The sequence below is a fragment of the Franconibacter sp. IITDAS19 genome, from assembly GCF_023079515.1.
Lineage (GTDB): Bacteria > Pseudomonadota > Gammaproteobacteria > Enterobacterales > Enterobacteriaceae > Franconibacter > Franconibacter pulveris.
Map to the genome: position 1 here is coordinate 1 of NZ_JALJCP010000007.1, position 115343 is coordinate 115343.

General features: G+C 57.0%; 107 protein-coding genes (1 of these 107 running past the window's edge). 71 read left to right on the plus strand and 36 right to left on the minus strand.

Features of this window, described 5'->3' with window-relative positions:
* Window positions 1-152 precede the first annotated feature (152 nt).
* A complete protein-coding gene (locus MT962_RS16110; protein ID WP_024560328.1) occupies window positions 153-1949 on the minus strand; it encodes a thiamine pyrophosphate-requiring protein in 1797 nt (598 codons plus the stop codon).
* 162 nt (window positions 1950-2111) lie between these two features.
* Between MT962_RS16110 and MT962_RS16115 the strand changes: the two genes are divergently transcribed.
* Window positions 2112-2564, plus strand: coding sequence for a DUF4385 domain-containing protein (locus tag MT962_RS16115; protein WP_024556595.1), 453 nt, complete (start codon window positions 2112-2114; stop codon window positions 2562-2564).
* Window positions 2565-2716: 152 nt separating this feature from the next.
* Entirely contained in the window at window positions 2717-4018 is a 1302-nt protein-coding gene (locus MT962_RS16120; protein ID WP_247366050.1) for an MFS family transporter, read from the plus strand.
* Here the strand turns inward: MT962_RS16120 and MT962_RS16125 are convergent.
* From MT962_RS16125 to trxC, 5 genes are all read right to left on the minus strand, one after another.
* Complete coding sequence (locus MT962_RS16125) at window positions 4015-4338, minus strand: YfiM family lipoprotein (protein WP_024556597.1); 324 nt, start codon at window positions 4336-4338, stop codon at window positions 4015-4017. The two genes, MT962_RS16120 and MT962_RS16125, sit on opposite strands and share 4 nt — an antisense overlap.
* 57 nt (window positions 4339-4395) lie before the next feature.
* Entirely contained in the window at window positions 4396-5751 is a 1356-nt protein-coding gene (gene pssA / locus MT962_RS16130) for a CDP-diacylglycerol--serine O-phosphatidyltransferase (protein ID WP_247366117.1), read from the minus strand.
* Window positions 5752-5863: 112 nt separating this feature from the next.
* Window positions 5864-8524 carry a protein lysine acetyltransferase gene (gene pat / locus MT962_RS16135; RefSeq protein WP_024556599.1) on the minus strand — a complete coding sequence of 887 codons (2661 nt, stop codon included), beginning with the start codon at window positions 8522-8524 and terminating at the stop codon, window positions 5864-5866.
* A 34-nt stretch (window positions 8525-8558) separates the two neighbouring features.
* Window positions 8559-9260 (minus strand): tRNA-uridine aminocarboxypropyltransferase, encoded by a 702-nt coding sequence (tapT, locus tag MT962_RS16140; RefSeq protein ID WP_247366051.1) that lies wholly within the window; start codon window positions 9258-9260, stop codon window positions 8559-8561.
* 69 nt (window positions 9261-9329) lie between these two features.
* Complete coding sequence (trxC, locus tag MT962_RS16145) at window positions 9330-9761, minus strand: thioredoxin TrxC (protein ID WP_024556601.1); 432 nt, start codon at window positions 9759-9761, stop codon at window positions 9330-9332.
* A 210-nt stretch (window positions 9762-9971) separates the two neighbouring features.
* Here trxC and MT962_RS16150 point away from each other — a divergent pair, with 210 nt between their 5' ends.
* A complete protein-coding gene (locus MT962_RS16150; protein ID WP_024556602.1) occupies window positions 9972-11009 on the plus strand; it encodes a tRNA/rRNA methyltransferase in 1038 nt (345 codons plus the stop codon).
* A gap of 30 nt (window positions 11010-11039) precedes the next feature.
* On the opposite strand, the gene ung is transcribed toward MT962_RS16150, so the two are convergent.
* Complete coding sequence (ung, locus tag MT962_RS16155; RefSeq protein WP_247366052.1) at window positions 11040-11729, minus strand: uracil-DNA glycosylase; 690 nt, start codon at window positions 11727-11729, stop codon at window positions 11040-11042.
* A gap of 306 nt (window positions 11730-12035) precedes the next feature.
* On the opposite strand from ung, the gene grcA reads away from it, so the two are divergent.
* Window positions 12036-12419, plus strand: a complete 384-nt coding sequence (grcA, locus tag MT962_RS16160) for an autonomous glycyl radical cofactor GrcA (protein WP_247366053.1) — start codon at window positions 12036-12038, stop codon at window positions 12417-12419.
* 82 nt (window positions 12420-12501) lie between these two features.
* On the opposite strand, the gene srmB is transcribed toward grcA, so the two are convergent.
* Entirely contained in the window at window positions 12502-13830 is a 1329-nt protein-coding gene (srmB, locus tag MT962_RS16165) for an ATP-dependent RNA helicase SrmB (RefSeq protein WP_024556605.1), read from the minus strand.
* A gap of 130 nt (window positions 13831-13960) precedes the next feature.
* Here srmB and MT962_RS16170 point away from each other — a divergent pair, with 130 nt between their 5' ends.
* Window positions 13961-14698 (plus strand): tRNA1(Val) (adenine(37)-N6)-methyltransferase, encoded by a 738-nt coding sequence (locus MT962_RS16170; protein WP_024560204.1) that lies wholly within the window; start codon window positions 13961-13963, stop codon window positions 14696-14698.
* Here the strand turns inward: MT962_RS16170 and nadB are convergent.
* Window positions 14683-16302 (minus strand): L-aspartate oxidase, encoded by a 1620-nt coding sequence (gene nadB / locus MT962_RS16175; RefSeq protein WP_247366054.1) that lies wholly within the window; start codon window positions 16300-16302, stop codon window positions 14683-14685. The genes MT962_RS16170 and nadB overlap by 16 nt on opposite strands.
* A gap of 331 nt (window positions 16303-16633) precedes the next feature.
* On the opposite strand from nadB, the gene rseD reads away from it, so the two are divergent.
* From rseD to acpS, 12 genes are all read left to right on the plus strand, one after another.
* Window positions 16634-16741, plus strand: coding sequence for a rpoE leader peptide RseD (gene rseD, locus MT962_RS16180; RefSeq protein ID WP_229701868.1), 108 nt, complete (start codon window positions 16634-16636; stop codon window positions 16739-16741).
* Window positions 16738-17313 carry an RNA polymerase sigma factor RpoE gene (rpoE, locus tag MT962_RS16185; protein ID WP_024553705.1) on the plus strand — a complete coding sequence of 192 codons (576 nt, stop codon included), beginning with the start codon at window positions 16738-16740 and terminating at the stop codon, window positions 17311-17313. The genes rseD and rpoE overlap by 4 nt, the downstream gene beginning before the upstream one ends.
* Window positions 17314-17344: 31 nt before the next feature.
* The gene (gene rseA / locus MT962_RS16190) at window positions 17345-17998 is read left to right on the plus strand and encodes an anti-sigma-E factor RseA (protein ID WP_247366055.1); all 654 of its coding nucleotides are present in this window, start codon (window positions 17345-17347) and stop codon (window positions 17996-17998) included.
* Complete coding sequence (gene rseB, locus MT962_RS16195) at window positions 17998-18951, plus strand: sigma-E factor regulatory protein RseB (RefSeq protein ID WP_024556609.1); 954 nt, start codon at window positions 17998-18000, stop codon at window positions 18949-18951. Before rseA ends, rseB begins: the two co-directional genes overlap by 1 nt.
* On the plus strand, window positions 18948-19424 hold the full coding sequence (rseC, locus tag MT962_RS16200; RefSeq protein WP_024560203.1) for a SoxR-reducing system protein RseC: 477 nt from the start codon (window positions 18948-18950) through the stop codon (window positions 19422-19424). Before rseB ends, rseC begins: the two co-directional genes overlap by 4 nt.
* Window positions 19425-19625: 201 nt before the next feature.
* Window positions 19626-21425, plus strand: a complete 1800-nt coding sequence (lepA, locus tag MT962_RS16205; protein ID WP_024558785.1) for a translation elongation factor 4 — start codon at window positions 19626-19628, stop codon at window positions 21423-21425.
* A gap of 14 nt (window positions 21426-21439) precedes the next feature.
* Window positions 21440-22414, plus strand: a complete 975-nt coding sequence (gene lepB / locus MT962_RS16210; RefSeq protein WP_247366056.1) for a signal peptidase I — start codon at window positions 21440-21442, stop codon at window positions 22412-22414.
* Window positions 22415-22585: 171 nt separating this feature from the next.
* Entirely contained in the window at window positions 22586-23266 is a 681-nt protein-coding gene (gene rnc / locus MT962_RS16215) for a ribonuclease III (RefSeq protein WP_024558783.1), read from the plus strand.
* Window positions 23263-24168: a GTPase Era gene (gene era, locus MT962_RS16220; RefSeq protein WP_024558782.1), complete on the plus strand. Its 906-nt coding sequence runs from the start codon at window positions 23263-23265 to the stop codon at window positions 24166-24168. Before rnc ends, era begins: the two co-directional genes overlap by 4 nt.
* A gap of 9 nt (window positions 24169-24177) precedes the next feature.
* Complete coding sequence (recO, locus tag MT962_RS16225) at window positions 24178-24915, plus strand: DNA repair protein RecO (RefSeq protein ID WP_024558781.1); 738 nt, start codon at window positions 24178-24180, stop codon at window positions 24913-24915.
* A gap of 74 nt (window positions 24916-24989) precedes the next feature.
* Window positions 24990-25721: a pyridoxine 5'-phosphate synthase gene (pdxJ, locus tag MT962_RS16230; protein WP_024558780.1), complete on the plus strand. Its 732-nt coding sequence runs from the start codon at window positions 24990-24992 to the stop codon at window positions 25719-25721.
* Window positions 25721-26101, plus strand: a complete 381-nt coding sequence (gene acpS, locus MT962_RS16235) for a holo-ACP synthase (RefSeq protein WP_024558779.1) — start codon at window positions 25721-25723, stop codon at window positions 26099-26101. The genes pdxJ and acpS overlap by 1 nt, the downstream gene beginning before the upstream one ends.
* On the opposite strand, the gene MT962_RS16240 is transcribed toward acpS, so the two are convergent.
* On the minus strand, window positions 26098-26358 hold the full coding sequence (locus MT962_RS16240) for a YfhL family 4Fe-4S dicluster ferredoxin (RefSeq protein WP_247366057.1): 261 nt from the start codon (window positions 26356-26358) through the stop codon (window positions 26098-26100). The two genes, acpS and MT962_RS16240, sit on opposite strands and share 4 nt — an antisense overlap.
* Window positions 26359-26414: 56 nt before the next feature.
* Window positions 26415-27263, minus strand: a complete 849-nt coding sequence (locus tag MT962_RS16245; RefSeq protein WP_024558777.1) for a MurR/RpiR family transcriptional regulator — start codon at window positions 27261-27263, stop codon at window positions 26415-26417.
* A gap of 120 nt (window positions 27264-27383) precedes the next feature.
* Here MT962_RS16245 and murQ point away from each other — a divergent pair, with 120 nt between their 5' ends.
* From murQ to tadA, 4 genes are all read left to right on the plus strand, one after another.
* A complete protein-coding gene (gene murQ / locus MT962_RS16250; RefSeq protein ID WP_024560695.1) occupies window positions 27384-28277 on the plus strand; it encodes an N-acetylmuramic acid 6-phosphate etherase in 894 nt (297 codons plus the stop codon).
* Window positions 28278-28290: 13 nt separating this feature from the next.
* On the plus strand, window positions 28291-29658 hold the full coding sequence (locus MT962_RS16255) for a PTS transporter subunit EIIC (protein WP_247366058.1): 1368 nt from the start codon (window positions 28291-28293) through the stop codon (window positions 29656-29658).
* A gap of 3 nt (window positions 29659-29661) precedes the next feature.
* On the plus strand, window positions 29662-30297 hold the full coding sequence (gene yfhb, locus MT962_RS16260; RefSeq protein WP_247366059.1) for a phosphatidylglycerophosphatase C: 636 nt from the start codon (window positions 29662-29664) through the stop codon (window positions 30295-30297).
* Between the two features lie 65 nt (window positions 30298-30362).
* Window positions 30363-30866 (plus strand): tRNA adenosine(34) deaminase TadA, encoded by a 504-nt coding sequence (gene tadA, locus MT962_RS16265; RefSeq protein ID WP_071788518.1) that lies wholly within the window; start codon window positions 30363-30365, stop codon window positions 30864-30866.
* Here tadA and mltF read toward each other — a convergent pair.
* Window positions 30757-32346 carry a membrane-bound lytic murein transglycosylase MltF gene (gene mltF / locus MT962_RS16270; RefSeq protein WP_247366060.1) on the minus strand — a complete coding sequence of 530 codons (1590 nt, stop codon included), beginning with the start codon at window positions 32344-32346 and terminating at the stop codon, window positions 30757-30759. The two genes, tadA and mltF, sit on opposite strands and share 110 nt — an antisense overlap.
* 268 nt (window positions 32347-32614) lie before the next feature.
* Here mltF and purL point away from each other — a divergent pair, with 268 nt between their 5' ends.
* From purL to glnB, 5 genes are all read left to right on the plus strand, one after another.
* On the plus strand, window positions 32615-36502 hold the full coding sequence (gene purL, locus MT962_RS16275) for a phosphoribosylformylglycinamidine synthase (protein ID WP_024561774.1): 3888 nt from the start codon (window positions 32615-32617) through the stop codon (window positions 36500-36502).
* Window positions 36503-37071: 569 nt separating this feature from the next.
* Window positions 37072-38508, plus strand: coding sequence for a HAMP domain-containing sensor histidine kinase (locus tag MT962_RS16280; RefSeq protein WP_024558771.1), 1437 nt, complete (start codon window positions 37072-37074; stop codon window positions 38506-38508).
* The gene (gene qseG, locus MT962_RS16285) at window positions 38505-39281 is read left to right on the plus strand and encodes a two-component system QseEF-associated lipoprotein QseG (RefSeq protein WP_048888600.1); all 777 of its coding nucleotides are present in this window, start codon (window positions 38505-38507) and stop codon (window positions 39279-39281) included. The genes MT962_RS16280 and qseG overlap by 4 nt, the downstream gene beginning before the upstream one ends.
* Window positions 39278-40615, plus strand: a complete 1338-nt coding sequence (gene glrR / locus MT962_RS16290; protein WP_024558769.1) for a two-component system response regulator GlrR — start codon at window positions 39278-39280, stop codon at window positions 40613-40615. Before qseG ends, glrR begins: the two co-directional genes overlap by 4 nt.
* Window positions 40616-40712: 97 nt before the next feature.
* A complete protein-coding gene (gene glnB / locus MT962_RS16295; protein WP_002438074.1) occupies window positions 40713-41051 on the plus strand; it encodes a nitrogen regulatory protein P-II in 339 nt (112 codons plus the stop codon).
* Window positions 41052-41185: 134 nt separating this feature from the next.
* Here glnB and hmpA read toward each other — a convergent pair whose 3' ends face one another.
* The gene (gene hmpA / locus MT962_RS16300; protein WP_247366061.1) at window positions 41186-42376 is read right to left on the minus strand and encodes an NO-inducible flavohemoprotein; all 1191 of its coding nucleotides are present in this window, start codon (window positions 42374-42376) and stop codon (window positions 41186-41188) included.
* Between the two features lie 320 nt (window positions 42377-42696).
* Here hmpA and glyA point away from each other — a divergent pair, with 320 nt between their 5' ends.
* The 5 genes from glyA (at window position 42697) to MT962_RS16325 (ending at window position 47266) form a co-directional block, all read left to right on the plus strand.
* A complete protein-coding gene (glyA, locus tag MT962_RS16305) occupies window positions 42697-43950 on the plus strand; it encodes a serine hydroxymethyltransferase (RefSeq protein WP_024558767.1) in 1254 nt (417 codons plus the stop codon).
* Between the two features lie 58 nt (window positions 43951-44008).
* Window positions 44009-44371 carry a MerR family transcriptional regulator gene (locus MT962_RS16310; protein WP_048888597.1) on the plus strand — a complete coding sequence of 121 codons (363 nt, stop codon included), beginning with the start codon at window positions 44009-44011 and terminating at the stop codon, window positions 44369-44371.
* Window positions 44372-44428: 57 nt separating this feature from the next.
* The gene (locus MT962_RS16315) at window positions 44429-44830 is read left to right on the plus strand and encodes a carboxymuconolactone decarboxylase family protein (RefSeq protein ID WP_247366062.1); all 402 of its coding nucleotides are present in this window, start codon (window positions 44429-44431) and stop codon (window positions 44828-44830) included.
* Window positions 44831-44914: 84 nt separating this feature from the next.
* Entirely contained in the window at window positions 44915-46570 is a 1656-nt protein-coding gene (locus MT962_RS16320) for a methyl-accepting chemotaxis protein (RefSeq protein WP_024558764.1), read from the plus strand.
* 135 nt (window positions 46571-46705) lie between these two features.
* Entirely contained in the window at window positions 46706-47266 is a 561-nt protein-coding gene (locus MT962_RS16325) for a thioredoxin (protein ID WP_247366063.1), read from the plus strand.
* Between the two features lie 73 nt (window positions 47267-47339).
* Here MT962_RS16325 and MT962_RS22310 read toward each other — a convergent pair whose 3' ends face one another.
* Together MT962_RS22310 and MT962_RS22250 are read right to left on the minus strand one after the other, a co-directional pair.
* On the minus strand, window positions 47340-47453 hold the full coding sequence (locus MT962_RS22310) for a type II toxin-antitoxin system RelE/ParE family toxin (RefSeq protein WP_348773188.1): 114 nt from the start codon (window positions 47451-47453) through the stop codon (window positions 47340-47342).
* A gap of 1 nt (window position 47454) precedes the next feature.
* Window positions 47455-47613 (minus strand): type II toxin-antitoxin system RelE/ParE family toxin, encoded by a 159-nt coding sequence (locus tag MT962_RS22250; RefSeq protein ID WP_235147566.1) that lies wholly within the window; start codon window positions 47611-47613, stop codon window positions 47455-47457.
* Between the two features lie 132 nt (window positions 47614-47745).
* Between MT962_RS22250 and MT962_RS16335 the strand changes: the two genes are divergently transcribed.
* Window positions 47746-48885, plus strand: coding sequence for a 3-phenylpropionate MFS transporter (locus tag MT962_RS16335; protein WP_024561716.1), 1140 nt, complete (start codon window positions 47746-47748; stop codon window positions 48883-48885).
* Here the strand turns inward: MT962_RS16335 and csiE are convergent.
* On the minus strand, window positions 48882-50165 hold the full coding sequence (csiE, locus tag MT962_RS16340; protein WP_247366064.1) for a stationary phase inducible protein CsiE: 1284 nt from the start codon (window positions 50163-50165) through the stop codon (window positions 48882-48884). The two genes, MT962_RS16335 and csiE, sit on opposite strands and share 4 nt — an antisense overlap.
* 124 nt (window positions 50166-50289) lie before the next feature.
* Here csiE and MT962_RS16345 point away from each other — a divergent pair, with 124 nt between their 5' ends.
* The gene (locus MT962_RS16345; protein ID WP_247366065.1) at window positions 50290-50937 is read left to right on the plus strand and encodes a DUF1007 family protein; all 648 of its coding nucleotides are present in this window, start codon (window positions 50290-50292) and stop codon (window positions 50935-50937) included.
* Entirely contained in the window at window positions 50928-51902 is a 975-nt protein-coding gene (locus MT962_RS16350) for a nickel/cobalt transporter (RefSeq protein WP_247366066.1), read from the plus strand. Before MT962_RS16345 ends, MT962_RS16350 begins: the two co-directional genes overlap by 10 nt.
* A gap of 92 nt (window positions 51903-51994) precedes the next feature.
* Here the strand turns inward: MT962_RS16350 and suhB are convergent, their stop codons facing one another.
* Window positions 51995-52798 (minus strand): inositol-1-monophosphatase, encoded by an 804-nt coding sequence (gene suhB / locus MT962_RS16355; protein WP_024558758.1) that lies wholly within the window; start codon window positions 52796-52798, stop codon window positions 51995-51997.
* A 121-nt stretch (window positions 52799-52919) separates the two neighbouring features.
* On the opposite strand from suhB, the gene trmJ reads away from it, so the two are divergent.
* From trmJ to MT962_RS16415, 12 genes are all read left to right on the plus strand, one after another.
* On the plus strand, window positions 52920-53654 hold the full coding sequence (trmJ, locus tag MT962_RS16360; RefSeq protein ID WP_024558757.1) for a tRNA (cytosine(32)/uridine(32)-2'-O)-methyltransferase TrmJ: 735 nt from the start codon (window positions 52920-52922) through the stop codon (window positions 53652-53654).
* A 126-nt stretch (window positions 53655-53780) separates the two neighbouring features.
* Entirely contained in the window at window positions 53781-54269 is a 489-nt protein-coding gene (iscR, locus tag MT962_RS16365) for a Fe-S cluster assembly transcriptional regulator IscR (RefSeq protein WP_024558756.1), read from the plus strand.
* 122 nt (window positions 54270-54391) lie between these two features.
* Entirely contained in the window at window positions 54392-55606 is a 1215-nt protein-coding gene (gene iscS / locus MT962_RS16370; protein ID WP_024558755.1) for a cysteine desulfurase, read from the plus strand.
* Between the two features lie 26 nt (window positions 55607-55632).
* Entirely contained in the window at window positions 55633-56016 is a 384-nt protein-coding gene (gene iscU, locus MT962_RS16375; RefSeq protein ID WP_024558754.1) for a Fe-S cluster assembly scaffold IscU, read from the plus strand.
* A gap of 13 nt (window positions 56017-56029) precedes the next feature.
* A complete protein-coding gene (gene iscA / locus MT962_RS16380) occupies window positions 56030-56353 on the plus strand; it encodes an iron-sulfur cluster assembly protein IscA (protein ID WP_024558753.1) in 324 nt (107 codons plus the stop codon).
* Window positions 56354-56433: 80 nt separating this feature from the next.
* On the plus strand, window positions 56434-56949 hold the full coding sequence (gene hscB, locus MT962_RS16385) for a co-chaperone HscB (RefSeq protein WP_024560287.1): 516 nt from the start codon (window positions 56434-56436) through the stop codon (window positions 56947-56949).
* 15 nt (window positions 56950-56964) lie between these two features.
* On the plus strand, window positions 56965-58815 hold the full coding sequence (gene hscA / locus MT962_RS16390; RefSeq protein ID WP_247366067.1) for a Fe-S protein assembly chaperone HscA: 1851 nt from the start codon (window positions 56965-56967) through the stop codon (window positions 58813-58815).
* Window position 58816: 1 nt separating this feature from the next.
* Window positions 58817-59152, plus strand: a complete 336-nt coding sequence (fdx, locus tag MT962_RS16395; RefSeq protein WP_024558750.1) for an ISC system 2Fe-2S type ferredoxin — start codon at window positions 58817-58819, stop codon at window positions 59150-59152.
* Between the two features lie 11 nt (window positions 59153-59163).
* Window positions 59164-59364 (plus strand): Fe-S cluster assembly protein IscX, encoded by a 201-nt coding sequence (gene iscX / locus MT962_RS16400; protein WP_024558749.1) that lies wholly within the window; start codon window positions 59164-59166, stop codon window positions 59362-59364.
* A gap of 67 nt (window positions 59365-59431) precedes the next feature.
* Window positions 59432-60718 carry an aminopeptidase PepB gene (gene pepB / locus MT962_RS16405; protein WP_247366068.1) on the plus strand — a complete coding sequence of 429 codons (1287 nt, stop codon included), beginning with the start codon at window positions 59432-59434 and terminating at the stop codon, window positions 60716-60718.
* Window positions 60719-60823: 105 nt separating this feature from the next.
* On the plus strand, window positions 60824-61600 hold the full coding sequence (gene sseB, locus MT962_RS16410) for an enhanced serine sensitivity protein SseB (RefSeq protein ID WP_024558747.1): 777 nt from the start codon (window positions 60824-60826) through the stop codon (window positions 61598-61600).
* A 466-nt stretch (window positions 61601-62066) separates the two neighbouring features.
* The gene (locus tag MT962_RS16415; RefSeq protein WP_247366069.1) at window positions 62067-64184 is read left to right on the plus strand and encodes a M48 family metallopeptidase; all 2118 of its coding nucleotides are present in this window, start codon (window positions 62067-62069) and stop codon (window positions 64182-64184) included.
* Between the two features lie 33 nt (window positions 64185-64217).
* Here MT962_RS16415 and MT962_RS16420 read toward each other — a convergent pair whose 3' ends face one another.
* The 4 genes from MT962_RS16420 to MT962_RS16435 all read right to left on the minus strand — a co-directional run bounded on the left by MT962_RS16420 (window position 64218) and on the right by MT962_RS16435 (window position 68857).
* Window positions 64218-64994 (minus strand): MurR/RpiR family transcriptional regulator, encoded by a 777-nt coding sequence (locus MT962_RS16420; RefSeq protein ID WP_024560291.1) that lies wholly within the window; start codon window positions 64992-64994, stop codon window positions 64218-64220.
* Window positions 64994-65842 carry a 3-mercaptopyruvate sulfurtransferase gene (gene sseA, locus MT962_RS16425; RefSeq protein ID WP_024558744.1) on the minus strand — a complete coding sequence of 283 codons (849 nt, stop codon included), beginning with the start codon at window positions 65840-65842 and terminating at the stop codon, window positions 64994-64996. The genes MT962_RS16420 and sseA overlap by 1 nt, the downstream gene beginning before the upstream one ends.
* Window positions 65843-65935: 93 nt before the next feature.
* Window positions 65936-67300: a 6-phospho-alpha-glucosidase gene (locus tag MT962_RS16430; RefSeq protein ID WP_024558743.1), complete on the minus strand. Its 1365-nt coding sequence runs from the start codon at window positions 67298-67300 to the stop codon at window positions 65936-65938.
* 12 nt (window positions 67301-67312) lie between these two features.
* Window positions 67313-68857: a PTS transporter subunit EIIC gene (locus MT962_RS16435; protein ID WP_024558742.1), complete on the minus strand. Its 1545-nt coding sequence runs from the start codon at window positions 68855-68857 to the stop codon at window positions 67313-67315.
* A gap of 321 nt (window positions 68858-69178) precedes the next feature.
* Here MT962_RS16435 and MT962_RS16440 point away from each other — a divergent pair, with 321 nt between their 5' ends.
* The 10 genes from MT962_RS16440 (at window position 69179) to der (ending at window position 85821) form a co-directional block, all read left to right on the plus strand.
* Complete coding sequence (locus MT962_RS16440; RefSeq protein WP_247366070.1) at window positions 69179-74143, plus strand: alpha-2-macroglobulin; 4965 nt, start codon at window positions 69179-69181, stop codon at window positions 74141-74143.
* Window positions 74144-74170: 27 nt separating this feature from the next.
* Window positions 74171-76477, plus strand: coding sequence for a peptidoglycan glycosyltransferase PbpC (gene pbpC / locus MT962_RS16445; RefSeq protein WP_048888587.1), 2307 nt, complete (start codon window positions 74171-74173; stop codon window positions 76475-76477).
* A gap of 165 nt (window positions 76478-76642) precedes the next feature.
* On the plus strand, window positions 76643-77074 hold the full coding sequence (ndk, locus tag MT962_RS16450) for a nucleoside-diphosphate kinase (RefSeq protein WP_024555254.1): 432 nt from the start codon (window positions 76643-76645) through the stop codon (window positions 77072-77074).
* Between the two features lie 177 nt (window positions 77075-77251).
* Window positions 77252-78418 carry a bifunctional tRNA (adenosine(37)-C2)-methyltransferase TrmG/ribosomal RNA large subunit methyltransferase RlmN gene (locus MT962_RS16455; protein ID WP_024558739.1) on the plus strand — a complete coding sequence of 389 codons (1167 nt, stop codon included), beginning with the start codon at window positions 77252-77254 and terminating at the stop codon, window positions 78416-78418.
* A 397-nt stretch (window positions 78419-78815) separates the two neighbouring features.
* Window positions 78816-79841, plus strand: a complete 1026-nt coding sequence (gene rodZ, locus MT962_RS16460) for a cytoskeleton protein RodZ (RefSeq protein ID WP_024560295.1) — start codon at window positions 78816-78818, stop codon at window positions 79839-79841.
* Window positions 79842-79867: 26 nt separating this feature from the next.
* Window positions 79868-80986, plus strand: coding sequence for a flavodoxin-dependent (E)-4-hydroxy-3-methylbut-2-enyl-diphosphate synthase (gene ispG / locus MT962_RS16465; RefSeq protein ID WP_024558737.1), 1119 nt, complete (start codon window positions 79868-79870; stop codon window positions 80984-80986).
* 112 nt (window positions 80987-81098) lie between these two features.
* Entirely contained in the window at window positions 81099-82373 is a 1275-nt protein-coding gene (hisS, locus tag MT962_RS16470; RefSeq protein ID WP_024558736.1) for a histidine--tRNA ligase, read from the plus strand.
* Between the two features lie 36 nt (window positions 82374-82409).
* The gene (locus tag MT962_RS16475) at window positions 82410-83030 is read left to right on the plus strand and encodes a YfgM family protein (protein ID WP_024558735.1); all 621 of its coding nucleotides are present in this window, start codon (window positions 82410-82412) and stop codon (window positions 83028-83030) included.
* 10 nt (window positions 83031-83040) lie between these two features.
* A complete protein-coding gene (gene bamB / locus MT962_RS16480; RefSeq protein ID WP_024560297.1) occupies window positions 83041-84222 on the plus strand; it encodes an outer membrane protein assembly factor BamB in 1182 nt (393 codons plus the stop codon).
* A gap of 120 nt (window positions 84223-84342) precedes the next feature.
* A complete protein-coding gene (gene der / locus MT962_RS16485; RefSeq protein ID WP_024558733.1) occupies window positions 84343-85821 on the plus strand; it encodes a ribosome biogenesis GTPase Der in 1479 nt (492 codons plus the stop codon).
* Between the two features lie 353 nt (window positions 85822-86174).
* Here der and MT962_RS16490 read toward each other — a convergent pair whose 3' ends face one another.
* The 3 genes from MT962_RS16490 to tssD are packed head-to-tail and all read right to left on the minus strand — an operon-like array spanning window position 86175 to window position 87492.
* Window positions 86175-86624, minus strand: coding sequence for a Shiga toxin A subunit (locus MT962_RS16490; protein ID WP_247366071.1), 450 nt, complete (start codon window positions 86622-86624; stop codon window positions 86175-86177).
* Window positions 86621-86989: a DUF2778 domain-containing protein gene (locus MT962_RS16495; RefSeq protein ID WP_247366072.1), complete on the minus strand. Its 369-nt coding sequence runs from the start codon at window positions 86987-86989 to the stop codon at window positions 86621-86623. Before MT962_RS16495 ends, MT962_RS16490 begins: the two co-directional genes overlap by 4 nt.
* Window positions 86986-87492 (minus strand): type VI secretion system tube protein TssD, encoded by a 507-nt coding sequence (gene tssD / locus MT962_RS16500; RefSeq protein WP_247366073.1) that lies wholly within the window; start codon window positions 87490-87492, stop codon window positions 86986-86988. Before tssD ends, MT962_RS16495 begins: the two co-directional genes overlap by 4 nt.
* Before the next feature lie 67 nt (window positions 87493-87559).
* Between tssD and MT962_RS16505 the strand changes: the two genes are divergently transcribed.
* The gene (locus MT962_RS16505) at window positions 87560-87895 is read left to right on the plus strand and encodes a hypothetical protein (RefSeq protein ID WP_247366074.1); all 336 of its coding nucleotides are present in this window, start codon (window positions 87560-87562) and stop codon (window positions 87893-87895) included.
* A 412-nt stretch (window positions 87896-88307) separates the two neighbouring features.
* Entirely contained in the window at window positions 88308-88529 is a 222-nt protein-coding gene (locus MT962_RS16510; protein WP_247366075.1) for a zinc ribbon domain-containing protein, read from the plus strand.
* Here MT962_RS16510 and MT962_RS16515 read toward each other — a convergent pair.
* The 3 genes from MT962_RS16515 to xseA all read right to left on the minus strand — a co-directional run bounded on the left by MT962_RS16515 (window position 88526) and on the right by xseA (window position 91352).
* On the minus strand, window positions 88526-88879 hold the full coding sequence (locus MT962_RS16515) for a protealysin inhibitor emfourin (RefSeq protein WP_024558728.1): 354 nt from the start codon (window positions 88877-88879) through the stop codon (window positions 88526-88528). The two genes, MT962_RS16510 and MT962_RS16515, sit on opposite strands and share 4 nt — an antisense overlap.
* On the minus strand, window positions 88879-89904 hold the full coding sequence (locus MT962_RS16520) for a M4 family metallopeptidase (RefSeq protein ID WP_188724168.1): 1026 nt from the start codon (window positions 89902-89904) through the stop codon (window positions 88879-88881). The genes MT962_RS16515 and MT962_RS16520 overlap by 1 nt, the downstream gene beginning before the upstream one ends.
* A 74-nt stretch (window positions 89905-89978) precedes the next feature.
* Window positions 89979-91352: an exodeoxyribonuclease VII large subunit gene (gene xseA / locus MT962_RS16525; RefSeq protein ID WP_247366076.1), complete on the minus strand. Its 1374-nt coding sequence runs from the start codon at window positions 91350-91352 to the stop codon at window positions 89979-89981.
* 170 nt (window positions 91353-91522) lie between these two features.
* On the opposite strand from xseA, the gene guaB reads away from it, so the two are divergent.
* From guaB to MT962_RS16540, 3 genes are all read left to right on the plus strand, one after another.
* Window positions 91523-92989: an IMP dehydrogenase gene (gene guaB / locus MT962_RS16530; RefSeq protein ID WP_024558725.1), complete on the plus strand. Its 1467-nt coding sequence runs from the start codon at window positions 91523-91525 to the stop codon at window positions 92987-92989.
* 64 nt (window positions 92990-93053) lie between these two features.
* Window positions 93054-94631 (plus strand): glutamine-hydrolyzing GMP synthase, encoded by a 1578-nt coding sequence (gene guaA / locus MT962_RS16535; RefSeq protein WP_024558724.1) that lies wholly within the window; start codon window positions 93054-93056, stop codon window positions 94629-94631.
* 193 nt (window positions 94632-94824) lie between these two features.
* Window positions 94825-95028 (plus strand): type II toxin-antitoxin system Phd/YefM family antitoxin, encoded by a 204-nt coding sequence (locus MT962_RS16540; RefSeq protein WP_247366077.1) that lies wholly within the window; start codon window positions 94825-94827, stop codon window positions 95026-95028.
* 586 nt (window positions 95029-95614) lie between these two features.
* On the opposite strand, the gene MT962_RS16545 is transcribed toward MT962_RS16540, so the two are convergent.
* Window positions 95615-95815: a YfgG family protein gene (locus MT962_RS16545; RefSeq protein WP_229701866.1), complete on the minus strand. Its 201-nt coding sequence runs from the start codon at window positions 95813-95815 to the stop codon at window positions 95615-95617.
* Between the two features lie 376 nt (window positions 95816-96191).
* Here MT962_RS16545 and MT962_RS16550 point away from each other — a divergent pair, with 376 nt between their 5' ends.
* A complete protein-coding gene (locus MT962_RS16550) occupies window positions 96192-98390 on the plus strand; it encodes an EAL domain-containing protein (protein ID WP_281732740.1) in 2199 nt (732 codons plus the stop codon).
* Between the two features lie 32 nt (window positions 98391-98422).
* On the opposite strand, the gene ppx is transcribed toward MT962_RS16550, so the two are convergent.
* The 4 genes from ppx to purM form a co-directional block, all read right to left on the minus strand.
* Window positions 98423-99964 (minus strand): exopolyphosphatase, encoded by a 1542-nt coding sequence (gene ppx / locus MT962_RS16555; protein ID WP_024560304.1) that lies wholly within the window; start codon window positions 99962-99964, stop codon window positions 98423-98425.
* Between the two features lie 6 nt (window positions 99965-99970).
* Entirely contained in the window at window positions 99971-102031 is a 2061-nt protein-coding gene (ppk1, locus tag MT962_RS16560; RefSeq protein ID WP_024558720.1) for a polyphosphate kinase 1, read from the minus strand.
* A 174-nt stretch (window positions 102032-102205) separates the two neighbouring features.
* Window positions 102206-102847, minus strand: a complete 642-nt coding sequence (purN, locus tag MT962_RS16565) for a phosphoribosylglycinamide formyltransferase (protein WP_024558719.1) — start codon at window positions 102845-102847, stop codon at window positions 102206-102208.
* Window positions 102847-103884, minus strand: coding sequence for a phosphoribosylformylglycinamidine cyclo-ligase (gene purM / locus MT962_RS16570; RefSeq protein WP_024558718.1), 1038 nt, complete (start codon window positions 103882-103884; stop codon window positions 102847-102849). Before purM ends, purN begins: the two co-directional genes overlap by 1 nt.
* A gap of 232 nt (window positions 103885-104116) precedes the next feature.
* Here purM and upp point away from each other — a divergent pair, with 232 nt between their 5' ends.
* The 3 genes from upp to MT962_RS16585 all read left to right on the plus strand — a co-directional run bounded on the left by upp (window position 104117) and on the right by MT962_RS16585 (window position 106911).
* On the plus strand, window positions 104117-104743 hold the full coding sequence (upp, locus tag MT962_RS16575; protein WP_247366079.1) for a uracil phosphoribosyltransferase: 627 nt from the start codon (window positions 104117-104119) through the stop codon (window positions 104741-104743).
* Between the two features lie 82 nt (window positions 104744-104825).
* Window positions 104826-106115, plus strand: a complete 1290-nt coding sequence (gene uraA / locus MT962_RS16580) for a uracil permease (RefSeq protein WP_024558716.1) — start codon at window positions 104826-104828, stop codon at window positions 106113-106115.
* A gap of 94 nt (window positions 106116-106209) precedes the next feature.
* Complete coding sequence (locus MT962_RS16585) at window positions 106210-106911, plus strand: DnaA inactivator Hda (protein ID WP_024555087.1); 702 nt, start codon at window positions 106210-106212, stop codon at window positions 106909-106911.
* Window positions 106912-106940: 29 nt separating this feature from the next.
* On the opposite strand, the gene arsC is transcribed toward MT962_RS16585, so the two are convergent.
* Entirely contained in the window at window positions 106941-107294 is a 354-nt protein-coding gene (arsC, locus tag MT962_RS16590) for an arsenate reductase (glutaredoxin) (RefSeq protein ID WP_024558715.1), read from the minus strand.
* Between the two features lie 11 nt (window positions 107295-107305).
* The gene (gene bepA / locus MT962_RS16595; protein ID WP_024558714.1) at window positions 107306-108769 is read right to left on the minus strand and encodes a beta-barrel assembly-enhancing protease; all 1464 of its coding nucleotides are present in this window, start codon (window positions 108767-108769) and stop codon (window positions 107306-107308) included.
* A gap of 227 nt (window positions 108770-108996) precedes the next feature.
* On the opposite strand from bepA, the gene MT962_RS16600 reads away from it, so the two are divergent.
* Window positions 108997-110061: an AI-2E family transporter gene (locus MT962_RS16600; protein ID WP_024558713.1), complete on the plus strand. Its 1065-nt coding sequence runs from the start codon at window positions 108997-108999 to the stop codon at window positions 110059-110061.
* 39 nt (window positions 110062-110100) lie between these two features.
* Here MT962_RS16600 and bcp read toward each other — a convergent pair whose 3' ends face one another.
* Window positions 110101-110571 carry a thioredoxin-dependent thiol peroxidase gene (gene bcp / locus MT962_RS16605; protein WP_024558712.1) on the minus strand — a complete coding sequence of 157 codons (471 nt, stop codon included), beginning with the start codon at window positions 110569-110571 and terminating at the stop codon, window positions 110101-110103.
* Window positions 110572-110573: 2 nt separating this feature from the next.
* On the minus strand, window positions 110574-111143 hold the full coding sequence (locus tag MT962_RS16610; RefSeq protein WP_024558711.1) for a glycine cleavage system transcriptional repressor: 570 nt from the start codon (window positions 111141-111143) through the stop codon (window positions 110574-110576).
* 146 nt (window positions 111144-111289) lie between these two features.
* Here MT962_RS16610 and dapA point away from each other — a divergent pair, with 146 nt between their 5' ends.
* The 5 genes from dapA to MT962_RS16635 all read left to right on the plus strand — a co-directional run.
* On the plus strand, window positions 111290-112168 hold the full coding sequence (gene dapA / locus MT962_RS16615; protein WP_024558710.1) for a 4-hydroxy-tetrahydrodipicolinate synthase: 879 nt from the start codon (window positions 111290-111292) through the stop codon (window positions 112166-112168).
* Between the two features lie 16 nt (window positions 112169-112184).
* A complete protein-coding gene (gene bamC / locus MT962_RS16620; protein ID WP_024558709.1) occupies window positions 112185-113219 on the plus strand; it encodes an outer membrane protein assembly factor BamC in 1035 nt (344 codons plus the stop codon).
* Window positions 113220-113349: 130 nt separating this feature from the next.
* Window positions 113350-114063, plus strand: a complete 714-nt coding sequence (gene purC / locus MT962_RS16625; protein WP_024558708.1) for a phosphoribosylaminoimidazolesuccinocarboxamide synthase — start codon at window positions 113350-113352, stop codon at window positions 114061-114063.
* Between the two features lie 134 nt (window positions 114064-114197).
* Window positions 114198-115064, plus strand: a complete 867-nt coding sequence (locus MT962_RS16630; RefSeq protein ID WP_024558707.1) for a neutral zinc metallopeptidase — start codon at window positions 114198-114200, stop codon at window positions 115062-115064.
* 28 nt (window positions 115065-115092) lie between these two features.
* Window positions 115093-115343 carry the 5' portion of a GNAT family N-acetyltransferase gene (locus tag MT962_RS16635; RefSeq protein ID WP_247366080.1) on the plus strand. It continues 1759 nt past the right edge of the window, so the window shows 251 of its 2010 coding nt (coding positions 1-251); the start codon lies at window positions 115093-115095; its stop codon lies beyond the right edge, outside the window.

Below are 115343 nucleotides of genomic sequence, written 5' to 3' on the forward strand. Positions count from 1 at the left end.
GGTGAAAAGCCCATCCTCACGGATGGGCTTTTTGCTTTTCAGCGGTATTGCTTTTCTTTAGTTACAACATTCTAAAAGCACTTGCTGGAAGAGCAAAAAATAACCACTCATTCGAGTGGTTATTGAGATTTAGTACAACAGAAGATAACTGTTTACTCTTTATTGCCCGGCAGAACCGTATTCATGATCTGCTGCGCCGTGTCTTTAATGACTTTTCCTGCGGAGTGGTCGCCTTTGGCCATAGAAGACATGAATGATTTTGCCTGCTGAAGCGTAATATGCGGCGGTAGTGGAGCAACTTCAGGATCTGTTTTCACTTCCAGCACTACAGGACGATCGGCCCCTAACGCTTCGGTCCACGCCTCATGCAGTTTATCGGGATCGTCAACAAAAATACCTTTTAGCCCAATAGATTCAGCAAATTTAGCATAAGGAACATCCGGTACATCCTGCGTTGCTTCATAACGGGGGTTCCCTTCCATTACACGTTGTTCCCACGTCACCTGGTTCAAATCGCCATTGTTGAACACGCATACAATCAGACGCGGATCGGACCAGCTTTTCCAGTATTTTTGAATTGTAATTAACTCAGCAAGGTTATTCATCTGCATCGCACCATCGCCTACCAGGGCGACAACCGGTTTTTCCGCAAACGCAAACTTAGCAGCAATAGCGTAGGGCACTGCTGCGCCCATAGAGGCAAGCCCGCCTGATAATGAAGAACGCTGTCCCTGCTTAATTTTAAAGTCCCGGGCATACCAGTTAGCGCATGAACCTGAATCAGAAGTGACGATGGCGTTATCAGGCAACAGCGGCGACATTTCCCATACCACGCGCTGCGGATTAACCGGATTGGCTTTCGCCATTGCCCGTTCTTCCATTTTTTTCCACCACTCCTGTACGGAAACAGCAATCTTTTCCTGCCATGAGCGGTCTTCTTTACGTTTAAGCAGCGGCAGCAGAGCCTGTAAGGTGCTGACGGCGTCGCCATGCAGATTAACTTCGGTAGGATAGCGTAATCCCAGCATGGAGGGATCGATATCGATCTGGACGGCACGTGCCTGGCCTTCTTTTGGCAAGAATTCTGCCCAGGGAAAGCCGGTGCCAATCATGAGCAACGTGTCGCACTCCTGCATGAGATCCCACGACGGCTCGGTACCGAGCAATCCTATACAGCCCGTTACAAACGGAGCATCATCGGGCAAAACATCTTTACCTAATAAAGCCTTAGCTACACCTGCGCCCAACAAATTAGCTGCCTGAACCACTTCCACCGCCGCTTCGCGCGCGCCAGCGCCAATCAATATCGCAACTTTTTTACCGTCGTTAAGGATATCAGCAGCGCGCTGCAGATCGTATTGATGAGGGATGACATGCGGGCGTTGATAGCCGGGGCCTGAATGCGTAAAACCATGCGCATGCTGCGGTTCTTGCCACTCTTCATCCTGAATATCTTTTGGCAGAATAAGCACCGTTACGCCATTGGTAGCGGTAGCAATACGCACCCCCCGATCCACCAGATGGCGGACCTGTGAGGGCGTCGCCGCTTCCTGCACAAAGCTTGCTACATCGCTGAATACGCGGTCGAGGTTAAGCTCCTGTTGATATGTGGCGCCGCGGGCCGTTGCCTCCGCCTGACCCGCGATGGCGATGACCGGCATATGGTCCATTCGTGCGTCATACAGCCCTGTCAGTAAATGAGTCGCGCCAGGGCCGCCCGTTGAGAGACAAACGCCAGGTTCGCCGGTGAATTTAGCGTGAGCGCAGGCCATAAATGCGGCCATCTCTTCATGCCGCACCTGAATAAATTCAATGCCGTTTCCTGCTTTCTCTGCACGCTGCAGCGCGCCGAGCACGCCATTTATTCCATCGCCCGGATAGCCATAAATCCGGGTTACTCCCCATGCTTTTAACCGTTCTACAAAAAAGTCACTCGTCATCTTCGTCATTATTTTGCCTCGCTTCAGGTGGTACGTGACGGCGTTCAGCCTGAGCTGCGCTCGAACCTTTAGTCTGTTCGAGAATAGTTCACTTAAAGCAAATGGGCGAAAAAGGGGGAGTTCTCCGAAGGCTGCTATGGTTAAAAGAACAATCACAACGGAGAGCCGCCGGTGCGCAAAGAATTTGATTACCAGCAGGATTTTACTAATACCGATTTTCGCCAGCATCCTGAGCTGTATCAGGTAGGACGGGGCGAGCAGGGTGTGTTGCTGGTTGAGCCTTATAAGAGTGAAATTCTGCCCTGGTGGCGTTACAAGGATCCGGAGTCCGCTCAAAAGTCAGCGGAGAAAATTTATGCGCTGTTTGAGCAATACCGGGAAAAAGATGACTTTGTCGGCATGGACATGGCGCGGAAATTTATTCAAATGGGGTATACCCGCGCACGGCGCTACGCCAATTACAAAGGCGGTAAGAAATATGATGAAAAGCGTGAGTTAATGCCGCGCGGCAACGATCCGGTTAAAGCAGCGGCAGCGGCGGTATTTAAGACGTGGTGGGATCGCATACGCGCCGATGAAGATTATCTTCGTCGTAAAAAAGCACATCAAGAAAAATGGGGATAAGCAGACTCTTTCAGGGGGCGTAAAATGTTCTGCGCATCACAGAATCAATAGCCAACAAATAATTAACACTTTATTTACCTTTAATGCGGGCGCAAGCTACGGATCCGCATTTTACGGGTTGGTTTTCCCGTAATGAAAGACAGGAGAAAAAAATGACAGAAGTAACCGCCCGTTCGGAGAAAACGGCGCTGACGTCATCGGATACTCGTCGTTGCGTCTGGGCTATCGTTGGCGCTTCATCCGGTAATCTGGTGGAGTGGTTCGATTTTTATGTCTATTCGTTCTGCTCGCTCTATTTCGCCCACATCTTCTTCCCCTCCGGCAACAGCACCACCCAGCTTCTGCAAACCGCAGGCATTTTTGCCGCAGGTTTTTTGATGCGCCCAATCGGGGGGTGGATGTTTGGCTATATTGCAGATAAGCATGGACGTAAAACTTCCATGCTGATTTCCGTCTGCATGATGTGCTTTGGCTCGCTCGTCATCGCCTGCCTGCCGGGTTATGACGTGCTTGGCACCTGGGCGCCAGCGCTGCTGTTGTTGGCGCGTCTGTTTCAGGGGCTTTCGGTTGGCGGCGAGTATGGCACCAGCGCTACTTATATGAGTGAAGTGGCAATAGAGGGACGTAAAGGCTTTTACGCTTCTTTCCAGTACGTCACGCTTATCGGCGGTCAGTTGCTGGCGCTGCTGGTGTTGGTTGTTTTACAACAGACGTTAGCGGACAGCGATTTACGCGCCTGGGGCTGGCGTATTCCGTTTGCACTGGGCGCCGGGCTGGCGATTGTGGCGTTGTGGCTGCGTCGTTCGCTGGAGGAAACCTCGCAGCAGGAGACGCGTGCGCTGAAGGAAGCCGGGTCGTTGAAAGGGTTATGGCGCAACCGACGCGCTTTCCTGATGGTATTGGGCTTTACTGCTGCAGGCTCGCTGAGTTTTTACACCTTCACAACTTACATGCAGAAGTATCTGGTCAATACCGCCGGCATGCATGCTAATGTTGCAAGCGGCGTGATGACGGCGGCGTTATTTGTCTACATGCTGGCGCAACCGTTTTTTGGCGCGCTTTCCGATAAAATCGGCCGTCGTAACTCTATGATCTGCTTTAGCGTGCTCGCCACGTTTTGTACCGTGCCTATCCTCACCGCGTTGCAGCATGTCTCCTCGCCTTATGCCGCTTTTGGGCTGGTGATCCTCGCTTTGCTGATTGTCAGTTTTTACACCTCAATAAGCGGCATTTTGAAAGCAGAGATGTTCCCGGCGCAGGTGCGGGCTTTAGGAGTAGGGCTATCTTATGCCGTTGCAAACGCTCTGTTTGGCGGGTCGGCGGAATATGTCGCCCTTTCGCTAAAATCGCTGGGCTCGGAAACCGCCTTTTTCTGGTACGTTTCGGTAATGAGCGCGATTGCGCTGCTGGTTTCGCTCAAATTGCACCGTAAAGGAAAGGGCATGCGGCTTTAATGTTCGGCTAACTGCCAGATTGTATAGCCGGTCGTCGCGCCGGCTACGTCCCAGGCAAAATCCTTCCAGCTCCAGCCGCTGCCCGCCGGGCGGCTGTCCCAAAATTCTTTTGTTGCGCCAAGAGAAAGGGAGAACATGACACCCACGGCAGCGGCGCGATCGTGGCTTATTCCCTGATGTTGTGCAAACTCGTTTCCGGCAGCAGAAAGCATGGCAGAGGCGAGAAAATGCTGAGCTTTATCCTGACCCGACCAGGCGTCCTGCGCCATATGGGTACAGCCAGTTAACAGCATCGTGCTGATGAGTAAAAGAAAACGCATACAGCCTGTCCCAATAAAAAAGCCCTGACGGGCAGGGCTTTTCACTATAGCTGAAAGTTACAGAATGCGGCTAATCAGCCGGTCTATCCGAATACGCCGTAAGCGGCGAATCAGCTTACGAACTTTTACCGGATAATCTGCGATGCTTTGTAACTCACGGTAATGCTTCACGACTACCGTATGGGTGCGGATAAGCTCCAGCTCTTTATTGCGCATTGCAGCCAGTTGCTGCCTGGGATCGTGGATAAGAATGGCGTTTTCCAGGTCGAGCCGCCATGCGCGTGGGTTAAGGTTGTTGCCGGTAAGCAGCATCCATTCATCATCCACCCACATGCCTTTCAGGTGATAGCTGTTATCTTCATCTTTCCATAAGCGCACCACCAGCTGTCCGCTGTTGACATAATACTGCAGGCGGCTTAAGAAACGGCGCAGGTTGATTTCATAGAGGTAGGGCAGCGCGCCAATGATTTTAAAAGGCTCATTCTCAGGAATGTAGAAATCGTTAGCGGTTTTGTCGCCGACGATAATTTCTACCTGTTTGCCATCGCGCAGCAACTGGATAACGTTGCGTACCAAAACGGCAGGGAGGTTGAAATAGGGAGTGCAGATAACCAGCTTCTGATCCACACAAGGCATGAGATGGAAGATGGTTTTATTTAGCGGGCTGGATTTGCCCAGCCCAACCAGCGGCGTTACCGCCAGTTGTTCGTTATCCGCATTCCCCTGAAAATGATACGTCGCATCGCGCAATTCCTGGCGAAACAGACGGATATCGTTTTTGATTTCCGGACTCTTCGGGCGGCCCGGGTTGTCCAGACGATTTACCGCACGGCCTGCAGCCAGATGCTGCTGCACCCAAAAGTACATCTGATCGGCAAGCTCAGCGTTACGGATCCAGTGATAGCGATCGTAACGGTATTTTTCGTGCTGATGCAGATAAACATCATTCAGGCTGGCGCCGCTGTAAAACACGCCGTCATCAATAATAAAGCCTTTGTAGTGCAGCACGCCCAGCGCTTCGCGGGTATTAACAGGAACGCCGTAAACCGGGATTTCGACGCCTGGATTTTCCTTCGCCATACGGCAATACCAGTCAGCGTTGGTATTCGATGCCGCCGCGCCGATGCGCCCGCGCTGGGCGCGGTGCCAGTCTACAAGGACGCTTACTTCCAATTCAGGACGCTGGCGCTTTGCTTCATACAGGGCGGAAAGAATGCCTTTGCCGCCGTCGTCCTGCTCAAGATAGAGCGCGACGAGGCAGATACGCTGGGTTGCCGCCGCGATTTTTTGCAACAGGGTTTCCCGAAAATCGGCGGGGGAAAAGTAAAACTCGACATCATCAACTGACTGAGAAAGCTTCGGTAGTTGGGCAAGGTGTTGTTGATGTTTGTTTCGTTTAAATTTAGACAACATCACAGTGCATATCTTCTCTGAATAGGATGGTCTTCTGCGCAAAACAGACGACAGAAGTGGACGATAATATCACTACTGTCCGGGAAAGTGGTCACTATTTCCAGCACCTTACTCACGACTCGGCTTCCTGCGACAGTGGTAATGTCAGGCCGACAATGCCATCTTCCAACTGAACATCCACCTTAAACCCGAGTTTTCTGGCCAGCGCCACCATGCCCCGATTATGCGGCATGGTAATGCCGTTTAACCGTTGCAGGCCATGCTCGCGAGTATAAACAATCAGCTTTTCCAGCAAACGGCGGCCAAGCCCAAGGCCTTTGAGATCCGAACGCACCAGTACCGCAAATTCCGCATCAATGTTATCCGGGTCTGATATGGCGCGCGTAACGCCAAGTATCTCCGCTTCGTTGTTCTGGTTGCGCACGGCGACGAAAGCCATTTCTCGATCGTAGTCGATCTGCGTCATGTTGGCTAAGTCATCGTGGGTAAATTCGTTGATCTCGCTGAAATAACGGTAGTAGAGATCCTCTTTTGTGACCTGAGCGATAAAGCGCTGCAACAGCGGTTCATCTTCGGGCAGGATGGGGCGGAACAGGCATCTTTCGCCGTTTTTCATTTCTACCCATTCTTCAAATTGATGCGGATAGGGGCGAACCGCCAGCCGTCCATCCGGGTCGCCTGTGAAAGGCTTAATTTGTAGCGTAACGTCGAGTGCGGTGAACTCGCTGGCGGAGGCGAGCAGCGGGTGAATATCCAGCCGGTCAATCTCCGGGCAGTCCACAATCAGGTTAGAAACCTGCACCAGTAGCTGGCTCAACGCGGGAATATCAAGCGGGCGAAGCGCGCTGCGCCCGCGAACGTTACCCTTTTTAATCGCCTGAATAACAAGATAACGCGCCAGGTTCATGTTAAGCGGCGGCAGCGCTACAGCGGCTTGTTCTTCAGGGCGCCACTCTACGCCGCCTTCGCCCAGCATAATCAGCGGTCCGAATACCTCGTCATGCTCCACCACAACCCGCAACTCCTGCGCGCCCGCACGATTTGCCATGCTTTGCACCAACAGGCCGTGAATGCGCGCCTGCGGCCAGGTCATTTTTACGCGATCGAGGATAGCATCCGCCGCCTGTTGCACCTCTTTTGCCGTGCGCAGGTAAAGCATTACGCCCTGGACTTCCGACTTATGCGGAATATCCGGCGAGCGCAGCTTCAGCGCCACCGGGTAGCCAATCTGCTCAGCGATATGCACCGCTTCGGCGCTGTCGCTGGCAATCCAGGTCGGCAAAGTCTGTAGACCGTAGGCCTGCAAAATGGGCTGCACTTCATGCGTATCAAGCCGGGTAGCCCCGTCTTCTAACGCCTGTTGCAGCAAGCGATGGGCATCGGCGGTATTGGTCGTAAGGTTGACGGGCAGGGCCGGGATCTCGCGCAGCTGTTTCTGATTGCGGCGATACTCCACCATATGCATAAAGGCGGTTATTGCCCCTTCCGGCGTGCGGTAAGTAGGAATGCCGGCATCGCTAAAGAGTCTTCGCGCTTCTTGCGAAGAGTGCTCGCCGCACCAGTTGGTGATGAGCGTAACGTACTTGCCGCGCGAATGGCGATTGAGCAGGTCTATAAGCGCGCGCGCGCTTTCGCTGCCCGGCGCTGCGGCGCTGGGAGAGTGAATGATCATCAGCGCGTCATAATCGTGGCTATCAAGCAGCGCTTCTATCGCTTTCAGGTAGCGCTCAGGCGTTGCGTCATCTCGCAAATCAAGGGGGTTGGCAGGCTCAACGCCCGCTGGCAGCGCCGTTTTCAAACGGGCAAGCGTCTCCTCACCGGGTGTTGCCAGTTTGCCGTTGCGTAACCACAATTCATCCAGCGCAAGCGCCGCCGGGGCCGCGCCGTTGCTGACAATCATCAGCCGTTCGCCGCGCAGCGGACGCATGTGGCTGAGCGTTTCGACGGCTGAAAAGAGCTCATGCGTGTCCTGAACGCGCAACAGACCGGCGCGCTGGATGGCGGCATCCCAGGCGGCATCCAGCCCGGCAGGCGTGCGAAGAAGATGCCGCGCCTGCGGGCTACGCCCGCTTTTAATCACCAGAATAGGTTTATTACGGGAAGCGCTACGGGCGGCAGAAACAAAACGCCGGGCGTCGCTCAGGTGTTCCAGATAGAGCAAAATGGCGCTGGTTTTGCTGTCCCGCGTCAGGTAATCAAGCAGTTCGTCGACATCAATGTCCAGGCTATCACCAAGCGCGATAAAATAGGAGAACCCCATTTCGCGCTGCTGGGCCCAGTCGAGGATAGTGTTGGAAACGGCGGCGGACTGCGAAATAAACGCCAGCTTGCCTTTACGGATCGGCACCGGGGAAAAGCTGGCGTTCAGGCCCTGCCAGGGGGCGAGCAGACCAAGACTGTTTGGCCCTAACAAACGCATCTGAAAACGCGCCGCGCAGGCCAGCAGGTCTGCGTGCTGCTCCGCAGGCGAAGAGAGGATAATGCAGGTCTTACAGCCTTTTTCTCCCAGCGCCTCCAGCAGCGCCAGATTTCGCCTGGCATTGGTGCAAAGCACAGCGAGATCGGGCGTAAAAGGAAGACTCGCCACATCGGGCCAGGCAAGGACGCCGCAAACCGCTTTCCAGGCGGGCGTGACTGGCAATACCGGGCCGTTGAATCCGCCCGCCAGCAAATTGCGCATCATCAGATAACCCGCGCGATCCGGCTTCATCGACGCGCCTACCACGGCGATGGATTTCGGGCGTAGCAGGGCTTCCAGTCCACGTTGGCTCATCTTCTTCTCCGCAGGGCAAAGTGACCCGATGATTTTAAACGCTTTCTGTCGCTTCTGCTGTGACGCTTCCCTGATGGTGGGGTTTTCCTGCGAGATAGCGTTCGCGGAACAGCGCAAAATGGTCGCTTAGGCGTTTTGCCGCCGCCATGTCGCCGGCGAGATCGAGCAGGGCTACCGCGACCTCGGCAGTGCAGTATTGTCCCTTTGCATGCGCTTCACGCAGGCGATAGGCGGAAACGCGGGAAAGGTCGACCGAAATGACCGGCAACGCGTCCAGATAAGGGCTTTTACGAAACATTTTCCGCGCTTCGGTCCAGGTGCCGTCGAGCATAATAAACAGCGGCGGTTTGCCGCCAGCGGGCGGGGCGGTTAAGACTTCCCGGCCCGCATCGGCATAAGACGCGGGAAAAACCACCATCGGCTGATAGTCAGGGTTAGCGACCAGATCAAGCAGTGCCTGAGGCGGCTCGGTGCGCGACCACTGAAAGGCTTCGGTATCCGGCAACACATCGGCTATCAATCGGCCGGTATTGCTGGGCTTCATTGGCTCGGTGTCAAACATCACCAGACAAAAGCGGCTGCGGGCCTGCGCGGGCTGCAACGTTGCGCACAGACATTGCTTAAGCGGCAACAGACAGCGCTGGCAGCGGCGGATACGGTTGCCCCTGGCAAGAAAAGGACGAGTGGCGCGCGCGAGGCGCTCGGCGCGTAAGCGAAGAACAGCGTTGTCAGTCATGGAAGGCCTGGCAAAAACGCCATTGTCGCAGAGGGGAAAACGGGGCGCAAATTTTGCGCCCCGTTGCGGTTACACGGCTTCGTTGACGGCTTCGTTTAGCCAGACGTCGAACGGTGCTTTAGGCACCGCGCCGTTAAGCATGTCAACGAGCTGGCCGTTTTTGAACATCATAATGGTCGGGATGCTGCGGATGCGAAAACGCGCGCTAAGCTCACGTTCCGCCTCGGTGTTGATTTTCACGAAGCGGATTTTACCGCTGCGCTCTTCAGCCACGTCTTCAAAAATCGGCGCGAAGTTGCGGCAAGGGCCGCACCACGGGGCCCAGAAATCAACCACTACCGGCAGGTCGTCTTTCAACAGGGCGTCGAAAGTTTCGCTGGTGGCGTTGATAACCTCGCCATCAAACAGCTCATGGCCGCAGCGACCGCATTTCGCGCCATCTTCAAGGCGGTCTTCCGGAATGCGGTTAATAGCCTGGCAGGCGGCACAAACGGTATTCATAACAGACCTCTGGGAAACAGGTTTACAGGAACCGGCAGGGCATGTCGGTTATGTTTCAATATTGTTGCATATTATCTGAGAAGTTGTTTCCGGCGACCAGGTGTTTTATCCAATGAGTACAATAGTTATTAGCTTTTGCGCGAAGAACATGGCGCAGCGGGGATACATCGGGTAATCTTCGCGCTTCGCGCAGCGCTGGTGGAGAAAAGCATGAATGACGATTTAAAAGGTAAAGGCGGCAAGGTCAAAGTGATGTATGTTCGCGGTGACGACAATGCCGATAAACGTGGCGCGAATCCGCGCACCGGAAAAGGAGGCGGACGTCCGTCTGGCTCTGCCCGCGCTGAAGGCGGCCGCCGCGCGCCGCGCGACGAGAAAGGCGGCGCGCGCGACCGCAACCGCGACGCTTCACCATGGCGCACCGTATCCCGCGCGCCAGGCGATGATGCGCCGGCGAAACCCGATCACGGCGGCATCAGCGGTAAAAGTTTTATCGATCCGGAAGTGCTGCGCCGCCAGCGCGCCGAAGAGACCCGCGTTTATGGCGAAAATGCTTGCCAGGCGTTATTCCAGAGCCGTCCGGAAGCCATTGTCCGCGCCTGGTTTATCCAGAGCGTAACGCCGCGTTTTAAAGAGGCGCTGCGCTGGATGGCGGCTAACCGCAAGGCCTATCATGTGGTGGACGAAGCGGAGCTGGCGAAAGCGTCCGGCACCGAGCACCATGGCGGCGTCTGTTTTCTCATCAAAAAACGCAATGGCCTGTCGGTTAACCAGTGGCTGAGCCAGAGCGGCGAAGAAGATTGCGTCCTGGCGCTGGAAGATGTCGGCAACCCGCATAACCTCGGCGCAATCGTGCGCAGTTGCGCGCATTTCGGCGTGAAGGGCGTGGTGGTGCAGGATGCCGGGCTGCTTGAATCCGGCGCAGCAGTGCGCACCGCTGAAGGCGGCGCAGAGCATGTAGAAGCGATAACCGGCGACAGCTTTAACGACACGCTCGAGCAGTTCCGCCGCGCAGGTTACGCTATCGTTACCACTTCCAGCCATAAAGGCACGCCGCTTTTCCAGGCGCAACTGCCGAAGAAAATGGTGTTGGTGCTCGGCCAGGAGCGCGAGGGGATTTCAGAAACCACGTTCGCTAATGCCGATCTGCGTCTCTCGATTGATGGCACCGGTAACGTTGAGAGCCTGAACGTCTCGGTAGCGACTGGCGTCCTGCTTGCCGAGTGGTGGCGACAGAACAAAGCCTGATAAAAAACGCCAGCGTAAGCTGGCGTTTTGCTATTCCGATTCGGCGGACAGCGTCGGTTCCCAGTCGATGGGCTTTTGTCCATGCGCCGTCAGGTATTCATTGGTTTTGGCGAAATGGCCGCAGCCGAAGAAACCGCGATGGGCGGAAAGCGGAGACGGGTGCGGCGCCTGCAAAACATGGTGCCTCTGACGGTCGATAATCGCGCCTTTCTTCTGCGCATGCGAGCCCCAGAGCAGAAATACCACGCCTTCGCGATGCTCGTTAATAAGCGAGATGACCTTATCAGTAAAGGTTTCCCAGCCGAGATTCGCGTGTGAGTGCGCTTTACCCGCCTGAACCGTCAATACGGTATTGAGCAGCATAACGCCCTGACGCGCCCAGCTTTCCAGATAGCCATGCGTCGGGCGTTCAAAGCCCAGAATCGACTTTTCCAGCTCTTTATACATATTCACCAGCGAAGGCGGCGGCGCTACGCCCGGGCGAACGGAGAAAGCAAGCCCGTGCGCTTGCCCCGGGCCGTGATAAGGATCCTGTCCAAGGATAACCACTTTTACGTCGCCCAGTTCCGTAAAGCGAAAAGCATTGAACACATCTTTTTGCGGCGGATAGATAGTTACGCCTGCTTCGCGCTCGGCGGCTACGGTGGTCAGGATGTTCTGGAAATAGGGTTTCTGTTTCTCTTCGGCCAGCACGTCGTGCCAGGTGAGTTTGTCAGCCATCTCGCTCTCCTGCGAATTTTCTTTCCCTAAGCTTAACTGCTTATTTCATCTGAACAAAATTTCCCGGAAGCCAGAGGCGAACGCGGATGAAAATTTACACTTCTCTGGCCGTCTTGTTGGCTGCCTAAGTTGATATAAAACAAATCCTTGGTTTTATGACCACTTTTTCTATGTGGTTTTTGTTGATTTTAATCAAAGAATAATGCCCCGATGTTGGTATATAAAACAACCCATCAACAATGGTTTTACCAATTAGCCAACGCTGGCTGATGATAATCAAAGACTAAGCCCATAGGGAGGCATCATATGATTACGGGTATCCAGATCACTAAAGCCGCGAACGACGACCTGCTGAACTCTTTCTGGCTGCTGGACAATGAAAAAGGCGAAGCACGCTGCGTTTGCGCGAAAGCAGGGTTTGCAGAAGATGAAGTCGTCGCCGTAAGCAAACTTGGCCAGTTTGAATACCGTGAAGTACCGATGGAAGTGAAGCCGGAAGTACGCGTGGAAGGCGGTCAGCATCTGAACGTCAACGTACTGCGCCGCGAAACACTGGAAGATGCCGTTAAGCATCCGGAAAAATATTCGCAACTGACTATTCGCGTTTCTGGTTATGCGGTGCGCTTTAACTCTCTGACGCCTGAACAGCAGCGCGACGTTATTGCCCGTACTTTTACAGAAAGCCTGTAATCTGCCCGACGACGAGGGGGCTCTTCGTCGGCAGCCATAAAAAAACCGCCTGTAAAACAGGCGGTTTTTTCTTAACAGGCGATTACTCTTCGCTGCCCGTCGTTGCTGCCGCATTGGGTTTGCGACGCTTGCCGATATTTTTAGTATCGCGATGACGTTTTTTCACGCGCGGCTTCTCTTTTTCTTTCTCTTTTTTCTTCTCTTCGCGTTTTGCCAGCACTTTCTTCGACGGCTTGCCCTTGAGCTTTTCGCTCGGCGCGCGCGTTGTCGGGCGCAGTTCGTCGATAACGCGCGCTTTCAGCGGCTCTTTGACATATCGCTCAACTTTGCCAAGCAGCAGATGGTCATGGGCTTCCACCAGCGAAATCGCGGTGCCTTTACGCCCGGCGCGGCCTGTACGACCAATGCGGTGCAAATACGTATCCGCCGTGCGCGGCATGTCGAAGTTAAAGACATGGCTGACATCCGCAATATCGATGCCGCGCGCCGCCACGTCGGTGGCGATAAGCACGTTGACGCGACCATCGGTCAGGCGCTTAATCGCTTCGTTACGCTTAGCCTGCACCATCTCGCCTTCGAGATAACAGGTATTGATGCCCGCTTCGCGCAGCCAGCCCGCCAGTTCATGCACGCGCTCGCGCTTGCGCACGAAGACGATAGAACGGCTGACGTCCGGCTGTTTTAGCAGATGCACCAGCAGGGCGGTTTTATGTTGAACATCATCCGCGCGGTAATACCACTGGTGGATCTTCTTACGTTCGCGAACAGAAGGGGTGGCGGAGACTTCAACCGGATCTTCCAGCAGACGCTCAGCGAAATCTTTAATCGCTTCCCCTTCGAGCGTGGCGGAAAACAGCATGGTTTGCTTACGCCAGCGCGTTTCGCCAGAGATGTGTTCGATATCCTGCGCGAAACCCATGTCCAGCATGCGGTCCGCCTCATCGAGGATCAGCGTTTCCACAGCCCGGCAGTCAAAATTCTCTTCTTTAATGTATTGCAACAGGCGGCCGGTGGTCGCGACGACGATATCCTGGTTTTCGCTGAATACTTCGGCGTGATTCATATATGCAACGCCGCCAGTGATTGTGGCGATATCGAGATGCGTGTGAGCGGCGAGCTCGCGAGCGTGCTCGGCAACCTGCATAGCCAGCTCGCGGGTTGGCGTCAGAATGAGAATACGCGGCGGTCCCGATTTTTTACGGGGAAAGTCCAGCAGATGCTGCAACGCCGGCAACAGATAAGCTGCCGTTTTACCGGTGCCTGTCGGCGCTGAACCCAGCACATCACGTCCTTCGAGCGCAGGCGGAATAGCGGCGGCCTGGATAGCCGTGGGACGAGAAAAGCCTTTATCCTGGAGGGCATCCAGAAGGCTTTCATCAAGTTCAAGTTCGGAAAAAGTGGTTACAGTCATTTTCTACCTCAGTGTGGGCCGCCGATTATAGACGTTCAGCCTGTAATGTTCATCCCTTTCCAGGGGGAAGCGCTTCCCCGGGGCGTCGCTTTCCCCTATGCTACAGCGGTTTTGTTAGCAGGTAGTGAAGATGTCTGAGCCAAAAGCCCCGCTGCGCCGTAACGGGTTTACATTTAAACAGTTCTTTATTGCACACGATCGCTGCGCGATGAAAGTCAGTACTGACGGTATCTTGCTGGGTGCGTGGGCGCCCGTCGCCGGCGTGACGCGCGTTCTTGATATCGGCGCAGGAAGCGGATTGCTCGCCCTGATGCTGGCCCAGCGTACGCCGCAAACCGTACAAATTGAAGCGGTGGAACTGGATGCCGAAGCCGCAGAGCAGGCGCGCGAAAACGCGCAGGCCTCGCCGTGGGCGCAACGCCTTGCCGTCCATACTGCGGACGCGCTGGCCTGGTCGCAGCTGCAAACGCAGCGCTATGAGCTTATCGTCTGTAATCCTCCTTATTACGAGAAGGGGGTTGAGTGCGCAACGCCGGCTCGCGAGCAGGCGCGCTATACGACAACGCTCGACCATACCGCTTTGCTGAACTGCGCGGCGCAGTTAATCACAGAAGAAGGTTTTTTTTGCGTCATCCTGCCCGTAGAGGTGGGTGAGGCGTTCAGTCGACAGGCGATAAAACAGGGTTGGCACCTTCGGCTGCGTACGGATGTCGCTGAAACGCCGGAGCGGTTGCCGCACCGCGTGCTGCTCGCTTTTTCACCCTTCCCGGGCGAAAGTTTTAGCGACAGGTTGATTATCCGTGGGCCAGACCACCATTATTCCGAGGCTTATTGCGGCCTGACCCAGGATTTCTATTTGTTTATGTGAACCAGCGGCGAAAGTACGGAAGGACCGGAGTCGGGCAGGGCATCGGGGTAGTCGAGCGTGTAATGCAGTCCGCGGCTCTCTTTACGCATCATCGCGCAGCGCACAATAAGCTCTGCCACCTGAACCAGGTTTCGTAATTCCAGCAGGTTGTTGGAAACACGAAAATGGGCGTAGTACTCGTCTATTTCCTGCTGAAGCATGGTGATGCGGCGTAATGCCCGCTCAAGCCGCCGGGTGGTTCGCACGATGCCAACGTAATCCCACATAAAAAGCCGTAGCTCGTGCCAGTTATGCTGAATAACAACCAGCTCGTCCGGGTTTTCCACGCGGCTTTCGTCCCATGCGGGCAACGCTTTTACCCCGCGCACATAAGGCATACGCTTGTTTATATCTTCTGCGGCCGACCAGCCGTAAACCAGGCACTCCAGTAAAGAATTTGACGCCATGCGGTTAGCGCCGTGCAGCCCGGTGTAGGTCACTTCGCCAACAGCATACAACCCGTCGACATCCGTGCGGCCATGCTCATCCACCATCACGCCGCCACAGGTATAGTGCGCTGCAGGCACCACGGGAACCGGATCGGTAGTGAGATCGATGCCAAGGCCCAGTAGCTTTTCGTAAATGGTGGGGAAGTGGTGGCGGATAAATTCAGCAGGTTTATGGCTGATATCCAGATACATGCAATCCGCGCCGAGGCGTTTCATCTCATGATCAATCGCGCGGGCGACGATATCGCGCGGCGCAAGCTCGGCGCGCTCGTCAAAGTCCGGCATGAAACGACTGCCGTCCGGCCGCTTCAGCCAGGCCCCTTCGCCGCGCAGCGCCTCGGTAAGCAAAAAATTCCTCGCCTGAGGATGGAAAAGCGCGGTGGGGTGAAACTGGTTAAACTCCAGATTCGCCACCCGGCAGCCTGCGCGCCATGCCATGGCGATACCGTCGCCGGAGGCGATGTCCGGGTTAGTGGTATATTGATAAACCTTAGAGGCGCCGCCGGTCGCCAGCACTACCGCTTTCGCCCGGCAAGTTTCCACCCGCTCTTTATTGCGATTCCAGACCCAGGCGCCCACCACGCGGCGGGTGCCGGGCAGCCCGATTTTATCGGAAATAATGAGATCAACGGCGTTGCAGCGTTCAAGAATATGGATGTTGGGATGGCTCAGCGCCTGACCGACCAGCGTGGTTTCTACGGCTTTACCGGTGGCGTCCGCAGAGTGAAGTATGCGTCGATGACTGTGGCCGCCTTCGCGCGTCAGGTGATAGCTTGCTTCGCCATTGGGCTGAATTTCAGTATCAAACAGCACGCCCTGATCGATAAGCCATTGAACGCAATGGCGTGCATTGCTGGCCACGAATTCCACCGCTTCGCGATCGCAGATGCCTGCGCCTGCAATCAAGGTGTCTTCAACATGGGAGGCGATGCTGTCGGTTTCATCAAACACGGCGGCGATGCCGCCCTGGGCGTAAAAGGTCGAGCCTTCGCTCACCGGGCCTTTACTTAGCACAATAACCTGATGCTGCTGCGCCAGACGAAGCGCCAGTGAAAGTCCCGCTGCGCCGCTCCCGACAATCAGCACGTCACAATGAAGGTCTGTAGTCGTGTTCATGATGCTGTGTTTAATTTACTAAACAAGGTTGGGCCAGCATAGCACTCCGGCTTTAAAAAGCGCACGCTTTTTTTATAAACGGTTGCAGATGCTGAACAAGAGGGCGTTGAAGAGCTGTACCAGGCATCAATCGCGCAAAATGGCCTGTTTTGCCGCGCTTCGCACACTTCTGGATTAAAAGATGAAATAAAAGCAGGGTTGCGTTACTCTGCAAACGCCCTGTGCGGCATATTACGGTGCGTAACAGTCCCTTTTTTCCGGGCGGAACATATAATGAATGAGAAAGCGCTTTCCGCAAAACAGAGCACAAAAACAAAGGCGTAACGGAACTATGCGGAGGACCGACACTCTAACCGTCTGCTTGCTCATAAGTGCAGAGTTCGGGTGGCGTTTCGATTACGCGTGGAAATTAGGTTTGGGGAGACATTACCTCGGATGAGCGAGCAGTTAACGGATCAGGTCCTCGTCGAACGGGTCCAGAAGGGAGAACAGAAGGCGTTTAATTTACTGGTGGTCCGCTACCAGCATAAAGTAGCGAACCTGGTTTCCCGGTATGTTCCCTCAGGCGATGTTCCTGACGTGGTGCAAGAGTCTTTTATCAAAGCCTATCGCGCACTGGATTCCTTTCGGGGTGATAGCGCTTTTTATACGTGGTTGTACCGTATCGCCGTCAACACGGCGAAAAATTATCTGGTAGCTCAGGGGCGTAGGCCGCCTTCCAGCGACGTGGACGCCAACGACGCGGAAAACTTCGAAAGCGGCAGCGCGCTGAAAGAAATTTCGAACCCTGAGAACTTAATGTTGTCTGAAGAATTGAGACAAATTGTTTTCCGTACCATTGAGTCACTCCCGGAAGATTTACGCATGGCAATAACGTTACGGGAGCTGGATGGCCTGAGCTATGAAGAGATAGCGGCTATCATGGATTGCCCGGTCGGTACGGTGCGCTCCCGTATTTTCCGTGCTCGGGAAGCTATTGATAATAAAGTTCAACCGCTTATCAGGCGTTGACGATAGCGGGATACTGGAAAAGGTATTAGGCATGCAGAAAGAACAACTTTCCGCTTTGATGGACGGGGAAACACTGGATAGCGAGTTGCTCAATGACTTGTCGAAAGACGAGGCATTGCAGCAAAAATGGGAAAGCTATCATCTCATTCGCGACACGCTGCGCGGTGATACGGGCGAGGTCATGCACTTCGACATTTCCGCGCGCGTTATGGCGGCGCTTGAAAACGAACCGGTTCGCCATGCAGCCCCGCTTATCCCTGAATCACAACCAACCCCCCACCACTGGCAAAAAATGGGTTTCTGGCAGAAGTTGCGCCCCTGGGCGAGCCAGATTACTCAGGTTGGCGTAGCGGCGTGCGTATCGCTGGCAGTGATTATCGGCGTTCAGCATTATAACAGTACGCCGGACGCAGGCACGGCGCAGCCGGAAACGCCCGTCTTCAATACCTTGCCGATGATGGGTAAAGCCAGTCCTGTCAGCCTCGGCGTGCCGTCAGAGAGCACCGCCAGTACGGGCCAACAGCAGCAAGTGCAGGAGCAGCGTCGCCGCATAAACGCAATGCTTCAGGATTACGAACTGCAGCGTCGTTTGCACGCTGAACAGCTCCAGTTTGAGCAGGCGCAAACGCAGCAGGCTGCTGTGCAAGTGCCAGGAAACCAGACTTTAGGAACGCAATCGCAGTAATGAAGCAACTTTGGTGCGCCATGTCCCTTGTGGCTGGCAGCCTGTTCTTCTCTGTCAGCGCCTCGGCGGATGCTTCGTCAGAGGCGCTGTTGCAGCAAATGAACCTGGCTAGCCAGTCACTCAATTACGAGTTAGCTTTTATCAGCATTAACAAGCAAGGCGTGGAGTCGCTCCGCTATCGCCATGCTCGTCTTGATAACAAACCGCTGGCTCAACTTCTGCAGATGGATGGACCGCGCCGTGAAGTCGTACAGCGTGGTAACGAAATCAGCTATTTCGAGCCGGGACTCGAACCGTTCACGCTTAACGGCGACTATATTGTCGATTCGCTGCCGTCATTGGTCTATACCGACTTCCGTCGTCTGGCCCCGTATTATGATTTTATCTCCGTAGGCCGAACCCGCATCGCCGACCGGCTTTGTGAAGTTATCCGCGTGGTGGCGCGCGACGGAACGCGTTACAGCTACATTGTCTGGATGGATACGCAGAGCAAGCTGCCGCTGCGCGTCGATTTGCTGGACCGTGATGGCGAGACGCTGGAACAATTTCGCGTGATTTCATTTACCATTCAGGATAAGCCCGGCACAATGATGCAAAATCTGGCGCAGGCCTCTTTGCCGCCGCTGCTTTCGGTTCCCGGCTCGGAGAAAGTGACGTTCAACTGGGCGCCAGCCTGGCTGCCGCAGGGCTTTTCTGAAGTTTCCAGCAGCCGTCGCTCCTTGCCGACCATAGATATGCCGGTTGAATCCCGGCTCTATTCCGACGGCTTATTCAGTTTCTCGGTTAACATTAATCGCGCCAGCAGCACCAGCGCAGAACAGATGTTGCGTACCGGGCGGCGTACGGTCAGCAGTGAAGTGCGCGACAACGCGGAAATTACCGTGGTCGGCGAACTGCCGCCGCAAACCGCTAAGCGTATTGCCAGCAGCATTAAATTCAAGGCAACACAATGATTAAAGAATGGGCCACGGTGGTATCGTGGCAGGGCGGCGAAGCCGTTTTAAGCTGTGACGTAAAGGCTTCTTGCAGCAGTTGCGCTTCCCGCGCGGGCTGCGGTACGCGCGTGCTGAATAAACTTGGCCCGCAGACGACGCACTACATTACCGTGCCGAGCGAAAAACCGTTAACGCCAGGGCAAAAAGTTGAGTTAGGCATTGCGGAAAGCAGCCTGCTCGGCTCAGCGCTGCTGGTTTATATGTCGCCGCTTGCGGGGCTGTTTATTATGGCCGCGGTTTTTCAGGCGCTTTTCGGCAGCGACATCGCTGCGGCGTGCGGCGCGGCCCTTGGCGGCGTGGGCGGATTTTTGCTGGCGCGTGGTTTTTCGCCGACATTGAGCTCGCGGGAATCCTGGCAGCCCGTCATCCTGAGCGTGGGCTTGCCGCCTGATATTTTGCGTGTTGAAACGCCTTCCTCTGAAAGCCGGTAATCGCCGGCTTTTCTTTTTGTTACCGCTCGGTTTATCGCAGCATTAAGTTGCGACTATGCTTGCAGGATGAGCATTTCCCCGCTTTCTGGTTGTAGTGTAGAATGCAGCGTTTCAGGCAGAAGACAGCCACTATTATCAGGCTCAGTACAGCGCGTTGCGCGAGGCCTCCAGAGCATTTTTAAGGCACAAAAATCTCACTATATGAAGAACATACGCAACTTTTCCATCATAGCTCACATTGACCACGGTAAGTCGACGCTGTCTGACCGTATTATCCAGATTTGCGGTGGCCTCTCCGACCGCGAAATGGAAGCGCAAGTGCTTGATTCAATGGATCTCGAACGTGAACGCGGCATTACAATCAAAGCGCAAAGCGTCACGCTTGATTATAAAGCTTCTAATGGCGAGACCTATCAGCTGAACTTTATCGATACCCCAGGCCATGTCGACTTTTCTTATGAAGTCTCTCGCTCGCTGGCCGCGTGTGAAGGCGCGCTGCTGGTAGTGGACGCCGGTCAGGGCGTGGAAGCGCAAACGCTGGCCAACTGCTACACCGCCATCGAAATGGATCTGGAAGTTGTGCCGGTGCTCAACAAAATCGACCTGCCGGCAGCCGATCCTGAGCGCGTAGCGGAAGAGATTGAAGATATCGTCGGCATCGACGCTACCGACGCCGTGCGCTGCTCGGCTAAAACCGGCGTGGGCGTTCAGGATGTGCTGGAGCGTCTGGTGCGCGACATCCCGCCGCCGGAAGGCGACCCGGACGCGCCGCTGCAGGCGCTGATTATCGACTCCTGGTTCGATAACTACCTGGGCGTGGTTTCGTTGGTGCGTATTAAAAACGGCACCCTGCGCAAAGGCGACAAAATCAAAGTCATGAGCACCGGGCAGACCTATAACGCAGACCGTCTGGGCATCTTCACGCCGAAGCAGGTTGATCGTACTGAACTGAAATGCGGCGAAGTAGGTTGGCTGGTTTGCGCCATCAAAGACATTCTCGGCGCGCCGGTAGGCGATACCCTGACGCAGGCGCGAAACCCCGCGGATAAAGCACTGCCAGGCTTCAAAAAAGTGAAGCCGCAGGTTTATGCGGGCCTGTTCCCGGTCAGCTCTGACGACTATGAAGCTTTCCGCGACGCGCTCGGCAAGCTGAGCCTGAACGACGCCTCCCTGTTCTATGAGCCGGAAAGTTCTACTGCGCTGGGCTTCGGCTTCCGCTGCGGCTTCCTCGGCCTGCTGCACATGGAGATTATCCAGGAGCGTCTGGAGCGTGAATACGATCTCGACCTCATCACCACGGCGCCGACCGTAGTGTATGAAGTGGAGATGACAAACAAAGAAGTGGTTTACGTCGACAGCCCGTCCAAGCTTCCGCCGTTGAATAACATCAATGAGCTGCGTGAGCCGATTGCTGAATGTCATATGCTGCTGCCGCAAGAATACCTCGGCAACGTCATTACGCTATGCGTGGAGAAACGCGGCGTGCAGACCAACATGGTTTACCACGGCAATCAGGTTGCGCTGACGTATGAAATCCCGATGGCGGAAGTGGTGCTCGACTTCTTCGACCGCCTGAAGTCCACCTCGCGCGGCTATGCGTCGCTCGACTACAACTTCAAACGCTTCCAGGCATCCAACATGGTGCGTGTGGACGTGCTTATCAACGGCGAGCGCGTCGATGCGCTGGCGCTCATCACCCACAACGATAACGCGCCATACCGCGGTCGCGAGCTGGTGGAAAAGATGAAAGAGTTGATTCCGCGTCAGCAGTTCGATATCGCGATTCAGGCGGCTATCGGCAACCATATTATTGCTCGCTCTACGGTAAAACAGCTGCGTAAAAACGTTCTGGCAAAATGCTATGGCGGTGACGTAAGCCGTAAGAAGAAACTGTTGCAGAAACAGAAAGAAGGTAAGAAGCGTATGAAGCAGGTCGGCAACGTCGAACTGCCGCAGGAAGCGTTCCTCGCCATTCTGCATGTGGGTAAAGACAGCAAATAACCTAAGGAGTTGGCATGGCGAATATGTTTGCCCTGATCCTCGTGATTGCCACGCTGGGCACGGGCATCTTGTGGTGTCTGGATAAATTTGTCTTCGCACCAAAACGCCGCGAACGTCAGGCGGCGGCGCAGGCTGCCTCTGGCGGAGAGCTGGATACCAAAACGCTGAAAAAAGTCGGCCCGAAACCGGGCTGGCTGGAAACGGGCGCGTCCATCTTCCCGGTGCTGGCGATCGTGTTGATCGTGCGCTCGTTTATCTACGAGCCCTTCCAGATCCCGTCGGGCTCTATGATGCCGACGCTGCTGATCGGCGATTTTATCCTGGTGGAGAAATTCGCTTACGGTATTAAAGATCCGATCTACCAAAAAACGCTGATCGAAACCGGTCATCCGAAGCGTGGGGATATCGCGGTCTTTAAATATCCGGAAGATCCGCGTCTGGATTACATTAAACGCGTGGTAGGTCTGCCGGGCGATAAAGTCAGCTATGATCCGGTCGCCAAGCAGGTGACTATCGAGCCGAACTGCAGTTCCGGCCAGGCTTGCGGCAGCGCGTTGCCGGTCACCTATTCCAACGTGGAGCCAGGCGATTTTGTGCAGACTTTCTCGCGTCGCAACGGCGGTGAAGCCAGCAGCGGCTTCTTTAACGTGCCGAAAAACGAAAGTCGCGAAGGCGGCATTCGTCTGACTGAGCGTAAAGAGACGCTGGGTGACGTGACGCATCGCATTCTGATGGTGCCTATCGCACAGGATCAACTGGGTATTTACTTTCAGCAGCCGGGCCAGCAGTTAGGCCGTTGGATTGTGCCGCCGGGTCACTATTTCATGATGGGTGACAACCGCGACAACAGCGCCGACAGCCGTTACTGGGGCTTTGTGCCGGAAGAAAATCTGGTCGGAAAAGCCACCGCCATCTGGATGAGTTTTGAGAAGCAGGAAGGCGAATGGCCAACCGGCGTTCGACTGAGCCGTATTGGCGGAATCCATTGATCAATTAAATCCATTCAGACTAACGACATCCCCTGTCGTTCTGTATAGAATATTCCCCCGAGTTTTCAGGTTGGCTCCCGTAAGGGAGCCACGGCACACGAAACAGCTTTGATTCCTTTTCAGCCCTGTTCCGTGTGCTGCATTGTTGACGCATTCATTAATTGGTATCGCATGAACCCCATCGTAATTAATCGGCTGCAGCGAAAGCTGGGCTACACTTTTCATCATCAGGAGTTGTTGCAGCAGGCATTAACCCACCGCAGTGCCAGCAGCAAGCATAATGAGCGTCTGGAGTTTCTGGGTGACTCCATTTTGAGTTTCGTCATCGCGAATGCGCTCTACCATCGCTTCCCGCGCGTAGATGAAGGCGATATGAGCCGTATGCGCGCGACGCTCGTACGCGGCAATACGCTGGCGGAAATCGCTCGCGAATTTGAACTGGGCGAATGTTTGCGCCTTGGGCCGGGCGAGCTGAAAAGCGGCGGCTTTCGTCGTGAATCGATTCTTGCCGATACCGTAGAAGCGCTAATTGGCGGTGTTTTTCTCGACAGCGATATCCAGACCGTCGAGCGCCTTATTCTCTCCTGGTATCAAAAACGTCTGGACGAAATCAGCCCGGGCGATAAGCAAAAAGATCCGAAAACCCGCCTGCAGGAATATTTGCAGGGGCGCCACCTGCCGCTGCCTTCTTATCTGGTCGTGCAGGTGCGTGGTGAAGCCCACGATCAAGAATTTACTATCCACTGCCAGGTCAGTGGCCTGAGTGAACCGGTGGTTGGCACGGGTTCCAGCCGCCGCAAGGCGGAGCAGGCTGCCGCCGAACAGGCGCTGAAAAAACTGGAGCTGGAATGAGCGAAGAACAAACCTATTGCGGATTTATCGCCATCGTTGGTCGTCCGAACGTTGGCAAATCCACCCTGCTGAACAAGTTGCTTGGGCAGAAAATCTCTATTACCTCCCGCAAAGCACAGACCACGCGTCACCGCATTGTCGGCATCCATACCGAAGGCCCGTACCAGGCTATCTATGTTGATACCCCGGGTCTGCATATGGAAGAGAAACGCGCCATCAACCGGTTGATGAACCGTGCGGCGAGCAGCTCAATCGGCGATGTCGAACTGATTATTTTCGTGGTTGAAGGCACGCGCTGGACGCCGGACGACGAAATGGTGCTCAACAAGCTGCGCGACGGCAAAGCGCCGGTTATTCTCGCGGTGAATAAAGTCGATAACGTGCAAGAAAAAGCCGATCTGCTGCCGCATCTGCAGTTCCTGGCAAGTCAGATGAATTTCCTCGACATTGTGCCGATTTCTGCTGAAACGGGCATGAATGTAGACACTATCGCTGGCATTGTGCGCAAACATCTGCCGCAGGCGATTCACCATTTCCCGGAAGATTACATCACCGACCGCTCCCAGCGCTTTATGGCCTCTGAAATCATCCGTGAAAAGCTGATGCGTTTTCTTGGCGCTGAACTGCCTTACTCGGTGACGGTGGAAATCGAACGTTTCCAGAGCAACGAGCGCGGCGGCTATGACATCAACGGCCTTATCCTGGTAGAGCGCGAAGGGCAGAAGAAAATGGTGATTGGCAACAAAGGCGCCAAAATCAAAACCATCGGCATTGAAGCGCGTAAGGATATGCAGGAGATGTTCGAAGCACCTGTCCACCTTGAACTGTGGGTGAAAGTGAAATCGGGCTGGGCCGATGACGAGCGTGCGCTGCGCAGTCTCGGTTATGTAGACGACCTGTAAGGTCCGCTGATGGAAGGCTGGCAACGCGCCTTTGTGCTGCACGCGCGCCCGTGGAGCGAAACCAGCCTGATGCTTGATCTCTTCAGCGAGGAGGCAGGGCGCGTGCGCGTTGTCGCCAAAGGCGCGCGCCGCAAACGCTCTAATCTTAAAGGCGCGCTTCAACCCTTCACCCCGCTGCTGGTGCGCTGGAGCGGGCGAGGAGAGGTGAAAAACCTCACCAGCGCAGAAGCCGTCTCCCTCGCGCTGCCGCTCTCTGGCATTTCGCTTTACAGCGGCCTTTACGTCAACGAACTCGTCTCGCGGGTGCTCGAGCCGGAAACCCGCTTCTCCGAACTCTTTTTTGACTATCTTCACTGCATTCAGTCGCTGGCGGGAACCTCAGGCTCCCCGGAGCCGGCGCTGCGTCGTTTTGAACTGGCGCTGCTGGGCCATCTTGGCTACGGCATTGATTACCTGCACTGCGCGGGAACCGGCGAAGAGGTAACGGACGAGATGACCTACCGTTATCGCGAAGAGAAAGGTTTCATTGCGAGCGTGGTTATCGACCACAACACCTTTACCGGACGGCAGCTTAAAGCCCTTGCCAGCCGCGAGTTTGCGGATATCGACACGCTGCGCGCCGCTAAACGCTTTACCCGCATGGCGCTTAAGCCCTATCTTGGCGGCAAACCGCTCAAAAGCCGCGAGCTGTTTCGCCAGTTTGTGCCGAAAAAACGTCCACTCACGCCGCCGCCTGATAAGGCTTGAGTCCTCAGCCGTAGCCAGCTTTTCGCTGTCGGGTGTAAACTGCCTGCACACTTTGCCGATTTACGAGGATAGTCATGGCTGAACTGCTGTTAGGCGTTAATATCGATCACATTGCCACGCTGCGTAACGCCCGCGGTACGGCGTACCCGGACCCGGTTCAGGCGGCCTTTATCGCCGAGCAGGCGGGGGCGGATGGCATTACCGTTCATTTGCGTGAAGACCGTCGTCATATTACCGACCGCGACGTGCGTATTTTGCGCCAGACTCTCCACACCCGCATGAATCTCGAGATGGCTGTCACTGAAGAGATGATCGCCATCGCCTGCGAAACCCAACCTCATTTTTGCTGCCTGGTGCCGGAAAAACGCCAGGAAGTGACCACCGAAGGCGGCCTGGATGTGGCAGGGCAGCTCGACAAAATGCGCGACGCCTGCAAGCGCCTCGCTGACGCGGGCATTTTGGTTTCGCTCTTTATCGATGCCGACAACCAGCAAATCGACGCCGCTGTCGCCGTCGGCGCGCCGTATATTGAAATCCATACCGGCTGCTACGCTGACGCGCAGGATGACGCTACCCGCGCGAAAGAGCTGGATCGCATTGCCAAAGCCGCTACCTATGCCGCAAGCAAGGGGCTGAAGGTGAACGCCGGGCACGGCCTGACCTACCATAACGTGCAGGCTATCGCCGCGCTGCCGGAGATGCATGAGCTGAACATTGGCCACGCGATTATCGGCCGCGCGGTCATGAGCGGCCTGAAAGAGGCGGTGGCGGAAATGAAGCGCCTGATGATAGAAGCGCGTCGCTGATGGCTATTCTTGGCCTTGGCACCGATATCGTGGAGATTGAGCGCATCGAAGCGGTCATCTCCCGTTCCGGCGACCGGCTGGCGAAGCGGGTGCTTAGCGCCAACGAGTGGTTGCAGTATCAGGCCCACCAGCAGCCGGTGCGCTTTCTCGCCAAACGCTTTGCGGTGAAAGAGGCGGCGGCAAAAGCATTTGGTACCGGCATTCGCAACGGGCTCGCCTTCAACCAGTTTGAGGTTTTCAACGACGAATTAGGGAAACCCAGGTTGAGATTATGGGATGAAGCCGAGCGGCTGGCGCAGAGGATGGGCGTAACGTCAGTGCACGTTACGCTTGCCGACGAGCGGCATTACGCCTGCGCGACGGTGATTATCGAAAGCTAAATCTTGTCGGCGTGATGCAGCAGGACAAACTTGTCCCACAGCTGTTCATTGTTCTCAATGTGCGCCGGATCTTTAATGATGGTGTTAGGGATCGGGCACACTTTCTGGCAGGTCGGTATGTCGTAATGGCCCACGCATTCGGTGCAGCGGTCGGTGTTAATTTCATAAATGGCATCTCCCATCGAAATCGCCTCATTCGGGCACTCCGGCTCGCACATGTCACAGTTGATGCATTTTTTGGTGATTAACAGCGCCATCGGGAAATTCTCAGAAACAACACAAACAGGGCGGGCATTATACGCCCATTCCCTGCTCAGACCAGTTTTTTCACCAGCGCCTCGCTGTGGCGAATACGGTCCGGCGCTTTTTCCAGATCCTGCTGCACCAGCGCCATAAACAGTAAATCGGCAAGCATCATCTGTGCAGAGGTGGATGAAATAGCGGCGCTGCGCGTCGCCTGCTCTTCGGCAATGGTATAAAGGCAATGGGTTGCGCGCTGCTGCAATGCGTTCGGGCTAAAGCCGGTGATGGCAAGCACCTTCGCCCCCACGCGCAGCGCCTCGTCGGCGGCAAGGTTGATTTCACGCCGCGTGCCGGAATAAGAGATAGCCACCAGTAAATCGCCTTCCTCCAGCGCCTGCACGCTCGCGAGCAACGCATGCATATCCTGCTCGGCGGCGGCGTTAAGGCCAATCTTCATTAACTTCCAGGAAAAATTCTTCGCCACCAGCCCGGAGGCGCCAATGCCGGTCAGCACTACACGCCGGGCGTCGCGCAGCAGCGTGACGCTCGCCAGCAGCTTCTCTTCCGTGTTGATATCAAGCGAAGCGTGCATGGCCGCCACGTTATCTTTAATCAGCTTTTCTCCCACCAGCCGCAGCGGGTCGTCGCCGAGAATTTCGTTATGCACCGGAATCGAATGCGGATTGGGGCTGGTCGCCAGCGCTTCGCTGATAGCGAGCTTCATTGCCGGAAACCCCTTATACCCCAGCTTTTGCGCGAACTTCACCACGCTCGACTGGCTGACGCCTGCCTCGGCCGCTAGTTGCTGTGAACTCAAATGGCGTGCGCGGTCTGGCTGCGCCAGCAAATAGTCCGCCAGCCGGCGGTCGCTCTGCGCAAGCCCCGGATAGCGCTGACGGATGCATATAAGACAGTTCATCAGGTCACTCCGAAGGTGAGTGTGATCCGCTTTAAGGAGACCGGGAATTTCACTCGCCTGTTTGAATTTTATATTCCATTATAGAACAATCATTATGAATTAAATATTCAGAGGTGCAATATGAATCTCGGCTCGCTGGTTTCCGAAAGCCGTAATCCACAAACCATGGATCTTGACGCGCTCTCCACGCTTGAAATGGTTACGCGTTTTAACGAGCAAGACGCGCGGGTGGCGCAGGCGGTAAAAGCTACGCTGCCGGAAGTGGCGCAGGCGGTGGACGCCGCCGCCGATGCCCTGAAAGCGGGCGGGCGCATTATCTACATGGGCGCCGGCACCAGCGGGCGGCTGGGCGTGCTGGACGCCTCCGAGTGTCCGCCGACATTCGGCGTGCCTCATGGCCTGGTGGTGGGTCTGATTGCCGGCGGGCCAGGCGCTTTGTTAAAAGCGGTCGAAGGGGCGGAAGATAACCCGCAGCTTGGCGAAGAGGATCTTAAAGCGTTAAACCTTACCGCCCGTGATCTGGTCGTGGGCCTCGCCGCTTCCGGACGTACGCCTTATGTTATTGGCGGCCTGCAATATGCGCGCGCCGCAGGCTGCAAAACGGTGGCGATTTCCTGTAACCCCGCGTCGCCGATTGCCCGCGAGGCGGATATCGCGATTTCGCCCGTCGTGGGGCCAGAAGCCCTTACCGGCTCCACGCGACTTAAGTCCGGCACTGCGCAAAAGCTGGTGCTGAACATGATCTCCACGGGCGCCATGGTGAAATTTGGCAAGGTTTACCAGAACCTGATGGTGGATATGAAAGCGACCAACGTAAAGCTGGTGGACCGCGCCTGCCGCATGGTGATGGAAGCGACAGGCGTTGCGCGCGAAGAGGCGCAGGCGGTGCTGGAACAGACCGGGTATGAAGTAAAACCCGCGATCCTGATGGTGCTGACTGGTCTGGATGCGTCTGCCGCCGAAGCGCGTCTGGCGGCGCATAATGGTTTTCTGCGGGCGGCGTTACAACAATAGCGAGGGAAGGGCGATGGAAAAAACGGCGTCGCTTGCCAGCGATATTCTGCTGGGCGTAGGCGGACAGAATAATATCCTGCGGCTGGAAAACTGTATGACGCGGGTGCGCATGGAGGTGCAGGACGAGGAGAAACTGGATATCGCCCGGTTGAAGGCGTTGCCCGGCGTCAGCGGCTATGTGAAGCAGGGAGAGCAGCATCAATTGATTGTCGGCCCGGGCCGCGCCGCGCAGGTGGTTGATGCGATGCGCGCGCAAATAGCCGGCGCCGATACGTCCAGCGCCGCGTTTGATGATGTCGAGCGTAACCGGGCGCAGGCGAAAGCGCGTTACAAGGCGCCGATGAGTGATGCGCTGCGCAAGCTCGCCAACGTTTTTATTCCGCTGATTCCCGCTTTTATCGCCTCCGGGCTGATCACCGGCATTATTAACATCCTGAAACGCCCCGATATCGTGGGCGATTTTGCCACTCACTACCCTAATCTGCTGGGATTGCTGGCCATTTTCGGCAGCGCGGTGTTCGCCATTATGAATATTCTGGTGGGGGTGAACACCGCGAAGGTGTTTGGCGGGTCGGTGGCGATGGGCGGCGTTATGGCGGGCATCCTCTCCAGCCCGCAACTGGCGCAGATAACGCTGTTCGGCGAAGCGCTGCAGCCGGGGCGGGGCGGCGTTATCGCCGTGCTGCTGGTGGTGGCGTTGATGTGCTGGGTTGAAAAGCGGCTGCGCGCCTGGCTGCCGGGTTCGCTGGAGCTTATCTTCAACCCGCTTATTACCACGCTGGTCACCGGCACGCTGGCTATCGTGGCGCTGCAGCCGCTCGGCGGCTGGATTTCAGAATCCATTGCTCATGGCGCGTCGCTCGCCATCGACAAAGGCGGTTTGCTGGTAGGCGCGGTGCTGGCGGGAAGCTTTTTGCCGCTGGTGCTGACGGGGCTGCATCAGGGGCTGGTGCCGATCCACGTCGAGCTGGTGCAGGCGCACGGCTATAACGCGCTTTTTCCCATTCTTGCGATGGCGGGCGTCGGACAAATAGGCGCGGCCATCGCCGTGCTGTTAAAAACCCGCAACGCGCGGCTTAAAAAGGTCATCAAGGGCGCTTTGCCGGTAGGGCTGCTCGGCATCGGCGAGCCGCTGATTTTTGGCGTCACGCTGCCGCTCGGCAAGCCGTTTATCGCCGCCTGCCTCGGCGGCGCGGTGGGCGGCGCGCTTATCAGCTACTTCAAAGTCGCGACGGTTATCACTTTCGGCATCTCCGGTTTGCCGCTGGCATTAACTATCGTGACCGGAAAAGTCATGCTCTATCTGTTAGGCTATCTTGTAGCGGTAATCGCAGGTTTCCTGTTTACCTGGCTGATGGGCTTTCACGATCCAGAGGAGTAGAGTTTGATCAGTAACGAGCGACGGGTAGTTTTTTTCGATCTGGACGGCACGCTGCATCAGCAGGATATGTTCGGCGCCTTTCTTCGCTATCTGCTGCGTCGCCAGCCGCTCAATCTGCTATTGGTAATCCCACTTTTGCCGGTTATCGGCGTCGCGCTGTTGATAAAAGGCCGCGCCGCTCGCTGGCCGATGAGCCTCCTGCTGTGGGGCTGCACCTTTGGCCACAGCGAGGCGCGGTTAAAACAGCTGGAGGCGGAGTTCGCGACCTGGTTTCGCGGCCACGTGACCACCTTTCCCGTGGTGCATGAGCGCCTCACCGGTTATCTCTCCAGCACCGATGCCGATGTCTGGCTGATTACCGGCTCGCCGCAATCCCTTGTGCAACGGGTCTATTTCGATACCCCCTGGCTGCCGCGCGTAAACGTCATCGCCAGCCAGATGAAGCGCGGCTACGGCGGCTGGGTGCTGACGCTGCGCTGCCTGGGCCATGAGAAAGTGGCGCAGCTGGAACAGCAGATAGGCACGCCGCTGCGTCTTTACAGCGGTTACAGCGACAGCAAGCAGGATAACCCGCTGCTGTACTTCTGCCAGCACCGCTGGCGCGTGACCCCGCAGGGGCAGCTCCAGCAGCTGGAATAAGGCGCGTTTCGCAACCTGGAAACGGTGTGTATAATGCCGCCCGCCTTATTTCCCCGGAGAACACCGTGTCGGACAGCGAACTGAATCATGAATACTGGATGCGCCACGCCCTGACGCTTGCAAAGCGCGCATGGGAAGAGGGCGAAGTGCCGGTAGGCGCTGTGCTGGTACACAATAACCAGGTGATTGGCGAGGGATGGAACCGCCCGATTGGCCGTCACGACCCTACCGCGCATGCCGAAATCATGGCGCTGCGCCAGGGCGGACTGGTGCTGCAGAACTATCGTCTGCTGGACACGACGCTTTATGTCACGCTGGAGCCGTGCGTCATGTGCGCCGGCGCGATGGTGCATGGGCGCATCGGCACGCTGGTGTTTGGCGCGCGTGACGCCAAGACTGGCGCGGTAGGCTCGCTAATGGATGTCACAGGCCACCCGGGCATGAACCACCAGGTGCAGGTTATTGAAGGGGTGCTTGCACCAGAATGCTCTGCTCTACTGAGCGATTTTTTTCGCCAGCGTCGCCTCGAAAAAAAGGCGTTAAAGGAAGCTGCCCGTAAAGCGGAATGAAAGAGGATAGCGGCGTGGCGGCGAGGGACGCTGGCATCGTCGACTGTTCCGCTTCGGCTTGCGACTTCGCTTTCGCCTCTGCCTGCGCTTTCGCCGCCTGCTTCTCCTTCTCCTGCAAATAGCCCATCAGGCTAATCTGGTACTTACGGATATTCTCCACGTAGGCGTAAGCCTCATGACCGCGCGCGTAACCATAGGTCGTTTTGCTGTACCAGGGCTTCTGGCTCAGCAGCGGCAAACGCTGCTTCACGTCGGCCCAGCTATCGGGGTTGCCTTTCTGCTTCGCCGTCAGCGCCCGGGCGTCCAGCATATGGGCGTAGCCGATGTTATAGGCGGTGAGCGCAAACCAAATCCGCTCCTCTTCCGGTACGCTCTGCGGCACTTTCGCCATCATCTCCTGCAAATAGCGCGCACCGCCGCTGATGCTCTGCTCTGCATCCAGTCGGTCGGTCAGCCCCAGACTCTGGGCGGTGTTGCGGGTGAGCATCATCAGCCCGCGTACGCCGGTCGGTGAGGTCGCCTGGGTATCCCAGTGCGACTCCTGCCACGAAATAGCGGCCAGCAGACGCCAGTCAATCTCACCTGAATATTTTTCAAACAGCGGCTGCAGCTCCGGCAGGATATTGTCTATAGCGCGCAGGAAAGTACGGGTATCAACATAATCAAACCCTTCGCCGTGGCCGAGGTATTTCTCTTCAAGACGCGCCAGGGTGCCGTCTTCGTTAATGCGGTTAAAGTAATCGAGCAGCGCGGCGGAAAGGGAGTTATCACTGCTGCGCTGGCTAAACCAGGTCACCGGCTGCTCGTCGGTGATGTCGAGCGCGACGGCGAGTTGCGGATGCACGCGCTGGAACAGGCTGATGGCGACCGAATCGGCAATGGTGTAATCAAGCTTGCCCTGTACAACCTGCTGTAAAAGCTCGCCGCTGTTGCGCTTATCATCCACTTTCCAGCTCAAATCCGGATATTTTTTTGCTTTCAGGTTGAGCAGGTCGTCCGCCGCCACGTGACCGGGTGGAAGCGTCAGCTGCGCTTCGGTCAGGCCCGCCAGCGTGCGCGGGCGAGGTTTGCCCATGCGGTAAACCAGCTGTTGAGAGACGGAGTAGTAGGTTGGGCCCGCCTGATAGTTCTGGCTGCGCTGGCTGTTGGAGACCAGGCCGGCGGCCAGAATGTCGGCGCGCTGGCTGTCGAGGTCGTCGAACAGCTGATTGATGTTCTGGCGCACGGTAACCTGAAGCTTCACGCCCAGGTAGTCGGCGAACGCGCTGGCAAGCTCATAATCCAGACCCCAGACTTTATCGTCCTGGCGATTGTAGGTCAGCGGGGTGACAACGGTGCTTACGCGCAGCACGCCGCGCGACTGAATCGCCGCGATGCGATTGTCGGTTTTACCGAACCAGGGAATGGATGGCCATAACGCCACTGCCAGCAGCAAAGTAACGATGCCGATGAGCAGATAATTAATCTTTAATTTTTTCAATTAGTTAATTCTCTGCGCAGCCTCAGGTCTCAGCAAAATATCGTTATTAAACCGCTTATAAGGGGTGAACACTGAGCGGCATTTTGCGTAACAAAGCGATGTATAGCAACTAATTAGAGCGATACGGCAGGGCAATCAATGGGAAAAAAGCCTGATTTTATTTCTACGCAAACGGTTTCGTCGGGGCCGGGGATTCTCTATAATGACGCCCGTTTTCCCCCTTGCGCCCACTGAAGTGCCCCCTGGCGCTTCGAAGACGAGAGACTTGATGATGGAAATTCTGCGTGGTTCGCCCGCTCTGTCGGCATTTCGTATTAACAAACTGCTGGCTCGTTTCAAAGATGCACACCTTCCGGTAAGCGACATTTACGCCGAGTATGTCCATTTTGCTGACCTCGACGCCCCGCTCGGCGCCGAAGAGCGCGCCCGCCTTGAGCGGCTGTTGCAATATGGCCCGAGCCTCAGCAGCCATGCCCCGACGGGCCGCCTGATGCTGGTGACGCCGCGCCCGGGCACCATCTCCCCCTGGTCTTCCAAAGCGACCGATATCGCGCACAACTGCGCGCTGGCCCAGGTAAAGCGCCTGGAGCGCGGCGTGGCCTGGTATGTTGACGCTTCTGGCTTAACCGCCGCCCAGTGGCAGGCCGTCGCCGACGAGCTGCACGACCGCATGATGGAAACCGTTTTCGACTCGCTGGAAGCGGCGCAGGCGCTCTTTTCTCACCACGAACCGGCGCCGGTACAGAGCGTCGACCTGCTGGCTCAGGGGCGCGGCGCGCTGGTGGAAGCCAACCTGCGGCTGGGCCTCGCGCTGGCGGAAGATGAGATTGATTACCTGTTTGACGCTTTCACAAAACTTGGGCGCAACCCGAACGATATCGAACTCTATATGTTCGCCCAGGCGAACTCCGAGCACTGCCGTCACAAAATCTTCAACGCCGATTGGGTGATCGATGGCGAGCAGCAGCCGAAGTCGCTGTTCAAAATGATTAAAAACACCTTCGAGAAGACGCCGGAATTTGTGCTCTCCGCCTATAAAGACAACGCGGCGGTGATGGAAGGGTCTGCGGTGGGACGTTTCTTTGCCGACCACGACAAAGGCCGTTATGACTATCATCAGGAAAAAGCGCATATCCTGATGAAGGTAGAAACCCACAACCACCCGACCGCTATCTCTCCGTGGCCGGGCGCAGCGACCGGCTCCGGCGGCGAAATCCGTGACGAAGGCGCCACCGGGCGCGGCGCGAAGCCGAAAGCGGGGCTGGTGGGCTTCTCGGTGTCTAACCTGCGCATCCCGGGCTTTGAACAGCCGTGGGAAGAAGATTTCGGCAAGCCGGATCGTATTGTTAACGCCCTCGACATCATGACCGAAGGGCCGCTTGGCGGCGCGGCGTTCAACAACGAATTCGGCCGTCCTGCGCTCAACGGCTACTTCCGCACCTATGAAGAGAAAGTGACCAGCCACAACGGCGAAGAGCTGCGCGGCTATCACAAGCCAATCATGCTGGCGGGCGGCATTGGCAATATCCGCGGCGAGCACGTGAAAAAAGGCGAAATCCCGCCTGGCGCGAAGCTGATTGTGCTCGGCGGCCCGGCGATGAACATCGGCCTTGGCGGCGGCGCGGCGTCGTCGATGGCTTCCGGCCAGTCGGACGCTGACCTCGATTTCGCCTCCGTGCAGCGCGACAACCCGGAAATGGAGCGTCGTTGCCAGGAGGTGATTGACCGTTGCTGGCAGCTTGGCGACGCCAACCCCATTCTCTTTATTCACGATGTCGGCGCGGGCGGTCTTTCCAACGCCATGCCGGAACTGGTGAGCGACGGCGGTCGCGGCGGCCGTTTCGAGCTGCGCGACATTTTAAACGACGAGCCGGGCATGAGCCCGCTGGAAGTCTGGTGTAACGAATCCCAGGAGCGTTACGTGCTGGCGGTGGCGCCGGAGCAGCTCGCGCTGTTTGACGAACTCTGCCGCCGTGAACGCGCCCCTTATGCAGTGATTGGCGAAGCGACCGAAGAGCAGCATCTGACGCTGAACGACCGTCACTTCGACAACCAGCCTATCGATATGCCGCTCGACGTGCTGCTGGGCAAGACGCCGAAAATGACCCGCAACGTTGAGCGCATGCAGGTGAAAGGCGAAGCGCTGGACCGTGCCGATATCACGCTTGAAGAGGCGGTGAAGCGCGTGCTGCACTTGCCGACCGTGGCGGAAAAAACGTTCCTTGTCACCATCGGCGACCGCACTGTAACCGGCATGGTGGCGCGCGACCAGATGGTCGGCCCGTGGCAGGTGCCGGTGGCCAACTGCGCGGTGACTACCGCAAGTCTCGACAGCTACTACGGCGAAGCGATGGCGATGGGCGAGCGCGCGCCGGTGGCGCTGCTCGATTTCGCCGCTTCCGCGCGTCTTGCAGTCGGCGAAGCGCTGACTAACATCGCCGCCACGCAAATCGGCGACATCAAGCGCGTAAAACTCTCTGCAAACTGGATGGCGGCAGCGGGGCATCCCGGTGAAGACGCGGGCCTGTATGAAGCGGTGAAAGCGGTGGGCGAAGAGCTCTGCCCGCAACTGGGTCTGACTATTCCGGTGGGTAAAGACTCCATGTCGATGAAAACCCGCTGGCAGCAGGGCAACGAGCAGCGCGAAATGACCTCGCCGCTCTCGCTGGTTATTACGGCGTTTGCTCGCGTGGAAGATGTGCGCCGCACCGTTACGCCGCAGCTCTGCACCACCGATAACGCCTTGCTGCTTATCGATCTCGGCAAAGGCGAAAACACGCTCGGCGCCACTGCGCTGGCGCAGGTTTACCGCCAGCTTGGTGACAAGCCTGCCGACGTGCGCGACGTAGCGCAGCTTAAAGGCTTCTATGACGCCATTCAGGCGCTGGTGGCGCAGCGTCGCCTGCTCGCCTATCACGACCGCTCTGACGGCGGTCTGCTGGTGACGCTTGCGGAAATGGCCTTTGCCGGGCACTGCGGCGTTGAAGCGGATATCGCTTCGCTTGGCGACGATCGTCTGGCGGCGCTCTTTAACGAAGAGCTGGGCGCGGTGATCCAGGTGGCAGCGGACGATCGCGAGCAGGTTGAGCGCGTGCTTCACGATCACGGTCTTGGCGACTGCGTGCACTATCTGGGCAAAGCGGTGGCGGGCGATCGCTTCACGCTGACATCAGGCAGCAGCACCGTCTTCAGCGAAAGCCGCACGACGCTTCGTATGTGGTGGGCGGAAACCACCTGGCAGATGCAGCGCCTGCGCGACAACCCGGCCTGCGCTGACCAGGAGCACGAAGCGAAAGCCAACGACAGCGATCCGGGTCTTAACGTGAAGTTGACGTTTGATATCGCCGCCGATGTCGCCGCGCCTTTCATCGCGACCGGCGCGCGTCCGAAAGTGGCGGTGCTGCGCGAGCAGGGCGTTAACTCCCACGTTGAGATGGCGGCGGCGTTCCATCGTGCAGGTTTTGACGCCATCGACGTGCATATGAGTGACCTGCTGGCGGGCCGTCGCGGTCTGGACGATTTCCAGGCGCTGGTGGCGTGCGGCGGTTTCTCATACGGCGACGTGCTGGGCGCGGGCGAAGGCTGGGCGAAGTCCATCCTCTTCAACGAGCGCGTGCGCGATGAGTTTGAAACCTTCTTCCACCGTCCGCAGACGCTGGCGTTGGGCGTGTGCAACGGCTGTCAGATGATGTCGAATCTGCGTGAGCTGATCCCGGGCAGCGAACTGTGGCCGCGCTTTGTGCGCAACGCTTCAGATCGCTTTGAAGCGCGCTTTAGCCTGGTGGAAGTGGCCGCCAGTCCGTCGCTGCTGCTTGACGGCATGGCGGGCTCGCATATGCCAATCGCCGTCTCTCATGGCGAAGGCCGTGTGGAAGTGCGTAACGAAGCGCACCTCGCCCAGCTTGAAAGCAAAGGGCTGGTGGCGCTGCGCTACATTGATAACTTCGGCGCGGTGACTGAGAACTACCCGGCAAACCCGAACGGCTCGCCGAACGGCATCACGGCCGTGACCAGCGAAAGCGGCCGCGTGACCATCATGATGCCGCACCCGGAGCGCGTTTTCCGCACGGTGGCGAACTCCTGGCACCCGACTCACTGGGGCGAAGACAGCCCGTGGATGCGTATTTTCCGCAACGCGCGCAAGCAGCTTGGCTAAGCCTTGCCTGTCAGAAAAAGGGTCTCTTCGGAGACCCTTTTTTTATGGGTTCGCGGCGGTAAAGAAAAGTGTCGGTGATCGGCAACAAGAACCGGTAGGCGGTGTCTCTAATTGGCGACATTTAATCTATTGATAAATAAACATATAAAATTATTGCTTATATACCGTCTCCTTCAGGAGACACCGCTACGAAAAAAGTATGAGATTTGAGAGCGGCGTCATAAATTAAAAATACATTATTTACAGTGACTTATTTTTTTACTGGCTGTGTTGGCATGATGGATGCATAATATGGCTCAGTGGCTCATTCACCTTCTTATGTCAGCCCCTTTGGTTTTCACAAAGCGAGCGCTACATAAACTTCGAATGACGCACAAACAGGTGCCTGCCGTCCAACTTCTGATCATAGCGCTGCTATTTCAGGCCCAGGGCGAAACGTTGAGTAAGGCACCGCCTCATTCCAGAACAAAGGCAGGGTTATTACCCTGCCTTTGTTGTTTCTGCCGCCCTTTCATGACGCCTCCGTCTCGGCTAGCATCAGGTCATTACCCTTGCTGGAGAAAGTGCTGTTGAAACGCTGGCCTGTTTTTCCCCGCTCGCTGCGCCAACTGGTCATTATGGCTTTTGTGCTGGTGCTGGTTCCGCTTTTGATCCTCGCCTGGCAGGCCTGGCAAAGCCTTAATGCGCTGAGCGCTCAGGCGGCGCTGGTTAACCGCTCCACACTCATCGACGCCCGGCGCAGCGAGGCGATGACCAATGCCGCGCTGGAGATGGAACGCAGCTACCGCCAGTATTGCGTATTAGACGACGACACGCTGGCGCGGGTTTATCAGGACCAGCGTCGGCGCTATGTACAAATGCTGAATGTGCAGGCGGCCGCTATTCCCGCCGACAACCTTTACGCTTCACTACGTGAAAGCCTCAATGGGCTGACGCAGCTGCATTGCATTAATAGCGGGCCGGATGAACAGGCCGCCGCGCGCCTGAAGGCGTTTGCCGAAGCCAATACCTCGATGGTGCAAATCACCCGCAGCACCATCTTTTCTCGTGGGCAGCAACTGCAGCGCGTTATCGCCGAGCGCGGGCAATTCTTCGGCTGGCTGGCGCTGGGCCTGTTTCTGGTCAGCCTTGTGCTGGTGGTGCTTTTCACCCGCATGATTATCGGGCCGGTGAAGAGCATTGAACGCATGATTAACCTGCTGGGGGAGGGGCGCACGCCGGACAGCGCCGGCTTGTTTAAAGGCCCTCGCGAGTTGCGTTCCGTAGGCCAGCGTATCGTCTGGCTGAGCGAGCGCCTCGCCTGGCTTGAATCCCAGCGGCATCAATTTTTACGTCACATCTCCCATGAGTTAAAAACGCCGCTTGCCAGTATGCGCGAAGGCACAGAATTGCTGGCCGATCAGGTGGTTGGGCCGCTGACAGCGGAGCAAAAAGAGGTGGTGGCTATTCTTGATAACAGCAGCCGCAATCTGCAAACCCTTATCGAGCAGTTGCTTGATTACAACCGCAAGCTGGCAACCGGCGCGGTGGAGCTTGAAAAAGTGGATCTGGCGCCGCTTATTGAAATGGTGATTACCGCTCACAGTTTGCCGGCGCGCGCTAAAATGATGCATACCGGGGTTAATCTGGAAGCGACCGAATGTCTGGCGGAACCCACCTTGCTGATGAGCGTGCTCGACAATCTCTATTCCAACGCGGTGTACTATGGCAGTGAATCCGGTAACATTTACCTACGCAGCCGTCAGGTTGGGCAAAAAATACGCATAGAAGTCGCCAATAGCGGCGCGCCGATCCCACAAGCGGAGCGGGAGCTGATTTTCGAGCCTTTTTATCAGGGAAGCCATCAACGAAAAGGGGCGGTAAAAGGCAGTGGCCTGGGACTGAGTATTGCCCGGGATGGTATTCGCCGAATGCATGGCGAGCTTCGTCTGGTGGACGATAACAACGCGGACGTTTGTTTTCGTATTGAATTGCCCGTCTTTGACCCGGAAAGCTTAAAACAATGACTTTATTTTCGGTTAGCTCATGGCGTCGCCTGCGCGCGCGCCCATTACAGCGCGGTTTTTTCCGCACGCTGGCCTCTTTTGCGCTCGCGCCTCTTTTACTGGTCGGGTGCGCAGAGGGGCCGATTCACAGCAATATTCATCAGAATCAACAACCTGCTTTGCCAGAACAGCAATTACCGGATTTTTTCGCTACCGACTGCGCCGATATCTGGCAGCTGGAAGGCCCTCATATCGAGGCGAACCCGCTTTACTGGCTGCGCGGCATGGAGTGTGCGCAGCGGCTCGGACCTGCGGAAGCCCGGGCTGAAGCCCGCGCCTGGCCGGACGATACCTGGCAGGCGACGTTCAAGCGCGGCATCCTGCTGGCGAACGCCAAAATTACCCCTATGGAGCGCCGCGACTATTTTGCTCGCCTTGATGAGATGGCCGCGCAGATCCCCGCGCACGTACGCCCGCTTTTTCAGGTCTGGCGCGACGGGCAAGCCGCGCAACTGCAGCTTGCCAGCGAACGCGGCCGCTACAGCAAGCTTCAGCAATCTACCGATCTTGAACTTGATACGCTGCGCGAGCAGCAACAGCGCCTGCGCTCGCAGCTTAATTTGACGACCCGCAAGCTGGAGAACCTGACGGATATTGAACGTCAGCTCTCCACGCGCAAAGGCGCGGGCGGTTACCTGCAGGAGCCGGAGCATCCCGCCGATGGCGCAAAATCTCAGGAAGGGAGCGCCGCTGATAAAGAACGCGCGCCCGCGAAGGAGGAGGCGAAACCATGACATCACATAAATCCGCCCGGCTGTTGCTGGTGGACGACGACCCGGGGCTGCTGAAGCTGCTGGGCCTGCGGCTGACCAGCGAAGGGTTTTCCGTCTCAACGGCGGAAAGCGGCCAGGAGGGGCTGCGCCTGCTGGTGCGTGAGAAAATCGACCTGGTAATAAGCGACCTGCGCATGGATGAGATGGACGGCATGCAGCTGTTCGCCGAGATCCAGAAAATCCAGCCGGGCATGCCGGTTATCATCCTGACCGCCCACGGTTCGATTCCCGACGCGGTGGCCGCAACGCAGCGCGGCGTTTTCAGTTTCCTTACTAAACCGGTGGATAAAGACGCGCTCTACAAAGCGATAGACGACGCGCTCGCCCATACGGTCATTGCCGGTGACGACCCGTGGAGCGAGACCATCGTCACCCGCAGCCCGGTTATGCTGCGCCTGCTTGAACAGGCGCGCATGGTGGCGCAGTCTGACGTGAGCATTCTCATTAACGGACAGAGCGGTACCGGCAAAGAGGTGCTGGCGCAGGCTATCCATAGCGCCAGCAGCCGGGGTAAAAACGCCTTTATCGCGATTAACTGCGGCGCGCTGCCGGAACAGTTGCTGGAGTCTGAACTGTTTGGCCATGCGCGCGGCGCCTTTACCGGCGCGGTCAGCAGCCGGGAAGGGCTGTTTCAGGCGGCGGAGGGGGGCACGCTGTTTCTTGACGAGATTGGCGATATGCCTATCCCCTTGCAGGTAAAACTGCTGCGCGTGTTGCAGGAGCGGAAGGTCCGCCCGCTTGGCAGCAACCGGGATATCGACATCGACGTGCGTATTATCTCCGCGACCCACCGCGATTTGCCAAAAGCGATGGCGCGCGGCGAATTCCGTGAAGATCTCTTTTATCGACTGAATGTGGTGACGCTCAAAATCCCGACGCTGCAGGAGCGCGCCGAGGATATTCCCCTGCTGGCGAACCATCTGCTGCGCCAGGCGGCGGACAGGCATAAACCCTTCGTGCGCAGCTTTTCTACCGACGCCATGAAGCGTCTGATGGCGGCAGGCTGGCCCGGCAACGTGCGCCAGCTGGTGAACGTGATTGAGCAGTGCGTGGCGCTCACCTCGGCGCCGGTCATCAGCGAGGCGCTGGTGGAGCAGGCGCTGGAAGGGGAAAACACGGTGCTGCCGACCTTTGTGGAGGCGCGCAATCAGTTTGAACTTAACTACCTGCGCAAACTGCTGCAAATTACCCGAGGCAATGTTACCCATGCGGCGCGGATGGCCGGACGCAACCGCACCGAGTTCTATAAACTGCTCTCTCGTCATGAACTCGACGCTAATGATTTCAAAGAGTAGTTTTCATGCGCCAAAAGGCGCCGGATTGTGGTAATTTGAGCCACCGATTACGCAGTTGAGCCGCGCCGGGCAGGCGTGAAAGAGTTAAGGATCCACCATGAAAAAGATTGATGCGATTATTAAACCCTTCAAACTGGATGATGTACGTGAAGCGCTGGCGGAAGTAGGCATTACCGGAATGACGGTGACTGAGGTGAAAGGGTTTGGTCGCCAGAAAGGTCATACCGAGCTTTACCGCGGCGCTGAGTATATGGTCGATTTTCTGCCGAAAGTGAAAATTGAGATTGTGGTGACCGACGATATTGTCGATACCTGCGTGGACACCATTATTCGCACCGCCCAGACCGGTAAAATCGGCGACGGCAAAATTTTCGTTTTCGATGTGGCGCGCGTGGTACGCATCCGCACCGGCGAAGAAGACGACGCGGCTATCTAACGGCGCGTTGCTTCAACAAAAAGGCAGGTCGTTGGACCTGCCTTTTTTATGAGCGTGAGAGGGCAGGATTCACCCCCCCCGCGCATTTCCGCCACGCTCAACGGCGGGTAAGCGAAACGCCCCGCCGCATTGCGTTAAAGCACCTTATGCGGCCCAAAGCACTCGTAGTGAATGCGCTCGCTGCTTACGCCCAGCGCTACCAGCTGCTCTGCGGCGAATTGCATAAACGCCACCGGGCCGCAAAGGTAAAACTGCATTTCTAGCGCGCTGAAATGCCCTTCGTGCAGACCAAGCTCCATCAGCCCTTCGCTCTGAAAGCGCGCCGCCTCGCGGTCTGCCTCAGAAGGCGAACGGTACCAGATATGGCGGGTAAAGCGCGGCAGTTCGGCGCCAAGCCGCGCCACTTCGTCGGCGAACGCATGCACATCACCCTGTTCCGCTGCGTGGAACCAGTTTACCTGCGCCGGGTGTTTTGCCTGGGAAAGGGTATCGAGCATCGCCAGCATCGGCGTCTGACCAACGCCTGCGGAAATCAACGTGACCGGTGTGGTCGGCGCAACCTGCATAAAGAAATCGCCTGCTGGCGTGGCAAGCTGCACTACATCGCCCACTTTTGCTGCGTTATGCAACCAGTTAGAAACCTGACCTTCGCCCTCGCGCTTGACCGCGATGCGGTAAGTTTTGCCATTCGGCTTGCGTGTGAGCGAGTACTGGCGAATCTCCTGATGCGCGAACCCGTCGGGTTTGATCCACACCCCTACATACTGGCCTGGCAGATAATCCGCCACCGGCTGGCCGTCCACCGGCTCGAATTCGAAGCTTGTGATAATCGCGCTTTGCGGTTTTCTCTCAACGATGCGAAACGCGCGGGTCCCTTCCCAGCCGCCGGTTTTCGCCGCGTTGTCCTGATAAATCTGCGCTTCGCGGTTGATAAACACCTGGGCTAACACACCGTACGCTTTGCCCCAGGCGTCCAGCACTTCCTGGCCCGGGCTGAACATCTCATCCAGCGTGGCGAGCAGATGACCGCCGACAATATTGTACTGCTCGGGTTTAATCTGAAAGCTGGTGTGCTTCTGGGCGATTTTTTCCACCGCCGGCAGCAGCGCCGCGAGGTTTTCAATGTGAGTAGCGTAAGCGCAAATGGCGTTGAACAGTGCTTCGCGCTGGTCGCCGTTGCGCTGGTTGCTCATGTTGAAAATCTCTTTCAGTTCCGGGTTGTGGGTAAACATCCGGTCGTAAAAGTGGGCGGTGAGTTTCGGGCCGGTAGCGGCGAGCAGGGGGATAGTGGATTTCACAACGGCGATGGTTTGTGCATCAAGCATGGCAGCTTCCTTAACAAAGAGAAATATCTATAAGTTGTATTTTAAATGCATCTTATAAAAGGTCTCCCTGCCGTGTAAAGGGTTTTTCTCTTTACAGGCGAAACGGGGCGGGATGTTGAGAAATCTGCATCACAAAGCTGAAAAGAAATCGTGATTCACTGGCTTGACTAAAGCGCGGCAGGGCCTTGTCCTGCGGCATGCCAAACGTTTGCGTAAAAATCTTTGTCAATACCGGTCAGGCGGTTTACACTGTTGCGCGTTGCCTGCAAGGGCCCTTCAAAATGCAGTAAATTTACCGTTAGCTGAGTCAGGAGATGCGGATGTTAAAGCGTGAAATGAACATTGCCGATTATGATGCCGAACTTTGGCAGGCGATGGAGCAAGAGAAAGTACGTCAGGAAGAGCACATTGAACTGATCGCCTCCGAAAACTACACCAGCCCGCGCGTAATGCAGGCTCAGGGCTCTCAGCTGACCAACAAATATGCCGAAGGCTATCCGGGCAAGCGCTACTACGGCGGCTGCGAATATGTCGACATCGTTGAGCAACTGGCTATCGACCGCGCGAAAGAACTGTTTGGCGCAGACTACGCCAACGTCCAGCCGCACTCTGGCTCCCAGGCGAACTTCGCGGTCTACACCGCGCTGCTGCAACCGGGCGATACTGTGCTGGGTATGAACCTGGCGCAGGGCGGCCACCTGACGCACGGCTCTCCGGTTAACTTCTCCGGCAAGCTCTACAACATCATCCCTTATGGTATCGATGAGTCCGGTAAAATTGACTACGAAGACATGGCGAAGCAGGCTAAAGAGCACAAGCCGAAGATGATCATCGGCGGCTTCTCCGCTTACTCCGGTATCGTTGACTGGGCGAAAATGCGTGAAATCGCCGACAGCATCGGCGCGTACCTGTTCGTTGACATGGCGCACGTGGCAGGCCTCATTGCCGCAGGCGTTTACCCGAACCCGGTTCCGCATGCGCACGTTGTGACCACCACCACGCACAAAACGCTGGCGGGTCCGCGCGGCGGTCTGATCCTCGCCAAAGGCGGCAGCGAAGAGCTGTACAAAAAACTGAACTCTGCGGTGTTCCCGAGCGCGCAGGGCGGCCCGCTGATGCACGTTATCGCGGCGAAAGCGGTGGCGCTGAAAGAAGCGATGGAGCCGGAGTTCAAAACCTACCAGCAGCAGGTTGCGAAAAACGCCAAAGCGATGGTGGAAGTGTTCCTGAACCGTGGCTACAAAGTGGTGTCTGGCGGTACTGAAAACCACCTGTTCCTGCTGGATCTGGTAGATAAGAACCTGACCGGTAAAGAGGCGGACGCCGCGCTCGGCCGCGCCAACATCACCGTTAACAAAAACAGCGTGCCGAACGATCCGAAGAGCCCGTTTGTGACTTCCGGTATCCGTATCGGTTCTCCGGCGGTAACCCGTCGCGGCTTCAAAGAAGCGGAAGTGCAGGAGTTGGCTGGCTGGATGTGCGACGTGCTGGACAATATCAACGACGAAGCGACCATTGAGCGCATCAAGCAGAAAGTGCTGGATATCTGCGCGCGTTTCCCGGTTTACGCATAAGCGTTATTGCAAAACAGAGGCCGCCTTGTGCGGCCTTTTTTATTGGTCTGGAGGCGATATGCGGATACAGGCATTTGCTGAACTCACCGGTCTTACGGCGCATACCCTGCGCTACTATGAAAAGCTGGGATTACTGGTTCCGGGGCGCAACGCGGCGGGCCACCGCGACTATCGCCAGAGCGACATCGACTGGGCGGCGTTTATCCGACGGCTCAAAGCGACGGATATGCCGCTTGAGGAGATCCAGCGCTATGCCGCGTTGCGAAGCCAGGGCGAGGGTACCGCCGCCGAGCGTCGCGCCTTGCTGGCGGAGCATGCCGAAAGGCTGGAGCGGCGACTGGCTGAGCAGGTCGTTCATCTGGAGCGGCTGAAGGAAAAGATGGCCTGGTACGACCGGGAGCTTTTAAAAAACCGCGCTTGACCTGGAGTTTACTCGAAGGTTTACCGTTGTTCTTATCAACACCATGAGGAGAACAACATGACTGCATCACGTTATGAAACGGGCCTGGCGCGCCTGACGGAAATCGACGGCACCGCAGGAGAAAAGGTCATTGCCGCGCTGGCCGACATCGCGCCGGATCTGGGCCGCTACGTTATTGAATACGGCTTTGGCGATGTTTACAGCCGCCCGGGACTGGATCTAAAAAGCCGGGAGCTTGCCACCGTCGCCGCGCTTACCGCACTTGGCCACGCGCAGCCGCAGCTGGCGGTGCATCTTCACGCCGCGCTTAATGTGGGCTGCACGCGGGAAGAGTTGATTGAGGTTATTATCCAGATGTCGCTTTACGCCGGGTTTCCGGCGGCGCTGAATGCGATGTTTACCGCAAAAGCGGTTTTTCAGGAACATGACCAGAACAGAAGTCAGACCACAGTTCCATAACAAATCGTTACAAGTTCCCGTCTCCCTGCCGATAACCGGGTGGAAGGCCTTCGGGCCACACTCCTTTCAGGCAGGGAATTGATTATGGGTTTGCTCAAAAATTTTTCGATACGTTCAGTCATGCTCGCCGTGCTGGGGTTGTTCTGCCTGCTATGGCTGGGCGTCGGTCTCTACAGCGCGTACTCGCTTTCGCAACTTGGCAAGGGTAACGAGGTGGATCGTGAACTGGTGACGCAGATGAGCGTGCTCAGTAAAGGTAACGATCAGTATTTTCGCTTCGTCACGCGGCTTTCCCGCGTGATGGAGACGAAAGCTGCTGGCGGCTCGCCCGATGCCAGCGCTTTTGCCCCGGCGCAACAGGCGCTGGAGGGGATGACGAAGCAGCTTGAGACGTTTAAACGCCTCTCCCCCGGACCAATGGATGTCGCCGTCTCGCAGCAGACCATCAATAACTGGCAGAAACTGCTGGACGAAGGGGTTGCGCCACAAATGAAGCTCGCGCGGGAAGGCACGCTTGAGCAGTATCGCGCGCAGGCGAATAACGTTACGCCAGCGTTGAGCCGGGCTTTCGGCGCGGCGGCGGAAAAGTTCACCGCCACGGCCAGCGCCCGCCTTGACGAGGCGCGCGTGCGGGTGGATTCACTCACTCAGATGACAAAAGCCATTATTATCGTCGCGGTGATTATCGGCCTGCTGTTGCTGCTGCTGACCGACCGCTATCTGGTTGTCATGCTGGTGAAGCCGCTCGATCGCATTCGCCATCACTTCCGTCTGATTGCCGAAGGCGATCTCAGCCAGCCGGTGCAGGAGATGGGCCGCAACTGCGTAGGCAAGCTTGTGCCGCTGTTAACGGCGATGCAGGACAGCCTGCGCGAGGCGGTAAGCGCCATTCGCAGCGGTAGCGAGAATATCTGGCGCGGCGCGGCTGAGATTTCAGCGGGCAATAACGATCTCTCTTCGCGTACTGAAGAGCAGGCCTCGGCGCTTGAAGAGACGGCCGCCAGCATGGAACAGCTCACCGCTACGGTAAAACTCAACGCCGATAACGCTCGCCAGGCAAGCGATCTTGCGCAGACCGCCTCGACCACCGCCAGCAAAGGCGGCACGCTGGTCGGGAGCGTAGTGAGCACCATGGAAGGCATTTCCGGCAGCTCGAAGAAAATTGCGGATATCACCAGCGTCATCAACAGCATCGCTTTTCAGACCAACATTCTGGCGCTGAACGCGGCGGTGGAAGCGGCGCGCGCGGGCGAGCAGGGGCGGGGCTTCGCCGTCGTGGCGGGCGAAGTGCGTAATCTCGCCAGCCGCAGCGCCGGAGCGGCAAAAGAGATTGAAACGCTGATTGCCGATTCCGTCGGCCGCGTGGAAGAGGGCTCTCGTCTGGTGAATGAAGCGGGCGCAACGATGACGGAGATCCTGAACGCGGTGAACAATGTCAGCACCATCATGAAGCAGATAGCCTCCGCTTCAGAAGAACAGAGCAAAGGGATTTCGCAGGTCGGCACGGCCATCGCCCAGATGGATAGCGTAACGCAGCAGAACGCTTCGCTGGTGGAGCAGGTCTCCGCCGCCGCCGCCGCGCTGGAGCGCCAGACGGACGAGCTGCAAAGCGCCGTGCGTAAGTTCCGCCTCTCATCAGGCGAGCAGAAAACCGCGCAAAGCGCGCCAACGCCTGCCGTTAAGCCAGCCCCCGTCGCGGCGACTAGCGTGAAGCGCACCGACGACTGGGTCGCTTTCTGACAAAAAACGCCCTGCTTAGCGCAGGGCTTTTTTATGCGAAGGCCAGAGTGCAGGGTCAAAGAGGGCAGGTGAATCCGGCGGTTACGTGGTAAGGTGCTGGCACACAAACCCGTCCTTCTGCAAACAGGAGTTCGCATGAACGCAACAACGACACTGCACGGTGCGCCGCTGGAGTGGGGCCACGGCCCTCGCGTATTTGAAGTCTTCCTTGAGCCGACCTGTCCTTTTTCAGTCAAAGCGTTTAACAAGCTTGAAGCGCTGCTTGACCACGTTGGTGAAGACAAAGTTACGGTGAAAATTCGCCTGCAGTCGCAGCCCTGGCACCTGTTTTCCGGCGTTATTGTGCGCTATATCCTCGCGGCCTCCACGCTGCCGGAGGGCAAAGCGGCAGCCTGGAAAGTGATGAAAGCGGTAGGCGATCATCGTGAAGAGTTTGAGTTTACCGACCACTGCCGCGGCCCGAATATGGACGTCACGCCACATCAAATTATGCAGCGCATTGAGCGCTACAGCGGCGTGAACGTAGATGAGCCTTTCGCGCGCGCCGAACTGCAACAGCTGATTAAATGGCACTGCAAGTACGCCCGCCAGAACGGCATCCATGTGTCGCCCACTTTTATGGTCAACGGCCTGGTGCAGCCTGATTTAGGCAGCGGCGATGATATCAGCGTCTGGGCTGAGCGCATCCTGGCCTGAGAAAAATCATTCACGCCTGGCTTTATCCAGAATGAAAACCATGCCGGAAGGAGGTTTCCTCCTTCCGCTCTGTTCAGGGATATTCTCTGCGCGTATGCAGCACGCGCAAGATTTCTGTTTGCAGCTCCGATTCTCTGTAAATCAACACGTAATGTGGATGGACTACCGCGTCGCGGGTGCCGGGCACTCTACCGGAGCGATAAAGGAAGGGTGAGAGGTAGGCTATCGGCAACCCGCATCATCTGTTCCAGCAATTTTCTGCTTGCTACGGGGTTCTGTTGCTCGATGTAATCAAGGATATTGGCCAAATCGTTTAGCGCCTGTTCTTTCCATGTAATCCGCCGCACTTTATTTCCTTAATTCAGCTTCCCTTAACTGACGTCCCGATCACCTTACTTCTGTTAATGTTAAAACAATGTTACGTCTTGCGCGACAGCCGATATCCCGCCAGGCTATCGCCTCCGCAACGGGAGGGACTCATGGTTTTGCACTCAACGCGCTGGCTTGCGCTTAGCTATTTCACTTACTTTTTCAGCTACGGCATCTTTTTGCCCTTCTGGAGCCTGTGGCTGAAGGGGGTAGGGCTGCCCCCTGAAACCATCGGTCTGCTGCTTGGCTCAGGGTTAATCGCCCGTTTTCTTGGCAGCCTGCTGCTGGCGCCGCGGGTAAAAGACCCCGCCCGGCTGGTATTTGCCTTGCGGGTACTGGCGATGCTGACGCTGCTTTTCGCGGTCGGCTTCTGGCTGGGGCATGCCACCGCCTGGCTGCTGCTGGTGATGGTCGGCTTCAACCTCTTTTTCTCGCCGCTGGTGCCGCTCACCGACGCGCTCGCCGGTACATGGCAGCGCCAGATAACCATGGATTATGGCCGCGTGCGCCTGTGGGGGTCGCTAGCGTTTGTTATCGGTTCGGCGCTGACCGGCAAGCTGGTCAGCCTGTTTGACGCGCAGGCTATTCTGGCGCTGTTAACTATCGGCATCGCTTCCATGCTTATCGGCATGCTGTTGCGCCCTTCGGTGATGCCGCAAGGAGAAGCGCGCGTGCAGGAGACGGCGGGCTGGCAGGCGTGGCGCAGGTTGATTGGCGAAAGCTGGCGTTTTCTCGCCTGCGTGTCGCTGTTGCAGGGGGCGCACGCCGCCTATTACGGCTTCAGCGCCATCTACTGGCAGGGCGCGGGCTATTCCGCTTCTGTGGTGGGCTATTTGTGGTCGCTTGGCGTGGTGGCGGAGATTGTCATCTTCGCGCTGAGTAAAAAGCTATTCAGCCGTCTGAGCGCCCGCGACCTGCTGCTTATCTCCGGCGTGTTGGGCATTATCCGCTGGTCGCTGATGGGCTGGACCACCGCGCTGCCGTGGCTTATCGTCGCGCAAATTCTGCACTGCGGCAGCTTCACGATTTGCCACCTGGCGGCGATGCGCTATATCTCAGCGCGCCAGGGCGGCGAGGTTATTCGCCTGCAGGCGGTATACTCTGCCGTGGCGATGGGCGGCGGTATCGCGGTGATGACCATGTTTGCAGGCTACCTCTACCAGCATTTACAGGGCGGGGTATTTTGGGTAATGGCGCTGGTGGCGCTGCCGGCTCTCGTTCTGCGCCCGAAAGTGGCAGCGCGCGCTTAATGTTCTAAAAGTTCGCGGATACGCTGCCGCTGATGGTCGCCGAGCGGCATTTCAGCGGCGTGGATCAGCGGCGGCGAGAAAAGCGGCAGCGAAGTGGTGTAAGGCGTGACGATAAGCGCGACCTCTTTAGGCGCGCCCTCCTGCTGGAAGGCGTGGAGCGTCAGTCTTTTAATATTAAGCGGCAGCAGGGTAAGTTCGCGCAGCTGTTGCTCAAGCTCCATCTCCAGCGCCTCGTTATTGCCGGTCAGCAGCAATACCTGCTTCTCCTGCAGATCGCTCTCCTGCATCAGCCAGGCGCCGAAAATCACCGCCACCAGCCCGACCTCTTCATCTGAAAACGTCACGCCATACTCTTCTTCAAAGGTTGTAAACGCATTGCGCGTGGTGCGCATCAGGCGCGGATAAAGCCGGGTTATCTCTTCAGGCAACGTATTATCGATACCGATGCCGAACAGACTGCGATCGAGCGCCTGGCAAAGATGCACGTAAAGCTGGTCCGCCAGACCTTGTTCGTCGCTGAACGCCATGCCGGAAAGTTCGCGAAAACGGGCTATCATGCCCCTAATCGCTTCGCGCAGCCGCAAATCCTGCGGGTGGCAGTCGCGCAGCGGATCGGGCGTGCGCAGCATCATAAACAGCAGCGCCAGAAAACAGTGCTCGTTAATATGGGGCGCCTGCGCCACGCGGCGCTGCCAGTGGCGCACGATCTCCTGCGCCGCCAGATATTCGGCGCGCATGCGCATCCACATCAACTGCGGCTCCGAAAACTCCGGCGTTTGCCCGTAATGGTGCTGGACCAGGCAATATTGCAGATAAAGGCGCAGGAATTCGCGGTCGCGCGTTTCAAACTGGCGATTCAGCCTGCGGGCACAAAGGTTGACGAGCGCATGTAAATTCGTATCGTCATACAGCGCCTTCGCGATGCCGTGCTGTCTGAGCTCGCTTTTCAGCGCAGGGGTAAAGTTGTGCTGAACAAAGTCCGGGCACAAACGAAGCGCCCGGCGCAGCCAGTGCAGCAGACAGAGCCTGCGATCTAACGCGGTGCCTTCTATCCGGTAGCTGCCGTCTTGCTGGGTGATGATGTTAAGCCGGTGGTAACGCTGGATTTCGTCGCTGGTTTCGGCAATATCCTGGCGGGCGATGGCGCCATCCACACCGTTGACGCGGCCGACGATTTCGGGCGTCACGGTTTGTCCCGGCAGGTAAAGCATCAATAATACCTGGCAGCGGCGCTGCGGACTGGAAAGCACAGATGGTGGTGGGGCGAGAAGAGTCATCATCCGTTTAGTCCAGTGGGTCATTTTACTGCTAAGGATAGCCAAAGGATTTTTCGCTGTTATGGACAGCGGAAAGTTTCATCGCGGAATTCTGGCTGGCTCACAGAATTTTTCGCCAGAGGGGATCATGAAGAAAATATTACACCGCTTATACATAACGATGTCTTTACTGGTCATGCTTTCGGCTGAGCCAGCCCTGGCGCACCCACACAGCTTTATCTCTATGAAAACGCAAATTATCGCCGGGCAGGGCCAGATTACTGCGCTGCAAATGCGCTGGATGATGGATGAAATCACTTCAGCAGACTTATTGTATGACGCCGGAGAAGCGAAACCGGACTCACCGGTCTGGAAACGGCTGGCGGCGGAGGTGATGGCGAACGTGCTGACGCAACATTATTTCACGGAATTCTGGCATAACGGTGAGAAAGTAAAATTCGCCGCCCGGCCTTCCGCCTACAGTTTGTCACGCGAAGGGCACCAGGCGGTGCTTGAGTTTACCTTGCCGCTGGCGCGTTCTCAGCCGCTTGCCGGGCAACGCTACCTGTTCTCAACTTTCGATCCCAGCTATTTTGTCGACATGAGCTATGAAAACGATAACGAGGTGCTTTTGCCGGATGAACTGAAGGGCGCCTGCAAGGTCGCCGTGAAAACGCCGAAACCGGACGCCGCCGTGCAGGCTTTCGCGCTGTCGCTCGATAAAGCGGACGCCCCGCCGGAAGAGATGGCGCTCGGCAAACAGTTCGCCCAGCAGGTGACGCTGCAATGTCAGTGATGGCGACTTCTGGAAAAAAACGCCGCTGGGCGCACCTCTGGCCGCTGGCGCTCTTTCTTCTGCTGATGCTGGCGGGCGGCTTCTGGCTATGGCGGGCATGGCCGCAGGTGATGATGGAAAGCGCCCTCTGGCAGCGCAGCGTGAACCGCGAGCTGAGCGGGCTGTTGCAGCAGGTAGCGCAAAACCCGTCGCGGGCGGGCGTTTCGCTGCTGGCTTTCAGTTTTCTTTACGGCGTGCTGCATGCGCTGGGGCCGGGGCATGGCAAAATCGTTATCACCACCTGGCTTGCCACCCATCCTTCGCGCCTGAAACGCAGCCTCGGTTTAACCCTCGCCTCGTCGCTTTTACAGGGACTGGTGGCGATAGGGCTGGTCGTCGTGGTGCTGACGCTTCTCGCGCTCCCGGCGCGACAACTTCATCTGGGCAGTTACTGGCTGGAGAAGGGGAGCTATCTGCTGGTAGGGGGGCTTGGCGCGATGCTCTGCTGGCGAGCGGTTAAGCGGCTACGCAGGCTGCTGCGTAAGCCAACGTTCAACGCTTTCACGCCCCATCATGTGCACAGCGAGACCTGCGGTTGCGGGCATCAGCACCTTCCTTCGCCAAATCAGCTGGAGCGCGCCGATGACTGGCGCGCAAGGTTGATGGTCGTGCTCTCGATGGGCATGCGTCCCTGTTCCGGCGCGATTATGGTGCTGCTGTTCAGCAAGGTGATCGGCGTGTTTGGCTGGGGGGTTGCGGCGGCGCTGGCGATGGCGGCGGGCACGTCGCTGACTATCTCGGCTATCGCGCTGTTTGTGCATAGCTTTCGCCAGCTTGCGGTGCGGCTTGGCGGCGGCGCGCCGCCGCTGTGGCGTCAGACCGGATGGGCGACGCTTGCCCTGGCGGGCGGCGTGGCGCTGGTTTTCGCCGCGCTGGTAATGTGGATGAGCGCGCAGCCGCCAGGGCAGGGGCTGCGGCCGTTTTAACGGTTTCCCCGCCGTTTTTCAGGCAACAAAAAAGGCAGGCCGCTTTCGCGGACCTGCCTTTTCGTTTAAGCGGAAAATCGCCTGAAACGGAATTAACGCTTCAGCGCTTCGCTCAGCTCTTCGCGCATGCCCGCCAGCAGCGCTTTCACTACGCGCGGGTTGCCTGCAACGATGTTGCCGGAGCTCATGTAGTTGTGGCCGCCGGTGAAATCGCACACCAGGCCGCCCGCTTCACGCACCAGCAGTTCGCCGGCGGCGAAATCCCACGGCTTCAGGCCGATTTCGAAATAACCATCCACGCGACCGGCAGCAACGTAAGCCAGGTCCAGCGCAGCGGAACCGGTGCGGCGGAAATCGGCGCACTGGGTAAAGAGTTTAGTGACGATGTTCATATAAGCCGGCGCATGCTGCTTGGCTTTGAACGGGAAGCCGGTCGCCAGAATGGTGCCGTCGAGGTCGCGCGCGCTGCCGCCGCGCAGACGGTAGCCGTTGAGCTGGGCGCCCTGGCCGCGTACCGCGGTGAAAAGTTCGTTGCGCATCGGGTCGTAAACCACGGCGACTTCGGTGCGGCCTTTAATGCGCACGGCGATGGAGACCGCGAAATGCGGCAGACGCTTAACGAAGTTGGTGGTGCCATCCAGCGGATCGATAACCCATTGAATATCCTGCTCGGTGCCGGCGTGTTCACCGCTTTCTTCGGTGATGATGGTGTGTTGCGGATAGGACTGGCGAATGGTGTCGATAATTACGCGTTCTGCGCCTTTATCGATGTTGGTAACGAAATCATTGCTGCCTTTCTGGCTGGTTTCTACGGCGTCCGGGGTTTCGTAGTTTTTGGCGATAAAGTTTCCGGCCTTGCGCGCAGCACGCACGGCGATGTTGAGCATCGGATGCATCAGGTTTCTCTCACTGGATGTTAAAGAACGGGAAAACGGCGCGGAGTATAGCAGAGGGTTCGGATTATGTCTCAGGTTTATGATAGGATGTCCCAATATTCTTTATTCGTACAGAATCGCTATGCTGGAAAATATTCGTATCGTGCTGGTGGAGACCTCTCATACCGGCAACATGGGCTCGGTCGCCCGCGCCATGAAAACCATGGGCCTGACCAACCTCTGGCTGGTTAACCCGCTGGTGAAGCCGGACTCCCAGGCCATCGCGCTCGCCGCAGGCGCCAGCGACGTCATCGGCAATGCAACGATTGTAGACACGCTTGATGAAGCGCTTTCCGGCTGTAGCCTGGTGGTGGGCACCAGCGCGCGCTCCCGCACGCTCCCCTGGCCGATGCTCGACCCGCGCGAATGCGGCCTTAAGAGCATTTCAGAAAGCCAGCACGCGCCGGTGGCGCTGGTGTTTGGCCGCGAACGCGTGGGGCTGACCAACGAAGAGTTGCAGAAATGCCATTATCACGTCGCCATTGCCGCTAACCCGGAATACAGCTCGCTTAACCTCGCCATGGCGGTGCAGGTCATCGCTTATGAAGTACGCATGGCCTGGCTTGCGACTCAGGAAAACGCGGCGGCGGAACACGAAGAAACGCCATACCCGTTAGTTGACGATCTGGAGCGTTTTTACGGCCACCTGGAGCAAGTGCTGCTGAAAACCGGCTTTATTCGCGCTAACCACCCCGGTCAGGTGATGAACAAATTGCGTCGCCTGTTTACCCGCGCACGCCCGGAAAGTCAGGAACTTAACATTCTGCGCGGCATTCTTGCCTCCATTGAAAACGGCGATAAAGCGAAGCCGGAATAGTTGAGTAAAATACCAGGGTAAATAGTTGACCAAATTACTCGGGAATGTCAGACTTGCGCCTGCTATGCAACACCCATATGACAATAATCCCCCGCTTCGAGGGGCGTGTTTGAGGTTAAGTAAGACATGAGACTGACATCAAAAGGGCGCTATGCCGTGACCGCAATGCTGGACGTTGCACTTAACTCCGAAGCGGGCCCGGTTCCGTTGGCTGATATTTCCGAGCGTCAGGGCATCTCCCTGTCCTATCTGGAGCAGCTGTTTTCCCGTCTGCGCAAAAATGGCCTGGTGGCCAGCGTACGCGGTCCGGGCGGCGGTTATCTGCTTGGTAAAGACGCAAGCAGCATCGCCGTCGGCGAAGTGATTAGCGCCGTTGACGAATCTGTCGACGCGACCCGTTGTCAGGGCAAAGGCGGCTGCCAGGGCGGCGACAAGTGCCTGACCCACGCGCTGTGGCGCGACCTCAGCGACCGTCTGACCGGTTTTCTGAACAACATCACCTTAGGTGAACTGGTGAACAACCAGGAAGTGCTGGACGTTTCTGACCGTCAGCATAACGATGCCCATCGCCCGACCCGCGCTCAGGACGCCATCGACGTCAAACTGCGTGCGTAAGTAAGTTAAAAAAACTACAGGTATTCAGAACCCGGCCGGGGTGTCCGAACACTCCGTCGGTATCGGCTTTTATCCAGCCAGCCGCCGGGTTTACGTATTGAGATGTACGGAGCATAAGAGCAATGAAATTACCGATTTACCTCGACTACTCCGCGACCACGCCGGTTGACCCGCGCGTCGCCGAGAAGATGATGCAGTTTTTGACGATGGACGGCACGTTCGGTAACCCGGCGTCCCGTTCTCACCGCTTTGGCTGGCAGGCGGAAGAGGCGGTTGATATCGCCCGTAACCACATTGCCGACCTGGTTGGCGCAGACCCGCGTGAGATTGTCTTCACCTCTGGCGCGACGGAATCTGACAACCTGGCTATCAAAGGCGCGGCCAATTTCTATCAGAAGAAAGGCAAGCACATCATCACCAGCAAGACCGAGCACAAAGCGGTGCTGGACACGTGCCGCCAGCTGGAGCGCGAAGGGTTTGAAGTGACCTACCTCGCCCCGCAGAGCAACGGCATTATCGATCTCAAAGAGCTCGAAGCGGCGATGCGTGACGACACCATTCTGGTCTCCATCATGCACGTGAACAACGAAATCGGCGTGGTGCAGGATATCGCCACCATCGGCGAAATGTGCCGCGCGCGCGGCATCATCTACCATGTGGACGCGACCCAGAGCGTGGGCAAACTGCCTATCGACCTGAGCCAGCTGAAAGTGGATCTGATGTCCTTCTCCGCTCACAAAATTTATGGCCCGAAAGGCATCGGCGCGCTCTACGTTCGCCGTAAGCCGCGCATTCGCATCGAAGCGCAGATGCACGGCGGCGGTCACGAGCGCGGCATGCGTTCCGGCACCCTGCCTGTTCACCAGATTGTCGGCATGGGCGAAGCTTACCGCATCGCCAAAGAAGAGCTGGAAAGCGAGATGGCGCGCCTGCGCGGTCTGCGTAACCGTCTGTGGAACGGCATTAAAGATATCGAAGAAGTTTACCTGAACGGCGACCTCGAGCAGGGCGTACCGACCATTCTGAACGTGAGCTTTAACTACGTGGAAGGCGAGTCGCTGATCATGGCGCTGAAAGACCTGGCCGTCTCTTCCGGTTCCGCCTGTACCTCGGCGAGCCTGGAGCCGTCCTACGTGCTGCGCGCGCTGGGCATGAACGACGAGCTGGCCCATAGCTCTATCCGTTTCTCTTTAGGTCGTTTTACTACCGAAGAAGAAATTGATTACACCATCGAGCTGGTTCGTAAATCCATCGGCCGTCTGCGCGACCTTTCTCCGCTGTGGGAAATGTTCAAGCAGGGCGTGGACCTGAACAGCATCGAATGGGCGCATCATTAATCGGTATCCGACGGGAGAAATAAAACATGGCATACAGCGAAAAAGTTATCGATCACTACGAGAATCCGCGCAACGTCGGTTCTTTTGACAACAACGACGAAAGCGTCGGTAGCGGCATGGTCGGCGCGCCGGCCTGCGGCGACGTGATGAAGCTGCAGATCAAAGTCAACAATGAGGGTATCATTGAAGACGCGCGCTTTAAGACCTACGGCTGCGGCTCCGCTATTGCTTCCAGCTCCCTTATCACCGAGTGGGTGAAGGGCAAATCCCTGGACGAAGCGCAGGCTATCAAGAACACCGACATCGCCGAGGAGCTTGAGCTTCCGCCAGTGAAAATTCACTGCTCTATTCTTGCGGAAGACGCCATTAAAGCCGCGATTGCGGATTACAAAAGCAAACAAGCCAAATAATTGAGGTTGTAGTATGTCGATTACCCTTAGCGATTCCGCCGCCGCGCGTGTGAATGCCTTCCTTGCCAACCGCGGTAAAGGGTTTGGCCTGCGTCTTGGCGTGCGCACGTCTGGCTGCTCTGGCATGGCCTATGTGCTGGAATTTGTTGATGAACCCCAGCCGGAAGACCAGGTGTTCGAAGACAAAGGCGTAAAAGTGGTTGTCGATGGCAAAAGCCTGCAATTCCTCAACGGCACTCAGCTGGACTTCGTTAAAGAAGGCCTCAACGAAGGGTTTAAGTTTACTAACCCGAACGTAAAAGATGAGTGCGGCTGCGGCGAAAGTTTCAACGTCTGATACCACGACCCGCCCTGATGACCCCACCGCCCGACCGGGCGCGTGGGGCATTGCTTTACCACGCTGACCCCGAGACCGTTATGGATTACTTCACCCTCTTTGGGTTGCAGCCTGGCTTTGCGCTCGACAGTGAACAACTGGCGGCGCGTTACCAGGAGCTGCAACGTCAGTATCATCCCGATAAATACGCCAGCCGTCCGCAAGCCGAGCAACTGGCGGCCCTCTCGCAATCCGCCACCATCAATCAGGCCTGGCAAACGCTGCGCCACCCGCTGACCCGCGCTGAATATCTGCTTTCGCTCCACGGCTTCGACCTGGCAAGCGAGCAGCACACCGTGCGTGATACGGCATTCCTGATGGAACAGCTGGAGCTGCGCGAAGAGCTGGATGAGATTGAGCAGGCGAAAGATACCGAGCGTCTCGAGTCGTTCATGCAGCGGGTGAAAGGCATGTACAACACCCGCCATCAGCAGATGGTGGCGGAGCTGGACAGCGAAGCGTGGACGCAGGCGGCGGACACCGTGCGCAAACTCCGTTTTCTCGATAAACTGCAAAGCCAGTCAGAACAACTCGAAGAAAAGCTGCTCGATTTTTAATTCTGGAAGCTCAACATGGCCTTATTACAAATCAGTGAGCCGGGCATGAGTAGCGCGCCGCACCAGCGTAAGCTTGCGGCGGGCATCGACCTTGGCACCACCAACTCGCTGGTGGCGACGGTTCGCAGTGGGCAAACCGAAACCCTGGCGGACCACGAAGGCCGCCATCTGCTGCCCTCCGTTGTGCATTATCAGCACCAGGGCCACACCGTGGGCTGGGAAGCGCGCGCACAAGCCGCCAGCGACCCGGTCAACACCATCAGCTCCGTTAAGCGCATGATGGGCCGCTCCCTTGCCGATATTCAGGCGCGCTATCCCCATCTGCCGTACCACTTAACGGCAAGCGAAAATGGCCTGCCGATGATCAACACGCCTGCCGGGCTGCTGAATCCGGTGCGCGTCTCCGCCGATATCCTCAAAGCGCTGGCTGAACGCGCGCGCGAAGCGCTGGCGGGCGAGCTTGACGGCGTAGTGATCACCGTTCCCGCTTATTTTGACGACGCCCAGCGCCAGGGCACCAAAGACGCCGCCCGCCTCGCCGGGCTGCATGTGCTGCGCCTGCTAAACGAACCTACCGCTGCGGCCATCGCCTATGGCCTCGATTCGGGGCAGGAAGGGGTGATCGCGGTTTACGATCTTGGCGGCGGCACGTTTGATATCTCTATCTTGCGCTTAAGCCGCGGGGTGTTTGAGGTGCTGGCGACCGGCGGTGATTCCGCGCTCGGCGGCGACGACTTCGACCACCTGCTGGCGGATTTCATTCGCGAACAGGCGGGCCTCACGGACCGTACCGACAACCGTCTCCAGCGTCAGCTTCTCGACGTCGCCATCGCGGCGAAAATTGCCCTGAGCGACGCCGAAACCGCAGAGGTCGAGGTGGCGGGCTGGCGGGGCAGCGTCACCCGCGAGCAGTTCAACGCGCTTATCGCGCCGCTGGTGAAACGCACGCTGCTGGCCTGCCGCCGCGCGCTGAAAGACGCGGGCGTAGAGGCACACGAGGTGCTGGAAGCGGTGATGGTGGGCGGCTCCACCCGCGTGCCGCTGGTGCGCGAGCGCGTGGGCGAGTTTTTCGGCCGCACGCCGCTCACCTCTATCGACCCGGACAAAGTGGTCGCTATCGGCGCGGCGATTCAGGCGGATATCCTGGTCGGCAACAAGCCGGACAGTGAAATGCTGCTGCTGGACGTGATTCCGCTGTCGCTCGGTCTTGAGACCATGGGCGGTCTGGTGGAAAAAGTCATTCCGCGCAACACCACCATCCCGGTCGCCCGCGCTCAGGAGTTCACTACTTTTAAAGACGGGCAGACCGCCATGGCTATCCACGTCATGCAGGGCGAGCGCGAGCTGGTGCAGGATTGTCGGTCGCTGGCGCGCTTTACGCTGCGCGGCATTCCCGCGATGCCGGCAGGCGGCGCGCATATCCGCGTCACCTTCCAGGTGGACGCCGACGGCCTGCTGAGCGTCACCGCGATGGAAAAATCCACCGGTGTGGAAGCGTCTATTCAGGTGAAGCCTTCTTACGGTCTGACCGACGGTGAAATCGCCGCCATGATTCAGGATTCCATGAGTTTTGCCGAGCAGGACGTGAAAGCGCGCATGCTGGCCGAGCAGAAAGTGGAAGCCGCCCGCGTGCTGGAAAGCCTGGAAGGGGCGCTGAAAACCGACGCCGCGCTGTTAAGCGCCGCGGAGCGTCAGGCGGTTGACGAGGCGGTAGCGGCACTTCGCGCCGCCGCCCTTGGCGATGATGCCGACGCCATTGAACACGCTATTAAAAATACAGACAAACAAACCCAGGAGTTTGCCGCTCGCCGTATGGATGCTTCTATCCGTAAAGCGTTGAAAGGCCACTCCGTGGACGAGGTTTAATATGCCAAAGATTGTTTTTCTGCCTCATCAGGATCTCTGTCCCGATGGCGCAGTTCTGGAAGCGAAGAGCGGTGAAACCATTCTTGACGTTGCGCTGCGCAACGGCATAGACATTGAGCACGCCTGCGAAAAATCGTGCGCCTGCACCACCTGCCACTGCATCGTGCGCGAAGGTTTCGACTCGTTGCCGGAAAGCAGCGAAGACGAAGACGACATGCTGGATAAAGCCTGGGGGCTTGAGCCGGAAAGCCGCCTGAGCTGCCAGGCGCGCGTCACCGATGAAGATCTGGTGGTCGAAATGCCGCGTTACACTATCAACCATGCTCGCGAGCACTAACCGGGGGTAGTATGGGACTGAAATGGACCGACAGCCGCGAAATCGGCGAGGCGCTGTACGACAGCCGCCCGGATACCGATCCGAAGACTGTGCGTTTCACCGATATGCATCAGTGGATCTGCGAGCTTGAGGATTTCGATGACGATCCGAACGCGTCTAACGAAAAAATCCTCGAAGCGATACTGCTGGTCTGGCTGGACGAAGCAGAATAACGAAACGGGCTGCCTCTGGCGGCCCGTTTTTACGTTTTAACCATGAGCCGACTATAAGGACAATAAGATGACCGAAGCCATGAAAATCACCCTTTCCACCACCCCCGCCGACGCCCGCTGGGGTGAAAAAGCCGCTTACAGCATCAACAACGAAGGCATTACCCTGCATCTGACCGGCAAGGACGACCTTGCGCTTATCCAGCGCGCGGGGCGTAAAATCGACGGCCAGGGGCTGAAGCACGTGGAACTGGCCGGCGAAGGCTGGGACGTGGAGAAAAGCTGGGCTTTCTGGATGGGCTATCGCGGGCCGAAAGGCAAGCGTACGGTGAACTGGGCGAAGCTTGACGACGCCCAGCAGCAGGAGCTTACCAGCCGCCTGAAAATCATCGACTGGGTGCGCGATGTTATCAACGCCCCGGCAGAAGAGGTAGGGCCGGAGCAACTGGCGCAGCGCGCGGTCGATCTGCTGGCGGACGTTGGCGGCGAGCGCGTGACTTATCGCATTACCAAAGGCGAGGATCTGCGCGAGCAGAACTACCTTGGCCTGCATACCGTAGGCCGTGGTTCAGAGCGCCCGCCGGTGCTGCTGACGCTCGACTTCAACCCGACAGGGGACAAGAGCGCGCCGGTTTACGCTTGCCTCGTGGGTAAAGGCATTACGTTTGACTCCGGCGGCTACAGCATCAAGCAGACCGCCTTTATGGATTCGATGAAGTCGGACATGGGCGGCGCGGCGCTGGTGACCGGCTCGCTGGCTTTCGCTATCACCCGCGGCCTTAACAAGCGCGTGAAGCTGATCCTCTGCTGCGCGGACAACATGATCAGCGGCAACGCTTTCCGCCTGGGCGATATCATCACCTACCGCAACGGCAAAACCGTTGAGGTGATGAATACTGACGCCGAAGGCCGCCTGGTGCTGGCGGACGGGCTTATCGACGCCTCAGCCCAGAAGCCGGAGCTTATCATCGACTGCGCCACGCTGACGGGCGCGGCGAAAACCGCGCTCGGCAACGATTACCACGCGCTGTTTAGCTTTGACGACGCGCTGGCGGCTCGCCTGCTGGAGAGCGCGAACGCTGAAAACGAAGCCTTCTGGCGCCTGCCGCTGGCAGAGTTCCATCGCAGCCAGCTGCCTTCCAACTTCGCCGAGCTGAACAACACGGCGGGCGGCGCTTACCCGGCGGGCGCCAGCACGGCGGCGGGTTTCCTGTCGCATTTTGTTGAAAATTATCAGCATGGCTGGCTGCATATCGACTGCTCCGCCACTTACCGTAAGGCTGCGGTAGAGCAGTGGGCGGCTGGCGCCACCGGCATCGGCGTGCGCACGCTGGCGAACCTGCTGACCGCAGAGTAACGTTCCAGGCGGGCGGCGTTGCGCTGACCCGCTGCGGAAAATGCCGCTATTCCTGTGGCGAGAGGCATGACCCCTCGCCGTTAATAAACAGACGATTTAAACCTTATGTCCGAAACCAAAAACGAACTTGAGACCCTGCTGGAAAAAGCGGCCACTGAACCCGCGCACCGGCCCGCATTTTTCCGCGTCCTGCTGGACTCCACCGTCTGGGTGCCGGGCGAAGCGGCGCAGGGCGAGGCCATCGATGCCGACAGCGCGGTGGATTTGCAGCACTGGGAAAAAGAAGACGGCGCGTCCGTTATTCCGTTTTTCACCTCGCTTGAAGCCATGCAGCAGGCGGTGGATTACCAGCAGGCGTTTGTCATGATGCCTGCGCGCCAGCTTTTTGAAATGACCCTTGGCGAAGCGCTCTTTCTGAACGCGAAGCTTCCAACCGGCAAAGAGTTTACGCCGCGTGAAATCAGCCATCTTATCAGCAAGGAAGGTGATGCAGTCAGCAGCCAGGAAGTGCTCGAAGGCGGTGTTTCGCTGCTGCTCTCGGAGGTCAACGAGCCGCCGGCGCAGATGATTGATTCGCTCACCACGCTCTTTAAAGAGATGAAAACGGTGAAACGGGCATTTCTCTGTTCTATCAAAGAGCAGGCGGATGAACAGCCGAACCTGCTCATTGGCATCGAGGCGGAGGGCGATATCGATCCGGTGATCCGCGCCGCGGGCAGCGTGGCGATGGATACGCTGCCAGGCGATGAGCCGGTGGATATATGCCAGGTCAAAGAGGGCGAGAAGGGAATAAGTCATTTTATGATTGCCCATATTACGCCGTTTTATGAACGCCGCTGGGGCAGTTTCCTGCGCGACTTTAAACAAAACCGTATTATTTAATTTCCGGGGCGGCAGACATTGCCGCCTTTTTATTTCCCGCCATGGCGCCGTTATTTATTCTCTTCATCAAGACAAATTCTGGTAGGCCCCTGTTCATCCTCTCTTTGCTAAGCTTGCCCGCTGCTGAGTCCCTCCTGTTTCGCTGTTTAGTTTAGCGCCCGCAACCGGGGCGCAGCAGGGACTGGCATACCTTAGCTTGCGCTTGCGCAACGGCATCGCCGTTATCCAGCGCGTTTTAACGCGTGAATGCTGTTCACATTTATTGGCCTGTTGAGAAACGCGCCGCGTAACGTTAACGGCAAGGCGGGCCTCTGGAAACGTTAGGGCGTTACTGAAAACCTGATTTTAACCCACAGGCCCCTGAGAGGGCCGTGGTCTCAATGCGTCTGCCAGGCGGCAGGCGTGGTTAACGGCGCGGGCAAGGCGCTCGCCCTCTATGGCTAAAACAAGGAAAACGGATATTACGATGAACAGGAAGAGCCTTATCTATCTCTTTTTGGTGCCGCTGCTGATTGCCTGCTATGGCCTCTGGCAGCACTACCGGGTAAGCGACATTACCGGACGCGTCGATTTTTCAAACGCCCTGATCCAGACAGCGAACGAGGCGTTGCAAAAGGACAGCAATGCGGTGGTGGAATTCGCCGCTGACGGCGAAAACTATCGCATGCCGGCGAAAGAGCTCATCACGAATGAACGCCAACTGCAAAACCAGTACGCCAGGGAAATTATGCTGGCCCAACTGCAAAGCAAACTGGCGGACCTGGCCGTAGGCCTGGCGCTGTTGTGCATTGTGCTCAATGCCGGCGCGCTTGCTCTGTGTCGGCGCAGCGTAAACGTGGCGAAGCGCTCTCAGGACGACCTGGTGCGCGCTTTCGACCGCTGTCGCAAACTGCTGCCGTGGCTGATGGTCTCGCAGATTGTTATCTGCGGGCTGGCTTTCTTCTGCGCTGTGGTTTACGAAACGCTCTGGTTCGGCACCCATTTCAAAATGAACGCGGGCGGCATCAAAGTGATGTTTTTCGCGCTTATGGTGCTGTTCGGTATTTTGTGGGTGCTCTACAAGAGCCTTGGCAGCCTGAAGCAGTGTTTTACTTTGTTCCAGCCGGAGCCGCACGAGGTGGCAGGCCATAACCTGACCCGTGAGCAGGCGCCGGCGCTGTGGCAGTGGGTGGAGTCGCTGGCGCAGCGTCTTGGCGCTATCGTGCCGGATAATATCGTGGTCGGTCTGCTGGAGGGCTTTTATGTGACGGCTAACCCCGTACAGCTGGAAGATGGCCCGCTGCTGAAAGGGCAGACGCTTTACTTCCCGCTGACCTGGGCGGCGCTCATGGATAAAGACGAACTGAGCGCCGTCGTCGGGCACGAGCTGGGCCATTTTGCAGGGCAGGACACGCTCTACAGCCTGCGCTTTGCGCCGCTCTATGCGGGCATCAGCCACAGTATTGAAACCATGGTGCTTAACCAGCGCAACGCGCCCGTGCTGGACCATGTCATCCTTTATCCTTCGCTGCACATCGGCATTCAGTTCATTCAGCAGCTTCACGAAACGGTAAGCCACTGGAGCCGCATCCGCGAGCATGAAGCCGACGCCGTCGGCGCCCGCGCCAGCTCTCCCCGCGCGCTTGCCGCTTCGCTGCTGCGTATCTCCGCTATTGGCGAAGCGCAGAATCGCGTCTTCGAGGCTTTCTTTAACGGCAAGCTGCAGAGCGACAACCTGGTGGAAAACGTGATTGACGATCTGCGGGTCAACGGCTTTAGCGACCCGCAGCACTATCTTGAGAGCGAAACGGCGCACCCGACCGACAGCCACCCGCCGAGCCGCAAGCGCATCGAAACGCTGGGCTGCCCGCTGGATGCCTCGCTGCTGGCGCAGGCTACCCGTCCGGCTGAGGATGCCTGGCAGAGCCTGACGCCGCTTCTGCCTCAGGCCGCGGCGATGGCGGCGCAAATGACCCGTGAGCTGGATGGCAAGGCCACGCAGCATCGCGAAGCGTTCCGTCGCGAACTGGAAGAAGTGGTGGAGCAGGCGGGCGAATCGGTCACGTTGTATACCGGCAACAAGGTCTATGTCGTCGGCGGCTTTCTGGCGATTATTCTGTTCGTCGCGTCGTTTATTCTGCTCACCCAGCTTGGCTTCAATTATCTGGGCGAACCTAACCTGAATATGCTGGCTGGCGGCGCGGCCATGGGCGCGCTGGGACTGCTGGCGTGCTGGTCGCTCTGGCAACAGTGGCGTAAGCGCCATACGCCGTTCCTGACCCTGACGCCGCAAGCGCTACGCTGCCGCCAGTTCACCGCCGATATCCCGCTTAACGCGATAGAGGATTTCAAGGTGCAGAACATGAACGACACCATCACCGTGACGCTCATTTGCAAGCAAGGTTATGAACTGCCGCGCGCCGTGGGCGGCTGGTGGAAAAACCGCACCCGGGTGCAGCGCAGCAAAAACCAGCTGATGTTTACCTGGATAGGCAAGCTGAAAGGCGAAGATAAAAAGGCCTATTCTACTGAAACGCTGCTGGAGCTGTTCATCCGCAACCTGAACGCGATTCACGCTCGCGAAGCGCTGAACAACTTTAAGTAATGCTCCCTTCGGCGCGGCCAGTGTGCCGCGCCATTACGCCATCGCCTGCAGCAAAAGCAGATCGATAAGCAGCACCAGGTTGGACTCAAACGAGGTAATGCCGTCCGCTTGCGCCGCGAAATGGATCCCTTCGTCATAAAGGGCGAAATGCAGGTCGGCCATCGCCGCCAGGCTGTTGGGCGAGGCGCGGGTAAAGGCCACCACTTTCATACCCACGTTTTGCGCAATGCGGGCTTTATCCAGCACCTGCTCGGTTTCGCCGCTGCGGGAAACGGCGATAAACACTTCATACCGGGAAGCGTTGCTGAGAAAAATCGCCCGGCTGTCGCCCGGACCAGAAATAAACGCCGTCTTGCCCAGCACCTGCAGCTTTTTGGTCAGGTACTCGGCGAAAAGCCAGGAAAAACCGGCGCCGTAGAGAAAGAAATGTTCTTTCTCACGCAGCAGCTGCGAAAACAGCGCCATTTTTTCCGGCGTCACCCACTGAAAGGTGCGCCGGTAATTGCTGAGGAAACGTTCAAACAGCGCGGGCACCGCGTCGCTCTGCGCGGCGGGCGCTTCACTGGCGATATGCGGCGAGGCGGAAAGCAGTTGCTTGCAGTGCCAGATAAGCTCGCTGTAGCCGCTAAAACCGAGCTTCTGGCACAAACGCATAATGGTGGCGGTGGAGACGTATGTCGCCTGCGCCAGTTCGCGCACCGTGACCTTGCCTACCAGTAAAGGGTGGCCGGTCAGGTGCGACAAAACGCGATACTCCGCGCGCGTCAACGACTCCCCGCGCGTCAGCAGCGGCGCAAGGCGGCTGTCCATTATTGCGCCGGTTCGATGGGCAGGTCGTTGCGCGCGCCCCATTCGCTCCAGGAGCCGTCGTAAAGTTTAACCTCTTCCACCCCGAGCGTGGCGAGCGCCAGCATCACCACCGCCGCGGTTACGCCGGAGCCGCAGCTGGCGATAATGGGCTGCGTCAGATTAACCCCCTGGCGGTTAAACACCTCCTGTAACTCGTCAGTGGTTTTTAACTGCCCTTTAATCACTAAGTCGGTCCAGGGCACGTTCAGCGCGCCGGGAATATGGCCGCGTTTCAGGCCGGGGCGCGGTTCGTCCGCTTCGGCGTTAAAGCGTGCGGCGGGACGTGCGTCGACCAGTTGCGCGGTTTTTTCATGGCTCGCCAGCAAGACTTCCGGCAGGCGCTTTATCAGCGAGTCGTCAAACTTCACCTCGAAGTCGCCTTCCGGCAGGCTGACCTCGCCTTCAATAAGCGGATAACCGTCGCGCTGCCACTCCGCCAGCCCGCCCGCCAGAATCGATACGTTCTGCACGCCAAAAGCGCGCAGCATCCACCAGGCGCGCGGCGCGGAGAAGAGGTTGCCTTCGTCATAGACCACCAGGTGTTTATCGCTGCTGACGCCCAGCTCGCGCATCGCCACCGCGAACGTTTCCGGGCGCGGCATCATGTGGGGCAGGGAGGTGGTATGATCGGAGAGGGCTTCGATATCAAAAAAGACCGCGCCGGGAATATGGCCCGCGCGGTACTCTTCAGCCATATTGCGCAGATGCTCCTGACCTGCGGGCGCCATACGGGCGTCGAGGATCTGGATTTCCGGATCGTCGATATGCTCTGCGAGCCAGTCGCCCGCGACAAAGAAAGTGGTGGACATGGTTTTCTCCGTGTCAAAACTGAGAAACGGATTGTCAGCGCTTTTCCGCCGGACCACAAGGACACCACTTTCATGTCGCGAGCTGGCTCGAAATTATTGCGCCGCCTCCCCGTTCCGCCAGGCTTTTTGCAGCGCTGGCCAGTAGTCGCGGTTCGCGTCGATCATCTCATCGAGAATCGCTCTGGCGTGCTGCATCGTGGGAACAGTACGGTTAAGTGTAAACGCCTGGAGCGCTTTTTCGTAACTGCCTTCAATGGTGGCTTCCACCAGCAGCTGTTCTGAAGCGAGTTGCTGCATCAGCAGCGTCTGGTGGAACAGCGGCACCGCGCCCATGCGCACAGGTTCCGGCCCGGCGGCGGTGATGTAAGCGGGCACTTCCACCATCGCGTCGTAAGGCAGATTGGCGATAGCGCCTTTGTTCTCGACGATGACCAGGTGGCGTTGACGTAAGTCGAAGGCGAGCGAGCAGGCGACATCCACGATAAACGCGCCGTGTACGCCCACATGGAACGCATCTGGCAACACGCCGGTGCGCTTATACTCCTGCGCGGCAGCGAAAAGCTTTTTCTCACGGCCGTTCATCACTTCATTGGCGCGGGTGTAGTTCGGGTCCTGATGCTCGACGATGTCGTTTGGCATCAGGTAGTACTGCAGATAAGGGTTCGGCAGGTAATCCGGGAAGTGGTCCATAATCGGCTTGATGTTGCGCCAGGTCTTCACCCAGGACGGATCGGAATGTTGCGGGTCCGTTTGCGCCGCGTCTTCGGTCAGCAGGCCGAATTTCGCAATGTGGCGACGCAGCTCCGGTAACCGGTCTTCGCCGTCTACCATCACGCGGGTAAACCAGCCGAAGTGGTTCAGGCCGAAATAATCCACCTCCAGTTTATGACGATCGACGCCCAGGATCGCCCCCATATTGCGCATCGCCGCGACGGGCATATCGCAGATATTGAGCACGCGGGCGTGCGGGCGAAGGCGGCGCACCCCTTCAGCGACAATCGCTGCCGGGTTGGAGTAGTTCACAATCCAGGCCTTGTCATCGGCGTAGCGCTCAACCAGATCGATAAGCTCTACCATCGGCAGAATGGTGCGCAAGCCATATGCCAGCCCGCCGGGACCGCAGGTCTCCTGGCCCACCACACCGTGGCGCAGCGGGATCTTTTCATCCTGCTCGCGCATCTTGTACTGACCCACGCGCATCTGAGCGAATACGAAATGCGCGCCGCTGAACGCCACTTCCGGGTCGCTGGTGGTGGTAAATTTTATGGTCTGGCTGTGGTCGCGGATAACCTTTTCCACCACCGGCGCGATGGTCTCCTGGCGCGCGCTGTCGATGTCATAGAGACGGATCTCGGCGAGCGGAAAATCGCTTAAGCGCACCATCAGGCTTTTCACAATGCCTGGCGTATAGGTGCTGCCGCCGCCGGCGATGGATAAAATAAAGGGAGGTTTCAACATCATAAGCTCCTGTCAGAGAAACATTTCGACTGCTTCACGCATCTTTTTCACATGCAGTCCGTAGACCACCTGAACGTTATTGCCTTGCTTAATCACCCCTTTGGCGCCGGTTGCTTTCAGACGAGGCTCATCGATAGCGGCGACGTCGCGCACCGTGACGCGCAGGCGGGTATAACAGTTGTCCACCACTTCAATATTTGTCCGGCCGCCCAGACCTTCGATAATCGCTTCGCCAAGGCCCTCGTTGGCGCCTTTCGCCTGGTACTCCTGCTTGCTGTACAGGCGCGTCTCCTGGTCTTCTTCTTCACGCCCCGGGGTTTTCATGTCGAAGCGGCGGATGAGAAAGCGGAAAATCACGAAGTACAGCGTCGCCATGATCAGGCCCACCAGGATATACATCGGCCAGTTTGATTTGGCGGTGCCAAGCGGCAGGTTATAGAGAATGAAATCGATAATGCCGTTAGCGCCGATGGCGTGAACGCCGAGCAGGTAAAACAGCATCATGCCGAGGCCTGTCAGCACCGCGTGCACCACAAAAAGCAGCGGCGCGATAAACAGGAAAGAGAACTCGATAGGCTCGGTGACGCCTACCAGCATCGACGTGAGCGCCGCCGGGATGAGAATGGCTTTGGCCGCCGCCTTGCGTTCGGGTTTCGCCGTCATATACATGGCAAGCGCCGCAGCGGGCAGGCCGAACATTTTGCTGATGCCGCGGGCGTCCCATACCACCGTGCTGCTTAGCTGCGTAACGGTTGGGCAGGCCATTTCGGCGAAGTAAATATTGCGCGCGCCTTGATAGACGGTGCCGCATACCTCCTGCGTGCCGCCAAGCTCGGTATAAAGAAACGGGGTATAGACCAGGTGATGCAGGCCGGTCGGTACCAGAATGCGCTCAAGGAAGCCATACACCGCCACGCCAAACGGTCCGGCGCCTTTAATGGCGAGCGCCATCGCGCTGATGCCGTGCTGGGCGAAAGGCCACAGTTCGCTCATTATCACCCCAAGCACCATCGACACCGGCAGCATGATGATGGCGACAAAACAGTGGCCGGAGTAAATGGCCATCGCCCCGGAAAACTGCACGCTGGAGTAGCGGTTATAGAGATAGCCGGAAAGCGCGCCGGTCAGAATGCCGGCAAAAACACCCATCTCCAGCACCTGTACGCCCAGCACCATGCTCTGGCCCGCCGCGCGCATCTGGTCGGCAGGCGCCAGTTCGCCCTGCATCGCAAGCGTAACGCTCATGGCGTTAATAAAGACCACAAAGGTGACCAGCCCAATCAGCGCCGCGTAGCCTTTATCCCGCGCCGCCAGCCCTATGGGGATGCCGACGGCGAAAACCAGCGCCAGGTTCGCCAGTACGGAGACCGCCGATTTCGCGATCAGTTGACCAATGTTTTGAATGGCAGGGTGACCGAGGAAGGGCAGGTAATCAGCAAGGTTGCCGTTTCCCAGCACGTTGCCGAAAGCGATAAACAGACCGACGATGGGTAAAATCAGCACCGGTCCGTACAGCGACTTGCCGAAGTTTTGTAGGGCGTTCACGGCTCGTTTCATTCAGCACTCTCTTTTTTATAGTGGGCTAAACCGTAATTGCTAAAGGTATGCCGTTAAAAGTACATTCCATGCCGGGGCCTTTCCAGCTATCTCTTTGTTTTAAAAACAAATGACTGCCAAGGTAACATGTAACGTTATGGCTTGTGATCGCGGTTGCAAATCGGTTTTTCGCCCGGACAGCAGCAAATTTCATCGTCTTGCATCGGCTTTGCGAGACGCGGTTCAGAAATAAAAATGGTGGCTTTTGTATTTGCTGAAGTTGCGCATAATACTTGCCGGTACTGAAACCCTTTGGGGGCCGTTTCGGCCAGGGATAAAAAAATGAATCGAGTACGACTGGCTGCCTTATCGGCGGCATGGCTGGCCGCGCTTACGCTTATGGGGTGCGATAATAACGATAACGCGGCGGTAAGCCCGGCGAGCGCGCAGCAAAGCCGCGCGCCTGAACCGCAAGCGGCGCAAAACGCGAAGCCCGACGCGGCGACGCTGCAAAAGCTGGCGGCGCAAAGCGCGGGCAAACCGCTTGCCTTAACCGATGCCTCGGAAGTGCAGCTTGAAGGCGCAAGCGCTCTGGCGCTCGCCTTCTCCATTCCGCTCGACCCGGAGCAGGAGTTCTCGCGCGTTGTTCATCTGGTCGACAAAAAAAGTGGCAAAGTGGATGGCGCATGGGAGCTTTCAGCCAATCTTAAAGAGCTGCGTCTGCGCCATCTGGAGCCAAACCGGGAGCTGGTGCTGACCATCGACAGCGGACTACAGGCGCTCAACAAATCCTCCTTTGGTAAAGAGTATGAAAAAACCATTACCACGCGCGATATAGCGCCTGGCGTCGGCTTCGCCAGCCGCGGCTCGCTGCTGCCGGGGAAAGTCGTGCAGGGGCTGCCGGTCATGGCGCTTAATGTGAATAGCGTCGACGTCAATTTTTATCGCGTGAAGGCGGAGTCGCTACCCTCTTTCGTCAGCCAGTGGGAGTACCGCAGTTCCCTGACCAACTGGGAATCCGATCAACTGCTGAAAATGGCGGACCTGGTTTATACCGGGCGCTTCGATCTCAACCCGGCGCGCAATACCCGCGAAAAGCTGCTGCTGCCGTTGAACGATATCAAGCCGTTGCAGCAGCCGGGCGTTTACCTTGCCGTTATGAATCAGGCGGGCCATTACAACTACAGCAACGCCGCAACGCTGTTCACGCTGAGCGATATCGGTCTCTCTGTCCACCGCTACCATAACCGGCTTGATATTTTCACCCAGAGTCTTGAGAACGGCGCGGCGCAAAGCGGCGTGGAAGTCCGCCTGCTGAATGACAAGGGGCAGACGCTTGGCGAGGCGAAAACCGACGGCGACGGCCACGCCATGCTGGATGACCACAAAGAGGCGGCGCTGGTGCTGACGCGCCTTGGTGAACAGACCACGCTGCTCGATCTCAACCTGCCGGCGTTAGATCTCGCGGAATTCCAGATTGGCGGCGACACGGGTTACAGCAAGCAGTTCTTTATGTTTGGCCCTCGCGATCTTTATCGCCCAGGGGAAACGGTCATTCTCAACGCGCTGCTTCGCGATGGCGACGGCAAGCCGCTGCCTGCGCAGCCAGTTAAATTCGAGATGGTGAAACCGGATGGGCAGGTCGCGCGCACGCTGGTGGTAGAGCCAAAAAACGGCCTGTACCAGTTAGCGCTGCCGGTTGACAGCCGCGCCCCAACCGGCGGCTGGCATATCCGCGCCAACACCGGCGACAACCTGCCCCGCGACTGGCGCTTCCAGGTGGAAGACTTTATGCCGGAGCGGCTGGCGCTGAACATTACGGCGCAACAAGCGCCCATCGCGCCCGCAGATACGGTGAATTTTGCGGTAACAGGCCATTATCTGTATGGCGCGCCAGCATCTGGCAACAGCCTCCAGGGGCAGCTTTTTGTGCGTCCGCTGCGAGATGCAGTAGCGCAGCTGCCTGGCTTTCAGTTCGGCGATATTGCCGAAGAGAATCTCTCCCGCAGCCTGGATGAAGTGCAGCTTACGCTGGATGACGAAGGGCATGGTCAGATAGAGGTGCCGAGCCAGTGGGGCGAAAGCCGCTCGCCGCTGCGCGTTATTTTGCAGGCGAGCCTGCTGGAATCAGGCGGTCGTCCGGTAACCCGCCGCGTGGAGCAGCCGGTATGGCCCGCTAAAAATCTGCCGGGCATTCGTCCCCAATTCGGCGACAAAGCCGTTTATGACTACCGCACGGGCGATACCACCAATCAGCCGATGGTGGATGAAGGCGGCAACGCCGCTTTCGACATCGTTTATGCCGACAGCCAGGGCGTTAAAACGGCGGTATCGGGCCTGCAGGTGCGGTTGATTCGCGAGCGTCGCGACTATTACTGGAACTGGTCGGAAAACGAAGGCTGGCAGTCGCAGTTCGACCAGAAAGATCTGGTGGAAGGCGAACAAACGCTTAATCTCGCGGCGGATGAAACCGGCAACGTCAGCTTCCCGGTAGAGTGGGGGTCTTACCGTCTGGAGGTCAAAGCGCCGGATGAAACCGTCAGCAGCGTGCGTTTCTGGGCGGGCTACAGCTGGCAGGATAATAGCGAAGGCGGCGCAGGGGCGCCGAGGCCGGACCGCGTTACGCTAAAAATCGACAAACCGACCTACCAGCCAGGCGACACGATTAACCTGCACATTGCCGCGCCAGCCGCCGGTAAAGGTTATGCGATGGTGGAGTCGAGCGACGGTCCGCTGTGGTGGCAGGAGATAGACGTGCCGGAAAAAGGGCTGGATATTGCGATTCCGGTCGATAAAGCCTGGCAGCGTCACGATCTCTATCTCAGCGCGCTGGTGGTCCGCCCGGGCGATAAATCCCGTTCTGCAACGCCCAAACGCGCCGTAGGGCTGCTGCATTTACCGCTTGGCGATGAGAGCCGTCGCCTGGCGCTGAGCCTGGAATCACCGCAAAAAATGCGCCCGAATCAGCCGCTCACGGTAAAAGTGAAGGCCAGCGTGAAGAACGGCAAAATGCCTGAACAGGTTAATGTGCTGCTGTCCGCAGTGGACAGCGGCGTGCTTAATATCACCGATTATGTCACGCCTGACCCGTGGCGCGCCTTTTTCGGCCAGAAGCGCTATGGCGCGGATATTTACGATATCTACGGCCAGGTTATTGAAGGGCAGGGGCGGCTGGCCGCGCTGCGTTTTGGCGGCGACGGCGATGAGCTTAACCGCGGCGGCAAACCGCCGGTCAACCATGTCACCATTATTGCCCAGCAGGCGCAGCCGGTGCTGTTGGACGCCGATGGCGAAGGCACGGTGACGCTGCCGATTGGCGATTTCAACGGCGAGCTGCGCGTTATGGCGCAGGCATGGACTGACGATCGCTTCGGCAGCGCGGAAGGAAAGGTGATCGTGGCCGCGCCGCTGATTGCGGAACTGAGCACGCCTCGCTTTATGGCAGGCGGGGATGTTTCACGCCTGGCGCTGGATATCACTAACCTCACGGATAAACCGCAGCAGTTAACCGCGCAGTTCACGACCAGCGGGCTGGCGCAGCTTGAAACAAATGATACGAAGCAACTGCAGCTCGCGCCGAATGCTCGCCAGACGGTGTTTATCCCTGTGCGGGCAGGGCAGGGCTATGGCGATGGCGAAATAAGCGCTCGCATTAGCGGTCTTGTTCTGCCGAATGAGACATTCGCGCCGTTGGTCAAACAGTGGAAAGTGGGCGTGCGTCCGGCTTTTGCCGCGCAGACTGTCAACAGCGGCGCTGTGCTTGGCCCGGGCGAAGTCTGGACGCCCGCCGCGCGTCATGTGACTGGGCTGGATGTCGCCACGCTTGGCGGACGACTGCTGCTGAGCGGGCAGGCGCCGCTTAACATTGCCCGCTATATCCAGGAGCTTAAGGCCTACCCTTACGGCTGCCTTGAACAGACCACCAGCGGCCTGTTCCCATCGCTCTACACCAATGCCGCGCAGCTTAAATCTTTAGGGATCAAAGGAGAAAGCGATGAACAGCGCCGGGCCGCTGTGGATATCGGTATTGCGCGTCTGCTGGAAATGCAGCGTGAAGAGGGCGGCTTTGGGCTGTGGGATAAAGAAGGCCCGGAAGAGTACTGGGCGACCGCCTATGTTACTGACTTCCTGGTGCGCGCTGGCGAGCAGGGCTATAGCGTTTCCACCGAAGCGCTTAACAAAGCCAATAACCGCCTGCTGCGCTACCTGCAGGATCCGGGCGTGATGGCGCTGCGCTATAGCGATGACACGCCTGCCAGTAAATTCGCCGTACAGGCTTATGCGGGCCTGGTGCTGGCGCGTCAACAAAAAGCGCCGCTGGGCGCGCTTCGCGAATTGTGGGAGCAGCGCGCGGCGGCGCGCTCCGGGTTGCCGCTGGTGCAGCTTGGCGTAGCGTTGCAGTTGATGGGCGACGCGCCCCGCGCCAAAGAGGCGATAGAGACGGGGCTTAAGACCGGACGCAGCGAAAAAGCTGGCTGGCTTGGCGATTATGGCAGCACGCTTCGCGATAATGCGCTTAAGCTCGCGCTGCTTCAGGAAAACAAACTGCTGCCGCTGGCGCAGAACCAGCTTGTCACTTCGCTTTCCGAAGAGGCTTATAGCCAGCGCTGGCTTTCAACCCAGGAGAGCAACGCGCTGTTCCTTGCCGGACGCAGCCTGCAAAGCCAGCCGGCGGCATGGCAGGCGCAAACCTCGCTGCCGGGGCAGTTCCTGCAGGGTGATAAAGCGCAGGCGATTCCGGTCTCAGGCGAACAACTGGCGTCGCTTCAGGTAACCAACACGGGCAGCTCGCCGCTCTGGCTGCGTCTGGACAGCAGCGGCTATCCGCTTGAGGCGCCCGCGCCTGGCGGCAACGTGCTGCACATTGAACGCCACTTCCTTGACAGCAAAGGCCAGCCGAAACCGCTTTCCAGCCTGAAAAGCGGCGAACTGGTGATGGTCTGGCTTGATGTCTGGGCCGACAAAACGGTGCCGGACGCGCTGGTTGTGGATCTGCTGCCCGCCGGGCTCGAGCTGGAAAACCAGAATCTGGCGAATGCCAGCGCCAGCCTGAATAACGCTGGCAGCGAAGCGGAAAACCTGATTAACCGCATGCAGCAACTGGACATTCAGCACATGGAGTTTCGCGACGATCGCTTCGTTGCGGCGCTGCCGGTAAACGAAGGGGAACATGTCACGCTGGTATACCTGGCCCGTGCCGTCACGCCGGGCAGCTATACCATTCCTGCTCCGCAGGTTGAGTCGATGTATATTCCCCAGTGGCGAGCTAACGGCGCGGGCGGTGAAACCCTCAGTGTTACGCCTTAAACGAGCCTTATTGTGAGAAGGCGTTTAATGCGGCGTCGCTGGCTCTGGCTGGCGGCGCTGCCGCTCCTGTTGATGCTGATGTTGTGGAGCGCCGACCGGCTCTGGCCGCTGCCGCTGCGCGAAGTGCATCCTGCGCGTGTTGTCGTCACGGAAGCGGGCGTGCCGCTGTGGCGCTTTGCCGATGAAAACGGCATCTGGCGTTATCCAGTCTCTCTGAATGAGGTTTCGCCCCGCTATCTTGAAGCGCTGCTGAACTACGAAGACCGCTGGTTCTGGAAACACCCCGGCGTAAATCCTTTTTCCGTGCTGCGCGCCGCCTGGCAGGATTTACGGGCGGGCCATGTCGTATCCGGCGGCAGCACGCTTACCATGCAGGTGGCGCGCTTATTGGACCCCCATCCGCGAACGCCTGGCGGCAAGCTTCGCCAGTTGTGGCGAGCCCTGCAGCTGGAGTGGCATCTTTCAAAAACGGATATCCTCACGCTCTATCTTAACCGCGCGCCTTTCGGCGGTACGCTGCAGGGCGTAGGCGCAGCAAGCTGGGCCTATCTGGGCAAATCGCCTGAACGGCTGAGCTACGCCGACGCCGCGCTACTGGCGGTGTTGCCGCAGGCGCCGAGCCGGCTGCGGCCCGACCGCTGGCCGCAGCGCGCTCAGGCAGCGCGCGACAAAGTGCTGCGGCGAATGGCGAAGGAAGGCGTCTGGAGCGACAGGCAGGTCAAAGAGTCCCTGCAAGAGCCTGTATGGCTTGCGCCGCGTCAGATGCCGCAACTGGCGCCGCTCTTCGCCCGCCATCTGGCCCAGCGCGAGGCTGGCGTAAAAATTGTTTCCACACTCGACGCCGCGCTTCAGCGGCAACTGGAGGCGCTGGCGCTTAACCTGAAAAGCCGTTTACCGGCCCGCAGCTCGCTGGCGATGCTGGTGGTGGACCATCAAAGCATGAAGGTGCGCGGCTGGGTCGGGTCAGCGGATATCGATGATGATAGCCGTTTTGGCCATGTGGATATGGTCACGGCCGTGCGTTCTCCTGGCTCGGTGCTTAAACCCTTTATCTATGGCTTCGCGCTGGATGACGGGCTGATCCATCCCGCCTCTTTACTACAGGATGTGCCGCGTCGTTTTGGGGATTACCGCCCCGGAAATTTCGACAGCGGTTTTAACGGCCCGGTCAGCATGAGCGAAGCGCTGGTGCGTTCGCTCAACCTTCCGGCGGTGCAGGTGCTGGAGGCCTATGGACCCAGGCGTTTTACCGGCAGGTTGCGAAATGCCGGCCTACAGTTGCGGTTCCCGCCAGCGGCTGAGCCAAGCCTTGCTATTATTCTTGGCGGGGCGGGCGCCCGGCTTGATGAACTGGTCGCCGCGTATAGCGCCTTTGCCCGCCATGGTCGGGCAGGGCAATTGCGGCTGACGCCGCAGGATCCTTTACTTGAACGTCCCCTGATGTCGCAGGGCGCGGCGTGGATTATTCGCCGCATTCTGGCCAATGAAGCGCAGCCGCTGCCGGACAGCTCGCTGCCGCAAACCGTGCCGCTGGCATGGAAAACCGGCACCAGCTATGGCTACCGCGACGCCTGGGCCATTGGCATCACTGCGCAATATGTCATTGGCGTCTGGACAGGAAGACCCGACGGTACGCCGGTCGCAGGGCAGTTTGGTTTCGCCAGCGCCGTGCCGGTACTCAATCAGATCAACAATCTGTTGCAGGCAGGCGTACAGAGCCAGCGCATTGCGCAGCCTGTCGATCCGCGTCCCGCTTCGGTGACTTCCGCCGCGATCTGCTGGCCTGGCGGGCAAGCTCTGCCCGCAGGCGACACGAACTGTCGTCGTCGGCTTGCGACCTGGCTGCTGGACAACAGCGAACCGCCAACGCTGCTGGCGCAGGGGCAGGAGAGTAACCAGGGCATCGTTCGCCCGGTCTGGCTTAACAAGAAAGGCGAGCGTGTGGCCGCCGATTGTCCCGAGGCGATAAAAAAGGACGTTCTGCTTTGGCCTTTGCCGCTGGAGCCCTGGCTGCCGGCGTCCGAGCGTCGTGCGGCGCGCTTGCCGCCTGCCTCAGCAAGCTGCCCGCCAATGCAGGCGGAGGATGTCGCGCCGCTGCTGATTTCCGGCGTTAGCGATGGCGCGATAGTGAAACGGCTGCCCGGCCAGACGGCGCTCTCCTTACGCATTGTCAGTCAGGGTGGGCAGGGCAGGCGCTGGTGGTTTTTAAATGGCGACCTGCTTGAAGCGAGCGGCAACAGCGTAACGTTAATGCCGCAAAAAAGCGGTGAATATCAATTAGTGGCGCTGGATGAGGCGGGCCAAACGGCGGTAGCGCGCTTTACTTTGCAATAAGCCAAAATGGTGAAAAACGCGCTTTAAGCATGAACTGTTGCTAAAGGTAACATTATTTTAAAAAAATGTTATCCCGAACCATAGGCAAGGCTGACGTTGCTCATTATAATCGGCGCCAATTTCACTCCGGCCTGCCGGGTAAACAGAACAATTACAGAGGTAATCATGGCAATTGAACGTACTTTCTCCATCATCAAGCCGAACGCCGTAGCTAAAAACGTTATCGGCAGCATCTTTGCTCGTTTTGAATCCGCTGGTTTCAAAATTGTTGGCACCAAAATGCTGCATCTGAGCGTTGAGCAGGCTCGCGGCTTCTATGCTGAGCACGAAGGTAAACCGTTCTTTGATGGCCTGGTGGAGTTCATGACTTCCGGCCCGATCGTGGTTTCCGTACTGGAAAGCGAAAACGCGGTACAGCGTCACCGCGACCTGCTGGGCGCAACCAACCCGGCAAACGCGCTGGCCGGCACTCTGCGTGCTGATTACGCTGACAGCTTCACTGAAAACGGCACTCACGGTTCCGATTCCGTAGAATCCGCTGCGCGCGAAATCGCCTACTTCTTCGGCGAAGGCGAAGTCTGCCCGCGCACTCGCTAATCGCTGTAAAACCGAAGCGCCGCAGGAAGTTTATTTTTCTGCGACGCTTTAAGCGATGGCATCCATGCCATAGAATTTGTACAATGCTGCGCCCCGGACGAGCGTGTCTGCTCACCGGGGCGTCTCTTTTTAACCCTCCAAGGGCCATAACGTGTAATAACGAGGCCGGAATACATTATGTCTGAACACATTGTCACGCCTGAGCTCGCCTCAGCAGCCACCGCTTCCAAAGCTGAAAAAATCAACCTGCTCGACCTGAACCGTCAGCAAATGCGCGAATTCTTCAAAACGCTTGGTGAAAAGCCTTTTCGCGCCGATCAGGTGATGAAATGGATGTATCACTATTGCTGTGATGATTTCGATGAGATGACCGACATCAACAAGGTGTTGCGCGGCAAGCTCAAAGAGGTGGCGGAAATCCGTGCGCCGGAAGTCGTTGAAGAACAACGTTCTTCCGACGGCACCATAAAATGGGCCATCGCCGTAGGCGACCAACGCGTGGAAACGGTTTATATCCCGGAAGACGATCGCGCTACCCTGTGCGTCTCTTCACAGGTTGGCTGCGCGCTGGAGTGTAAATTCTGCTCTACCGCACAGCAGGGCTTTAACCGTAACCTGCGCGTTTCAGAAATTATCGGCCAGGTATGGCGCGCCGCCAAAATTATTGGCGCGGCGAAAGTGACCGGCCAGCGTCCTATCACCAATGTGGTGATGATGGGCATGGGCGAACCGTTGCTGAACCTCACCAATGTGGTGCCGGCGATGGAGATTATGCTGGATGATTTCGGTTTTGGCCTGTCAAAACGTCGCGTTACGCTGTCTACCTCGGGCGTCGTGCCGGCGCTGGACAAGCTTGGCGATATGATTGACGTAGCGCTGGCCATTTCCCTGCACGCGCCGAACGATGAAATCCGTGACGAAATTGTCCCGATCAATAAAAAGTACAATATCGAGACTTTCCTGGCAGCAGTGCGTCGTTATCTGGAAAAATCCAACGCTAATCAGGGCCGCGTTACCATTGAGTACGTGATGCTGGACCACGTCAACGATGAGACGGAGCATGCGCACCAGCTGGCGGAACTGCTGAAAGATACGCCGTGCAAGATTAACCTGATCCCGTGGAACCCCTTCCCTGGCGCGCCCTACGGACGGAGTTCGAACAGCCGTATCGACCGTTTCTCCAAAGTGCTGATGAGCTACGGTTTCACCACCATCGTGCGCAAAACGCGCGGCGATGATATCGATGCGGCATGCGGCCAACTGGCTGGCGATGTCATCGACCGCACTAAGCGTACGATGCGTAAGCGTATGCAGGGTGAACCTATCGCCGTTAAGGCAGTCTGACAGGCAGACTGGCGGCGCGCTGGCGATGTTTACGTCAGTGCGCCGCTTGCAGGATAAAGAAGCGTAAGATGTAAATAATTACGGTGCGTTTCTTCTCGCTTTGAGGCAGTATGTAGCGTCGCAACAACAGTTTAGCTTGGCCGATTCTGGCTGTTCTGTGCGCATTAAACAGACAGGGCATAAAAAGCTGGCTATGGTTAACTGACCAGAAGCGCGTGCGTTAACAATGACACAGGCTTAACGGTGAAAACACCGTCAGTCTTTGGCATGACAGCGAGCACGTAAGCTTCAATGGGCAAACAGAGTTTTCGCGGTACGGGCGGGCAATACAGGAAACCGTAGAGTCGCCAGCCGGTGCCTGGTTCCTTAATTAAAACAGTACCAGCAGTTGTAGCTAATGAATACTGAAGCCACTCACGAACACAATGCAGCACAAACCACGGGCGAACGTCTTCGTCTTGCTCGTGAACAACTCGGACTTAGCCAGCAGGTCGTGGCGGAACGCCTTTGCCTGAAGCTCTCTACAGTTCGCGATATCGAAGAGGATAAAGCGCCTGCCGATCTGGCGTCGACTTTCCTGCGTGGCTACATCCGTTCCTATGCGCGCCTGGTGCATATTCCGGAAGAAGAACTGCTGCCGATGATGGCTAAGCAGGTGCCCGTTAAAACCGCCAAAGTCGCGCCGATGCAGACTTACGCGCTGGGCAAACGCCGTAAAAAACGCGACGGCTGGCTGATGAGCTTTACCTGGCTTATCTTGTTTGTGGTGGTCGGCCTGACAGGCGCGTGGTGGTGGCAGAACCACAAAGCGCAGCAGGAAGAGATAACCACCATGGCCGATCAGTCAAGCGCTGAACTGAACGCTTCCGGCGGCCAGGGCCAGGCCGTTCCCCTGAATACGGGCGACGCCTCCGCGGCTCAGGATCAATCCACCGTGCAGGCGACGCCGCCTGCCGATCTCCCGGACGAAACCAGCACCTCTGCCGCCAATGCGCCCGCCGCTACGGCGCAAACCAGCGCGCCGACCGCGACGCCAGTGCAGCCGCAGCAGCCGGCTGTCGTTTCGCCGAGCCAGGCGAACGTAGACGCCACAGCGCAGCAGCCTGCGCCTGCAGCCGGTCAGTTGCCGGTTGACCAGGCGGCCACAACGCCTGCGGCGGATGCTAACGCGCTGGTAATGAACTTCACCGCCGATTGCTGGCTGGAAGTTACGGACGCTACGGGTAAGAAATTGTTCAGCGGCCTGCAACGTAAGGACGCTAACCTTAATCTTTCTGGCGAGGCGCCTTACAAGCTCAAAATTGGCGCACCGTCCGCTGTCCAGATCCAGTATCAGGGTAAACCGGTTGATTTAAGTCGTTTTATCAGAACTAACCAGGTTGCTCGTCTGACCCTCAATGCCGAACAATCAGTAACGCAGTAACAGACGGGCAGTGAGGGAGAAATTTCATGCATAACGCAGCGCCGATTCAACGCAGAAAGTCTAAACGTATTTATGTCGGCAATGTGCCGATCGGCGATGGCGCCCCCATCGCCGTTCAGTCGATGACCAACACCCGCACTACGGATGTAGAAGCGACGGTCAATCAGATCAAAGCGCTTGAGCGCGTGGGCGCCGACATCGTGCGCGTATCGGTTCCTACCATGGACGCCGCTGAGGCGTTTAAACTCATCAAGCAGCAAGTCAGCGTGCCGCTGGTGGCGGACATTCACTTCGACTACCGCATCGCCCTGAAGGTGGCGGAATATGGCGTGGATTGCCTGCGCATTAACCCCGGCAACATCGGCAACGAAGAGCGCATCCGCACGGTAGTAGACTGCGCGCGCGATAAAAATATTCCTATCCGCATCGGCGTAAACGCCGGATCGCTGGAAAAAGATCTGCAGGAAAAATATGGCGAGCCCACGCCGCAGGCGCTGCTGGAATCCGCCATGCGCCATGTCGATCACCTCGATCGTCTGAACTTCGATCAATTCAAGGTGAGCGTAAAGGCCTCCGACGTGTTCCTGGCGGTCGAATCTTATCGCTTGCTGGCAAAGCAGATCGATCAACCCCTGCATCTTGGGATCACCGAAGCGGGCGGTGCACGCGCGGGCGCCGTGAAATCAGCTATCGGCCTTGGTTTGCTGCTGTCTGAAGGTATCGGCGATACCCTGCGCATTTCGCTTGCCGCCGACCCGGTGGAAGAGATCAAAGTCGGCTTCGATATTCTCAAATCCCTGCGCATTCGTTCCCGCGGCATTAACTTCATCGCCTGCCCGACCTGTTCGCGCCAGGAGTTCGACGTTATCGGCACCGTGAACGCGCTGGAGCAGCGCCTGGAGGATATCATCACGCCGATGGATGTCTCTATTATCGGCTGTGTGGTGAACGGGCCGGGCGAAGCGCTGGTTTCCACGCTTGGCGTAACCGGCGGCAACAAAAAGAGCGGCTTTTATGAAGAGGGCGTGCGTAAAGATCGTCTCGACAACGAAGAGATGATAAGTCAGCTTGAAGCGAAGATCCGCGCCAAAGCCGCCATGCTCGATGCAAGCCAGCGCATCAACGTGCAGCAACTGGAAAAATAAGGCAACTGGGAAGCGTCTGGCTTCCCGTGTATGATTGAACCCGCATGGCGCGTCGCGATTTGGCAGCGGGCCTGATTCGGGTTCATTTTTTGTATTGAATAAGAGAATAAACGTGGCAAAAAACATTCAAGCCATTCGCGGCATGAACGATTATCTGCCGGGCGAAACCGCCATCTGGCAGCGCATTGAAAGCACACTCAAACAGGTGCTCGGCAGCTACGGTTACAGCGAAATTCGTTTGCCGATTGTAGAGCAGACCCCGTTATTCAAACGCGCCATCGGTGAAGTCACAGACGTGGTTGAAAAAGAGATGTACACCTTTGAGGACCGCAACGGCGATAGCCTGACTCTGCGTCCTGAAGGGACCGCGGGCTGCGTGCGCGCCGGTATTGAACATGGTCTTCTGTACAATCAGGAACAGCGCTTGTGGTACATCGGGCCGATGTTCCGTCACGAGCGTCCGCAAAAAGGGCGCTATCGTCAGTTCCATCAGCTGGGTGTTGAAGTTTTTGGCCTGCAGGGGCCGGACATCGACGCTGAGTTGATCATGCTGACCGCTCGCTGGTGGCGTGCGCTCGGCATCGCCGACCACGTATCTCTGGAGCTCAACTCTATCGGTTCGCTGGAAGCGCGCGCGAACTATCGCGATGCGCTGGTGGCTTTCCTTGAACAGCATGTTGATAAGCTCGACGACGACTGCAAACGCCGTATGTACAGCAACCCGCTTCGCGTGCTGGACTCTAAAAATCCGGAAGTGCAGGCGCTGCTTAACGATGCGCCGACGCTTGGCGATTACCTGGATGACGAGTCGCGCGAGCATTTTGCCGGCTTGTGCGCATATCTCGATGCGGCGGGCATCGGTTATACCGTCAATCAGCGCCTCGTGCGCGGTCTCGATTACTACAACCGCACCGTGTTTGAGTGGGTGACCAGCAGCCTCGGCTCGCAGGGCACCGTCTGCGCGGGCGGGCGTTACGATGGCCTGGTTGAGCAACTGGGCGGTCGCGCAACACCGGCCGTTGGCTTCGCCATGGGGCTTGAGCGCCTCGTTTTACTGGTTCAGGCTGTGAATCCGGAATTTAAAGCCGATTCTGTTGTCGATATTTACCTGGTTGCTTCCGGCGACGGTACCCAGACGGCGGCGATGCTGCTGGCTGAAGCGGTACGCGATGCGTTCCCGGCAGGCAAGCTGATGACGAACTACGGCGGCGGCAACTTCAAGAAACAGTTCGCCCGTGCTGACAAGTGGGGCGCTCGCGTTGCGCTTGTGCTCGGCGAAAACGAAGTGGCGAACCGTCAGGTTGTCGTGAAGGACTTGCGTTCAGGTGAACAGCAGACCGTCGCGCAAAGCGACGTTGCGGCTCACCTGCAGGCGCTGCTGGGTTAATGTCCCCGGCGATTTATCGTTAAGGAGAAGGACAGCGTGGAAATCTACGAGAACGAAAACGACCAGGTCGACGCAGTAAAGCGTTTCTTTGCCGAGAACGGCAAAGCGCTGGCGGTCGGGGTGGTATTAGGGATTGGTGCGCTGGTCGGCTGGCGCTACTGGACAAGCCATGAAGTGGAGTCAGCGCGCAGCGCTTCGCTGGCCTATGACAATGCCGTTTCCGGCGTACGCGCCGATAATCCGCAATCGCTGACTGCCGTAGAGCAGTTCGCTGCGGAGAATAAAAACAACTACGGCGCGCTGGCGTCGCTGAAGCTTGCTCAGCAGTACGTTGATAAAAACGATCTGAACAAGGCTGCTGCGCAACTCCAGCAAGGGTTGAACAGCACGAAAGATGAAAATCTCCAGGCGCTTATTAATCTGCGTCTGGCGCGCGTTCAGGTTCAGCTTAAGCAGGCTGACGCGGCGCTGAAAACGCTGGAGTCGGTAAAAGGCGCGGGCTGGACGGCGATTGTCGCCGACCTGCGCGGTGAAGCGCTGCTGAGCAAAGGCGACAAGCAGGGTGCACGCGAGGCGTGGAGCAAAGGGGTTGAGAGCGATAGCTCCCCGGCGCTTCGTGAGATGATCCAGATGAAAATTAATAACTTGTCCGTCTGAGAGGGACCCGATGCAATTGCGTAAATTACTTCTGCCAGGGCTGCTTTCCGTTACGCTGTTAAGCGGGTGTTCACTGTTCAGCGGTGAAGAAGATGTGGTGAAAATGTCGCCGTTACCGACGGTTGAAAACCAGTTTGATCCGCAAACCGCATGGAGCGCTTCGGTAGGCGACGGGATTGGCGATTTTTACTCCAACCTGCACCCGGCCTTCCAGGATGGCACTGTCTATGCGGCGGACCGTCACGGCGTTGTTAAAGCCATGAACATTGCCGACGGGAAAGAGGTCTGGCGCGTCGATCTTTCTGAGAAAACCGGCTGGCTTTCCCGCAACCGTCCGGCGCTGCTTTCCGGCGGCGTGACTGTTGCAGGCGCGCATGCGTATGTCGGCAGTGAAAAAGCGCAGGTCTACGCGCTTAACACCGCAGACGGCACCATTGCATGGCAGACTCGCGTCGCGGGCGAAGCGCTTTCCCGTCCGATAGTCAGCGATGGTCTGGTGCTGGTGCACACCAGCAACGGCATTCTGCAGGCGCTTAACGAGAGCGACGGCGCTGTAAAATGGACCGTTAACCTGGATATGCCTTCACTTTCTCTGCGCGGCGAATCTGCGCCGACCACCGCTTATGGCGCCGCCATCGTCGGTGGCGACAACGGCCGCGTCAGCGCGGTGTTGATGCAGCAGGGGCAGATGATTTGGCAACAGCGTATCTCCCAGGCGACAGGCGCAACCGAAATCGATCGCCTGAGCGATGTAGATACCACCCCGGTCGTGGTTAACGGCGTCGTTTACGCGCTCGCTTATAACGGCAACCTGACTGCGCTGGATCTGCGCTCTGGTCAGATCATGTGGAAACGTGAACTCGGTTCGGTGAATGATTTCGTCGTTGACGGTGGCCGTATCTACCTGGTTGACCAGAACGATCGCCTGTTGGCGCTTAATACCGAAGGCGGCGTCACGCTCTGGACGCAAAGCGATCTGCTGCACCGCAACCTCACCGCGCCAGCGTTGTATAATGGTTATCTGGTGGTGGGCGACAGCGAAGGCTATATGCACTGGATCAACACCGATGATGGCCGCTTTGTCGCTCAGCAGAAAGTTGACGGTTCAGGCTTCCTTACGGAACCGGTCGTCGCGAATGACAAACTGCTGATTCAGGCAAAAGACGGCACGCTCTACGCCATTACACGTTAATCAGAACGGGCGTAGCACAGAAAAACGGCTCCTGAATCGCACAGGGGCCGTTTCCTGTTTTCTGGAACCCTGCTAAAACGGCGGGGTTTGATCATGATTTTTAGTAATGAGGCTTTGATAATGGTACCTGTGGTCGCGCTGGTCGGGCGCCCTAACGTCGGAAAATCCACCCTCTTTAACCGTTTAACTCGCACCCGTGATGCGCTGGTAGCGGATTTCCCGGGGCTGACTCGCGATCGCAAGTATGGTCGTGCTGAAGTGGAAGGCCGCGAGTTTATCTGTATCGATACCGGCGGTATCGACGGCACGGAAGAGGGCGTAGAAACGCGCATGGCGGAGCAGTCGCTGCTGGCGATTGAAGAGGCGGATGTCGTGCTCTTTATGGTCGATGCGCGCGCGGGCCTGATGCCGGCGGATGAAGCTATCGCCAAACATCTGCGCAGCCGCCAGAAGCCGACGTTTTTGGTCGCCAATAAAACGGACGGGCTGGATCCGGACCAGGCGGTAGCGGATTTCTACTCGCTGGGCCTTGGTGAAATTCATCCTATCGCCGCTTCTCACGGGCGTGGCGTGACCAGCCTGCTGGAGCAGGTGCTGATGCCGTGGATGGATGATATCAATCCGCCGGAAGAGGTGGATGAAGACGCCGAATACTGGGCGCAGTTTGAAGCGGAGCAGAACGGCGAAGAAGCTGAGGAAGAAGAGGACGATTTCAACCCGCAGGATCTGCCGATTAAGCTGGCTATTGTCGGTCGTCCTAACGTTGGTAAGTCTACACTCACTAACCGTATTCTCGGCGAAGACCGCGTGGTGGTTTATGACATGCCTGGCACCACGCGCGACAGCATTTACATTCCGATGGAGCGTGATGGCCGCGAGTATGTACTCATTGATACCGCAGGCGTGCGCAAGCGCGGCAAAATCACCGATGTGGTGGAGAAGTTCTCGGTCATTAAAACGCTGCAGGCCATTGAAGATGCAAACGTGGTGTTGCTGGTTATCGACGCTCACGAAGGCATTTCCGACCAGGATCTGTCGCTGCTCGGTTTTATTCTTAACAGCGGCCGCTCGCTGGTTATCGTGGTCAACAAATGGGACGGTCTTAGCCAGGAAGTAAAAGAGCAGGTGAAAGAGACGCTTGATTACCGTCTGGGCTTTATCGACTTCGCCCGCGTGCACTTTATCTCCGCGCTGCACGGCAGCGGCGTTGGCAACCTGTTTGAATCGGTACGCGAAGCGTATGACAGCTCAACCCGCCGCGTGAGCACCGCGCTGCTCACGCGCATCATGAACATGGCGGCAGAAGATCATCAGCCGCCGCTGGTGCGCGGTCGTCGCGTGAAGCTGAAATATGCCCATGCGGGCGGTTATAACCCGCCGATTGTGGTTATCCACGGCAACCAGGTGAAAGACCTGCCGGATTCCTACAAACGCTACCTGATGAACTATTTCCGCAAATCGCTGGAAGTAATGGGGACGCCTATCCGCATTCAGTTCAAGGAAGGGGATAACCCGTTCGCTAATAAGCGCAATACGCTGACGCCAAATCAGATGCGTAAGCGTAAGCGTCTGATCAAGCATATTAAGAAAGGCAAATAACGATTCACTAAAAATCATCAACTTTCTAAAAATCCAGAAGCCCGCATTGCGCGGGCTTTTTTTATCAGGGACTATCATAATGAGGCAGTCAACTTATAATCCCCTTGTACCCATGGATGTACTCAATGGGTTGTGCTTATTTTTTTGGGTACGAAAATCTGTACCCAATCATGATTTAGCCCGTACTGGGTACAACCGGAGGCCAGTTATGCCGAAACTACCTGAGATGCAGATTAAAACCTGAATTAAAGCGAATGAAGATTTGAAGGTCGCCGCCAGACGATAAAATCCCGTTCTGATTGTGGGCGGAATGGTGAAACAGGCCCGCTACAACGTAATGGGAGCCTCAGCCGTCAGAACTCTCGTGATAAGGTGATATATCCGTTGTACCGTACTGAGCATTCATCGTCATTGGCGAACGCTGACGAAATGAACTCATCACGTTTGCCGTTTTTATCCGTAAACGTGTATTTCGCCGTCACGGTTAGTACATGTCCATCGTGATACATGCTGTAGTAATCGCTCTCAGAAAGCCTGAGATCAGCTGATTTCTTTAAGTCGGCCTGGCTATCAGCAATCGCCATTTTTCTGGCGAATACATCAGACACAGGCAGCACATCAAGCACTTCCACGGTTGTTTTGCTGTACTGGATAGATGTCAGGCCGATGCCGAGATCGTTCTTTATGCTGGTCAGTAACATACCTTCGACATAATGCCCTGGTGCTGCGCATTCGCTACCGGGAGTAGCTGCCATTGCAAATACAGGCATCAGAACTACAGCCAGTATATATCCTCGGATCATCGTACAACCTCCAGCGACGCCCCTGTATCTTTGCTCACAAGGAGGCGGGTTGAATGGCTCATGATGATACAGCCTTCGGAAGCGAATCCGGCAATACCAACACGCTTATCACCGTGCATACGGAATGTGTGCATATCGCGTGCGTAGGAATTACCACTGATATGTTTCAAGGTGATGGTGAGCGGCCCTTTGCTCGTTCCCGTACTGCCTGTCTTCCATATACCGCGAGGAATGGGCCCCATGCCGCGTACCTGCTCACGGTCCGGATTGTTTTTATTGGTCAGTGCGCCGGAGTAGCCCGTTTCAATTAATTTGCCGTTGCGAAACAGTTCGCCGGTACTTTGCTTATAAAGCCATTTAGTCATGAGTGATCTCCTGATGCTGTTTTACGTTCTTTCCAGCTATCGGCGTGCTGAATGTTGCCATCGACATAGTTCCACGTGAATTTTTCGTAACGCAGGCCTACATGCTCTATATGACCCTGTTTTTCGAAGTCGGGATCTTTGATGTCAAACATAATTGGCACAACGTGGCACACCTTCACGTTCTCCAGCACGGCATTGAAATATTCTTCTTCCATGCCGTTATTGTTGATGCGGTAGTATCGGAAGATAGCTTTTGCCAGCGTGCGGCCTGTTGTCAGTGCGCGATATAAAAGTGGGGATGATGGGTCGATTTCTTTTTCGAAAGTATAGGCCTCATGCTGGCGTGTACCGGTAGCAGAGCCGGTCATATCGTCGGTGGGGATAAACACGTCGTGCTGCATACCCACCAGCTCTATGCTTCCCTCTCGTCCGTTAACATTAACACCGCCTTTCAGTAGCTTTCCTTCCTCCTCGTAAAGCCATAGATAAACGGGTATTGCCATTGGGGTAACCCCTTGTTGCTGTATGAAATTCGGTTAACCATACCGCGCAACAAGTTGTGTAAATGTAATGATTGATTTGCATGAATTAACCATCATTTGCGTGGGTGATGGTATGGCGCGGTCTATTGATGCGGGTTGCCAAAAGCTGGTGGGAGGGGAAAGGAAAATCTCTGGAAGCCATAACCTGTGTGGCGGCTCGCTTGGGCCGAATTTTTGCACCTGCGAGATTAAAAAATTTCACTGCGCAAAAAAAAGAAAATCTTTGCGCAAGCCTCAAGTGCGCAGAACAGTTAAAATGAGGCTACAGGCCGTGTCAAAGCTGGGTTTTATATTGCGCAAAATCGGGTATTACCTGATCCGGAAAGATCCGCTTTTTTTGGGTAGTGCGCAGAAAAAAAGCTGAGCAAAATATTTCCCCGCCGGCTAAGTAAAGTTGCACCCTTGCTGCGATATTATCCTATCTACAGCTGCGTGAAATACGTGGTCGGGATGCGCTTTAAATAGGGTGGACATCAATACGCAGCAGTACCCTAAAAAGTACGTAATTGCTTGATCACTGGTAGTGATTTTCGTCATCAATATGCGTAGGATTGAGTAATTCTCGCTGGTTGATAATTGTGCAAATAGTTGAGCACTTCCCCATTTCGTGTGCACAAAGGTGTGCACAATCAATGTGATAAGTGGTTAATTCCTTTTAAAACAACCAATAAGATCTTATTTGTTCTTCACATTAAGAAGGCAAATAAGCCACGGTTTCCTGTGCGATGGCGCGGGAAGCGCGCTTAAAGAGAGCGTTAAGCCAATAAGGAGGCGTTATGGAAACTATCTGTCCTGATTGCCGCCAGCCGCTGGAGCAGACAGCAGGCGGCGCGCACTGCGTCACGTGCGATAAAGATTTCCAGCTGGAGCCGCGTTGCCCTGACTGCCACCAGCCGCTTGAGGTGCTGAAGGCCTGTGGCGCGGTGGACTACTTCTGTCAGAACGGCCACGGCCTTATTTCAAAAAAACGCGTTGACTGGCAGCCTGTCCCACGCTAATCGCAGACGCAATCTTCGCCGCGCCGCCACAGCTCTTCCAGCTCTGGCGGCGCTTTTGTTTCCGGCACCAGGACAATAACGTCGGCGTAATGGGCGCTGTTATGGTGCGTCCAGGTTATCTGGATGCGGTAATAACGCTGGTCGCCGCGGCCCGGTGAATCGGGCTCGCCGGGCGGCTTCGCTACCGGTAAGGTCTGCTGCAGAATATTCACTATGCGCTGGCGCTGCGCTTCATTAAGCTGGGCGAGAATAATTCGCCTCAGCCCGCTCAGGCGGGGAATAAACGCCACGCCGCCTTCTCGCGCCAGCTCAATGACGGCATCGTCCGTCAGCGTCGGCAACTCGTTCATTACAATACTCCCACCTGTTTCCAGGCCGCTTCAATCGCATTAGCCACGCTGCTGCCGGAACGTGTGCCGCCATGCTCTATGGTCAGGCGAGCGAAGGCGGCAAAATCGGCGTTTTGTGCAAGTGAGCGGTCACATACTGTGTCATACCAGGCATAGCCCGCCTTCTCCCAGGCATAGCCGCCCAGCGCGGTAGCTGCAAGATAAAATGCATGGTTAGGGATGCCTGAGTTCAGGTGTACGCCGCCGTTATCTTCCCGGGTTTTTATAAAATCATTCATATGAGCCGGTTGCGGATCTTTTCCCAGCAGCGGATCGTCATAAGCGGTGCCCGGCGCTGACATTGAGCGCAACCCTTTGCCGTTAATTCCTTCTGCAAGCAATCCTTCGCCGATGATCCAGTCTGCTTCCGTCGCCGTTTGTCCAAGGTGGTACTGTTTAACCAGCGAGCCAAAGACATCTGAGAGCGATTCATTCAGCGCGCCGGCTTGCTCAAAATAAATCAGCCCGGCTTCGGTTTCAGTAACGCCGTGGCTGAGCTCATGGGCGACCACGTCAATGGCGATGGTAAAACGGTTGAAAATCTCGCCGTCACCGTCGCCAAACACCATCTGCTGGCCGTTCCAGAAGGCGTTCTGGTACTCCTCGCCGTAATGCACCGTGCCGCTGAGCACCAGCCCCTTGTTATCCAGCGAATCGCGCTGATAAATTTTCCAGAAGAATTCATGCGTTACGCCCAGATAGTCATACGCCTCGTCTACCGCCACGTCGCCATTTGAGGGCTGACCTTCTTTGCGCACCGATTCGCCCGGCAGAGACTGGGTGTTATTTGCATTATAAATATCGCGGATGAGTTCGCCCCTGGCGACAGCCTGCGGGGCATGGGGTTTGGCATGGCCTTCGGCCATCAGCGTCTGTACATGGGTTAGTGTCTGGCGCGCGTAGCGCTGCTGATGTTCGTTGCCGTGGTCGATAATACGGCGAAGGATATAGGGAGGAATAACTGTGGGATAACGGGATTGGATCATGCTGCTCTCCTTCTGGCGGGAAATGCCGATTAAAAAAGGAACAGCAGCAGTATAGTTGGCGAAGCGCCGGAGCGTCAGGCGCTTTTGGGTTTACGCGGTTTTTTTATCGGCGCGATGGCGGTAACCTGGCTTTCCACTATGCCATCCGCAAGACGAGTGGTGAGCTTGTCGCCCGCCTGAACCTGTCGCGTTTGCTTAAGCAGCTTGCCGTCCGCTGCCTGCGTGACGCTATAGCCGCGCGCGAGTGTCGCGAGCGGGCTTACCGCCTCCAGGTGCGCGGCAAGCGTACCGAAGCGTTCGCGGGAAGCGCCTAGTCTTGCGCTCAGCGCCTGCGACAGGCGATATTCGTGCTGCTGCAGGCGGGTCTGCAGACGATGAATGCGCGGCAGCGGGGTGTGCTGAGAGAGCCGTTGAGAGAGCCGCTGCTGATGCAGTGAAGCGCGCCGCAGGCGGGCGTCTATCGCCGTATCAAGGCGCTGCTTCAGACGCACCAGTTCAGTCTGCTGGCGGGCCAGCCGCAGCTGCGGGTGCTGCTGTTGCAGACGATGCTGCAAGCGCGTGAAGCGCTGGTTATTGCTTGCAAGAAAATAATCCATCGCCATCTCCAGCCTTTGCTGCTGCGACTGGATCTGGCGCAGCAGTTCAAGCTGGTTGCGGCTGACTATCTCCGCTGCCGCAGAAGGGGTCGGAGCGCGTAGGTCGGCGACAAAGTCGGCGATGGTTACGTCAGTTTCATGGCCGACGGCGCTGACGATGGGAATGCGGCTGGCGAAAATTGCTCGCGCCACGCGTTCGTCGTTAAAGCTCCACAAATCTTCCAGCGAGCCGCCGCCGCGCCCGACGATCAGCACGTCGCACTCATCCCGGCGGTTGGCAAGCTCAATGGCGCGCACAATTTGCCCCGGCGCATCGTCGCCCTGTACGGCCGTTGGGTAGATAACCACCGGCAGCGACGGGTCGCGGCGTTGCAGCACGTGCAGCACATCATGCAGCGCCGCGCCGGTTTTCGACGTAATGACGCCCACCTGGCGGGCCGGGGAGGGGAGCGGTTTTTTCAGGCTCTGGTCAAAGAGGCCTTCCGCGGCGAGGCGCTGCTTAAGCTGCTCGTAGCGCTGCTGCAAAAGCCCTTCGCCCGCAGGCTGCATGCTCTCGACGATTATCTGGTAGTCGCCGCGCGGCTCATAAAGCGTGATGTTAGCCCGCACCAGCACCTGTTGGCCGTGCTGAGGCCGGAAAGTGACGCGGCGGTTGCTGTTGCGAAACATCGCGCAGCGTACCTGCGCTGAATCGTCTTTTAGCGTGAAGTACCAGTGCCCGGAGGCGGGCTGGGTGAAATTAGAAATTTCGCCGCTTATCCAGACCTGGCCCATCTCCTGTTCCAGCAGCAGGCGGACCGTCTGATTCAGGCGGCTGACGGTAAAAATTCCGGAATTTTGCGTGGGTAACATGTGAGCTGGATCAAATTCTAAATCAGCGGGTTAATGAGTCGATAGTAACGCCGTTCAGTTCAATCGCAAGCGTTTAACGTAAAAAAATGTGGAAGCAATCGGTTACGCTCTGTATAATGCCGCGGCAATATTTTATCTGTTCTCATTCACCCCAGGTTGAGATATTGCCCATGCTACGTATCGCTAAAGAAGCTCTGACGTTTGACGACGTTCTCCTCGTTCCCGCTCACTCTACCGTTCTGCCGAACACGGCCGATCTCAGCACGCAGTTGACTAAAACCATCCGCCTGAATATCCCTATGCTTTCCGCTGCGATGGATACGGTCACCGAAGCGCGTCTGGCTATCGCGCTGGCGCAGGAAGGGGGCATCGGCTTTATCCACAAAAACATGTCCATTGAGCGCCAGGCGGAAGAAGTTCGCCGCGTGAAAAAACATGAAAGCGGCGTGGTAACCGACCCGCAGACTGTACTGCCGACCACCACCCTGCGCGAAGTAAAAGAGCTGACCGAACGCAACGGCTTCGCCGGCTACCCGGTTGTGACCGAAGATAACGAGCTGGTGGGCATTATCACCGGTCGTGACGTGCGTTTTGTTACCGACCTTTCTCAGCCGGTCAGCGTTTACATGACGCCGAAATCCCGCCTGGTCACCGTGCGCGAAGGCGAATCCCGTGAAGTGGTGTTCGCTAAAATGCATGAAAAACGCGTTGAAAAAGCGCTGGTTGTGGATGACAGCTTCCACCTGCGCGGCATGATCACCGTAAAAGACTTCCAGAAAGCGGAACGTAAGCCGAACGCCTGTAAAGACGAGCAAGGCCGTCTGCGCGTTGGCGCGGCGGTGGGCGCAGGCGCTGGCAACGAAGAGCGCGTGGATGCGCTGGTGGCCGCAGGCGTCGATGTATTGCTGATTGACTCCTCTCACGGTCATTCTGAAGGCGTGCTGCAGCGTATTCGCGAAACTCGTGCGAAATACCCGAACCTGCAAATCATCGGCGGCAACGTAGCGACCGCGGCGGGCGCGAAAGCGCTGGCGGATGCGGGCGTAAGCGCGGTGAAAGTGGGCATCGGCCCGGGTTCTATCTGCACCACCCGCATCGTCACCGGCGTTGGCGTGCCGCAGATCACGGCCGTAGCCGATGCCGTTGAGGCGCTGGAAGGCACCGGCATTCCGGTTATCGCCGACGGCGGCATTCGCTTCTCCGGCGATATCGCAAAAGCTATCGCGGCGGGCGCAAGCGCGGTAATGGTCGGCTCAATGCTTGCTGGCACCGAAGAATCGCCGGGTGAAATTGAACTCTACCAGGGCCGTTCTTACAAATCCTATCGTGGCATGGGCTCGCTTGGCGCGATGTCCAAAGGCTCCTCAGACCGCTACTTCCAGACCGATAACGCCGCCGACAAGCTGGTGCCGGAAGGCATCGAAGGCCGCGTAGCTTATAAAGGCCGTCTGAAAGAGATTATTCACCAGCAGATGGGCGGCCTGCGTTCCTGTATGGGTCTGACCGGCTGTGCTACCATCCACGATCTGCGCACCAAAGCGGAATTCGTGCGCATCAGCGGTGCGGGCATCCAGGAAAGTCACGTACACGACGTGACCATCACCAAAGAGTCCCCGAACTACCGTATGGGCTCCTGATTTTCCTCGCCCGGCCATGCGCCGGGCGATTTACTTTAATGCACTTGCCTCGGAATTAGCGTCAATGACGGAAAATATCCATAAACATCGCATTCTCATTCTTGATTTCGGCTCGCAGTATACGCAGCTGGTTGCCCGCCGCGTGCGTGAACTGGGCGTTTACTGCGAACTTTGGGCGTGGGATGTCACTGAAGCACAGATTCGTGAGTTTAACCCGAACGGGATTATTCTTTCCGGCGGCCCGGAAAGCACCACCGAAGAGAACAGCCCGCGCGCGCCGCAGTATGTTTTTGAAGCAGGCGTGCCGGTGCTGGGCGTTTGCTATGGCATGCAGACCATGGCGATGCAACTCGGCGGCCATGTTGAAGGCTCTAACGAGCGTGAGTTCGGTTATGCGCAGGTAGAAGTGAAAACCGACAGCGCGCTGATTCATGGTATTGAAGACGCGCTGAGCGCGAGCGGCAACCCGCTGCTGGACGTGTGGATGAGCCACGGCGACAAAGTGACCGCCATTCCGTCCGATTTCGTGACCGTCGCCAGCACCGAAACCTGCCCGTTCGCCATTATGGCTAACGAAGAAAAACGTTTCTACGGCGTGCAGTTCCATCCGGAAGTGACCCACACCCGCCAGGGCCTGCGCATGCTGGAGCGCTTCGTGCGCGATATTTGTCAGTGTGAAGCGCTGTGGACGCCGGCAAAAATTATCGACGACGCGGTTGAGCGCATCCGCCTGCAGGTGGGTAACGATAAAGTTATCCTCGGCCTCTCCGGCGGCGTGGATTCTTCCGTTACCGCGATGCTGCTGCATCGCGCCATCGGCGACCGTCTGACCTGCGTATTCGTGGACAACGGCCTGCTGCGCCTGAATGAAGCTGAGCAGGTGATGGACATGTTCGGCGACCATTTTGGTCTCAATATCGTTCACGTACCGGCGGAAGCGCGCTTCCTGGAAGCGTTGGCGGGCGAAAATGACCCGGAAGCGAAGCGTAAAATCATCGGCCGCGTCTTTGTTGAAGTGTTCGACGAAGAAGCGCTGAAGCTTGAAGATGTGAAGTGGCTGGCGCAGGGCACCATCTATCCGGATGTGATTGAGTCCGCCGCGTCCGCGACCGGCAAAGCGCACGTTATCAAATCTCACCACAACGTAGGTGGTCTGCCGAAAGAGATGAAGATGGGCCTCGTTGAGCCGCTGAAAGAGCTGTTCAAAGACGAAGTGCGTAAGATTGGTCTGGAGCTGGGCCTGCCGTACGACATGCTTTATCGCCATCCGTTCCCGGGGCCGGGCCTCGGCGTTCGCGTGCTGGGCGAAGTGAAGAAAGAGTATTGCGACCTGCTGCGTCGCGCCGACGCTATCTTCATCGACGAGCTGCGCCGCGCCGATCTCTATAACAAAGTCAGCCAGGCGTTCACCGTCTTCCTGCCGGTGCGCTCTGTTGGCGTGATGGGTGATGGCCGTAAATATGACTGGGTCGTTTCTCTGCGCGCGGTCGAAACCATCGACTTCATGACCGCACACTGGGCGCACCTGCCGTACGATTTCCTGGGCCGCGTTTCCAACCGCATCATCAATGAAGTGAACGGCATTTCCCGCGTAGTGTATGACATCAGCGGCAAGCCGCCAGCGACGATCGAGTGGGAATAATCAGAAACCTTCCTGTGTTTTCATGAGCAGGTGAAAGTAAATATAACCCTCTGTTTATACAGAGGGTTTTTCTTTATCTGAATTCGGTATTTTTGTAGCGCACCGTTCCTGTTTGCAGAGGAACAGGATTTACATGCGCTCTGGTTGGTTATCTTAATAAGGCCTCTGTTAATGGCCATCAGGCGGATAAATCATGAAAATAGCGACAATCAGCTACGTTAAAAAGAACGCAGCAACGCTTGATCTGTCCGAACCTATTCTGGTCACACAAAATGGTGCGCCTGCTTATGTTATAGAGGCCAGTGAACATAAGCAGGAACGGGAAAACACCATTGCTTTGCTCAAGCAGGTGACTTTAAGTACACGCTTACGTTTAAGCACTATATCGACACAATAACGCCGTCCCTGCGCCCGTGTTGATATTAAACCACGCCCGGTTATCGCAGATTTACCCTGAACTGCTGAAAATTGGCTGCGCCAGGTTGCAGGGGTTAACCATGTTAAGGGCTATCGGGTTTTGTATTCCGTAGACGAAACCTTAGTGACCACGCATGTTATCCTGGCACATCGGCAGGATGTCCAGCAGTTGCTGTTTAAGCGTCTGATAATGGCCTGATAGCAACCTTTTTTATTGCCTGATAACGTCATTAAAGCCCTCTGCGGTGCGAAGGGTTTTTTATTAATCCGAAGAAAATTGGACATTATTTTGCTTTATTAACAGGCGGTAAAAACAGGTATATAAACCCGATAATTCCAGCGTCCGGCATGGCGAATAAAGGGAGTCTCTGAGATTAAACACGCCGCGTCTGCCGCTCAGGTTTTATTGCCCTGATTAATGCAACCAGCAAGCCAGACAGGTTATGGCTTCCACACGGCCTTGTCTTTGGTCGTAACAGGTTAAATCTTGTACATTAAGCATCACTAAAGGCGAAAATAATCCCACCGCGCCGCTCGGGCAGTGTCAACTCAGGGTAGAATAGCGATTAGCGTGGCGACGTAGTTTCGATAGTCAGACTGGATTGCTGTGCCTGAACTTTGTCCTGGTAGTGATACCATGCGCCTACAGCGGAATAGACAAAGCGGCCAAAGAGGAAGAGGAAGCTGATAAGCAGCACAATGCGGGTCATGCGGCTGTTAAAACGGTGTCGTTTTCGTATTCGTAAGGGGGAGGTGGCCTGTGTCACACCAGTATCCTTCAGGTTTGCCCGGCAGCTGCGGGCGACGTTGCTATTAAGGCACAGCGTGACAGACAGGTCAATTCTTCATCATGTAAAAATCCGTCAACTGATGATTACTGGCTGTTATTAAAAAGATATTTGGCATTAGTTAAATAAATATATTCCGTTTAGATCAATATAAAGTCAGTGGATAAAACCCAGGGACAACAAATAAATTGATATATATCAATTATTAATTGCTTTCCTTAACTAAAATTTCACTCCATTCCGTCTCTGTCGCCGCAGACGGCGGGAACTTCCGGCCAGGTTGGATGCCTGCCTAAACACCTTATGGACGAGGGGTTTTAATCGAGCATCTATGCAGCCGATAACAATACTTAACATGTTCAAACAGAAATGGTGGGGATTGCCCTTAATACTTCCACTGGTTCTGCTGCCGCTTGCCCGCCTGTGCAATACCATCACGTCAATTGATGGCGTGCCGGTAATGCTTTATTACCTGCCGCTGGCGCTGGTCACCGCCTTGCTGCTCTTTTATGGTTGGGCGGCGTTGCCCGGGATCGTGCTGGGGCTGGTGGTGAACTATCACGCCTTTCGCTGTAAAAGCGATGTGTTAATTATCGTTATTCACTTTCTGCTGTCGGCCCTGCTTAGCTGGGGCGGCTACCGGGTTTTCGCCACCCGCATGGCGCCCGTTTCAGGCTGGTATTCGAAATGCACGGGACAACGCCTTTTCTGGCTGGTGTTTGTTAACGCCTCGGTCTTTATCCTTTTTTATCAGTTTGCCACTTTCTTTGGCCTGTATGATGAGCATGTACGGCTGATGGGAGAAAATCCTTTTACCCTGCTGATGCTCGTAAACTATCAGGCTGTGCTGGTAGGGTGTCTGACGGGGATCCCGCTTTTTTGTCTTATTATCAGAGCGATAAGACATCCTCGTTACCTCAAGGCTTTTGTAAGCCAGATGCGCTCGCAGTGTGACAAACGCGTAACGAAAGCTGAACTGGGCATCTGGTTTGCGCTGCTCGGCGGGCTGTTCCTTTTACTGCTGCTGCCGCTGGGGCCGGACTCGACGATATTCAGCACTAACTATTCGCTTTCGCTATTACTCCCGCTCATGCTGTGGGGCGCCATGCGCTTCGGCTATTTTCTGGTTATTACGGTATGGACGCCGTTGCTGGTTCTGTTATGCCACTACTTTTACCGCTATTTTCCGCCGTTGCCGGACTATAACTTCCAGTTGGTGATTAACTCCTCAAGCTACGGCATCTTTTCGCTGGTGATTATCTTTATGGCGCTCACCTCCACGCGCCAGCGGGTTGTGCATCAGCGGGGGAGGCGGCTTGCCCTGATCGATCCGCTTTTTCATCTGCCCAACCTGCGGGCGCTCAGCCGCGATCTTGGCGACACGCCGTGGTCGATACTCTGCTTTATACGTATTCCCGAACTGGATCTGCTGGGGCGAAACTATGGGCTGATGCTGCGCGTCTATTACAAACAGCGCATGGCGGCCTGGCTGCGTGAAGTTATGGAGCGGGATGAGCTGACCTACCAGCTTTCCGGGCATGATATGGTGTTGCGCCTGCGAACGGAGTCGCACCCGGAGCGAATCGACAGGCTTGCGCAGCATATCAGGCAGTTCCGTTTTATGTGGGATGGCATGCCGCTTCAGCCGCAGGTGGGCATCAGCTATAGCTTTGTCCGCACGCCCGTAACGCACCTGCATTTACTGTTAGGAGAAATGAGCACGATGGCCGATCTGTCGCTGGTCACTAACCGGCCGGAAAGCTTGCAGGATCGCGGGGCGAACCATATTCAACAAGCGGTGAAGCGCAAAGTAGACATGTTTAATGAGCTACAACATGCGCTGGACCACAATCAGTTCGTCCTTATGGCGCAGCCGATTGAAGGTGCGCGGGGCGATGATTACTACGAAGTGCTGCTAAGAATGCAGGGCAAGCACGGCGAGCTTATTCTGCCGGAGCGGTTTTTGCCGGTGGCGCAGGAGTTTGGCCTCTCCTCCCGGATCGATCTCATGGTGCTGGAAAATACGCTGGCCTTTATGGCGAAATGGCGTGAAAAAATGCCTGCCTGTCGGTTTGCCGTTAATCTTACCGCCTCTTCGCTCTGCCGGACCCTCTTTCCGAATGAGGTTCATGCACTGCTGACACGCTATCAGATAGAGGCATGGCAACTCATTTTTGAGATAACCGAAAGCAACTCGCCTGGTCATTATGAACAGACGCACCAGAATGTGCAGCGGCTGCGCGCCATGGGCTGCCGGATTGCGATTGACGATTTCGGCACCGGTTATGCAAGTTATTCCCGCCTGAAAAACATTGACGCCGACATGATGAAAATCGACGGCAGCTTTATTCGTAACCTGGCGGTCAGCAGCCTGGATTACCAGATAGTCGAGTCGATGTGCCATCTGGCGCGCATGAAGAAGATGCAGATTGTGGCGGAGTTTGTCGAGAACGAGGCGACGGGCGAACTGGTGCGGTCTTTGGGCATCGACTATCTGCAGGGGTTTCTGATTGGTCACCCGCTGCCGCTTGAATCGCTGGTTGCAGACAATTAAAAAGGAGCGCGTATGCGCTCCTCTCAAAAGAATCAGGCCGCCACTTCCGGGCTGGCCTCTTCTTCGATGGTCAGCCGCCAGCCCGTAACCCCTTCCCAGTACTGCTGCTCGCGCTCAAGGTCAAGCATCACCAGCGCGTTCTGGCTGAACCAGTCATGCGGGAAGCGCAGCGTCCAGTGGCTATCGTCTGTTTCAAGAACCAGCGTCGGCGGGGTAGTGGTAGCCTGGCGCTGGTTGTTGAGCAACACGCCAAGACGCAGGATCTGAATCAGCGGCAGATACTGCTTTTTCTTAAAGAGCGTAAAGCGGGGTAGCTCATCGAGCTTGACAGCCTTACGGTGAAAGCGCACCAGCGTCGCCATTAAAGCCTGCTGCTCCTGCGTAAAGCCCGGCAGGTCGCTGTGCTGCAAAATATAGGCGGAGTGGCGGTGCATGCCGCTGTGGTTGATGGTAAGGCCCACCTCATGCAGCATTGTCGCCCACTTCAGCAGCGCCGCCAGCTGCGGGTTGGCCAGTTTGGCGTTTTGCGCCTGCCACTGCTCATACATTAGCGTGGTGGTATCCAGTACGCGACGCGCCTGTTCACGGTCAATATGGTACTGGTTCGCAAGGCTTTGCGCGGTGCGGCTGCGGATATCCTGATGGCGGAAACGGCCTTCCATCTCATACAGCACGCCTTCGCGCAGCGCGCCGTCGGAAAGACGCAATTCGCGAATCGCCAGCGCGTCGAACACGCCGCACAAAATCGCCAGCCCCGGCACGAATACCGCCTTGCGCTCTTCCGACAGCCCTGGCAGCGTCAGAGAAGCGAAGCTTTTATAATTCAGCACTTCATCACGCAGCTTATCCAGGCGATCGGGCGTGATAAGCCCGTCTTTTTCGCCCATCGCCAGCAGCACTTCGTGCGCTGCTTTGATGGTGCCCGAAGCGCCGAGCGCCACGCTCCAGCCGTGCAGGCGATACTGCCAGGCGAGGCTTTCCAGCTTTTGCACCGCCGCAAGACGAGCGCGACGGAAATTATCCGGCGTTATCTCGCCATTGGCGAAGAAATGCTGCGCAAAACTCACGCACCCCATCCGGCGGCTTTCCACCAGCTGCGGCTCGAAATCTTCACCGATAACCAGTTCCGTCGAGCCGCCGCCGATATCAATAACCAGCTTGCGGCCGCGCTCCGGCTGCGTATGCTCCACGCCCATAAAAATCAGGCGCGCTTCTTCATTGCCCGAAATGATTTCAATGGGGTAGGGGATAACCTGTTCAGCGCGCTTAAGAAACTCCGGCGCGTTAACTGCCTGACGCAAGGTATGGGTGCCAACAATGCAGACGTTAGCGGGCGAGAAGCCCTGCAACCGTTCGGCAAAGAGCGAAAGGCAGGAGAGGCCGCGCTCCATGGCCTCCTCCGTCAGCATATTATTGGCGTCCAGCCCGTCGGCCAGATGCACACGCTGTTTCAGTCGTCCGATGATTTGCATCGCGCCATCCACAACGCGGGCGATGACCATATGGAAGCTGTTAGAGCCGAGGTCGACCGCAGCGAATTCCTGCGGTCGCGGAGCTTGTGAGTTTATCGGCATAGAGTATCAGTCAGGTTGCTCGAGTGATTTGAGATAGTCGTAAATCGCCAGCTGCGCGCGCACTTTCCGGCGATTGCCGCGCGGCACGTAGCGATTGCTCAGTTCTTTATCGATAATACGGGCTTTCACCGTATCGCTGAACAAGATGTCGATAATATCCAGGATCCGCTGCTTGAGTCGAGGATCAAGCAACGGCGCGGCAACTTCGATACGGTAATCGATGTTGCGCGTCATCCAGTCTGCGGAAGAAAGATAAACCTGCTTATCGCCGCCGCGCTCGAAGATATAAATGCGATCGTGCTCGAGGTAGCGGTCCACGATGCTGATAACACGAATATTATCACTCAGCCCTTCCAGCTGCGGGAGAAGCGAGCACATACCGCGAATCAGCAGGTTTACCGGCACGCCGGCGCTCGAAGCGGCGTAAAGCCGGTCCACCAGACCTTTATCGACGAGGTTATTTAGCTTAAGCGTAATGCCGGCAGGCAAGCCCTGCTGCGCATTAGCGATCTCGGTGTCTATCATCTCATAAAGCAGGCGGCGAGAGTTTTGCGGCGACACCAGCAGGTAGTCGAAGCTCACCGGGCGATAGGGGTTCTCGATAAAATTAAAGACGCGGCGCACCTCGTTGGTGATGCGCGCATCGGCGGTCAGCAGCGAGTAGTCGGTATAAATGCGCGCGGTTTTCTCGTTAAAGTTACCAGTGCCGATATGGGCGTAACGCACCACTTCCTCTCCCTCTTTACGGGAGATAAGGAACAGTTTGGCGTGAATTTTAAGCCCGGGCGCGGAGAAAATAACATGCACGCCCGCCTCGGTGAGGCGTTTCGCCCAGTGGATATTCGCTTCTTCATCAAAGCGCGCCTGAAGCTCCACCACCACCGTCACTTTTTTGCCGTTGTGCGCCGCATGGATCATGGAGTCGATGATGCGGGAATCTTTCGCCACGCGGTAGATGTTGATCTTAATCGCCAGCACGCTTGGGTCGAACGACGCCTGGCGCAGTAGCTCCAGCACATGTTCGAAAGTGTGGTAGGGGTAGTAGAGCAGCACGTCGCGCTCGCGGATGGCGTCAAAGCCGTTGCGGAATTTATCAAACCAGATATGACGCAGGCGCGGCAGCGGCTTGTTCACCAGGTTCGCTTTGCCGACATTCGGGAAGCTGATGAAGTCTTTGAAGTTGTGATAACGGCCGCCTGGAATAATCGAGTCGTAGCGAGAAATAGAGAGCTTCTGACGCAACATTTCTACCATCGCGTCCGGCATATCGCGTTGATAAACAAAGCGTACCGGCTCAGCGGTCAAACGCTGCTTGAGGCTTGACGACATGAGTTCCAGCAGGCTCGACTCCATTTCATGCACTAAATCGTACTCGGCGTCGCGCGTCATTTTCATGGAGTAAGCGTTGAGCGCGTCGTAATCGAAAAAGCCCTTAAAGATGTCTTCCAGACAGAATCGCAGGATATTATCCAGAAGTATCATCGGCTTACGTCGACGCGGCGCTTCCGGCGGCAGGTTGACGAAGCGCGGTACTTTGTCAGAGGGGATCTCAAGCAGCGCATAGCGGATTTCATCGCCGCGAATAATCTCCACCGCCAGATAGGTGTAATCGTCTTTCAGAAACTGAACGAGATCGGTGTCGCGGTTGATAAGCGTAGGGGTAATGTGCTGGCGCAGATAATGTTTGAAATAATGGCGCAGCCAGGTTTGCTGATTCTCAGAAAGCTGTCTTTCGTTAATGAGGAAAATTTGATTGCGCGCCATCTCCAGGAGCAGATCGTTATACAGGCCGTCAAACTCCTGATCCGCTTTCAACACGCGGGACTGGATCTTGCCTAGCAGGTGGCGGGAATGTGAGTGTGAACCCTGCTCTTCGCTGATGATGATACGGCGCTTGAGTTCCGCGAAGCGTACCTTGTAAAACTCATCAAGGTTGTTGGAGTAAATCCCTAAAAAACGCATGCGCTCAATCAGCGGATTGCTTTTGTCCGCCGCCTCCTGGAGCACGCGCTCGTTGAAAGAGAGCCAACTCAGTTCTTTTTCGATATATAGCTTTTCCTGACCCATTACTACTCACACTCCGGTTTATTCACTCGGGACGTGGCAAATCCGTCTCAGCCGCTATTATGGCGAGCATTGCCGCACGATGTCCAACTGTGCCAGAGAAGTATGACAAGAAAGCGCGCGGCCTGCCGAAAATGGACTGAACATATTGAAAAAAGGGCCATTTGGCCCTTTTTATCATTCGTCTGCAGCGTGTCCCTGAGCGGGAAGCGGGAGTCCGTCCAGCCAGGCGGCGCCGTCGCGCATCGCCAGACGTCCGTCGACATACCAGCTTACTACCAGCGGGTAAATGGCGTGTTCCTGATGCTGCACGCGGGCGGTTATCTCCTCTTCCGTGTCGCCCGGGAAAACCGGCACTTTCGCCTGCAAAATAACCGGCCCGCCGTCAAGTTCGTCGGTGACGAAATGTACCGAGGTGCCGTGCTCTTCGTCGCCGTTTTCCAGCACCTGGCGGTGCGTATGCAGGCCCGGATACTTCGGCAGCAGGGAAGGGTGAATATTGATAAGCCGCCCCTGATAGCGCGCGACAAAATCGGGACTGAGGATGCGCATATAGCCTGCCAGCACCACGAGGTCAGGTGCGTAGGCGTCGATCTCCTGCATAAGCTCGCGGTCGAAAGCTTCGCGGCTGGCGAACTGCGCCGCTGTCAGCGCATGGGCGGGAATGCCCGCCTCGCGCGCGCGCTCAAGGCCGAACGCGTCGGCCTTATTGCTGAACACCGCTTTAATGGCGCCGTTAATCCGCTTTGTCTCGCAGGCGTCGATAATCGCCTGCAGATTGCTTCCGTTGCCGGAAATAAGCACCACGATGTTTTTCATTACTCAATAACCACGCGCTGTTCGGAATCAGAAGCGTTGATGATACCGATTTTCCACGCCTTTTCACCTTTGCTGTTGAGCAGTTGCAGCGCGCTGTCCACCTCAGAGGCGGGCAGGGCGATAACCATGCCGACGCCGCAGTTGAAGGTGCGATACATCTCGTGACGGCTAACATTGCCCGCCTGCTGCAGCCAGGTAAACACCGCCGGCCACTGCCATGACGACTCGTCGATAACGGCCTGGGTGTTATCCGGCAGCACGCGCGGAATATTCTCCCAGAAGCCGCCGCCTGTCAGGTGGGCGATAGCATGTACATCGACTTTCTCAATCAGCTCCAGCACGGATTTGACATAAATGCGCGTCGGCGCCAGCAGGTGATCCGCCAGCGGTTTGCCTTCCAGTTCGGTAGCTTGCGGGTCCGCGCCGCTCACCTCAAGGATTTTGCGCACCAGCGAATAGCCGTTGGAGTGCGGGCCGCTGGAGCCAAGGGCTATCAGCACATCGCCATCCGCCACTTTTGCACCGTCGATAATTTCAGATTTTTCAACCACGCCCACGCAAAAACCGGCGACGTCGTAATCTTCGCCGTGATACATGCCCGGCATTTCGGCGGTTTCGCCGCCTACCAGCGCGCAACCCGATTGCAGGCAGCCTTCGGCGATGCCGCTAATCACGCTGGAAGCCGTCTCCACGTCCAGTTTGCCGGTCGCGTAATAGTCGAGGAAAAAGAGCGGCTCGGCGCCCTGAACCACCAGATCGTTAACGCACATGGCGACAAGGTCGATACCGATTGTGTCGTGACGCTTCAGATCCATCGCCAGGCGCAGCTTAGTGCCGACGCCGTCAGTGCCGGAGACCAGCACGGGCTCGCGATATTTTTGCGGCAGAGCGCACAGCGCGCCGAATCCGCCCAGTCCACCCATCACTTCCGGGCGGCGGGTCTTTTTCACTACGCCTTTGATGCGGTCAACCAGAGCGTTGCCTGCGTCAATATCTACACCGGCGTCTTTATAGCTGAGAGAGGTTTTATCGGTCACTGCACAATCCCCACGCGGTTGCGGTTGGTGGTATAAGAGAAAACGCGGCAATTCTAACAGCCAAGGCAAACGTTTGCTATCCCCTTCTCTTTGAGAAAGCGCTTCTGCCTTTGGCTGACTGATTCCCGTTCGCTTGATCGCGATCAAGCCCATTACGTATGGCGCGCGCTTGAAAAAGCGGTATAATCCGGCGATTTTTTTTGTGGTAGCCACTTTTCTGGGGAGAAAGAGTATGAAGATCGTGGAAGTGAAACACCCACTCGTCAAACACAAGCTTGGCCTGATGCGCGAGCATGACATCAGCACCAAACGCTTTCGTGAACTCGCCTCTGAAGTCGGGAGCCTGCTGACCTACGAAGCGACCTCCGACCTGGCTACCGAAAAAGTAACCATCGAAGGCTGGAATGGCCCGGTGGAAATTGAACAGATTAAAGGTAAGAAGATTACGGTCGTGCCTATCCTTCGCGCCGGGCTTGGCATGATGGAAGGGGTGCTGGAGCACGTGCCGAGCGCGCGCATTAGCGTGGTAGGCATCTACCGTGACGAAACCACGCTTGAGCCGGTGCCTTACTTCCAGAAACTGGTTTCGAATATCGACGAGCGCATGGCGCTGGTGGTCGACCCGATGCTGGCGACCGGCGGTTCGATGATAGCCACCATCGATCTGCTGAAAAAAGCGGGCTGCAGCAGCATCAAAGTGCTGGTGCTGGTAGCGGCGCCGGAAGGCATCGCGGCGCTGGAAAAAGCGCATCCGGACGTTGAGCTTTACACCGCTTCCATCGACAAAGGACTGAATGAGCACGGATACATTATTCCGGGCCTCGGCGATGCGGGCGACAAGATATTTGGTACGAAATAAAAAATGAGCCGACTTTGATAGTCGGCTTTTTTTTGGTCCAGCAACATAACATTTGCACACAACGACACTTGAGGAAAACACTATGACGCGCCGTGCTATCGGGGTAAGTGAAAGACCGCCGCTTTTACAGACTATCCCGCTTAGTTTGCAGCACCTGTTCGCCATGTTTGGCGCTACCGTGCTGGTGCCAATCCTGTTTCATATTAACCCGGCTACCGTGCTGCTGTTCAACGGCATCGGTACGCTGCTTTATCTCTTTATCTGTAAAGGAAAAATTCCCGCTTATCTGGGCTCAAGCTTTGCCTTTATCTCACCGGTGCTGCTGCTGCTGCCGCTCGGTTATGAGATGGCGCTGGGCGGCTTTATCGTCTGCGGCGCGCTCTTTTGCCTGGTGGCGCTGATCGTGAAAAAAGCGGGAACCGGCTGGCTGGATGTGATGTTCCCGCCTGCGGCGATGGGCGCCATCGTCGCCGTTATCGGCCTTGAGCTGGCGGGCGTCGCCGCCAACATGGCAGGCTTGCTGCCGGCGCAAGGACAGACGGCGGACTCCACGACTATCACCATCTCGCTGGTAACGCTGGCGGTAACGGTATTCGGCTCCGTGCTGTTCCGCGGTTTCCTCGCCATTATCCCGATTTTGATTGGCGTGCTGGCGGGCTACGCGCTCTCTTTTGCGCTGGGCGTTGTGGACACCGCGCCTATCCAGCAGGCGCACTGGTTTGCATTGCCGACGTTCTACACCCCGCGTTTTGAATGGTTCGCCATCTTTACCATTCTGCCTGCGGCGCTGGTGGTTATCGCCGAACACGTCGGTCATCTGGTGGTGACGGCGAACATTGTGAAGAAAGATCTGCTGCGCGACCCGGGCCTGCACCGCTCGATGTTCGCCAACGGTTTCTCCACCATGATTTCCGGTTTCTTCGGCTCCACGCCGAACACCACTTATGGTGAGAACATCGGCGTAATGGCCATCACCCGCGTTTACAGCACCTGGGTTATCGGCGGCGCGGCTATTATCGCCATTCTGCTCTCGTGCGTAGGCAAGCTGGCCGCGGCGATTCAGATAATCCCGGTGCCGGTGATGGGCGGTGTTTCGCTGCTGCTTTACGGCGTAATTGGCGCCTCCGGCATCCGCGTGCTGATCGAATCCAAAGTCGATTACAGCAAAGCGCAGAACCTGATCCTGACCTCCGTGATTCTGATTATTGGCGTGAGCGGTGCGAAAGTGCATGTCGGCGCGGCGGAGTTGAAAGGCATGGCCCTGGCGACTATCGTCGGTGTAGGCCTGAGCCTTATTTTCAAACTTATCAGCGTGTTGCGCCCGGAAGAGGTGGTGCTGGACGCGGATGAGCAGGCTGAAAAACATTCCTGATCGTGATACCGGGCGGCGATCCGCCCGGTTCAACAGCGAAACGATTCTGTGGTAAACTCAGCGCGTTTTTCTGCAAGCCTTTGAAGAGGTCCCTCTGAACACTCCGGCACAGCTCTCTTTGCCGCTCTGGCTGCCCGACGATGAAACCTTCGCAAGTTTCTGGCCGGGTGATAATCCTTCGCTTTTAGCCGCGCTACAGAACGTGCTGCGCCAGGAGCACAGCGGGTATATCTATTTCTGGGCCCGAGAAGGGGCCGGTCGCAGCCACCTGCTGCACGCCGCCTGCGCCGAGCTTTCCCAGCGCGGCGACGCCGTGGGCTACGTTCCGCTCGATAAGCGCACCTGGTTTGTACCGGAAGTGCTGGAAGGAATGGAGCAACTCTCGCTGGTTTGTATCGACAACATCGAATGCATTGCCGGTGACGAGCCCTGGGAGATGGCTATCTTCAATCTCTACAACCGGATCCTGGAGTCGGGCAATACCCGGCTGTTGATCACAGGCGATCGCCCGCCGCGCCAGCTTAACCTGCATCTGCCGGATCTCGCTTCGCGCCTCGACTGGGGGCAAATCTACAAGCTGCAGCCGCTTTCGGATGACGATAAGCTGCAGGCGCTGCAACTGCGCGCGCGTTTACGCGGGTTTGAGCTGCCGGAAGATGTGGGACGCTTTCTGCTTAAACGCCTGGATCGCGAGATGCGCACGCTGTTTATGACGCTTGATCAACTCGACAGAGCGTCTATTACCGCCCAGCGCAAGCTGACCATTCCGTTTGTCAAAGAGATTCTGAATCTGTAGCGGGCAGAGCGCCCGCTACAAGGTGAGGATTACAGGATTTCCAGCACTGACTCCGGCGGGCGGCCAATGCGCGCCTGGCCGTTGTTAACCACAACCGGGCGTTCAATCAGCTTCGGGTTATTTACCATCGCCGCAATCAACGCTTCGTCGTTTGTTTCATCAGCAAGCTTAAGCTCTTTATAGCAATCTTCTTTGGTGCGCATAAGCTCGCGCGGACTCTTCATGCCGAGCATGTGCAATAACCCTTTCAGCGTCTGCGCATCGGGCGGCGTATCCAGATAAAGCACTACCTGCGGCTCAACGCCGCGCGCTTTTAACAGGTTCAGCGTTTCACGGCTTTTAGAGCAGCGCGGGTTGTGATAAATCGTCACGTCCTGAGACATGTTTTCTCCTTTTACATTTTTTCGTAAGGGCGGAAGCGCTGCTGTAGCTGGCGCAACTGGTCGATACGGGCGTCGTAGCGCGCCTGCTGGAGGCTGCCGAGCTTCACCTGCGAGCTGGCGCCGCTGAGCAGGCTGATGGCCTGGTCGAGCTTGCCGAGCAGCGCCATGACTTCGGCGCGCGCCGCCAGCTCCTGGTCGCGGTTGCCGAGCTTCGCCTGCGCCTGCGCCAGCAGATCCCAGCCGTTGGTATCGTCCGGATGCGAGAAAGTATAGCGGTTGAGGATTTTCACCGTTTCGCCAGGCTGGCCGCCTTCCAGATAAGCGTTGGCCAGGTTCAGTTGCAGCACGGGGTTATTTTTTAAATCCGGCGCGGTTTTCAGCCGGTTAATGGCGTCGTTCGCTTTGTTCAGACCGAGATCGATATCGGTGGAAAGGTCGAGATACCAGGCGCTGCCGGGCTGGGCGGCCAGCAGCGGCTGCAGCTGACGGCGCGCCTCGGCGAAATTTTTATCCTGCATCGCCTGCAGCGCGCGGCCATACTGGGCGGCGTGCTGTTCACGCACGTTGCCTTTCGCCAGCGCATCCAGCAGGTCGCTGGTCAACTGGTTGCGCCCCGAATTGTACATGCCGAGCGTACGCACCTTCGCCATATAGAAATCTTCTGACGACTGCGTGACAACCGGGCGCATCTGGTTGGCGCGGTTTCGGGCGTCGGCGAGACGGCTTTCCGGCAATGGGTGAGTCAGCAGAATTTCCGGCGGCCGGGTTGAGTAGCGCGCCTGGTCGAGCAGCTTCTCAAGGAAAGTCGGCATCGCTTGCGGGTCGAAGCCTGAACGCTGCAACACCTGAATGCCAATGCGATCCGCTTCCTGTTCGTTTTGCTGCGTAAAGCTAATCACGCCCTGCTGGGTACCGGCGAGCGTGCCGGTGAGCGCCGCCATCCCCGCCTGCGGGCTCGCCATCGCCAGCAGAATCGAACCCAGCGCGCCGACCCAGGTCAGCGGCGCGCTGCGCTTTTGATCTTCCATCGCCCGCGCCAGGTGGCGCTGGGTAACGTGAGAAATTTCATGCGCCATGACCGAGGCGAGCTGGCTTTCGTTATCGGCATAGCGGAACAGCGCAGAATGCAGCACCACATTGCCGCCAAAGAAGGCGAAGGCGTTGATTTCGTCGTTGTTGATTAAAAAGAAGTGAAAGGGGGTCTTTACCGAGTTGGCATGCGAGACCAGCCGCATCCCCAGGCCGTTGATGTACTGCACCAGCAGCGGGTCGTTGATAAGCGGCGCGCTGCCGCGCAGCTGGCGAACATAATAGTCGCCCATCTGCATCTCCTGACCGATGGAGAGCGTGCTTCCTGCCGAGGTTCCCATATCCGGCAGCTGATCGCCCGAATCCGCATAGGCGGGAAGGGCCTGGCCTGCCAGCATGGCGCCGATGAGTGTCGCAACCAGTGTTGTTTTCAACTGCCTGAACATAACCTCTGTCCTGTTTGTCTGAATTCTCTTTAAGACCGGGCTGGCCTGAATGTGTTCAGCAAAATCCGTGCTTCGGGAGTGTAGCCTGCATCAAGGGTGATGAAAATCATATTCAGCCGACAAACGCTTGTCTTGTGAGCGGGTGAAAAATCGCAGTCTTTTTTGTGACATTTCGATACAATTCGCCCTTCACTTTTCGGCTATTCCTCCGCCGGGGAAGGAGTCTTATGCTTGAGTTGTTAACGCAGTGGTACCGCCGTCGCTTCAGCGACCCGGAAGCCATTGCTCTGCTTGTTATTCTGGTTGCTGGTTTTTGCATCCTCTTCTTTTTGCATGGTCTGCTGGCGCCGCTGCTGGTCGCGATTGTGTTCGCTTACTTACTGGAATGGCCCACCGTGCGGCTTGAGCGCATCGGCTGCTCGCGCCGGCTCGCGGCCACGCTTGTGCTGGTGCTCTTTGTCGGCATCGTGCTGGTGATGGCTTTTGTGGTGATCCCTGTCGCGTGGCAGCAGGGGATTTACCTGATTCGCGACATGCCTGGCATGTTTAACAAACTGGCTGATTTCGCCGCGACGTTGCCCAAGCGTTACCCGGCGCTGACGGATGCCGGCATCATTGACGCCATGGCGGAAAACCTGCGCGCCCGCATGTCTGTGCTGGGCGATTCGGTAGTGAAATATTCGCTCGCCTCGCTGGTGGGGCTGTTGACGCTCGCCATTTATCTGGTGCTGGTGCCGCTGATGGTCTTTTTCCTGCTTAAGGATAAAGAGCAGCTGCTCAATGCGGTGCGTCGCGTGCTGCCGCGTAATCGCGGGCTGGCAGGGCAGGTGTGGGTTGAGATGAACCAGCAGGTCACCAATTACATTCGCGGTAAAGTGCTGGAGATGATTGTCGTTGGCGTCGCCACCTGGATTGGCTTCCTTATCTTCGGCCTCAACTACTCGCTGCTGCTGGCGGTGCTGGTGGGGATCTCGGTGCTTATTCCTTATATCGGCGCGTTCGTGGTGACCATTCCGGTTATCTGCGTGGCGCTCTTCCAGTTTGGGCTCGGCACCGAGTTCTGGAGTTGCTTCGCCGTTTACCTCATTATCCAGGGGCTTGACGGCAACCTGCTGGTGCCGGTGCTTTTCTCCGAGGCGGTCAACCTTCATCCGTTGGTTATTATTCTGTCTGTCGTGATTTTCGGCGGGCTGTGGGGCTTCTGGGGCGTTTTCTTCGCCATCCCGCTGGCGACGCTGATTAAAGCCGTGGTTCACGCCTGGCCGGATGATATGTCGCTGGAAGAGAAATAAAAAAAGCCGACCTCAGGTCGGCTTTTTTATAACATGGGTTCAGGCGTTCGCTTTCAGCCAGTTCATCACCACGTCATGGTGATTGCTGGTTTTGAAATCATCGAACACCTTTTCCACTTCGCCGTTAGCGTTAATCAAAAAGCTGATGCGATGAATGCCGTCATAGGTTTTGCCCATAAAAGACTTTTCACCCCAGACGCCGAACGCTTCGCTGACCTGATGATCTTCATCGGAGAGCAGCGTGAAGTTGAGCAGCTCTTTCTCCGCGAAGCGGGAGAGCTTTTCCGGTTTGTCGGTGCTGACGCCCAAAACTTCAACGCCCGCTTTTTTCAACTCGTCCATGTTGTCGCGCAGTCCGCAAGCCTGCACGGTGCAACCCGGCGTCATGGCTTTCGGATAAAAATAGACCAGTACACGCTGTCCCTGGAAGTCGGCCAAATTTACTTGTTCACCGTCCTGATCGGGCAAGCTAAATTTCGGTGCGATATCACCGGCTTTCAGTGGATTCATCACTACACTCCATCCTGTTCATCTTGCTGTGGGTAATTCACCACGCTAATAGTGCCTTGCGCGTTTAGTTCTGTACATAGGTCGCGAAAGGCTTGTTCGATAATTGTCGCATCCTGTGATGCCGGGCTGTGCGCGGTAATCTGAATATAGAGCTGCGCGGCGTTATCCTCCACTGCCGGCTGCGTGCGCGACACCAGTTCGGCAATATTCATATTATGGGCGTCGAACAGCGCCGTGAAACGTTCAATCAGATGCGGCGAATCCGCCACTTCGACTTGCACCCAGACCGAGGCGGGCATCGGCGCGCGGGCCTGCGCGGCGGTGCGCTTCATCACAATCAGCAGTTCAAGCTCGGCGCCCTTGAGCGGCAGCGTGGATTCAATCAGGGTTATCGCGTTCCAGCTGCCGGAAAGCAGCATGATGAAAGTGAACTCTTCACCCAACATCGCCAGACGGCTGTCTTCAATATTACAGCCGCAGCTGCTGACGTGACGAGTGATGGTATTGACGATACCAGGACGGTCCGCGCCCAGCGCCGTGATGACCAGATAATGCTGTGATGAGGGTTCCAAACGGGTTATTCCTGTGAAGCAGTGAAGTAAACTCTAGGAAAGCATAAAAAAAACCGGCATACAACCGCGTAGCCCGGCATGGCCGCTTGCTTTTATTACGACTCCAAACGTACCATTGTGACACTTGTTTGTGGAGAGGATGGCCAATGTTCACGGGAAGTATTGTCGCGCTTATCACACCGATGGATGACAAAGGTAATGTCTGCCGGTCGAGCCTGAAAAAACTGATTGATTACCATGTCGCCAGCGGAACGTCGGCGATCGTTTCGGTAGGGACTACCGGTGAATCCGCAACGCTGAGTCATGATGAGCATGGCGACGTAGTGATGATGACGCTTGAGCTGGCGGACGGGCGTATTCCTGTTATCGCCGGAACCGGCGCGAACGCCACTTCTGAAGCCATCAGCCTCACCCAGCGTTTCAACGACAGCGGCGTCGTGGGCTGTCTGACCGTCACGCCCTACTACAACCGCCCGACGCAGGAAGGGCTGTTCCAGCACTTTAAAGCTATCGCTGAACATACCGATTTACCGCAAATCCTCTACAATGTACCGTCCCGTACCGGTTGCGATATGCTGCCGGAAACCGTAGGCCGCCTGTCGAAAGTCAAAAATATTGTCGGCATTAAAGAAGCGACAGGGAACTTAACGCGAGTTAACCAGATCAAAGAGCTGGTTGCAGATGAGTTCATTCTGCTGAGCGGCGATGACGCCAGCGCGCTGGATTTCATGCAGCTTGGCGGACATGGCGTCATTTCCGTTACCGCAAACGTGGCGGCGCGCGAAATGGCGGAAGTTTGCAAACTTGCCGCTCAGGGGCAGTTTAAAGAGGCGCATCGCGTTAACCAGCGCCTGATGCCGCTGCACTATAAATTATTTGTCGAACCCAATCCGATCCCGGTGAAATGGGCCTGTAAGGAGTTGGGACTTGTGGCGACCGATACGCTTCGCCTGCCAATGACGCCTATCACCGACGCAGGTCGTGAAGCGGTCAGCCAGGCGCTTAAGCATGCCGGTTTGCTGTAAAGTTTAGGGAGATTTGATGGCTTACTCAGTACAGAAGTCGCACGTGGCGAAAGTGGTTACCGTTTCACTGGTGATGCTGCTTGCCGCCTGTAGTTCCGATTCACGTTACAAGCGTCAGGTCAGCGGCGACGAGTCTTATCTCGATGCCGCGCCGCTGGCGGAACTGCACGCCCCGGCCGGGATGATTTTACCGGTACAGAACGGCGACTATAACATCCCCGTGACCAACGGCAGCGGCCCGGTCGGCAAAGCGCTGGACATTCGTCCGCCCGCTCAGCCGCTGGCGCTGGTAAACGGCGGTCGCACCCAGTTTACGGGCGACACTTCTACGCTGCTGCTTGAAAGCGGCCGCAACGGCTCGCTCTGGCCACAGGTTGTCAGCGTGGTGCAGGCGAACAACTACACCATCACCAAACGTGACGATGCAGGCCAGACGCTGACCACCGACTGGGTACAGTGGAACCGTGCGGATGAAGACGAGCAGTATCGCGGACGCTATCAAATCACCGTACAGCCGCAGGGTTACCAGCAGGCGCTGGTGGTGAAACTGCTGAATCTGGAGCAGAGCGGTAAACCGGTAGGCGACGCGGCTTCCATGCAGCGCTACAGCGCCGAGATGCTGAACGCTATCTCCGCGGGGCTGGATAAGAACTTAACCGCGCGTCAGAACGCCGCTGACAACCGCAACGCGTCGCAAATCGACGTGCAGAGCGGCGCAGACGATGTCGGTCTGCCAGTGCTGGTGGTGCGCGCGCCGTTTAACGTCGTCTGGAATCGCCTGCCGGCCACTCTTGAAAAAGTGGGCATGAAAGTGACGGACTCCACCCGCTCGCAGGGCAGCCTGGCGGTGACGTACAAACCGCTGTCTGACAGCGACTGGCAAGCGCTGGGCGCACGCGACCCGAACCTGCCTGGCGGCGACTACAAGCTGCAGGTCGGCGATCTGGATAACCGCAGCAGCCTGCAATTTATCGACCCGAAAGGGCATACGCTGACGCAGGCGCAAAACGATGCGCTGGTGGCCGTATTCCAGGCCGCATTCAGCAAATAATCGCAGGGCCGGAAGATTCCGGCCCTTTTTTATTCCCTCTACGCAAACGTGTGCGTAGAATTGGGCGCAACCTTTTTTGTGTTAAATCATCAGGCCGCCCGGGCGGTCATCCCTACCTGGAGTAATAAAGATGCAAAAGCAAGCTGAGTTGTATCGTGGCAAAGCGAAAACCGTATACAGCACGGAAAATCCGGATCTGTTGGTGCTCGAATTCCGCAATGATACGTCAGCAGGAGACGGCGCGCGTATTGAACAGTTTGATCGCAAGGGCATGGTGAATAACAAGTTCAACCACTTCATCATGACCAAACTGGCGGATGCGGGCATCCCGACTCAGATGGAGCGCCTGCTCTCTGATACCGAATCGCTGGTGAAAAAGCTGGAGATGGTGCCGGTCGAGTGCGTGATCCGCAACCGCGCCGCCGGTTCGCTGGTCAAGCGTCTCGGTATTGAAGAAGGCATCGAACTCACTCCGCCGCTGTTCGATCTCTTTTTAAAAAACGACGCCATGCATGACCCGATGGTTAACGAGTCTTACTGCGAAACGTTCGGCTGGGTGAGCAAAGAGAACCTGGCGCGCATGAAAGAGCTGACTTACAAAGCGAATGATGTGCTGAAAAAACTGTTCGACGATGCCGGGCTGATTCTGGTCGACTTCAAGCTGGAATTCGGACTTTATAAAGGCGAAGTGGTATTGGGCGATGAGTTCTCCCCCGATGGCGCGCGCCTGTGGGATAAAGAAACGATGGACAAAATGGACAAAGACCGTTTTCGTCAGAGCCTCGGCGGGCTTATCGAAGCTTACGAAGAAGTCGCACGCCGTCTTGGCGTTAAACTAGACTAACCGGGCAATCGTTTCCCTCGCTGCCGGGGCGCAAACCTCTTCGTCCCGGCGCACTGCCTCCGCTTTCTTATGGTAATCCTCCCATTAACCACCTACGATCTCCTTATTACTCGATTGGTAGCAAGGAGAAAGCTATGCGTTGGCAGGGTCGTCGCGAAAGCGACAATGTAGAAGACAGAAGAAACCAGCCTGGCGGTCCGATGATGGGCGGCGGCGGGTTTCGCTTGCCGGGCGGCAAAGGCGGCATTGTTCTGTTGATTATTGTGATGGTGGCGGGCTATTACGGCGTGGATCTGACGTCGCTGCTTACCGGCGGTCAGCCGCTGACGCAGCAAACCCAGACCCGCTCTATCAGCCCGGATGAGGATGAAGCGGCGAAATTCACTTCCGTTATTCTCGCCACAACGGAGGATACCTGGGGCCAGCTGTTCGAGCAGATGGGCCACAGCTATCAGCAGCCTAAGCTTGTAATGTACCGCGGCGCCACGCGTACCGGCTGCGGCACGGGACAGTCCGTCATGGGCCCCTTTTACTGCCCGGCGGACAGCACGGTCTATATCGACCTCTCTTTCTATGACGAAATGAAAACCAAGCTAGGCGCGGATGGCGACTTCGCCCAGGGGTATGTTATTGCGCATGAAGTAGGCCATCACGTACAGAAGCTGCTGGGCATTGAGCCAAAAGTGCGTCAGATGCAGCAGAACGCTTCGCAAACTGAAGTGAACCACCTCTCCGTGCGTATGGAACTGCAGGCGGACTGCTTTGCAGGCGTCTGGGGACATAATATGCAGCAACAGGGGGTGCTGGAAACGGGTGATATCCAGGAAGCGCTGAACGCCGCCCAGGCGATTGGCGACGACCGTCTGCAACAGCAAAGCCAGGGGCGCGTTGTGCCGGACAGCTTTACCCATGGCACTTCCGAACAACGCTACAGCTGGTTCAAACGCGGCTTCGACAGCGGCGATCCGAAGCAGTGCAATACCTTTGGCAAAAGCCTTTAATCTTCGCAGCTAACCGCAAGGACGCTCTATGAAGCCCCTGATCCACGCCGCCGCCGAGATGGCAGAAAGCGGTATTCGTCGTCTTTTAGTTATCAGCGGCGAAAACGCCTGGTGCGAAGAGCAGGCCGTATCGCTTGCCCGCACTCTGCCCGGAGACTGGCTGTGGGTCGGCAACGCCCCCGGCCTGCCGGTCAATTGCGCGCCTTCCGCGGTGCGCACGCTTTTAGGTCAGGAGTTTCTCCATGCGGTGTTTGACGCGCGAAGCGGTCTGGACGCCGA

Bases quoted from the DNA above. Each gene is read 5' to 3' on its own strand.
- MT962_RS16110 (WP_024560328.1), bottom strand. From the start codon at position 1,949: ATGACGAAGATGACGAGTGACTTTTTTGTAGAACGGTTAAAAGCATGG.
- MT962_RS16120 (WP_247366050.1), top strand. From the start codon at position 2,717: ATGACAGAAGTAACCGCCCGTTCGGAGAAAACGGCGCTGACGTCATCG.
- MT962_RS16125 (WP_024556597.1), bottom strand. From the start codon at position 4,338: ATGCGTTTTCTTTTACTCATCAGCACGATGCTGTTAACTGGCTGTACC.
- pssA (WP_247366117.1), bottom strand. From the start codon at position 5,751: ATGTTGTCTAAATTTAAACGAAACAAACATCAACAACACCTTGCCCAA.
- pat (WP_024556599.1), bottom strand. From the start codon at position 8,524: ATGAGCCAACGTGGACTGGAAGCCCTGCTACGCCCGAAATCCATCGCC.
- tapT (WP_247366051.1), bottom strand. From the start codon at position 9,260: ATGACTGACAACGCTGTTCTTCGCTTACGCGCCGAGCGCCTCGCGCGC.
- trxC (WP_024556601.1), bottom strand. From the start codon at position 9,761: ATGAATACCGTTTGTGCCGCCTGCCAGGCTATTAACCGCATTCCGGAA.
- MT962_RS16150 (WP_024556602.1), top strand. From the start codon at position 9,972: ATGAATGACGATTTAAAAGGTAAAGGCGGCAAGGTCAAAGTGATGTAT.
- ung (WP_247366052.1), bottom strand. From the start codon at position 11,729: ATGGCTGACAAACTCACCTGGCACGACGTGCTGGCCGAAGAGAAACAG.
- grcA (WP_247366053.1), top strand. From the start codon at position 12,036: ATGATTACGGGTATCCAGATCACTAAAGCCGCGAACGACGACCTGCTG.
- srmB (WP_024556605.1), bottom strand. From the start codon at position 13,830: ATGACTGTAACCACTTTTTCCGAACTTGAACTTGATGAAAGCCTTCTG.
- MT962_RS16170 (WP_024560204.1), top strand. From the start codon at position 13,961: ATGTCTGAGCCAAAAGCCCCGCTGCGCCGTAACGGGTTTACATTTAAA.
- nadB (WP_247366054.1), bottom strand. From the start codon at position 16,302: ATGAACACGACTACAGACCTTCATTGTGACGTGCTGATTGTCGGGAGC.
- rseD (WP_229701868.1), top strand. From the start codon at position 16,634: ATGCGGAGGACCGACACTCTAACCGTCTGCTTGCTCATAAGTGCAGAG.
- rpoE (WP_024553705.1), top strand. From the start codon at position 16,738: ATGAGCGAGCAGTTAACGGATCAGGTCCTCGTCGAACGGGTCCAGAAG.
- rseA (WP_247366055.1), top strand. From the start codon at position 17,345: ATGCAGAAAGAACAACTTTCCGCTTTGATGGACGGGGAAACACTGGAT.
- rseB (WP_024556609.1), top strand. From the start codon at position 17,998: ATGAAGCAACTTTGGTGCGCCATGTCCCTTGTGGCTGGCAGCCTGTTC.
- rseC (WP_024560203.1), top strand. From the start codon at position 18,948: ATGATTAAAGAATGGGCCACGGTGGTATCGTGGCAGGGCGGCGAAGCC.
- lepA (WP_024558785.1), top strand. From the start codon at position 19,626: ATGAAGAACATACGCAACTTTTCCATCATAGCTCACATTGACCACGGT.
- lepB (WP_247366056.1), top strand. From the start codon at position 21,440: ATGGCGAATATGTTTGCCCTGATCCTCGTGATTGCCACGCTGGGCACG.
- rnc (WP_024558783.1), top strand. From the start codon at position 22,586: ATGAACCCCATCGTAATTAATCGGCTGCAGCGAAAGCTGGGCTACACT.
- era (WP_024558782.1), top strand. From the start codon at position 23,263: ATGAGCGAAGAACAAACCTATTGCGGATTTATCGCCATCGTTGGTCGT.
- recO (WP_024558781.1), top strand. From the start codon at position 24,178: ATGGAAGGCTGGCAACGCGCCTTTGTGCTGCACGCGCGCCCGTGGAGC.
- pdxJ (WP_024558780.1), top strand. From the start codon at position 24,990: ATGGCTGAACTGCTGTTAGGCGTTAATATCGATCACATTGCCACGCTG.
- acpS (WP_024558779.1), top strand. From the start codon at position 25,721: ATGGCTATTCTTGGCCTTGGCACCGATATCGTGGAGATTGAGCGCATC.
- MT962_RS16240 (WP_247366057.1), bottom strand. From the start codon at position 26,358: ATGGCGCTGTTAATCACCAAAAAATGCATCAACTGTGACATGTGCGAG.
- MT962_RS16245 (WP_024558777.1), bottom strand. From the start codon at position 27,263: ATGAACTGTCTTATATGCATCCGTCAGCGCTATCCGGGGCTTGCGCAG.
- murQ (WP_024560695.1), top strand. From the start codon at position 27,384: ATGAATCTCGGCTCGCTGGTTTCCGAAAGCCGTAATCCACAAACCATG.
- MT962_RS16255 (WP_247366058.1), top strand. From the start codon at position 28,291: ATGGAAAAAACGGCGTCGCTTGCCAGCGATATTCTGCTGGGCGTAGGC.
- purL (WP_024561774.1), top strand. From the start codon at position 32,615: ATGATGGAAATTCTGCGTGGTTCGCCCGCTCTGTCGGCATTTCGTATT.
- qseG (WP_048888600.1), top strand. From the start codon at position 38,505: ATGACTTTATTTTCGGTTAGCTCATGGCGTCGCCTGCGCGCGCGCCCA.
- glrR (WP_024558769.1), top strand. From the start codon at position 39,278: ATGACATCACATAAATCCGCCCGGCTGTTGCTGGTGGACGACGACCCG.
- glnB (WP_002438074.1), top strand. From the start codon at position 40,713: ATGAAAAAGATTGATGCGATTATTAAACCCTTCAAACTGGATGATGTA.
- hmpA (WP_247366061.1), bottom strand. From the start codon at position 42,376: ATGCTTGATGCACAAACCATCGCCGTTGTGAAATCCACTATCCCCCTG.
- glyA (WP_024558767.1), top strand. From the start codon at position 42,697: ATGTTAAAGCGTGAAATGAACATTGCCGATTATGATGCCGAACTTTGG.
- MT962_RS16310 (WP_048888597.1), top strand. From the start codon at position 44,009: ATGCGGATACAGGCATTTGCTGAACTCACCGGTCTTACGGCGCATACC.
- MT962_RS16315 (WP_247366062.1), top strand. From the start codon at position 44,429: ATGACTGCATCACGTTATGAAACGGGCCTGGCGCGCCTGACGGAAATC.
- MT962_RS16320 (WP_024558764.1), top strand. From the start codon at position 44,915: ATGGGTTTGCTCAAAAATTTTTCGATACGTTCAGTCATGCTCGCCGTG.
- MT962_RS16325 (WP_247366063.1), top strand. From the start codon at position 46,706: ATGAACGCAACAACGACACTGCACGGTGCGCCGCTGGAGTGGGGCCAC.
- MT962_RS16335 (WP_024561716.1), top strand. From the start codon at position 47,746: ATGGTTTTGCACTCAACGCGCTGGCTTGCGCTTAGCTATTTCACTTAC.
- csiE (WP_247366064.1), bottom strand. From the start codon at position 50,165: ATGATGACTCTTCTCGCCCCACCACCATCTGTGCTTTCCAGTCCGCAG.
- MT962_RS16345 (WP_247366065.1), top strand. From the start codon at position 50,290: ATGAAGAAAATATTACACCGCTTATACATAACGATGTCTTTACTGGTC.
- MT962_RS16350 (WP_247366066.1), top strand. From the start codon at position 50,928: ATGTCAGTGATGGCGACTTCTGGAAAAAAACGCCGCTGGGCGCACCTC.
- suhB (WP_024558758.1), bottom strand. From the start codon at position 52,798: ATGCATCCGATGCTCAACATCGCCGTGCGTGCTGCGCGCAAGGCCGGA.
- trmJ (WP_024558757.1), top strand. From the start codon at position 52,920: ATGCTGGAAAATATTCGTATCGTGCTGGTGGAGACCTCTCATACCGGC.
- iscR (WP_024558756.1), top strand. From the start codon at position 53,781: ATGAGACTGACATCAAAAGGGCGCTATGCCGTGACCGCAATGCTGGAC.
- iscS (WP_024558755.1), top strand. From the start codon at position 54,392: ATGAAATTACCGATTTACCTCGACTACTCCGCGACCACGCCGGTTGAC.
- iscU (WP_024558754.1), top strand. From the start codon at position 55,633: ATGGCATACAGCGAAAAAGTTATCGATCACTACGAGAATCCGCGCAAC.
- iscA (WP_024558753.1), top strand. From the start codon at position 56,030: ATGTCGATTACCCTTAGCGATTCCGCCGCCGCGCGTGTGAATGCCTTC.
- hscB (WP_024560287.1), top strand. From the start codon at position 56,434: ATGGATTACTTCACCCTCTTTGGGTTGCAGCCTGGCTTTGCGCTCGAC.
- hscA (WP_247366067.1), top strand. From the start codon at position 56,965: ATGGCCTTATTACAAATCAGTGAGCCGGGCATGAGTAGCGCGCCGCAC.
- fdx (WP_024558750.1), top strand. From the start codon at position 58,817: ATGCCAAAGATTGTTTTTCTGCCTCATCAGGATCTCTGTCCCGATGGC.
- iscX (WP_024558749.1), top strand. From the start codon at position 59,164: ATGGGACTGAAATGGACCGACAGCCGCGAAATCGGCGAGGCGCTGTAC.
- pepB (WP_247366068.1), top strand. From the start codon at position 59,432: ATGACCGAAGCCATGAAAATCACCCTTTCCACCACCCCCGCCGACGCC.
- sseB (WP_024558747.1), top strand. From the start codon at position 60,824: ATGTCCGAAACCAAAAACGAACTTGAGACCCTGCTGGAAAAAGCGGCC.
- MT962_RS16415 (WP_247366069.1), top strand. From the start codon at position 62,067: ATGAACAGGAAGAGCCTTATCTATCTCTTTTTGGTGCCGCTGCTGATT.
- MT962_RS16420 (WP_024560291.1), bottom strand. From the start codon at position 64,994: ATGGACAGCCGCCTTGCGCCGCTGCTGACGCGCGGGGAGTCGTTGACG.
- sseA (WP_024558744.1), bottom strand. From the start codon at position 65,842: ATGTCCACCACTTTCTTTGTCGCGGGCGACTGGCTCGCAGAGCATATC.
- MT962_RS16430 (WP_024558743.1), bottom strand. From the start codon at position 67,300: ATGTTGAAACCTCCCTTTATTTTATCCATCGCCGGCGGCGGCAGCACC.
- MT962_RS16435 (WP_024558742.1), bottom strand. From the start codon at position 68,857: ATGAAACGAGCCGTGAACGCCCTACAAAACTTCGGCAAGTCGCTGTAC.
- MT962_RS16440 (WP_247366070.1), top strand. From the start codon at position 69,179: ATGAATCGAGTACGACTGGCTGCCTTATCGGCGGCATGGCTGGCCGCG.
- pbpC (WP_048888587.1), top strand. From the start codon at position 74,171: ATGCGGCGTCGCTGGCTCTGGCTGGCGGCGCTGCCGCTCCTGTTGATG.
- ndk (WP_024555254.1), top strand. From the start codon at position 76,643: ATGGCAATTGAACGTACTTTCTCCATCATCAAGCCGAACGCCGTAGCT.
- MT962_RS16455 (WP_024558739.1), top strand. From the start codon at position 77,252: ATGTCTGAACACATTGTCACGCCTGAGCTCGCCTCAGCAGCCACCGCT.
- rodZ (WP_024560295.1), top strand. From the start codon at position 78,816: ATGAATACTGAAGCCACTCACGAACACAATGCAGCACAAACCACGGGC.
- ispG (WP_024558737.1), top strand. From the start codon at position 79,868: ATGCATAACGCAGCGCCGATTCAACGCAGAAAGTCTAAACGTATTTAT.
- bamB (WP_024560297.1), top strand. From the start codon at position 83,041: ATGCAATTGCGTAAATTACTTCTGCCAGGGCTGCTTTCCGTTACGCTG.
- der (WP_024558733.1), top strand. From the start codon at position 84,343: ATGGTACCTGTGGTCGCGCTGGTCGGGCGCCCTAACGTCGGAAAATCC.
- MT962_RS16490 (WP_247366071.1), bottom strand. From the start codon at position 86,624: ATGATCCGAGGATATATACTGGCTGTAGTTCTGATGCCTGTATTTGCA.
- MT962_RS16495 (WP_247366072.1), bottom strand. From the start codon at position 86,989: ATGACTAAATGGCTTTATAAGCAAAGTACCGGCGAACTGTTTCGCAAC.
- tssD (WP_247366073.1), bottom strand. From the start codon at position 87,492: ATGGCAATACCCGTTTATCTATGGCTTTACGAGGAGGAAGGAAAGCTA.
- MT962_RS16505 (WP_247366074.1), top strand. From the start codon at position 87,560: ATGATTGATTTGCATGAATTAACCATCATTTGCGTGGGTGATGGTATG.
- MT962_RS16510 (WP_247366075.1), top strand. From the start codon at position 88,308: ATGGAAACTATCTGTCCTGATTGCCGCCAGCCGCTGGAGCAGACAGCA.
- MT962_RS16515 (WP_024558728.1), bottom strand. From the start codon at position 88,879: ATGAACGAGTTGCCGACGCTGACGGACGATGCCGTCATTGAGCTGGCG.
- MT962_RS16520 (WP_188724168.1), bottom strand. From the start codon at position 89,904: ATGATCCAATCCCGTTATCCCACAGTTATTCCTCCCTATATCCTTCGC.
- xseA (WP_247366076.1), bottom strand. From the start codon at position 91,352: ATGTTACCCACGCAAAATTCCGGAATTTTTACCGTCAGCCGCCTGAAT.
- guaB (WP_024558725.1), top strand. From the start codon at position 91,523: ATGCTACGTATCGCTAAAGAAGCTCTGACGTTTGACGACGTTCTCCTC.
- guaA (WP_024558724.1), top strand. From the start codon at position 93,054: ATGACGGAAAATATCCATAAACATCGCATTCTCATTCTTGATTTCGGC.
- MT962_RS16540 (WP_247366077.1), top strand. From the start codon at position 94,825: ATGAAAATAGCGACAATCAGCTACGTTAAAAAGAACGCAGCAACGCTT.
- MT962_RS16550 (WP_281732740.1), top strand. From the start codon at position 96,192: ATGTTCAAACAGAAATGGTGGGGATTGCCCTTAATACTTCCACTGGTT.
- ppx (WP_024560304.1), bottom strand. From the start codon at position 99,964: ATGCCGATAAACTCACAAGCTCCGCGACCGCAGGAATTCGCTGCGGTC.
- ppk1 (WP_024558720.1), bottom strand. From the start codon at position 102,031: ATGGGTCAGGAAAAGCTATATATCGAAAAAGAACTGAGTTGGCTCTCT.
- purN (WP_024558719.1), bottom strand. From the start codon at position 102,847: ATGAAAAACATCGTGGTGCTTATTTCCGGCAACGGAAGCAATCTGCAG.
- upp (WP_247366079.1), top strand. From the start codon at position 104,117: ATGAAGATCGTGGAAGTGAAACACCCACTCGTCAAACACAAGCTTGGC.
- uraA (WP_024558716.1), top strand. From the start codon at position 104,826: ATGACGCGCCGTGCTATCGGGGTAAGTGAAAGACCGCCGCTTTTACAG.
- arsC (WP_024558715.1), bottom strand. From the start codon at position 107,294: ATGTCTCAGGACGTGACGATTTATCACAACCCGCGCTGCTCTAAAAGC.
- bepA (WP_024558714.1), bottom strand. From the start codon at position 108,769: ATGTTCAGGCAGTTGAAAACAACACTGGTTGCGACACTCATCGGCGCC.
- MT962_RS16600 (WP_024558713.1), top strand. From the start codon at position 108,997: ATGCTTGAGTTGTTAACGCAGTGGTACCGCCGTCGCTTCAGCGACCCG.
- bcp (WP_024558712.1), bottom strand. From the start codon at position 110,571: ATGAATCCACTGAAAGCCGGTGATATCGCACCGAAATTTAGCTTGCCC.
- dapA (WP_024558710.1), top strand. From the start codon at position 111,290: ATGTTCACGGGAAGTATTGTCGCGCTTATCACACCGATGGATGACAAA.
- bamC (WP_024558709.1), top strand. From the start codon at position 112,185: ATGGCTTACTCAGTACAGAAGTCGCACGTGGCGAAAGTGGTTACCGTT.
- purC (WP_024558708.1), top strand. From the start codon at position 113,350: ATGCAAAAGCAAGCTGAGTTGTATCGTGGCAAAGCGAAAACCGTATAC.
- MT962_RS16630 (WP_024558707.1), top strand. From the start codon at position 114,198: ATGCGTTGGCAGGGTCGTCGCGAAAGCGACAATGTAGAAGACAGAAGA.